Raw genomic sequence first — 112,927 nt, forward strand, 5'->3', positions numbered from 1 at the left:
TGCCGTCGAAGCGCCCGAAGCGGGACCGCGCCTCAGCGATCAGCCGCTCGGCGGCCTCCGGGTCGGCGTTGTCGGCGGCGACGCCGACCGCGTCCGCCCCGAGTTCGGCGACCGCCTCGGCCACCGACTTCTCCTCGCGCCCGGTGACCACCACCTTCGCGCCCTCCGCGAGCAGCGCCTCGGCCGATGCCCGGCCGAGCCCCCGCGTCGCGCCGGTCACCACGTACACACGGTCCTTCAGTCCAAGATCCATGGCCCTATCCTGCCGTCTCCTCCCACGGCAGGGCGAGGGCGGTGTTCACCAGGCCGATGTGGCTGAAGGCCTGCGGGAAGTTGCCCAGCTGCCGAGCCGTCACCGGGTCGTACTCCTCCGCCAGCAGTCCCACATCGTTGCGCAGCGCCACCAGCCGCTCGAACAGCTCCCGCGCCTCCTCCGTCCGCCCGATCAGGCGCAGCGCGTCCGCCAGCCAGAAGGAGCAGACCAGGAAGGTCCCCTCCTGCCCCGGCAGTCCGTCGACCGAGTCGCCGTCGGTGCTGTAGCGGAGCACGTAGCCCTCGTGCAGCAGCTCCGCCTGGACCGCCTCGATCGTGCCCACCACGCGGGGGTCGTCCGGCGGGAGGAATCCGACCTGGGGGATCAGCAGCGTCGCCGCGTCCAGCTCCCGCGAGCCGTACGACTGGGTGAAGGTGTTGCGCTCGGGGTCGAAGCCCTTGTCGCAGACCTCGGCGTGGATCTCCTCCCGCATCGCCCGCCAGCGCGCCGGATCCCCGTGCAGCGAGGGGTCAACCTCCAGCATCCGCACGGCGCGGTCGGCGGCCACCCACGCCATCACCTTCGAGTGGACGAAGTGGCGGCGGCGGCCGCGTACCTCCCAGAGGCCCTCGTCCGGCTGCCGCCAGGTCGACTCCAGGAAGCCGAGCAGGCTCAGCTGGAGGTTCCAGGCGTGCCGTTCCGCCGGGATGCCCGCCTCCCGGGCCCGGAACAGCGAGTCCATGACCTCCCCGTACACGTCCAGCTGGAACTGGTCCACGGCCGCGTTCCCGATCCGCACCGGCGAGGAGTCCGCGTGGCCGCGCAGCCAGGGCAGGGTCATCTCGGGGAGCCTGCGTTCGCCGCCCGGGCCGTACATGATCTGCAGGTCGGCCGGATCGCCCGCCACCGCACGCAGCAGCCAGTCCCGCCAGGCCGCCGCCTCCTCGACGTAGCCGGCGGTGAGGAGCGCACCGAGGGTCAGGGTCGAGTCGCGCAGCCAGCAGGAGCGGTAGTCCCAGTTCCGCACGCCGCCGAGCTCCTCCGGCAGGGAGGTGGTGGGCGCGGCGACGATGCCGCCCGTCGGGGCGTAGGTCAGGGCCTTGAGGGTGATGAGCGAGCGCAGCACGGCCCGGCGGTACGGCCCCTGGTAGGTGCACCGCGAGGACCAGTCCCGCCAGTCGATCAGGCACTGTTCGAGAGCTGTGTACGGGTCGATCAGGTCCGGGCGCGGCTGGTGCGAGGGGTGCCAGGTCAGGACGAAGGCCACCTTCTGGCCGGCGTCGACCGTGAACGAGGAGCAGGTGGAGAACTGCTGGCCCCAGGTCTTCACCTCGGGCTCGCTGCGCAGCCAGACCGAGTCGGGCCCCGCGACGGCCACCCGGTGGCCGTCGGCCCGGCGCACCCACGGCACGACCGAGCCGTAGTCGAAGCGCAGCCGCAGCACCGAGCTCATCTCGACCGAGCCGCTGACGCCCTCCACGATCCGCATGACATCGGGCATGGTGTCCCGCTGCGGCATGAAGTCCACGACCTTGACGGTGCCGGTCCGCGTCTCCCAGTAGGTCTCCAGGACCAGGGTGTCCCCGGCGTAGCCCCGCCGGGAGCAGTTCTTGGCGCCCTTGGGCGCGATCCGCCAGTGCCCGTTGTCCTCGTCTCCGAGTATCGCGGCGAAGCAGGCGGCCGAGTCGAAGCGCGGCAGGCACAGCCAGTCGATCGATCCGTCGCGTCCGACGAGCGCGGCGGTCTGCAGATCGCCGATGAGGGCGTAGTCGTCGATACGTTGCGTCACGCTCTGGCGTGTTCCCGAAAGCGGCGACGGTCAATCAGCGGGGCGGGGGAGTCCGCATGTGACCTGGGGAACGCCCGTCGGCCGATCCGGCCTCCGGGGCGCCTTCCGACGTGCTCGCTCAGACGGCGGCGGCGGGGGCGGGCTCGGGAGTCCCGGAACCGTCGTCGGTACGGGCCGCGGCCTCCCGGTCGCGCTTCTCGCGGCGCACCAGGATCACCCAGCCGACCGGCACACCGGCGGTGAAGAGCCACCACTGGACGGCGTACGCCATGTGGGCGCCGATCGAGTCGTGGTCCGGCTCGGCGATCTGCTCGGGGCCGGCCCCGGCGGGTGCGGGGGCCGTCTGCTCGACATAGCCGCCGAGCACCTCGCGGCCGATCAGCTCCGCCTGCTGGCCGCTGTTGATCAGCATCACCTGACGGTCCGGCAGTCCGCGCAGGTCCTTGATGCCGCTCGCGCCGGTCGTCTCGTCGGCCTTGAGCCGTCCGGTGACCGTGACCTCGCCCTTGGGGGCGGGCGGGACGTCGGGGAAGGCCTTCTGGTCGGCGGCGGCCGGGACCCAGCCGCGGTTGACCACGACGGTCCGGCCGTCCCGGAGCACCAGCGGGGTCAGCACGTGCATGCCGACCCGGTCGTCCGCGGAGGTCCGGCGGCGGACGACGACCTCGTGCGCGGTGTCGAAGGTGCCGGTGGCGGTCACCCGGCGCCAGTAGTCGGCGCGCGGAACGGTGTGCCCGACGGAGGTCAGTTCCTCCACCGGGACCGGCTCCGCCCGGAGGTTGTCCGCGATCAGGGAGTTCTGGGCGACCCGGCGTTCGTGCCGGTGGAACTGCCAGAAGCCCAGCTCGATCATCGTCGGCATGAGGACGAGGGCGACGAGGGTGAGGATCACCCACTGCCGGGACAACAGGAAGCGGTACACCCCATGACGGTACAACCGTGGTCATGGGGTGCACGCACGGGGGCTCCGGTCGCCCGGGGCGACCGGGCTCTCAGACTTTGTCGACGATGCCCACCTTCCCCTCCGAGCGGGCGCAGTGGGCGCCGCAGTACCAGCTGCCCTCCACCTCGACGCCCTGGCCGATGATCTGGACCCGACAGTGGTCACAGATGGGCGCCATGCGGTGAATGGCGCAGGAGAAGCAGTCGAAGACGTGCACCGCGCCCTGCGCGTGCACCTCGAAGGACATGCCGTAGTCGTTTCCGCAGACCTCACAACGTGCCATGCGCCACAGGGTGGGGCTCCCGGCCGCGGAAGCGTGGGACGCACGCCCGGCACGTCACCCGTCTGCCGCGTCGACGTCCCGCAGCAGTTGGGTGAAGGCGGCCTCGTCGACGATCGGGGTGCCGAAGGACTTCGCCTTCACCGTCTTGGACGTGGCCGCGTCCGGATCGTTCGTCACCAGCAGGCTCGTCAGGCGGGACACGCTGCTCGCCACGTGCAGCCCGGCGTCGGTCGCGCGGTCCTCCAGGAGCTCGCGGTCGATCGAGGTGTCGCCGGAGAACGCCACCCGCATGCCCTGCTTGAGCGGTTTGTCCGCTTCGTAACGTCCGGGGTTCGGGTACGGGCACGCCGGGCGCTTCCGCGAGGGGCGCCAGCTGTTCGCGTGGTACGAGGCCTGGTGGCCGATCCGCGGCGCGACCGGGGAGGCGGCCCACTCCGTCAGCGGCCGGCACTCCAGCAGCGGCAGCCGTACGCCCCGCTCCGCCGCCGTGTGCAGACTCGGCCGGAACGCCTCGGCGAGGACGCGCGCGTCGTCCAGCGCGTTGTGCGCGCGCTGCTGCACGACGCCGTAGTGCGCGGCCAGCGACTCCAGCTTGTGGTTGGGCAGCGGGAGCGAGAGCTCCTTGGAGAGCGCGATGGTGCAGAGCCGCTGACGCACCGGCGCGGTCCGCTCGGCGCGCGCGTACTCCCGGGCGATCATCGACCAGTCGAACATGGCGTTGTGCGCCACCAGGACCCGGCCGTCGAGCCGCGCGGAGAACTCGGCGGCGATCTCCGGGAAGAGCGGCGCGCCCTCCAGGACGTCAGTGGTCAGTCCGTGGATCCAGACCGGCCCCGGATCCCGCTCCGGATTGACGAGCGAGTACCAGTGGTCCTCGACGTTGCCCTGGGCGTCCAGCCGGTAGACGGCAGCCGACACTATCCGGTCGTCGCGGGCGAGGCCGGTGGTCTCCACGTCGACGACCGCGTACCCCTGTGGGTAGGCGGTCGGCCACATCGCTGCTGTCGTACGGTCGTCGAGCATGGTCACTGAGAATACGGGCCGCCGCCGACACCGTGGTGCCCGGTGCCGGATCCGGGTGCCCGGATCCGGCCATCCCGCGGACGCGTGAGGGCCACGGCGTACCGGCCGCGCGGCGGGACGCCGGGTCAGCCGGCCGGGTCCCCAGGTCGGCCGGGAACCGCCAACAGTCCCTCCACCAGGGCCCGCACGGACACGGCGAAGAGGCGCTCGGTGTCCACCGGACGGGTCAGCGCACGAGCCAGGGCCGGGTCGGGAGCCGCCTCGCCCTCGGCGTCCCAGAGGTCCTCCTCGCCCGGCGACTGGACCGGCGCCCGTTCCCGGTTGCGCTCCACCAGGACGTGGCCGACGACCTGGAACTGCACGGCCCGGACCACCTGCGCGGCCCGCGCGCCCCGCAGCCCCGCCGCGTGCACCTCGGCGGCCAGGGCGCGCTGGGCGGGCAGGAACATCCGTTCCGTCAGACCCCGCTCGTGGACCATCGCCACCAGGTGCGGGCGCTCGCGCAGGTCGCGGCGGAGCGTGCCGGCCACGGACACGATCCGGTCGACGGGGGTGCGGCCGTGCGGGGTGATCGCGGCGAGATCGGCCACGGTCCGCTCGACGAGCGCGTCCAGCAGGGACTCGCGGTTGCCCACGTGCCAGTAGATCGAGGTGACCGCGGTGCCCAGCTCGGCCGCGAGCCTGCGCATCGTGAGCGCGTCCGGACCGTGCTGCCTCACCAGCGCCGCGGCGGCGCGCAGGACCTCCTCACGGGTCAGTGCGGAGCGAGCCATGGCCTCCCCAAATCGGTTGTCTGCACGGGTATTTACCCTTCATCGCGCCGGGTGTAACTGTGTTACACGCTGACGGTTCCCCGAAGGGCGGTACCTCATGGCACGAGTACGGTACGGCGCGCGCACCGACGCCGAGATCGCGGCGGCCCGCGCGAAGAGCTCCTCGCTCCCCGACATCTGGTCCACCGGCGTGGTCGCCGTCTGGGAGACCGACCCCGACGTGGTCGCGGCCGTCCTGCCGCCTCCGCTGAAACCCGTCGGACGCCCCCTCGTCCGGGCCAACATCTCCCGGGTCGACCTGCCCGGCTACCCCCTCGGCGCCGGCTCGGTCGCCGTCGCCGCCGCCCACGGCGACCGGGAGGGCTGGTATCCCCTGGTCATGCCGATGACCCACGAGCGCGCCCTGGTCGGCGGCCGCGAGGTCTTCGGCGAGCCCAAGAAGCTCGGCGAGGTGACGGTCGAGCGGGAGGGGATGGTCGTACGGGCCGCACTCGCCCGGCACGGCATCGCCTTCGTCGAGGTGCGCGGCGCGGTGTCCGGCCCGCTGCCCCTGCCCGAGCCCGTGGAGAAGACCGACTTCTACTTCAAGTTCCTCCCCGCGGTGGACGGTTCCGGCTTCGAGGACGATCCCGTCCTCGTCCACTGCGTCCGCCACGAGAAGGTCCGCAGGCTGGAACGCGTCACGGGTGACATCGTCCTGCGCGAGTCCATGTACGACCCGGTCGCGGACCTCCCCGTCCGCCGGATCGTCGAGATCACCGTCGGCGAGAAGACCACCGACCAGAAGGGCCGGGTGGCCGAGCGGGTGAGCGCAGGGAGCCTCGCGCCGTACATCCACCAGCGCTACGACGATCCGCAGCAGGTCCTCGACGGCCCGCCCGAGGGGAGCGTGTGATGGAACTGCGCGCAGGACAGGTCGCCGTCGTCACCGGGGCGGCGAGCGGCATCGGGCTCGCGATGGCGCGCCGCTTCGCCGCCGAGGGACTGGCCGTGGTCCTCGGGGACGTGGAGGAGCCCGCGCTCGGCCGGGCGGCCGCGGAGCTGTCCGAGGACGGCGCCCGGGTCCTCGCCCACCCGGTCGACGTCACGGACCCCGCGTCCGTGGCGGCCCTCGCGGACGCCGCGTACGACACCTTCGGCGCGGTGCACGTGCTGTGCAACAACGCGGGCGTCGGCTCGGGCGCCGAGGGCCCGATGTGGGAGCACGAACCCAACGACTGGAAATGGGCCTTCGCCGTCAACGTGTGGGGGGTCTTCCACGGCATCCAGGCCTTCGTCCCGCGCATGATCGCGGGCGGCGGACCCGGGCACGTCGTCAACACCTCCTCCGGGGACGGCGGGATCGCCCCGCTGCCCACCGCCTCCGTCTACGCCGTCACGAAGTCGGCCGTGGTCACCCTGACCGAGTCGCTGTACGCGCAGTTGAGGGCCCGGCGCGCGCCCGTGGGCGCCTCCGTGCTCTTCCCCGGCCCGCACATGCTGCGCACCGGCCTGTGGGAGTCGCACCGCAACCGGCCCGAGCGGTACGCCAAGCAGCGCCCGCGCCGGACCCCGTACCGCAGCCTCGACCAGTGGGAGACGGCGATGAAGGAGGCCGGGCACGAGGTCGCCTTCACCCCCGTCGAGGAGGTGGCCGGACACGTCGTCGACGGTATCCGCGCCGACCGTTTCTGGATGCTGCCGGCCGGCGAGCACAGCGACCGCCAGATCAGGGCGCGCTCGCAGTCCATGCTCGACCGCGCCAACCCGACCTATCTGGAGAGCTTCATCCTCGACTGAGGGGCTTCGCCATGAGCTATGAGGATCCTTATCTGATCATCTCCTCCGACTGTCACGCCGGGCTGCCGACCGAGCGGTACCGGCCCTACCTCGACTCCCGGTTCCACCGCGCCTTCGACGGCTTCCTCGCCGGCCGGGACGCCCGACGCGAGGCCATGACCCGGCTCGGCGTGCGCAACGAGACCTTCGCGAACAAGTGGTTCAGCGACAACGAGGAAGGGCTGCGCGGCGGCTGGGACGCCGCCCAGCGGCTCAAGGAACTCGACGGCGACGGCGTCGCGGCCGAGGTCGTCTTCCCCGACGCGGACGCCGTGGACAGCGGGACGGCCGCCCCCTTCGGCGTCGGCCTCGGCCTCTCCGGCGACCAGGACCCGGAGCTCGGCATGGCGGGCGCGCAGGCGCACAACCGCTGGCTGGCCGAGTTCGTCGGGCAGAATCCCGAACGCCACTGCGGGGTGGCGCTGCTGCCGGTGACCGCCGACACCGGCAAGGTCGTCGCCGAGATATACCGCGCCAAGGAGTCGGGGCTCGGCGCGCTCATGATCCCCTCGATGTGGGTGGACAAGGAGCCCTACCACGACCGGCGTTACGACCCGGTGTGGGCGGCGGCGGCCGAGACCGGGATGCCGCTGGTCACCCACTCCGGCGCGGCGCCCCGCGAGGAGTACGGCGACCACCTCGGCATCTACGTCAGCGAGGTCACCTGGTGGCCCGCCAGGCCGCTCTGGTTCCTGCTCTGGTCCGGGGTCTTCGAGCGGCACCCCGGGCTCCGGTTCGGCGTCGCCGAGTCCGGCTGCTGGTGGCTGCCGAACCTGCTGTGGTTCATGGACCGGCTCTACCTGGGCGCCCACGGCGGCAAGAAGCTGTCCCCGTTCGCCGAGCTGCGGCGCCCCCCGAGCGAGTACCTGGACCGCCAGGTCTTCGTCTGCGCCACCAACACCAAGCGGCGCGAACTGGCCCAGCGGTACGAGATCGGCGTCGACAACATCCTGTGGGGCTCCGACTTCCCGCACCCGGAGGGGACCTGGCCGGCCACCCGCGCGTGGCTCCGGCAGACCTTCCACGACATCCCGGTGACCGAGACCCGGCGGATGCTGGGCCTGGCCGCGGCCGAGGTCTTCGGCTTCGACGTCGCGCGACTGGAACCGATCGCCCGCCGGATCGGGCCCACCCCGGCCGAACTCGGGCAGCCGGCCGACCAGACGGCGGTGGAGGACTCCTGGGCCCGTTCCCGCGAGGTCGGCCGTCACTGGCTGACGGACCACGACTTCCCCGCGCTGGGGGTGACGCCGTGAGCGAGGACCGGTACACCGTCATCTCGGCCGACTGCCACGCCGGCGCCGACCTGCTCGACTACCGGCCCTACCTGGAGAAGCGGTACCACGACGACTTCGACGCCTGGGCGGCCGGCTACGTCAACCCGTACGAGGACCTGCTGGCCGACACCGCCGACCGCAACTGGAACTCCGCGCGCCGGCTGCGCGAGCTGGAGGCCGACGGCATCGTCGCGGAGGTCGTCTTCCCCAACACCATCCCGCCGTTCTTCCCCTCCGCCTCGCTGATGGCCCCGGCGCCGACCCGGCAGGAGTACGAGCAGCGCTGGGCGGGCCTGCGGGCCCACAACCGCTGGCTCGCCGACTTCTGCGCGGACGCGCCGGGCCGCCGGGCGGGGGTGGCGCAGATCCTCCTCAACGACGTCGACGAGGCCGTGCGGGAGATCCGCCGCGCCAAGGAGGCGGGCCTCACCGGCGGCATCCTGCTGCCCGGCACCCCGCCCGGCAGCGGGATCCCGGAGCTCTACTCGTCGGCGTACGACCCGATCTGGGCCGTCTGCGCGGAACTCGACGTGCCCGTCAACCACCACGGCGGCTCGGCCTCGCCGCCGCTCGGCGACGAGCCGGCGGCGCGCGCGGTGTTCATGGTCGAGACGACCTGGTTCTCGCACCGGGCCCTGTGGCACCTGGTGTTCGGCGGCGCGTTCCGCCGGCACCCGGAGCTCCGGCTCGTCCTGACCGAGCAGGGCTCGGGCTGGATCCCCGGGGTCGTCGAGATGCTGGACTACTACCACGCCCGTCTGGTGGCCGCGGCCTCCCGGGCCGTGACCGCCGAGTCCAGGTTCGGCGCGGGGCTGGCCGCGTCCATGGGCAAGGGCCCCAGCGAGGTCTGGCGCGACAACTGCTTCGTGGGCGCCAGCTTCATGCGCCCCCACGAGGTCCCGCTGCGCGACAGGATCGGCCTCGACAAGATCATGTGGGGGAGCGACTACCCGCACGACGAGGGCACCACGCCGTACTCCCGCGAAGGGCTCCGGATCGCCTACGCCGGGCTGCCGCGCGAGGAGGTCGCGGCGATGGTGGGCGGCAACGCGGCCCGGGTCTACGGCTTCGACCCGGCCGTGCTGGAACCGCTGGCCGCGCTCCACGGACCGACGGTGGCCGAGATCGCCGAGCCCCTCGCGGAGATCCCGGCGGGCGCCACCAGTCCCGCCTTCGCCCCGGGCGGGTCGGTCCGCGTATGGTGAGAAACCGCGGGAATACTCCCCGGTGTGACCGACGAGACCCGTGAGACCGACCACGACGAAGCCCACGGCGGCGGCCTCGGCACCCGACTCAACTGGCTCCGGGCCGCCGTGCTCGGAGCCAACGACGGAGTCGTCTCCACCGCGGGCCTCGTCGTGGGCGTCGCCGGCGCGACGGCCTCCCGGTCCGCGCTCCTGACCGCCGGACTCGCCGGCCTGCTGGCCGGATCGATGTCGATGGCGGCGGGGGAGTACGTCTCGGTCTCCACCCAGCGCGATTCGGAACGGGCGGCCCTGGCCCAGGAGAAGCGCGAACTGCGGGAGCAGCCCGAGGCGGAACTCGACGAGCTGACCGGGATGCTGTCCGACCGCGGCCTCTCCCCGGAGGTCGCCCGCGAGGCCGCCGAGCAGCTCACCGCCCGCGACGCCCTGCGCGCCCACGCACGCGTGGAGCTGGGCATCGACCCCGACCAGCTCACCAACCCCTGGCACGCGGCCGGCGCCAGCTTCCTCGCCTTCACCGTCGGCGCCCTGCTCCCGCTGCTGGCGATCGTCCTTCCCCCGGCCGCGCTCCGGCTCTGGGTCACCGTCCTCTCGGTCCTGGCCGCACTCGCCCTCGCCGGCTGGTGGAGCGCCCGCCTCGGCGCGGCCCCGGCGGGCCGCGCGGTGCTGCGGAACATGGGAGGAGGAGCGCTCGCGATGGCGGTGACGTACGCGGCGGGCTCCCTGCTGGGGGCGGCGGGGGTGTAGTGGGGGACGTCCGATCATGCGGTCCGGCCCCCGCCCGCCGTGCCCCCGGGCCCGCCGGCGGCGGGCCCGGCGCGAGCGGAGTACGGTGAACGTCGTACGACCGTCTGACAGCGAGGACCGCCCCCCATGCGCGCCACCACCATTCACGCTCCGTTCGACATGCGAGTGGAGGAGGTGCCCGACCCGGTGATCAGGGACTCCACGGACGTCGTCCTGCGGGTGCTGCGCGCCTGCATCTGCGGCAGCGACCTGTGGGCCTACCGGGGCGAGTCCGCCCGGCAGCCCGGCCAGCGGATCGGCCACGAGTTCCTCGGCATCGTGGAGGAGGCCGGCGCGGACGTCACCGGCTTCGCGCCCGGCGACCTGGTCGTGGCCCCCTTCGTCTGGTCCGACGGCAGCTGCGCGTACTGCGCCGAGGGCCTGCAGACCTCCTGCCCGCAGGGCGGGTTCTGGGGCTCCGTGGGCTCCGACGGCGGTCAGGGCGAGGCGGTCCGCGTCCCCTTCGCCGACGGCACGCTCGTCCGCCTCCCCGCCGAGGCCGCCTCCGACGACCGGCTGCTGACCGCCCTCCTCGCGCTCTCCGACGTCCTCGGCACCGGCCACCACGCCGCCCTCGGCGCCGGTGTGAAGCCCGGCTCGACCGTCGCGGTCGTCGGTGACGGCGCGGTCGGCCTGTGCGGCGTGCTCGCCGCCAAGCGCCTCGGCGCCGAGCGCATCATCGCGCTCGGCCGCCACACCGCCCGCACCGACATCGCCCGCACCTTCGGCGCCACGGACGTCGTCGCCGAGCGCGGCGAGGCCGCCGAGGCCGCCGTCCGCGAGCTCACCGGCGGACAGGGCGCCCACGCCGTCATCGAGGCGGTCGGCACCGAGCAGTCGATGCGCACCGCCGTGGCGATCGCCCGCGACGGCGGTTCCGTCGGCTACGTCGGCGTCCCGCACGGGAGCGGCACCGGCCTGGACCTGTCCGTCATGTTCGACCGGAACATCGCGCTGCGCGGCGGAGTCGCCCCGGTCCGCGCGTACATCCCGGAGCTGCTCCCCGACGTCCTCGACGGCACGATCGACCCGTCCCCGGTCTTCGACCTGACCGTCGGCCTCGACGGCGTCCCCGGCGGCTACAAGGCGATGGACGAGCGCACGGCCCTCAAGGTCCTCGTCAAGCCGTAGCCGTGGCCGCGGCCACCGGCGCCGTCGCGGCACGGGCCGCGAAGCCGCCCCGGCGGCACCGGATCAGGCCCCGAGCCACTCCGGTGCGTCGGCCCCCGCGATGCCCGGCGGACGCGACCAGTCCGCCGGGCCCCCGTCGTACGTCACCGGGGACAGCGCGTACCGCAGCCGCCCCAGCGGGCTGTCCCGTTCGGTGAGGTGGCGCTCCGGCTCGTAGCGGGGGAGCGCGGTCGACAGCCAGTGGCCCGTCTGCGCCAGCGCCAGCCGCACGAGGCGGGTGCCGCCCTCCCGGTCCTGCTCGGTCAGCGAGCGGAGCACCGCCGCCGCCAGCAGATAGCCCGATCCGTGGTCCAGGGCCTGCGCCGGCAGGGCGCCCGGCCGCTCCGGCGACCCCTCCGTGACCGCGATCCCGCTCGCCACCTGGACGAGGCTGTCGAAGCCGCGCCGCTCGCCCCAGGGGCCGTAGTCGCCCCACGCCGAGAGCCGGGCGACGACGAGACCCGGGCGGTGCAGACCGAAGCGCTCCAGCGCGCCCGGCCGGTAGCCGGTGACCAGGACGTCCGCGGAGTCGAGGAGTTCGTCCAGGGTGCGGCGGTCCGACGGGCGCGCCAGGTCGAGCGCCGCCGTCCGCTTCCCGATGTCGGTGTCCGTGTGCTGGTCCGGCAGCTCGGGGCGGTGCGGCGGGTCGATCCGCAGCACGTCCGCGCCGAGCAGGGCGAGCGTCCGGGTGGCCACCGGTCCCGCGATGACCCGGGTCAGGTCCAGCACCCGCGGCGGTCGCCCGTCCCGCCGGTCCCGGCCGGGCGCCGCGTCGTCCAGACGCTCGGCCGTCAGCAGCGGCCGCGCGGCCACCTCCCGCCCCTGGGGGTGCGCCGCCCACTCCCGCGGGGTGCGCAGGGCCACGGCCAGGCCCCCGGCGGCGTACACCGCCGTCTCGACCTCGACCGCCGACCGCTCGGCGATCGCCGCCGCCACGGCCTCCTCCGACTCCGCGTCCACCCCGAGGGCGGTGAGGAGCGCCGCCCGGTGGTGCGGATAGTTGGCGTGCGTGCGGACCCAGCCGTCCGCGGCGCGCCAGAAGCGGGACAGCGGCGCGAAGGAGACCGGTGCCCGTCCGTCGACCCGGAGATGACGCTCGCTCACGAAGGCGGTGGCGACGGCCCCGTCGTCCACGCGCACCCGTGCCGCCCCGCCCTCCCGCTCCACGGCGGCGAGACCCGCGACCGCGACCGTCGCGCGCGCCAGGTCCATCACCGGCAGTCTGGCGGCCAGAAGTCCGGAGGGGCCGCCGTACGACACCCGGTCGAGCAGGGCGGGGTCACCGCCCAGGGCCGACCACAACGACTCCGTAGCACCGCGCACCGTGCTGTCCACGTATCCGTCCATGAACGCATGATGGCACCCGGTGCCATGCGAAGGGCCCCGGTGTGGATCACCACACCGGGGCCCTCGGTGAACTACTTGCGCACCGCGTCCAGGGCGTCGACCAGTCCGGCGCCGTAGAAGCCGTTCTTGCTCTTGCCGCCCTCGCACACCGCGTCGACGGTGCCGTCGCCCTCGATGTCGTAGGGGTTCGTGCAGGCGCGGTCGTCGGCCTGCGCGTACAGCAGGGCCTTGAGCGCCGCCGGGCTCGCGTGCGGGTGGGTCGACTTCAGGAGCGCGAGCACGCCCGCCGTGTGCGGCGAGGCCATCGAGGTGCCGGCCTTGTAGTTGTAGCCGCCGTTGACCGTGGTCGACAGGATGCGGCCGTTGACCGCCGGGGCGTCCGGGGTCTGGTACTCGGTGCGGTCGCCGCCCGGGGCGGAGACGTCGATGACGCCGAGACCGTAGTTGGAGTACGAGGCCTTCAGGCCCTTGGCGCCGGTCGCGGAGACCGTGACCACGCCCGGCAGCATCGCCGGGTAGTCGAGGCAGACCTTCGGGTCGATGACGCGGTCGCCCGGAGTGGTGTCGTTCGGGCTGCTGTTGTCCAGGATCGAGTCCGCCGCCAGGTCGAACTTCGAGTTGCCGGCCGCCGCGACGTTGACCGTGCCGCGGTGCTCCGCGTAACGGGTCGCGCGGGAGACCGCCTCGATGAGGGCCTTCTGGTCCTCGTCGTTCTTGCAGGCGAACATCCACGGGTCGGTGTAGTAGCTGTTGTTCGTGATGTCGACGCCGTGCTCGGCCGCCCACACGAAGCCGCAGACCACGGCCTCCGTGTAGAAGAAGCCGTCCGGGGTGGAGACCTTGATGCCCGAGACCTTCACGCCCGGGGCGACACCGGTGACGCCGATGCCGTTCTTGGCGGCGGCGATGGTGCCGGCGACGTGCGTGCCGTGGTCGCTCTCGCCCGGGTTGGGGCGCCACGAGCCGGGGGTGGTGTCCGGGACGCCGGACACGCAGTTCGCCGACGCCTTGGTGTCGAAGTTCGGCGCCAGGTCCGGGTGGGTGTCGTCGACGCCGGTGTCGATGACGCCGACGGTCACTCGGCTGCTGCCGAGGGTCTTGCGGTGGGCCTTGTCCGCCTTGATGGCCGGCAGGTCCCACTGCAGGGGCTCCAGCGCGTCCTGCTCGTCGGTGGCCCGCGCCGCCGCCGCGGCGGCCTCGGCGGGGCTCAGCGCCTGGGCGCCCTCGCCGACGGCGTCGTCCGACTGGACGGAGAGGGGGGCGGTGCGCGTCGAACCGGCCGACACCACACCGCGGGCCTTGCGGATCGTCTTCGCGAACTCGGGGTTCTGCGAGTGGACGACTATCACGCCTATCTGGTCATAGGAGATGACCACCGTGCCGCCGGCCGCCGCGATCGCCTTCTTCACCGAAGCGGCCGTCCAGCGGCCACCCTCGACGTTGACGACGTACGACAGCTTCGGGCCGTCGGTCGAGACGACGGACGCGGACGGCGCGTCGCTCAGCTCCGCCGCGTTGGCGGCGCCTGCGGGCAGGAAGCCGAGCGATGCCGTGAGCGCGAGTCCGGCGGGCAGAGCGAGTACTCGGCCGCGTCTCGATCCCAGATGAGCCATGGGTTCTCCACATCATCCGTATGTACTGACCGCACGCCGGTTGCGCGCAGTCAGGTGCATGACGAGTGAAGCTATCGCTGATCTTGCCGACCCTTCAATGAGTTGAGACGACTTGATGGAGATCCCACAGAAGAAAAACGTCCGCGGTGAACCGCGTCGCCTCGTCCGCCGTGCCGTTGTGCAGGGGTGGGACTCCGCCCGGAGTCCCCTTCCCCACCCCTCAGTGAGGCCCTCTTGTCCATGCCCACCGCCCCCGCGTCCCGAGGAGATTCCGTGGCCACCGAAGCACCGCCGCCGCCCCAGAGCGGCACGGAAGCCGCCCCCGGCCCCGTCCAGCCCACGACGGAGGCCTTCGTCGAGGTGCAGGAGAGCGCGGAATTCGGCGAACTGCGCCGCACCTACCGCTCCTTCGCCTTCCCGCTGACCGTCGGCTTCATCGCCTGGTACCTGCTCTACGTGCTGCTGTCCAACTACGCGGGCGGCTTCATGGGAACCAAGCTCTTCGGCAACATCAACGTCGCCCTCGTCCTCGGCCTGGGCCAGTTCCTCACCACCTTCCTCATCGCCTGGCTCTACTCGCGGCACGCGGCCGAGCGCCTCGACCCGAAGGCCGAGGCCATCAAGTCCCGTATGGAGGCCGACGCGTGAGCAGCACCTTCCAGGCCGTCCAGCTGGCGGCCGAGAACGCCACCAGCGAGCACCGGACGCTGATCATCAGCCTCTTCGGCGTCTTCGTCGTCGCCACGCTCGTCATCACCGTGTGGGCGGGACGCCAGACCAAGAGCGCCGCCGACTTCTACGCCGGCGGCCGCCAGTTCACCGGCTTCCAGAACGGCCTCGCGATCTCCGGCGACTACATGTCGGCCGCGTCCTTCCTCGGCATCGCCGGCGCCATCGCCCTCTTCGGCTACGACGGCTTCCTCTACTCCATCGGCTTCCTGGTCGCCTGGCTGGTCGCCCTGCTCCTGGTCGCCGAGCCGCTGCGCAACTCCGGCCGCTTCACCATGGGCGACGTCCTCGCCTACCGGATGCGCCAGCGCCCCGTCCGTACCGCCGCCGGCACCTCCACCATCGTCGTCTCGATCTTCTACCTGCTGGCGCAGATGGCCGGCGCGGGCGTACTCGTCTCGCTGCTGCTCGGCATCACCAGCGACGGCGGCAAGATCGCGATCGTCGCCCTGGTCGGCGTGCTCATGATCGTGTACGTCACCATCGGCGGCATGAAGGGCACCACCTGGGTGCAGATGGTCAAGGCGGTCCTGCTCATCGCCGGCACGCTCCTGATCACCTTCCTCATCCTGCTGAAGTTCGACTTCAACCTCTCGGACCTGCTCGGCGCCGCCGCCACCAACAGCGGCAAGGGCTCGGCGTTCCTGGAGCCCGGCCTCAAGTACGGCGCCACCGGTGTCTCGAAGCTCGACTTCATCTCGCTCGGCATCGCCCTCGTCCTGGGCACCGCCGGCCTGCCGCACATCCTGATCCGCTTCTACACGGTGCCGACCGCCAAGGCCGCCCGTAAGTCCGTGAACTGGGCCATCGGCATCATCGGCGCCTTCTACCTGATGACGATCGTGCTCGGCTTCGGCGCGGCGGCCCTGCTCAAGAACAGCGACATCATCGCCTCCAACAAGGCCGGCAACACGGCCGCACCGCTCGCGGCGCTGGAGATCGGCGGCGGCGCCGGCTCGACCGGCGGCGCGATCCTGCTCGCGGTGATCTCGGCCGTCGCCTTCGCCACCATCCTCGCCGTGGTCGCCGGACTGACCCTGGCCTCGTCGTCCTCGTTCGCGCACGACATCTACGCCAACGTCATCCGGCGCGGCAAGGCCACGGAGAAGGAGGAGGTCCGCGCGGCCCGCTGGGCGACCGTCCTCATCGGCATCGTCTCGATCGCCCTCGGCGCGCTCGCCCGCGACCTCAACGTCGCCGGCCTGGTGGCCCTCGCCTTCGCCGTCGCCGCCTCGGCCAACCTGCCGACGATCCTCTACAGCCTGTTCTGGAAGAGGTTCACGACCCAGGGCGCGCTCTGGTCGATCTACGGCGGCCTGGTCTCCTCGGTCGTCCTGGTGCTCTTCTCGCCGGTCGTCTCCGGCAAGCCCACCTCGATGTTCAAGACCGTCGACTTCTACTGGTTCCCGCTGGAGAACCCGGGCCTCGTCTCGATCCCGCTCGGCTTCCTGCTCGGCTGGCTCGGCTCGCTGCTCTCCAAGGAGGAGCCGGACAAGGGCAAGTACGCGGAACTGGAGGTCAAGTCGCTCACCGGTGTCGGAGCGCACTGAATCGTATACGGCGCGCAGTCGCCACGCGGTCCCGTCGTAGAGTTCTACGACGGGACCGCCCGCGTCCTCGTGACAATCGGGCCGTGCCCGGACCCGGCCCGCTCGCGTAGGCTCGCAGCAGAGGGATCCGGACGACGGGGAGGAGGCCCGCAGTGCTGATCGACACGTACGGCCGAGTGGCCACTGACCTGCGAGTTTCACTCACGGACCGGTGCAACCTCCGGTGCACGTACTGCATGCCGGAAGAAGGTCTGCAGTGGCTCGCCAAGCCCGATCTGCTGACCGACGACGAGATCGTCCGGTTGGTCCGGATCGCGGTCACCGAGCTCGGCGTCACCGAGGTCCGCTTCACCGGCGGCGAGCCGCTGCTCCGCCCCGGCCTGGTGGGCATCGTCGAGCGGTGCGCGGCCCTGGAGCCCCGCCCCCGGATGTCCCTGACCACCAACGGCATCGGACTCAAGCGGACGGCCGCCGCCCTGAAGGCCGCCGGCCTGGACCGGGTCAACGTCTCCCTCGACACCCTGCGGCCCGAGGTCTTCAAGACCCTGACCCGCCGCGACCGTCACCACGACGTCCTGGACGGCATGGCCGCCGCCCGCGACGCCGGCCTCACCCCCGTCAAGGTCAACGCGGTCCTGATGCCCGGACTCAACGACGACGAGGCCCCCGACCTGCTGGCCTGGGCCGTGGAGAACGCGTACGAGCTCCGCTTCATCGAGCAGATGCCCCTCGACGCCCAGCACGGCTGGAAGCGCGACGGCATGATCACCGCCGGGGACATCCTCGAATCGCTGCGCACCCGCTTCACCCTCACCCCCGAGGGCGACGAGGAGCGCGGCTCGGCACCCGCCGAGCGCTGGGTCGTCGACGGCGGGCCGCACACGGTCGGTGTCATCGCCTCCGTCACCCGCCCGTTCTGCCGGGCCTGCGACCGGACCCGGCTGACCGCCGACGGCCAGGTGCGCACCTGCCTGTTCGCCACCGAGGAGACCGACCTGCGCGCCGCGCTGCGCTCCGAGGCGCCGGACGAGGAGATCGCCCGGATCTGGAAGGTCGCGATGTGGGGCAAGAAGGCCGGTTCGGGGCTGGACGACCCGGCCTTCCTGCAGCCGGAGCGCCCGATGTCAGCGATCGGCGGCTGACTCCTCCCAGTCCGCCAGCGGCACGACGTCCTTGAGGAAGCCGCGGACCCCGAGGAACTGCGACAGGTGCTCGCGGTGCTCCTCGCAGGCGAGCCACGTCTTGCGGCGCTCGGGCGTGTGCAGCTTGGGGTTGTTCCAGGCGAGGACCCAGACCGCGTCGGCGCGGCAGCCCTTGGCGGAACAGATGGGGGACTCTTCGCTCACCGGATTGATCACCGGATCATTGTCCAACAATGGCGATGCCGAGCAGCCACGGGGGGAGCTGCCCGGCATCGGTCCGTCGCTCCGACGGGGGATGCGGAGCGCGTAGGAAGTATGTCACGGGGAATGGGGTGTGGTGCACCGGAACTTCATGATTGATCTGAGCTTTTCTTGAGCTTTTGAAAACCGTTGGTGATCGCCCCGGGCCTTGCGTACGCCGTGGTCGACACCTCTACGAATCCCCCGTGTGTGCTTCCGGAGGTGCTTCCGTGCGCGCCTCCGTGCGCTCCCCTGCCGGGTCGTCGCCGGCGCCCAGCGTCGGGCGTACGGGCGGCGGTACGAACGTGGAGGGGAGGGACGGGGCGTTCTCGCGTCCCGCGTTCGCGATGACCACGGCGACATAGGGGAGCAGCAGGCCGAGGGCGAGCGCCACGACGGCCACATGCCGCTCGACGTTCCACAGCACCGCCGCCGCGATGACGGACAGCGTCCGCACCGTCATCGAGATCACGTACCGCCGCTGCCGGCCGCGGACGTCGTCACTGAGACCCTGCCGGGCTCCGGTGATCCGGAAGACCTCGGTCGTGCCCTGCTTCCGCATCACGTTCCACCACCCGGTGTCGCCGCCGGACCCTCCCTGGTCCGGACCTCCCTCCACGGTACGCCCGACGTCCGAGCCGGACGAGACCGGGGCACGTATGGAGTCGTCCGACATGCGTCGTATGGCGGATGAGCCGAGACTGGGCCCACATGCGCAGATCGCGCCGCATGAGGAGGCGACCATGAGTTGGTTGTGGGCAATCATCGTGGGATTCGTGCTCGGTCTGATCGCCAAAGCGATCCTGCCGGGGAAGCAGCAAATCCCGCTGTGGCTGACAACCGTATTCGGAATTCTCGGCAGTGTTCTCGGCAATGCCGTCGCGACCTGGATCGGGGTCAACGACACCAAGGGCATCGACTGGACCCGCCACCTGCTCCAACTCATCGGCGCGATCGCTGTGGTCGGCGTGGGCGACATGCTGTGGGCCTCGATCAGGGGCGACAGGCAGCGGGCGTGACCAGCGCCGGACATGCCGGAGGCCCGGGGCGCGCGTCGTGCGCACCCCGGGCCTCCGGCATGTCCGGCCCCGGGTGACCCGGGGCCGGGAGGGTCAGCCCTCCGCGTCGAACTCGATCGCCGCGAGGTTCTTCTTGCCCCGGCGCAGCACCAGCCAGCGGCCGTGCAGCAGCTCGTCCGCCGACACCGCGGCGTCCTCGGCGGTGACCTTCACGTTGTTCACGTAGGCCCCGCCCTCCTTCACCGTGCGGCGCGCGGCCGACTTGCTCGGCGCGAGACCGACCTCGGTGAACAGGTCCACGACCTGGCCGAGCTCCCGCACCCGGGCGTGCGGCAGCTCGGTGAGCGCCGCCGCCAGCGTGGCCGCGTCCAGCTCCGTCAGGTCGCCCTGGCCGAACAGCGCCTTCGAGGCGTCGACGACCGCCGCGCACTGGTCGGCGCCGTGCACCAGCGTCGTCAGCTCCTCCGCCAGCGCCCGCTGGGCTGCGCGGGCCTGCGGCCGCTCGGCGGTCTGCCGCTCCAGCTCCTCCAGCTCCTCGCGGGACCTGAAGGAGAGGATCCGCATGTACGTCGAGATGTCCCGGTCGTCGACGTTCAGCCAGAACTGGTAGAACGCGTACGGCGTGGTCATCTCCGGGTCGAGCCAGACGGCCCCGCCCTCGGTCTTGCCGAACTTCGTGCCGTCCGCCTTGACCATCAGCGGTGTCGCCAGCGCGTGCACCTCCGCGCCCGGCTCCAGGCGGTGGATCAGGTCGAGACCGGCCACCAGGTTGCCCCACTGGTCGGAACCGCCCTGCTGGAGCGTGCAGCCGTGCCGGCGGTACAGCTCCAGGAAGTCCATGCCCTGCAGGAGCTGGTAGCTGAACTCCGTGTAGCTGATGCCCTGTTCGGACTCCAGCCGCCGGGCCACCGAGTCCTTGGTCAGCATCTTGTTGACCCGGAAGTGCTTGCCGATGTCACGCAGGAACTCGATCGCCGACAGGCCCGCGGTCCAGTCCAGGTTGTTCACCATGACCGCCGCGTTCTCCCCCTCGAAGGAGAGGAACGGCTCGATCTGCGTCCGCAGCCGGTTCACCCAGTTCGCGACCGTCTCCGGGTCGTTCAGGGTGCGCTCGGCGGTCGGGCGCGGGTCGCCGATCTGACCGGTGGCCCCGCCGACCAGCGCCAGCGGCCGGTGCCCGGCCTGCTGGAGCCGGCGGACGGTGAGCACCTGGACCAGGTGACCGACGTGGAGACTGGCCGCGGTCGGGTCGAAGCCGCAATAGAACGTGACGGGACCGTCCGCGAGAGCCTTGCGCAAGGCGTCCTCGTCGGTGGACTGGGAGAAGAGTCCCCGCCACTTCAGCTCGTCGACGATGTCCGTCACGGTGTCCGGTCTCCTTGATCGATGGTCGTCACGCCGTTGTTCAGTCTAGGCGGGTCACACGCCCTTGCTGACCGAGCTCATGTTGAAGTCCGGCACCCGCAGCGCGGGCATCGCGGCCCTGGTGAACCAGTCGCTCCATTCGCGCGGCAGCGTCTTCTCGGTCCGCCCCGCCTCGGACGCCCGCGACAGCAGGTCGACCGGCGACTCGTTGAACCGGAAGTTGTTCACCTCGCCGACCACCTCGCCGTCCTCGACGAGGTAGACGCCGTCCCGGGTCAGCCCGGTCAGCAGCAGCGTCGCCGGGTCGACCTCGCGGATGTACCAGAGGCACGTCAGCAGCAGGCCGCGCCGCGTGGACGCCACCATCTCCTCCAGCGAGCGCTCGCCGCCGGCGTCCAGGATCAGGTTCCCCGCCGCGGGCGCCACCGGCAGGCGCGTGAGCGCCGCGGTGTGCCGGGTGGTGACCAGGTGCTCCAGCCTGCCCTCCCGCATCCAGTCGACCGGGGGCAGCGGCAGGCCGTTGTCGAAGACCGACGAGTCGTCGCCCGAGGAGTGGGAGACGACGAACGGGGCGGACTCCAGGCCCGGCTCGTTCGGGTCGCTGCGCAGGTTCAGCGGCAGGGGGGAGAGCGTCTCGCCCAGCCGCGTCCCGCCGCCCGGCTTGGAGAAGACCGTCCGGCCCTCCACCGCGTCCCGGGCGGCCGACGACCACAGCTGGTAGATCAGCAGGTCGGCCACGGCGGTCGGCGGCAGCAGCGTCTCGTAGCGCCCGGCGGGCAGGTCGATCCGCCGCTCCGCCCAGCCCAGCCGCCGGGCCAGGTCGGCGTCCAGCGCCGCCGGGTCGACGTCCTTGAAGTCGCGGGTGGAACGTCCGGCCCACGCGGAGCGCGAGCGGTCGGGCGACTTGGCGTTCAGCTCCAGGGTGCCGGTGGGCTGGTCGTGCCGCAGCCGGAGGCCCGTGGACGTGCCGAGGTACGTCGAGGTCAGCTGGTGGTGGGCGAACCCGTACAGCTCCCGCCCGCCGGCCCGGGCGCGGGCGAAGGCCTCGCCGAGCGCCGGCGCGAAGTCCGTGAAGACGGCGGACGAGGTCTCGGCGGGGGCGTCCGTGAAGTCGGGGGAGGGGTCGATGCCCTCGACCAGCGGCTGCGCGTCCTCGGCCGGTCCGGCGGCCCGCGCCGCCTCCTCGGCGGCCCGGACCAGCGGCTCCAGGTCGTCGGCGGTCACCGCGGACCGCGAAACGACACCGGAGGCGGTGCCCTGCGCGCCGTCGACGGTCGCGATGACGGTGAGGGTACGGCCGCGGGTGACGCCGTTCGTGGTCAGCGCGTTGCCGGCCCAGCGCAGGTTGGCCGAGGACTCCTCGTCGGCGATGACGACGCACCCGTCCGCACGGGACAGCTCCAGGGCCCGCTCGACGATCTCGTACGGCTTGCTGACGCGGCTCATCGACCGGCCTCCTGCGTCGTGTTGAGGATGTTGACGCCCCGGAAGAGGGCGGAGGGGCAGCCGTGGGACACCGCCGCGACCTGGCCCGGCTGGGCCTTGCCGCAGTTGAACGCGCCCCCCAGGACGTAGGTCTGCGGGCCGCCTACCTGCTCCATCGAGCCCCAGAAGTCGGTGGTCGTCGCCTGGTACGCGACGTCGCGCAGCTGCCCGGCGAGCCGGCCGTTCTCGATGCGGAAGAAGCGCTGACCGGTGAACTGGAAGTTGTAGCGCTGCATGTCGATCGACCAGGACCGGTCGCCGACCACGTAGATGCCGCGCTCCACGCCGCCGATCAGATCCTCGGTCGAGAGGCCGCCCGGGTCGGGCTGCAGGGAGACGTTCGCCATCCGCTGCACCGGCACGTGGCCGGGCGAGTCCGCGAACGCGCAGCCGTTGGACCGGCCGAGCCCGGTGAGCTTCGCGATCCGGCGGTCCAGCTGGTAGCCGACCAGCGTGCCGTCCTTCACCAGGTCCCAGCTCTGGCCCTCGACGCCCTCGTCGTCGTACCCGACGGTGGCGAGCCCGTGCTCGGCGGTGCGGTCGCCGGTCACGTTCATGATCGACGAACCGTAGGTCAGCTTCCCCAGCTGGTCGAAGGTGGCGAACGAGGTCCCCGCGTACGCGGCCTCGTAGCCCAGGGCCCGGTCCAGCTCGGTGGCGTGGCCGATCGACTCGTGGATCGTCAGCCACAGGTTCGACGGGTCGACGACCAGGTCGTACGTCCCCGCCTCCACGCTCGGCGCCCGCATCTTCTCGGCCAGCAGCCCGGGGATCCGCTCCAGCTCCGCGTCCCAGTCCCAGCCGGTGCCGGTCAGGTACTCCCAGCCCCGTCCGACCGGCGGCGCGATCGTCCGCATCGAGTCGAACTCACCGGTCGTCTCGTCGACGGCGACGGCGGTCAGCTGCGGGTGCAGCCGGACCCGCTGCTGGGTGGTGACGGTGCCCGCCGTGTCCGCGTAGAACTTGTTCTCCTGGACGGTCATCAGCGAGGCGTCCACGTGCGCCACGCCCTCCGCCCGCAGCAGCCGCGCACTCCAGTCCGCGAGCAGCGCGCTCTTCTCGGCGCCGGGGATGTCGAAGGGGTTGATCTCGTACGAGGAGATCCACGTCCTGTCGGCGTGCACCGGCTCGTCGGCGAGCTCCACCCGCTCGTCGGACCCGGCCGCCGCGATGACCTTCGCGGACAGCTTGGCCATGGCGACCGCCTGCGCGGCGACCCGGGCGGCGCCGTCCATGGTCAGGTCGACACCGGAGGCGAAGCCCCAGGCCCCGCCGTGCACCACCCGCACCGCGTATCCGAGGTCCGTGGTGTCCGAGGAGCCGGAGGGCTTGGCGTCCCGGAGCCGCCAGGAAGCGCTGCGGACCCGCTCCAGGCGGAAGTCGGCGTGCTCGGAGCCGAGCGCCCGCGCGCGTGCGAGCGCCGCGTCGGCGAGCGCCCGCAGCGGCAGAGCCGTGAAGGCTGCGTCGAGGGTATGGATGCCAGATGGCACAGCTGTCTCCTGTCGTGTGAGACCGGTCGCCCCCGATCATGTCGCGCTTTCGGCCCCGATGCCCACGTCTTTCTGTAGGGACCCGACAGTGACATCCGTACGCCACTGTCAGGGGTCGATTCCCCGGCCGAGGGACCGGACCGATAGGTTTTCGGTAACCAAGACCGCTATCGAAAGGGTGATCCGTTGAGCCGCTCGGTTCTCGTCACCGGAGGAAACCGGGGCATCGGCCTCGCCATCGCCCAGGCGTTCGTCGACGCCGGCGACAAGGTCGCCGTCACCTACCGGTCCGGTGAGCCGCCGGCCGGCTTCCTCGCCGTCAAGTGCGACATCACCGACGCCGAGCAGGTGGAGCAGGCGTACAAGGAGATCGAGGAGAAGCACGGTCCCGTCGAGGTGCTGGTCGCCAACGCCGGTGTCACCAAGGACCAGCTGCTCATGCGGATGTCCGAGGAGGACTTCACCGCCGTCCTCGACACCAACCTCACGGGCACCTTCCGGGTCGTCAAGCGCGCCAACCGCGGCATGCTGCGCGCCAAGAAGGGCCGCGTCGTCCTGATCTCCTCCGTCGTCGGCCTCCTCGGCTCGGCCGGTCAGGCCAACTACGCCGCCTCCAAGGCGGGCCTCGTCGGCTTCGCCCGGTCCCTCGCCCGCGAGCTCGGTTCGCGCAACATCACGTTCAACGTCGTCGCGCCCGGTTTTGTCGACACCGACATGACCAAGGTGCTCACCGAGGAGCAGCGCAAGGGCATCGTGTCCCAGGTGCCGCTGGGCCGGTACGCGCAGCCGGAGGAGATCGCCGCCACGGTGCGGTTCCTGGCTTCGGACGACGCCTCGTACATCACTGGAGCCGTCATCCCGGTTGACGGCGGATTGGGCATGGGTCACTGAGCACGATGACTACCACTGGCGGAATTCTCGAGGGCAAGCGCATCCTCATCACGGGTGTGCTGATGGAGTCCTCCATCGCCTTCCACACCGCGAAGCTGGCCCAGGAGCAGGGCGCGGAGATCATCCTCACCGCTTGGCCGCGGCCGTCGCTGACCGAGCGCATCGCCAAGAAGCTGCCCCGGCCCGAGAAGGTCAAGGTCCTGGAGCTCGACGTCTCCGACGACACGCACCTCGCCCGCCTGGAGGGCCAGGTCCGCGAGCACCTGGGCGACCGCCTCGACGGCGTCGTGCACTCGATCGGTTTCGCCCCGCAGGACGCCCTCGGCGGCAACTTCCTCAACACGCCCTTCGAGTCCGTCGCCACGGCGATGCACGTCTCGGCCTTCTCGCTGAAGTCCCTGACGATGGCGCTGCTCCCGCTGATGACGGAGGGCGGTTCGGTCGTCGGCCTGACCTTCGACGCGCAGTTCGCGTGGCCGCAGTACGACTGGATGGGCCCGGCGAAGGCGGCCCTGGAGGCCACCAACCGCTACATGGCCCGTGACCTGGGCAAGCACGACATCCGCTGCAACCTGATCTCGGCGGGCCCGATCGGTTCGATGGCCGCGAAGTCCATCCCCGGCTTCTCCGAGCTGGCGGCGGTCTGGGACAGCCGTTCCCCGCTGGAGTGGAACCTCGCCGACCCGGAGCCGGCCGGCCGCGGCGTCGTGGCCCTCCTGAGCGACTGGTTCCCGAAGACGACGGGCGAGATCGTCCACGTCGACGGCGGTCTGCACGCGATCGGCGCGTAGGTACGCGCCCACCGGTCGCGCCCCGGCGCGCACGGTACGGCGAAGGCCGGGTGGCCGTCCCCGAGAGGGGCGGGGCCCGGCCTCCGCCGTACCGGCACCCTCCCGAGTCGAAAAGTCTGGCGAATCACCCCAGACTGGTCGGAGCGTGACATTCCGGCTACTGATGGGGAGGAGGTACGGGCATGCGTGCGCTCCACCGCAGGTTCGCCGCTCTGGCCTCGACCGCCGCTCTCTTCGCCGGGATCGCCGTCGCCGCCGAGGTGCGCGCCGCTCCCGCTCCCGCCGAGGACGTCCCGTCCCCGGCCACCGCCGCCGAACAGCCCGAGAACTTCGGTGCCTCCTGCCGCACCGTCGTCGAGGGCTCCCGCGTCACCGCCTACTGCCACAACCCCTACCCCGACACGGACCGGGTCAGCCTGCACGTCGAATGCGACCGTTGGTGGGACGTGGACACCGACAGCGCCCCCGTCGACGTCGACCCGACCGCCTACGCCCAGGTGACCGGCCGCTGCTGGAAAGAGGTCCGCACCGCCTGGATCACCCACCAGCCGGCGGGCTCCGCCCCGTCCGCCCCGGGCTCCTGAGGCCCGGGGTCTCAGGGCTTCGTCGCCCCCTGTGCCTCGGGGCCCCTGAGGCACAGGAACGGGTAGCCGGCCGCCTCGGCCGCCGCCGTCTCCGCGTCCCCGGCCCGGATCGCGTCCACCAGCCGCGCGTGGTCCATGTGGTGCTCGGGCCGCAGCTCCTGGCCCACGTCGTCGCGCAGCCAGTCCCGCAGCAGATCGCCCAGGTCCGCGTACACCTCGGTCAGCACCTCGTTCCCGGACGCCGCCACCACCGCGTGGTGGAAGGCCGCGTCCGCGGTCACGAAGCGCTCCGCGTCGCCGGTCTCCCACGCCTCCTCGCGCCGCTCGAGCAGGGTCTCCAGCTGCCTCAGGTCCCGCTCGCTCCGCCGCAGCGCCGCGAGCCGCGCGGCCGAGGACTCCAGGGTGGAGCGCAGCTCCGCCACGTGCCGGGGGTCGGAGTGCGCGAACCGCCGGTGCATCACGCCCGCCAGCTCGCTCGTCGCCAGGACGTACGTGCCCGAGCCCTGCCGGATGTCCAGCAGGCCGTTGTGCGCGAGCGCGCGCACCGCCTCGCGCACGGTGTTGCGGGCCACGCCCAGCTGCTCGACCAGCTCCGGCTCCGTCGGGATCCGTGAGCCGACCGGCCACTCGCCGGAGGTGATCTGGTTCCGCAGCTCGCTGATCACCTGATCGGAGAGCCCGGAACGCCGGGGAGTGCCGAGCGCCATGGTCCACCTTTCTCGTTGGTTCCGGATTGGACAACCAATCATCCCATGATTCTATGATGGCGCCATGCCTGACGAGCCGCAGACCCTCGACCCCGCCGCCCCGCCGGCCGCCCGTGCCCGTACCGCCGCACCGGCCGGCGCCCTCGCGGCCGATTCTTCCGCACCGGGCCGCCACGGCGTCTGGGTCGTCCGGCTCGTCGTCGTCGGGATCGTGCTCGCCGCGCTCAACCTCCGCCCCGCCATCACGAGCCTGGGCGCCCTCCTCGAGGAGGTCCGCGACGGCCTCCACATGAGCGGCAGCGTGGCCGGCGTGCTCACCTCGGTGCCGCCCCTGTGCTTCGCGGTCTTCGGCATCACCGCCCCGCGCCTCGCCCGCCGCTTCGGACCCGCCGCCGTCGTCTGCGCCGGCATGGCCGCGATCTTCGCGGGCCTCGCCGTACGGCCCTTCGCCTCCGGCACCGTCGGCTTCCTCGCCGCCAGCGCCCTCGCCCTGATGGGCATCGCCGTCAGCAACGTCCTCATGCCCGTCATCGTCAAGCGGTACTTCCCCGACCGCATCGGCACCATGACCGGCCTCTACTCCATGGCGCTGGCCCTCGGCACCTCGCTCGCCGCGGCCGCGACCGTGCCCATGACCGAGGCCATGGGCGGAAGTTGGCGCACCGGGCTCGGCGTCTGGGCGGTCCTCGCCGCCCTCGCCGTGCTGCCCTGGATCCCGCTGGTCCGCGACCGCGGGGCCCGGGGGACGGCCGGACCCGTCCGGGACGCGGCCGCGTCCCCGCAGGCCGCCCCGCTGCGGATCACCCGCAGCCGCACCGCCTGGGCCCTCGGCTGCTTCTTCGGCCTCCAGGCCACCGGCGCGTACATCACCATGGGCTGGATGCCGCAGATCTTCCGGGACGCCGGCGTCCCGGCCGGCACCGCCGGCGTGCTCCTCGCCGTCACCATGGTGATGGGCGTGCCGCTCGCCTTCGTCATCCCGCGCCTCGCCACCCGCCTGCGGAACCAGGGACCCATCGCCGTCGTCCTCGGCCTCTGCGGACTCGCCGGCTACACCGGCCTCTGCTTCGCCCCCGCCGCCGGCGCCTGGGCCTGGGCCCTGCTCCTGGGCGTCTCGAACTGCGCCTTCCCGCTCGCCCTCACCATGATCGGCATGCGGTCGCGCACCGGTGCCGGCGTGGTCCGGCTCTCGGCCTTCGCGCAGAGCGTGGGCTACCTCATCTCCATCCCCGGACCGCTCCTGGTCGGCGTCCTCTACCAGCACAGCGGCGGCTGGGGCCTGCCCATCGCGCTGATGGCGGGGCTGATGGTGCCCCAGATGATCGTCGGAACCCTCGCCGGCAGGGACCGGACGGTCGAGGACGAATGCTGAGATGCGAGACTGGTGCCATGCCAGTGCTCGATCCGAATCCTCAGAACGGCCAGAAGAAGCTCCTGCTCGTGCTCGGCGCGATGCTCGGGATCTCGGTCGTCATCGCCGTCCTCGCCACGATCGCCTCTCCGTGAGCCGGTGACCCCGGCACACCGGCGGCCCGCCCCCCCGGTGACCCGCGCCGCCCCGGGGTGGGGGTAGCCCCCGCAACCCCTAGGGGGCGAGTGTCAGGGTGAAGTGGGTGGACCTCCGGATGGGCCCGCCGGCCCGTGCTCCGTACGTTGGAGACACGCACCGGATCACCCATCCCACGGAGGCGGCCATGGCGGCCCACACCCACACCCCTGCCCCGTCCGCCGGTGCCCCGTCCGCCAGGGGCGTGGACGCCCGGCTGCCCTGGTGGGCGCTCGCCCTTCCGGTGGCCGCCTTCGTCGCCCTCTTCGTGCTCGTCACGGCGCCGGGCGGGGCACAGGCGGCCGCAGGTGACCCGGGGGTCGGCCGGCTCCTGGAGCAGATCCGGCAGACGCTGCCCCACTGACTCAACACCCTGCGCCCGACGGTCGGTTTCATGCGAAGCTGGAACCCATGAGCGTCGATACACCCCGCAGGATCGTGCTGCTCCGGCATGCCAAGGCCGACTGGCCCCAGGTGTCCGACCACGAGCGTCCGCTCGCCGAGCGAGGCCGCACGGACGCGCCCGTGGCCGGCCGCAGGCTCGCCGAGACCGGGATCACCTTCGATCTGGCCCTCTGCTCGACCGCCGCCAGGACGCGTGAGACCTGGAAACTGGCCGTGCAGGAGCTGCCGCACCGCCCTAGGACCGTGTACGAGGATCGACTGTACGAGGCCTCGCTCGGCGAGCTCATCGCCCTGCTCAACGAGACCTCCGACGAGGTGGCCGACCTGCTCGTGATCGGCCACAACCCCGGCATGCACGCGCTCTCCGACGCCCTCGCGGGCTCGGCCGAGGGCGACACGCAGACCCGGATGAACCGCGGCGGCTTCCCCACGGCGGCCTTCTCCGTCCTCGGCTTCAACGGCTCGTGGAAGTCGGTGGAGCACGGTGTGGGCACGCTGCTCGACTACTGGGCCCCGCACGACTGAGCCGCCCGCGCACCCACGACAGAAGGCCCGGCCACCGCTCTCGGTGGCCGGGCCTCTCGACGTCCGTCAGTGCAGCAGGTCCTCGCCGCCGTCCGCGGCCTCGACCTCCTCGCGGGTGATCCCGAGCAGATAGAGGACGGCGTCGAGGAAGGGGACGTTCACCGCGGTGTGCGCGGCCTCGCGCACGACCGGCTTGGCGTTGAAGGCCACGCCGAGCCCGGCGGTGTTCAGCATGTCGAGGTCGTTGGCGCCGTCGCCGATCGCCACCGTCTGGGCCAGCGGCACCCCCGCCTCGGTGGCGAAGCGGCGCAGCAGCCGCGCCTTGCCGGCCCGGTCCACGATCTCGCCGGTGACCCGGCCGGTGAGCCTGCCGTCGACGATCTCCAGCGTGTTGGCCGAGGCGAAGTCCAGGCCCAGCTTCTCCTGCAGGTCGTCCGTGACCTGGGTGAAGCCGCCGGAGACGACACCGACCTGGTAGCCGAGCCGCTTCAGGGTCCGGATCAGGGTGCGGGCGCCGGGAGTGAGGCGTACCTCGTCGCGGACCTTGTCCACCACGGAGGCGTCGAGCCCGGCCAGCAGCGCCACGCGGGCGTGCAGCGACTGCTCGAAGTCCAGCTCGCCGCGCATCGCCGCCGCGGTGACCTCGGCGACCTCGCGCTCGCAGCCGGCGTGGCCGGCGAACAGCTCGATGACCTCGTCCTGGATGAGCGTCGAGTCGACGTCCATGACCACGAGCCGCTGGGCGCGGCGGTGCAGTCCGGCGGAGACGACCGCCACGTCGACGCCGATCTCCGAGGCCGAGGGGGCCAGCGCGGTCCGCAGCGGCTCGGTCTCGCAGCCCGAGACGGCGAACTCGACGGCGGTCACCGGGTACTTCGCGAGGCGGAAGATGCGGTCGATGTTGCCGCCGGTTCCGGTGATCTTCGCCGCTATGGCCGCCGTCGACTCGGCGGTCAGCGGGTGCCCGAGGACGGTGACGTGCGAACGGCCGCTGCCACGCGGACGGTTGTCTCCGGTGCCGGAGATGATCTCGGCCTGGAGCTTCAGCGACTCCGCCCAGCTGTGCACGGTGGCGCGCAGCTCGCCCTGCGAGGCGACGGTCGGCTCGGTGACGAGCGCGCACAGGACGAGGCGGCCGCGGGACACGACCTGCTCGATGTCCACGACGTCGACGGAGTAGGCGGCGAGGGTGTCGAAGAGTCCGGCGGTGATCCCGGGACGGTCCTTCCCGAAGATCTTGACGAGAAGAGTGGGAACGTCTGAGGTCTGCGATGCGCTCATGGTGCTTCCACCGTATCGGGCACCGGGTGCCACCAGCTCCCCCGTCCCGAGTGCCGGACACCGGTGCCCCCCGCCGCCGTGCCGGCACCGCTTCGGCGCCGCCCCTGCCCGCCGGCGGGTCAGCCGCGCCGGCGCGGGTGTCCGGGCGGGGGCGGCGCGTCCGGCGGGCCCGGCGGGTCCGGCGGGTCCGGCGGGGGAGCGGGCGGGGGAGGGACGACGGGGCCGAGGTCGCGGCCACGCCGGGGCGGCCGGCCCCGGCCGCCGGGACCGGGGCCGCGGAGCGGGCCCGCGACGGTCGGGGCCGCGTGCAGCCCGCTCCCCGCGCCGCCGGCACCGCTCCCGCCGTCCCCCGCGCCGCTCCCGTCCTCGGGCCCGTCCCGGCCGCCGTCCACGGACCCGCCGGGCCCGTCCCGGCCGGTCCCGCCCCCGTCCGCGTAGGGGTTCGTGTCCCCGCCCGGTGGCCGGTACGGCTTCGAGGGGATGTACGGCCCCGGCAAGTAGGCCAGGTCGACATACGTACGCCCGCCGGGCGCCGTCACCCCGTCCGCACCAGCCGCTCCGGCGCCCGCGCGCCGCCGGGCCCCCACCAGGAGGCCGCCCACCGCTCCCGTACCCGCGCCCCACAGCGCCCCCAGCAACAGCGCGACCACCGCGTCGCCGTGCAGCTCCACCCCCGCGTCGAAGGCGTCGACGCCCAGAACGGACAGCGAGGCGTCCGCCGACACCCCGGAGAGCACCACCACCAGGGCCAGCGCCGGCGCCGTCACGGCTCCGAGCCGCAGCCCGCACCGCGCCGCGAACGCCGCCCGCCCGAGCCCGTCACGCGGGGTCCGGGACGCCGCCAGCACCCCGGCGCCCAGCATCATCGCGGCCGCGGCCACCGCGAGCAGCCACACCGCGCCGTCCAGCTCGGCGAGCCGGGCCACCGTCACGGGCCGGTCCATCGCGCCGCCGCCCAGCAGCGCGTCCAGCGGATCGGGCAGCACCTCCGTCAGCGAGCCCCGCGCGCCACCGCGCCACGGCACGAACAGCCCGAGCGGCACCCCGACGCCCACCCCGTTCGGGGTCCCGAGCAGCGCGGCGCCCAGCACCCGGCGGGGACGGTCGTCGCCGACGGCCGCGTACCCCGCCGCCGCGTATCCGGCGGCCACCGCCACCAGCCCCACCGTCACCAGCGCCGAGGCCGCCGGCCGCACCACCCGCCGCAGACCGTCGCCGAACCGCCCCGGCGGCAGCGGAGCCCGCCGCGAGGCGAGCAGGGCGAGCAGCACGACCCCGAGCGCCCAGAGTGCCGCGCCCGCCAGCGAGTCCGCGGTGTCCACCGAGAAGCCCACCGACGCCTTCGCCTCCACCAGGTCCCCGAGCCGGTCCGGCAGCAGCCCGCCGAGATCCCCGAGATCCCCGAGGCCCGGCACACGCAGCCCCCCGTCCCCGCCCGTACCCGGGACTCCTCCGATCCCCAGGGTGCCGCCGTCGATCGTCACCACGTCGTGTCCGGCCCAGGCCAGCCCGCCCACCGCGGCCACGAAGACCGTCACCAGGGCCGTCACCCGGCAGGCGAGCTCCCGTCCCGGGAGGTGCGGCCCGGCACCCCGCAGCGAGCGCAGGAAGAAGTACCCCAGGAGCAGCGCCCCCACCAGGGCGACGCCGAGTGGCGCGAGGTCGACGGCGGTCCGCGCCGCGGCCCCCTCCAGCCCGTACGCCGACACGTCACCCGTCGGTGTCACCGACCCGCCCACGGCCAGCACCACCACGGCCGCCGTCATCGGGCCGAGGCCGCCCGCCGCGTCCGCGCCGAGGAGATGGAGCCCGAGCGCGGCGGCCCCCGCCATCCCCACCAGCGCCCAGCCCACGGCCGCGATCGAGGCCAGGATCACATCGGTCGGGGACATGCGCCCGCGGTCGCCCCTCGCCTCCATCAGACCCCCCTGATTCGTGCCGAGTTGCCCCATTCATGCATGATCCGTACGCACTCATGGGCGCTTACCACTCTCCGGGGTGTTTTCTCCTTCCGTCAACGGCCCGTGCACGCAGCATCGGAGGGCGCCCGGAGCACGCCTGCGCCGGGTCTTCACACCGCCCGACTTTCGGATCGGGGACCGGGCCTGAAATAGTTCCCCCCGATGTTCGCCATCCCTAGACTCCCTGCGACGGGGGTACATCGGGGGACAAGTAGTGGGGCATGGAGTGCCAGAACTCGTACTGGAATTGAACGGAAGGACCTGGACTCTCGATCCGTCCAGGTCGTACACCCTCGGACGTGATCCGCAGGGCGACCTGGTGATCGACGACGCCAGGGTCTCGTGGCGCCACGCCACCATCAGCTGGGGCGGCCGGAGTTGGGTCATCGAGGACCACGGCTCCACCAACGGCACGTTCGTGCAGGGGCAGCGGATCCATCAGATGGAGATCGGCCCCGGCTCCGCCGTCAACCTCGGCAACGCCACCGACGGCCCGCGGCTGAACCTCGCCGCCGCCGGCGCCCCGGCCCACCAGGCCGCGGCGCAGGCGCAGCAGCCCGCGCCGCAGCAGGCCGGCGCCCCGGCCGACTGGGCGAGCCACCAGGCCCCGCCGCAGCAGCAGGGCTGGCAGCAGCCCGCCGGGCAGCCGCAGTTCCCGCAGCAACAGGGCGGCCAGGCCGCGCAGTCGGCACCGAACGTGCCGGGCCAGGGCGGCGGCGCCGCGGGGGCGCCGCCGGTCTACGGGGACCGCAGCCCCACGACGTTCTACCAGCTGGCCCTCGGCCACGTGATGCGGATCGGCCGTGCGCTCGAGAACGAACTGGTCGTCTCCGACCTCCAGGTCTCGCGCCACCACGCCGAGTTCCACGCGACGCCCGACGGGCGTTTCCAGATCAAGGACCTCGGCTCCCACAACGGCACGTACGTCAACGGCCAGCCGATCGCCAAGAGCGGCTCGGTCCTCATCGGCCCCAACGACATCGTCGGCGTCGGCCACTCGACCTTCCGGATCGTCGGCGGCCAGCTGGAGGAGTTCGTCGACACCGGCGAGGTCTCCTTCTCGGCCCGCCACCTCACCGTGACCGTCGACGGCGGCAAGCAGATCCTCAAGGACGTCTCGTTCGGCGTCCCGGAGAAGTCGCTGATCGGCGTCATCGGCCCGTCCGGTTCCGGAAAGTCCACGCTGCTCAAGGCGCTCACCGGCTACCGCCCGGCCAACGAGGGCGAGGTCCTCTACGACAACCGGAGCCTCTACAAGCAGTTCGCCGAGCTGCGCCAGCGCATCGGTCTGGTCCCGCAGGACGACATCCTGCACAAGGAGCTGACCGTCCAGAAGGCGCTGCGCTACGCGGCCAAGCTCCGCTTCCCCGGCGACACCGCCCCGGCCGAGCGCGAGGCCCGGATCGACGAGGTGCTGCGCGAGCTCAAGCTCGACATCCACAAGGAGAAGAAGGTCACCTCCCTCTCCGGTGGCCAGCGCAAGCGCGTCTCCGTCGCCCTGGAGCTCCTCACCAAGCCGTCGCTGATCTTCCTGGACGAGCCGACCTCCGGTCTCGACCCGGGCATGGACCGCGACGTCATGCAGCTGCTCCGCGGCCTCGCCGACGACGGCCGCACCGTCCTGGTCGTCACCCACTCCGTCGCCGAGCTGGGCCTGTGCCACAAGCTCCTGGTGATGGCGCCCGGCGGTTCGGTGGCGTACTTCGGTCCGCCGGAGGAGGCGCTGAACTTCTTCGGCTACAGCAACTGGGCCGACGTCTTCTCCGCCTTCGAGAACTACCGCGACTACGACTGGGCGGGACGATGGAAGGGCTCGCAGCACTACCAGATGTACGCCGCGGACATCGACGCCGTGGCCGCCCAGCCGGTGCAGATGCCGCAGCAGGCGATCGCCCGGCCGCCGAAGCCGCAGGGCTGGGGCTCCCAGCTGTGGACCCTGATCCGCCGGTACTCGTCGGTGATCGCGTCCGACAAGGGCTTCATGGGCCTGATGGTGATCCTGCCGGCCGTCCTCGGCGTGGTCTCGGTCGTCATCCCCGCCGACTTCGGCCTCGCGCCACCGAAGCCGCCGTCCCGGTTCAACGGCGACGCCGGCACGATCATGCTGATCCTCGCGGTCGGCATGTGCTTCTCCGGCGCCGCCAACTCCGTCCGTGAGCTGATCAAGGAGCGGGTCATCTACGAACGGGAGCGGGCCACCGGCCTGTCCCGCTCGGCGTACCTGATGTCCAAGGTCATCGTCCTCGGCGTGATCACCGCCATCCAGGGCGTCATCATCTGCGGCATCGGCTTCGCCACCCGCGAGCTGCCCGCGGAGGGCCTGGTCCTGCCGCCGGCCGTCGAGCTGTGCGTCACGATCATCGCGCTCGGCTTCACCTCGATGATGTTCGGCCTGGTCATCTCCTCGCTGGTGAAGACCGCCGAGAAGACGATGCCGCTGCTCGTCATGTTCGCGATCGTCCAGGTCGTCTTCACCGGCATCCTCTTCCAGGTGTACGGCTCGCCGGGCCTGGAGCAGTTCGCCTGGCTGATGCCCTCGCGCTGGGCCATCGCCGCCGCGGGTTCGACCCTCGACCTCGCGCACCTGATGCCGCCGTGGGACCACAAGGACCCGACCAACCTGGACCCGCTGTGGGACCACACGGTCGGCCAGTGGGGCTTCAACCTCTCGGTCCTGCTGATCATCGGCATCGTCTGCGGCTTCGCCGTGGCGCGCCTGCTGCGGCGCCATGAGCCCGAGGTCATGCGGAAGTAGCGGAAGCGACCGGCGTCACGCGCGCCGGACGACGCCGAGGGCGGCACCCCATGGGGTGCCGCCCTCCGGCGTTGCTGCCTCAGCGCGATCAGTAGGCGCTGTTGACGTTGTCGATCGAGCCGTAGCGGTCGGCCGCGTAGTTGGCGGCGGCGACGATGTTGGCGACCGGGTCGTACTGGTCGAACGCGGTGCCGGGCACGTGGTAGGCCTTGAAGGTCGGGTAGATGACCTGCAGCAGACCCTTGGACGGGACGCCGTTGATGGCGTTGATGTCCCAGTTGTTGATGGCCCGCGGGTTACCGCTGGACTCACGCATGATGTTCTTGTGCAGGCCGTTGTAGCTGCCCGGAATGTTGTGCTTGTCCATGATGAACAGCGCCTCGCGGATCCAGCCGTCGAGGTTGTTCGCGAAGACGGGCTTGCGGGCGGCGGCGCGGCTCGCGGCGGCCTTCACGGCGGCGCGCTTCTTGGCCTCGGCCTTGGCCTTCGCGGCGGCGGCAGCGGCCTTCGCCTTGGCCTTGGCGGCGGCGTCGGCCTTGGCCTTCGCGGCGGCGACGGCGTTCGCCTTGGCCTTGGCGGCGGCCTCGGCCTGCTGCTTGGCCTTGAGGCCGAGCGTCGTGTGCTGGTCGGTGAGGCTCGAGTGCAGCGCCTTGGCCTGGGCGCTGTTGGCGTTGTACGCCCAGGCGGCCTGCTGGGTGTTGGCCAGTGCCTGAGGCTCGACCTCGGCGGCGGCGTTGCCCGGGACGAGAGAGAAGGCGAGAGCTGCGGCGCCAAGCGTGGCGACACCGGCGATCGAGGCCTTGTGGGTCTTGGTCAGACGGCGGCGAGAAGTGTTCGCAGACATGCAGGACTACCTCTTCGAATAGCAGGGGGTCGCTCAGGCCGGGGGCGGCGCTGCGCCTTCCTCGGCGGCGACGGCTGCAATTCTTAGCGCCAGCAAAATCCCCTGGCAAAGGTGTGACCTACGATCCCGGGTAGTGGATCAGGGGCGCCGGACCGGCGCCCCGAAACCCCTGCAATGCCCGTTTTTCCCGTCCCGTTCTGTCCCTTATGTAGCCACTACGACCCTTAGTAAGTGACCTGGGTCCTATGTGCGGGCTCACATCGGCCTGGTAACAACCTGACCAGGCGTTGCTGGCGCAATGCGCATGGTGAGCGGGTCCGCCGGGAGGAGGAGGTGCAGGTCCCCGAACTCGTGCCAGAGGTAGCGCCCTTGCAGCGCCTGGGCGTAGGCCCGCCGCAGCGCCGGCCGCCCCGCGACCGCCTCCAGCATCAGCAGATGCGAGGCCGCCGGCTCGTGCAGCCCGGTCAGCAGTCCGTCCACCGCCCGCACCCCGCGCGCCGGGGTCACCACCAGGTCCGTCCACCCCGCCGCGGCCCGCACCACCCCCGCCCCGTCCGCCGCGGACTCCAGCGCCCGTACGGCCGTCGTACCGACCGCCACGACACGGCCCCCGCCCGCCCGCGCCGCGTTCACCAGCCGGGCCGACGCCGCCGGCACCTCGAAACGCTCCGGGTACGGCGGCTCGTGGGCCTCCGCCGACGCCACCCCCGTGTGCAGGGTGATCGGCGCGAACTGCACCCCCCGGCGCACCAGCTCCGCCACCAGCCGCGCCGTGAAGGGCCGGCCCGCGCTCGGCATCTCCGCCGACCCCGTGCCGTCGGGGGAGGGCAGGGCGAAGACCGTCTGGTACGCGGCCAGCGGCTGGTCCCGCTCCGTGTACCCGTACCGGATCGGCCGCCCGTACCGCGCGAGCAGCTCCGGCACGGGCGAGTCCGCCCGCCCCCACCACAGCCGGGCCGCGCCGGGCACCAGCGGCTCCTCCAGCACCAGCCGCGCCCCGCCCGGCAGCCGCACCGCCGCCCCCGCCGGACCGCCCGGCCGCGCCGTGCTGCTGCCCCGCCCGTCCGGGTCCCGCAGCTCCACCACCCACCGGCCGTCGTCGCCCCGGGTGGAGAAATGGACGACGACCGGCGGCCCCGCCGTGTCCCCGCCCAGCCGCCCCGTCACGGCGGCCGCGAGCGTGGCCGAGGTGTTGACCACCAGCACGTCCCCGGCCCGCAGCAGCCCCGGCAGCGCGGGGAAGGCGTGATGCGACACCTCCGTGCCGCGCGACACCAGCAGCCGCACGTCCTCCCGCCCGCGCCCCGGCCCCCGCTGCTCCGCGGGCACCCGCGCCGACAGCTCCGGCGGCACCCTCAGCGCCTCCAGCACGTCCCCCTTCATTCCGCGACCCCCACCGGCTCGCCCGCGACGTACCGCCCGCTCGGCGGCCTGCGCTCCAGAAGAGAGAGGAGGGCGGGCACCACCGACTCCGGATCCGGCCGCGCGTCCGTGTCGTCCGGCACCGCCGCCGCGTACAGGTCCGTGGCCATGTCCCCCGGGTCCACCACCCACACCCGCAGTGCCGGCTCCTCCACCGCCAGCACCGCCGCCAGCCGCTCCAGCGCCGCCTTCGAGGCCCCGTACCCGCCCCACGTCCCGTACGCCTCCACCGCCGCGTCCGAACCGACCGCGATCACCGCTCCGGCCCCGCTCGCCCGCAGCAGCGGCAGCCCCTCCTGCACGAGACCCAGCGCCGCCACCACGTTCGTCTCCAGCGCCACCCGCAGCCCGTCCAGCGGCTGCTCCGCCAGCCGCACCAGCGGCTCCGCGCCCAGCGCGCTCGCGTTGCTCACCAGCAGGTCGAGACCGCCCAGCTCCCGGGCCGCCGCCACCAGGTCCCGGCGGTGCGCCGGGTCCGTGACATCCCCGGCCAGCGCCACCACCCGGCCTCCCCGCGCCCGGGCGGCCCGGGCGCTCTCCTCCAGTACCCGTGCCGTCCGGGCGTCCAGCACCAGGTCCCAGCCCCGCTCGGCCAGCGCGCCGGCCAGCGCCCGGCCCAGCCCCTTCGACGCTCCCGTAACGATCGCGACAGTCATGACGTCCATCCCCTCGGGTACCGGCTTCCGCCTCGATGCCCCCAGCCTCCGACCGCGCCCCCGCCCGCCGCCTCGTCCGCGGGCCCGGACCGGGCACGGCACTTCGACCTAGGCCGGTGGTCGGGGGCCGGAGCCGTCCCCGGGCGGATACGCACCGTCACACCTCACCGGTACGGTGAGTTCATGAGTCACCGACCGAGCTCCGGCCTCGCCGCCGTGAGCACCGCGCTGCTGGCGATGAGCCGCCACCTGGAGGTGCGCGACGTCCTCAAGACGATCGTCGCCTCCGCGCGCGAGCTGCTCGACGCCGAGTACGCGGCCCTGGGCGTGCCGGACGACCACGGCGGCTTCGCCCAGTTCGTGGTCGACGGCGTCAGCGACGAGCAGTGGCGGGCCATCGGCCCCCTGCCCCGCCAGCACGGCATCCTCGCCGCCATGCTCCACAAGGCCGAGCCCGAGCGGCTCGCCGACGTCCGCGAGGACCCGCGCTTCGAGGGCTGGCCGGCCGCGCACCCCGAGATGTCCGACTTCCTCGGCCTGCCCGTCCAGGACGGCGAGGAGACGATCGGCGCCCTCTTCCTGGCGAACAAGCGCTGCCGCGAGGGTGCCCCCGCGGGCGACGGCGGGTGCGGCTTCACCGCGGAGGACGAGGAACTGCTCTCGATCCTCGCCCAGCACGCCGCGATCGCCCTGACCAACGCCCGCCTGTACGAACGCAGCCGCGAGCTCACCATCGCCGAGGAGCGCTCGCGCCTGGCCCACGAGCTGCACGACGCCGTCAGCCAGAAGCTCTTCTCGCTCCGGCTCACCGCCCAGGCCGCCGCCGCCCTCGTCGACCGCGACCCGGCCCGCGCCAAGGGCGAGCTCCAGCAGGTCGCCGAGCTCGCCGCGGAGGCCGCCGACGAGCTGCGCGCCGCCGTCGTGGAGCTGCGCCCCGCCGCACTGGACGAGGACGGTCTCGTGCACACCCTGCGGACGCAGATCCAGGTCCTGGACCGGGCCCACAGCGCGCGGGTCACCTTCGACAGCCCCGGCATGCGGGCTCTGCCCGCCGCCCAGGAGGAGGCCGTCCTCCGGGTCGCGCAGGAGGCCCTGCACAACGCGCTGCGGCACGCCGAGCCCGCCGTCGTCACGGTCTCCCTCGCCCGGCGGGGCCCGGGCGCCCTGCTCACCGTCCGGGACGACGGCAAGGGCTTCGACCCCCGCACGGTCCGCAGCGCCGGGCGGCACCTCGGACTGGTCTCCATGCGGGACCGGGCCGGCGGTGTCGGCGGCCGGCTCACCGTGACATCGGCACCGGGCCGAGGCACCACGATCGAGATGGAGGTCCCCGGTGGCTGACAAGACCATTCGCGTCCTGCTGGTCGACGACCACCAGGTCGTCCGCCGCGGCCTGCGGACCTTCCTGGAGGTCCAGGACGACATAGAGGTCGTCGGCGAGGCCGCCGACGGCGCCGAGGGCGTCGCCCGGGCGGAGGAACTGCGGCCCGACGTCGTCCTGATGGACGTCAAGATGCCCGGCATGGACGGCATCGAGGCGCTGCGGAAGCTGCGCGAGCTGGCCAACCCGGCCCGTGTGCTGATCGTCACCAGCTTCACCGAGCAGCGCACGGTGATCCCCGCGCTGCGCGCGGGCGCCTCCGGATACGTCTACAAGGACGTGGACCCCGACGCGCTGGCCGGCGCCATCCGCTCCGTGCACGCCGGGCACGTGCTGCTGCAGCCCGAGGTGGCGGGGGCGCTGCTCTCGCAGGACGAGGCGCCGAGCGGTACGGGCCGCGGGTCGACCCTCACGGAACGGGAGCGGGAGGTGCTCGGCCTGATCGCGGACGGCAGGTCCAACCGCGAGATCGCGCGCGCCCTCGTCCTCTCCGAGAAGACGGTCAAGACACACGTCTCGAACATCCTCATGAAGCTCGATCTGGCGGACCGCACCCAGGCCGCACTGTGGGCGGTCCGGCACGGCCTCATCACCTGACCCACGGGGAGGGAACGGAGATCGCGAGAGGTACTTCCGTTCCCTTCTTCATACCGTCGGGTGTATGTCCCCCGTTCGGCGCAACCCGGCGGCAGCGGCGGCGTTCTCCATGGCGTGCTGCGACGGCCCGGTCGCAGCGAATACCAGGAGGATCCTGAAAGTGAACAAGCTCAAGAAGGCCGCAGCCCTGACCATGGTCGCCGGCGGCATCGTCGCCGCCGGTGCGGGTGTGGCCTCCGCCGACGCGGACGCCCACGGCCAGGCCCTCAACTCGCCGGGCGTCGCCTCCGGCAACCTGGTGCAGGTCCCGGTCCACGTTCCCGTGAACGTCTCCGGCAACACGATCAACGTGATCGGCCTGCTCAACCCGGCCTTCGGCAACAGCGCCGTCAACGGCTGACGCCACCCGAAACGGCCCGGCCCCCGGACGATCCCCCCGGAGGCCGGGCTTCGCCGTACCCGCGCACGACCGCGCCCGGCCACCCGGGCGGCTCGCCGCGTCGCGGTCCCGGCCGCCGGGGACCGAGCCTCGGCGCTCCCCGTCGGGACAGAGCCGCCCGGACCCCGCCTCAGAGCTCCCGTTCCCGTTCCCGCTCCTCCACGTACGCGTTGTACGCCGCGACCTGCGCCCGGCGCGCGACCCGCTCCACCGGCCGCAGCGCGGCACCCCGCGCGGCCATCTCCGAAGCGCTCACCGCGCCCCCGTGCCCCCCGCCGTACGCCAGACCGACCAGCAGACCGATCCGCTGCGCCAGCTCCAGGACCCGCACCGCACGCGGCGGATAACCAGGGGCCAGGACCTCCCGGCCCGCCTCCGCCCGCGCCCGGTACGCCTCCCGCGCCGCGTCCGCCACCGGACCGGAGGCCGCCACGTCCAGCTTCGTCAGCACCGCCGTCGCGTCGCGCAGCGCCTCCGCCAGCTCGCGCTCCGCCTCACTCAGGGACGGCACGTCCGCGGGCGGCGCCTCCCGCACCGCCAGGCAGTGCCACACGACCTCCACGTGCACGTCCCCCGCCGGGCCCGCCTCCGTGACCGCCGGCACCAGACCGTACGGCGCCCCGAAACCGACCGCCGCCTCCTCCGCCTCCAGCGCCCGCGCGTTGAACTCCGGCGGTCCGCTCAGACCCAGCGGATGCCCCGGCGCGGGCAGCGCCACCCGCCACCCGGTCACCCCGAGCACCCGCAGCCGCCCCAGCGCCAGCGTCAGCCCGACCGGCCCCGCCTCGCCCGGCAGCCCCTCGACGCGGTGCACCGCGTCCTCCCCGACAATGGCCAGCGCCGCCTCGTCCGGCGACACCGCCCCGGCCGACAGGGCATTGCCCCAGGCGGCCAGACGTCCTGAGCGTGGTTCCGAAAGCATGCCCCCAGATTAGAGGCCGCCCCGCGGTCCGTCGCCGGGCTCGCGGCGCCCCGCACCGCTCCCCGATCCGGCCCGTCCGACGGGGCACCCTCCGAGGCCGCCCCGCCGTCCGTCGCCGTCCGTCGCCGGGCTCGTGCCGTCCGTCGCCGGGCTCGCGGCGCCCGGCACCGGAAGAGGGGAGCGCCGGACCCAAGAGACGACCTGAGGACCGCCCCGCTCCGTCAGTGGCGTAGGTTTTCCCTGGACGCCGCGCCCGCAGGCGCAAGGCGACGACACGACTCGACCGCAAGGGGAGACAACGCGCTCATGAGCGATGTACTGGAGCTGGTGGACGTATCCGTGGTCCGCGACGGACGGGCTCTGGTGGACGAGGTCTCCTGGTCGGTCAAGGAGGGTGAGCGCTGGGTCATCCTCGGCCCCAACGGCGCCGGCAAGACCACCCTGCTCAACATCGCCTCCAGCTACCTCTTCCCGTCCTCCGGCACCGCCCGGATCCTCGGCGAGCGGCTCGGCGGCGTCGGCACCGACGTCTTCGACCTCCGCCCCCGGATCGGCATGGCCGGCATCGCCATGGCGGAGAAGCTCCCCAAGCGCCAGACCGTGCTGGAGACCGTCCTCACCGCCGCCTACGGCATGACCGCCACCTGGCACGAGGACTACGACGCCGTCGACGAGGAGCGCGCCCGCGCCTTCCTCGACCGCCTCGGCATGACCGAGTACCTCGACCGCAGGTTCGGCACCCTGTCCGAGGGCGAGCGCAAGCGCACCCTCATCGCCCGCGCCATGATGACCGACCCCGAGCTCCTCCTCCTGGACGAGCCCGCCGCCGGCCTCGACCTCGGCGGCCGCGAGGACCTGGTCCGCCGCCTCGGCCGCCTGGCCCGGGACCCGTACGCGCCCTCCATGATCATGGTCACCCACCACGTCGAGGAGATCGCGCCCGGCTTCACCCACGTCCTGATGATCCGTCAGGGCAAGGTGCTCGCCGCCGGCCCGATGGAGACCGAGCTGACCTCGCGCAACCTCTCGCTCTGCTTCGGCCTGCCGCTCGTCGTCGAGCACGTCGGCGACCGCTACACCGCCCAGGGTCTCCCGCTCAAGTAGCCCCTCCCGACAGCCGGTTGCACCGGGCGTCGCGTCCCCGCACAGCGCCGCGCCCTGTCCCCCGGCCCTCCCGCCGCCCTACCATGACCACGTGGACATCGACGCGTGGGTCTGGTGGCTGATCGGCGCGGTGGGACTGGGCATTCCGCTCGTCCTGACCGCGATGCCCGAATTCGGCATGTTCTCCGTCGGCGCGATCGCCGGAGCCGTGACCGCCGGTCTCGGCTTCGGCATCGTCGCGCAGGTGATCGTCTTCGTCGTGGTGTCGGTGGCGCTCCTCGCGGTCGTCCGCCCCATCGCGGCCCGCCACCGCAACGGGCCGCCCGGGCACGCCAGCGGCATCGACGCCCTGAAAGGCCGTCAGGCCGTCGTCCTGGAAAGGGTCGACGGCAGCGGCGGCCGCATCAAGCTCGCCGGCGAGGTCTGGTCCGCCCGGACGCTCGACGCCGGACAGGCCTTCGAGGCCGGTGAACAGGTCGACGTCGTCGACATCGACGGGGCGACCGCCGTGGTCATGTGACCGAACCCCCCACGCGACGGCGCCTGGTCTGGGAAACTCGATCATCGGAAACAACCCGGCAGTCAACCGGTAGCGAAGGGCACGGGGAACACGATGTCAGCAGTCATCATCGTCCTGATCATTCTGGTGGTGCTTGTCTTCATCGCCCTGATCAAGACGATCCAGGTCATCCCGCAGGCGAGCGCCGCCATCGTGGAGCGCTTCGGACGCTACACCCGCACGCTCAACGCCGGACTGAACATCGTCGTCCCGTTCATCGACTCGATCCGCAACCGGATCGACCTGCGTGAACAGGTCGTCCCCTTCCCGCCGCAGCCGGTGATCACCCAGGACAACCTGGTCGTCAACATCGACACCGTCATCTACTACCAGGTGACCGACGCCCGGGCCGCGACCTACGAGGTCGCCAGCTACATCCAGGCCATCGAGCAGCTCACCGTCACCACCCTCCGCAACATCATCGGCGGCATGGACCTGGAGCGGACCCTCACCTCCCGCGAGGAGATCAACGCCGCCCTGCGCGGCGTCCTCGACGAGGCCACCGGCAAGTGGGGCATCCGCGTCAACCGCGTCGAACTCAAGGCGATCGAGCCCCCGACCTCCATCCAGGACTCGATGGAGAAGCAGATGCGCGCCGACCGCGACAAGCGCGCCGCGATCCTCACCGCCGAGGGCATCCGCCAGTCCCAGATCCTCACCGCCGAGGGCGAGAAGCAGTCCGCGATCCTCCGCGCCGAGGGTGAGGCCAAGGCCGCCGCCCTGCGCGCCGAGGGCGAGGCCCAGGCCGTCCGCACGGTCTTCGAAGCCATCCACGCCGGCGACCCCGACCAGAAGCTGCTCTCCTACCAGTACCTCCAGATGCTCCCGAAGATCGCCGAGGGCGACGCCAACAAGCTCTGGATCGTCCCCAGCGAGATCGGCGACGCCCTCAAGGGCCTCTCCGGTGCCTTCGGCAACTTCGGCGGAGGCGCCCCCGGCTTCAACACCGGTGCCGTGCCCGGCAGCCGCACCGGCACCGAGACCGAACGCCGCGAACAGCCCCCGGTTGACTGACACATACACGCAGTCGTGCATGATCGGTGCGAGCCCCTCGACCCTCACGGGCGGGGAGGCGACTCACTGACCATGTAAGGAGATGGCGTTGTCCATCTGGGAGATCCTGGCAGTCTTCGCGGCCGGCGTCGGAGCCGGCACCATCAACACGATCGTCGGATCGGGAACGCTGATCACGTTCCCCGTCCTGCTCCTCACCGGACTCCCCCCGGTGACGGCCACCGTCTCCAACGCCCTCGGCCTGATCCCCGGCTCCATCAGCGGCGCCATCGGCTACCGCGAGGAACTCAAGGGCCAGCGCCGCCGGATCCTGCGCCTCGGCAGCGTCGCCGCGATCGGCGGACTCGCCGGCGCCTGCCTCCTGCTCATGCTGCCGCCCCGGGCCTTCGAGACGATCGTCCCCGTCCTCGTCGCCCTCGCCCTGGTCCTCGTCATCCTCCAACCACGGCTCTCCAAGGCCGTCCAGGCCCGCCGCGAACGCACCGGCAGCCCCGGCGACCCCGACGGCGGCCCCCTGCTGCTGACCGGACTCCTCCTCGCCAGCGTCTACGGCGGCTACTTCACCGCGGCCCAGGGGATCATCTACCTCTCCCTGATGGGCATGCTCCTCGCGGACACCCTCCAGCGCCTGAACGCCGTCAAGAACGTCCTCGCCGCGATCGTCAACAGCATCGCCGCGCTCTTCTTCCTCTTCGTCGCCGAATTCGACTGGACCGCCGTCGTCCTCATCGCCATCGGCTCCGCCATCGGCGGCCAGATAGGAGCCAAGGTCGGACGCCGCCTGCCGCCCGCCGCCCTGCGCGGGTTCATCGTCGCCGTCGGCACCGTCGCCATCGTGCAACTCCTGCTCCGCTGAGGCGTCCCGCACCCGGCCCGCGCACGACGAGGGCCCGTCTCCCCGAAGGGAAGCGGGCCCACACACCTCCACCGCACCGAGCGCCGGCTACGCCGCCGAAGCCGCGGCCGACAGCCACTGCGGCAGCTCGGACCGCTCACCGGCCCGCAACGCCAGCAGCATTGCGTCCGCCGGCGTCGGCACGAACGGCTCGTGCAGCAGCGGCATCCCCGCCTGCTCCGGCGTCCGGTCCGCCTTGCGGTGGTTGTCCTCGGCGCAGGACGCGACGGTGTTCAGCCAGCTGTCCCCGCCCCCCTGCGCCCGCGGCACCACGTGGTCCACGGTCGTCGCGCGCTTCCCGCAGTACGCGCACCGGTGCTGGTCCCGTACCAGGACACCCCGCCTCGACCACGGAGCCTGTCTTCGGAAGGGCACCCGTACGTACCGGCACAGCCTGATCACCCGGGGCACCGGCAGATCGACGGCGGCACCCCGCATGCGCAGTCCGGGATGCTCCTGCTCGACGACGGCCTTGTCCTGCAGGACAAGCACCACCGCACGGTTGAGTGTGACCGTAGAAAGCGGCTCGAAGCTCGCGTTCAGAACCAGCGTGTCCCGCATTGTGCCCACCTCCCGTGTGCGGCCCAGCCCCCGTGGCAGGGCTTCCGGGCTTGGATCAACTCTGGCCGGGCGCGCCGGGTTGGACAACGCAATATCCGTGCGGAACGAAAAGATGCCCGCTTCTGATCTCTCCAAGACCAGAAGCGGGCAAACAACAAACGAACGCTCAGCTCCCCGCGGGAGCGGTGTACTCGGCGAGCAACTGGGCCCGCCCCAACGAGTGGAACCGCAGGTTGAAGCCCACCGCCGCGGCCGACGCGTCCGCGTCCGGGCCGAGCTTCTCCTGATCCACCGCGTACACCGTGAACACGTACCGGTGGTTCTCGCCGGCTGGCGGAGCGGCCCCGCCGAAGTCCTTCGACCCGTAGTCGTTACGGACCTGCACCGCGCCCGCGGGCAGCCCCTCGAACGACCCCGAGCCCGCACCCGCCGGCAGCTCGGTGACCGACGCCGGGATGTCGAACAACACCCAGTGCCAGAAACCGCTGCCCGTCGGCGCGTCCGGGTCGAAGCAGGTGACGGCGAAGCTCTTCGTCCCCGCCGGGAAGCCCTCCCAGCTCAGCTGCGGCGAGAGGTTCCCCTTCGCGTACACCTGAGCGTCCTTCAGCACCCCGCCCGGCACGATGTCGTCGCTCACCACGGTGAACGCCGGCACCGGCGGATGGAAGTCATGAGGGAGCGGCGCCCTCTTCCCCTCGGCCACGTCTGAACCTCCGTATCGACTGGGTACGTTCCGTACGGGCCGAGCCTAGGGCCGTCGTACCGGTCCTGCCGCGCGCGACGGTCCGAAGGCGCCGGCCGGGCGATCCCTACAGCCAGTTGCGCTTGCCGCCGACGTCGGCCAGCCACTGGTTCAGGTAGGCGGCCCAGTCGGTGTTGTGGAAGTCCTGCAGACCCACCTTGAACGAGCGGAACGAGTCGCTGCCCTCGCTGAAGAGACCCGGCTTCTTGTCCATCTCCAGCACGACGTCCATCTCGCGGTTGTCCGCGACGAAGCTGACCTCGACCTGGTTCAGCCCCCGGTACTGCTGCGGCGGGAAGAACTCGATCTCCTGGTAGAACGGCAGCCGCTGCCGGGTACCGCGGATGTGCCCGCGCTCCATGTCCGCGCTCTTGAAGCGGAAGCCCAGCTGGATGAAGGCGTCCAGGATCGCCTGCTGCGCCGGCAGCGGGTGCACGTTGATCGGGTCCAGATCGCCGGAGTCCACCGCACGGGCGATCTCCAGCTCGGTGGTGACACCGATGCTCATGCCGCGCAGCTGCTGCCCCGCGATCGCCGTGATCGGGGTCTCCCAGGGGATCTCCAGCCCGAACGGCACGACGTGCACCGCACCGGCCTTCACCTCGAAGGCGCCGCCGAGCCGGACCTTGACGAACTCGATGTCCTGCTTGAGCTCCTGGTCATTGCCCTCGACCTCGACCCGCGCCTGCAGCCCGACGGACAGCCCCTCGATCTGCTGGTCGACCGAGCCACCCTGGATCCGCACCTCGCCCTGGACGACTCCGCCGGGGACGACGTTCTCCTCGGTGAGCACCGTCTCCACGGACGCGCCGCCGGCGCCCAGGCTCGCGAGCAGCTTCTTGAATCCCATGTGCACTCCTTATTGGTCCTGACCCCTACATACGCGCGACGACCGTAGCCGGTTCCCGCGGGCCCGCCGGGCACCCCAGTACGCTCGGACGCCATGAGCGAGAGCCCCGACCGTACGCCGCTCCCGAGGGCCTTCTTCGACCGACCCGTCCTGGAGGTCGCCCCCGACCTGCTCGGGCGCACCCTGGTACGGACGGCGGGCGCGAGCCGCATCGAGCTGCGGCTCACGGAGGTGGAGGCGTACGCCGGAGCGATCGACCCCGGCTCCCATGCCTTCCGGGGCCGCACCGCCCGCAACGCGGTCATGTTCGGTCCACCCGGACACGCGTACGTCTACTTCACCTACGGCATGTGGCACTGCCTCAACCTGGTGTGCGGACCGGAGGGCCACGCCGCCGGCGTGTTGCTCCGGGCGGGGGAGATCCTCGTCGGCGCCGACGAGGCACGCCGCCGTCGACTCTCGGCCCGCTACGACAAGGAACTGGCCAAAGGCCCGGCCCGACTCGCCACCGCCCTCGACGTGGCCCTGTCCCTGAACGGCACCGACGTCTGCGCCGGACCCGAGGCACCCCTCTCCCTGCGCGCCGGCACCCCGCCCGCTCCCGACCAGGTACGCAGCGGCCCCCGGACGGGCGTGGGCGGCGACGGGGCCCCGCACCCCTGGCGGTTCTGGATCGACGACGACCCGACGGTGAGTCCGTACCGCGCCCACACGCCCCGCCAGCGGAGGTCTTGACTCAACTTGACTTGGATGCTGCGGACGCCTAACGTAGCCCGAGCCGCTTGAGACGGATCGTGCTTGTTCAGAGCACTCCGAAGCGGCCATCCACTACCTACGACGAACCCCGACGGGGCCTATTTCGGCATGCCGAAATAGGATTCGAACGACTCGATTATGAGTCGCCGGGGAATTCGGCTAAAGTAGTGAACACGCCGGAAGGGCCCGGAGCGAAAGCGAATGGGACCGGAAAGCACCGAGGAAATCGGATCGAAAAGATCTGATAGAGTCGGAAACGCAAGACCGAAGGGAAAAGCCCGGAGGAAAGCCCGAGAGGGTGAGTACGAAGGAAGCGTCCGTTCCTTGAGAACTCAACAGCGTGCCAAAAATCAACGCCAGATTAGTTGATACCCCGTCCATCTTCGGATGGTCGAGGTTCCTTTGAAGTCCTACTGGCCCTTGTGGCAGGTAGGCAAAAAACACAGCGAGGACGCTGTGAACGACCGGTCCTATTCCGACTGGTCGTTCCGCTCTCGTGATGTGTGCACCCGATTACGGGTAAACATTCACGGAGAGTTTGATCCTGGCTCAGGACGAACGCTGGCGGCGTGCTTAACACATGCAAGTCGAACGATGAAGCCCTTCGGGGTGGATTAGTGGCGAACGGGTGAGTAACACGTGGGCAATCTGCCCTTCACTCTGGGACAAGCCCTGGAAACGGGGTCTAATACCGGATAACACCGGCTTCCGCATGGAAGCTGGTTGAAAGCTCCGGCGGTGAAGGATGAGCCCGCGGCCTATCAGCTTGTTGGTGGGGTAATGGCCCACCAAGGCGACGACGGGTAGCCGGCCTGAGAGGGCGACCGGCCACACTGGGACTGAGACACGGCCCAGACTCCTACGGGAGGCAGCAGTGGGGAATATTGCACAATGGGCGAAAGCCTGATGCAGCGACGCCGCGTGAGGGATGACGGCCTTCGGGTTGTAAACCTCTTTCAGCAGGGAAGAAGCGAAAGTGACGGTACCTGCAGAAGAAGCGCCGGCTAACTACGTGCCAGCAGCCGCGGTAATACGTAGGGCGCAAGCGTTGTCCGGAATTATTGGGCGTAAAGAGCTCGTAGGCGGCTTGTCACGTCGGGTGTGAAAGCCCGGGGCTTAACCCCGGGTCTGCATCCGATACGGGCAGGCTAGAGTGTGGTAGGGGAGATCGGAATTCCTGGTGTAGCGGTGAAATGCGCAGATATCAGGAGGAACACCGGTGGCGAAGGCGGATCTCTGGGCCATTACTGACGCTGAGGAGCGAAAGCGTGGGGAGCGAACAGGATTAGATACCCTGGTAGTCCACGCCGTAAACGTTGGGAACTAGGTGTTGGCGACATTCCACGTCGTCGGTGCCGCAGCTAACGCATTAAGTTCCCCGCCTGGGGAGTACGGCCGCAAGGCTAAAACTCAAAGGAATTGACGGGGGCCCGCACAAGCAGCGGAGCATGTGGCTTAATTCGACGCAACGCGAAGAACCTTACCAAGGCTTGACATATACCGGAAAGCATTAGAGATAGTGCCCCCCTTGTGGTCGGTATACAGGTGGTGCATGGCTGTCGTCAGCTCGTGTCGTGAGATGTTGGGTTAAGTCCCGCAACGAGCGCAACCCTTGTCCTGTGTTGCCAGCATGCCCTTCGGGGTGATGGGGACTCACAGGAGACCGCCGGGGTCAACTCGGAGGAAGGTGGGGACGACGTCAAGTCATCATGCCCCTTATGTCTTGGGCTGCACACGTGCTACAATGGCCGGTACAAAGAGCTGCGATGCCGTGAGGCGGAGCGAATCTCAAAAAGCCGGTCTCAGTTCGGATTGGGGTCTGCAACTCGACCCCATGAAGTCGGAGTTGCTAGTAATCGCAGATCAGCATTGCTGCGGTGAATACGTTCCCGGGCCTTGTACACACCGCCCGTCACGTCACGAAAGTCGGTAACACCCGAAGCCGGTGGCCCAACCCCTTGTGGGAGGGAGCTGTCGAAGGTGGGACTGGCGATTGGGACGAAGTCGTAACAAGGTAGCCGTACCGGAAGGTGCGGCTGGATCACCTCCTTTCTAAGGAGCACAGTACCGATTGCAGACAAACGTTCTGCACGGTCAGCTCATGGGTGGAACGTTGATTAGTTGGCACAGTGAGTGAGACGAGTTCGCCAGTACTGCTTCGGCGTGGAACGCGAGAATCGTTGATCTGACTGTGCTTGGCACGTTGTTGGGTGTCTGAGGGTACGGCCGTAAGGTTTGTATCTTCGCGATGCCGGCCCCAGTGAACTTGATTCGTTTGAATCAGGGTGATGGGTGGCTGGTCGTTGCTTGAGAACTACACAGTGGACGCGAGCATCTGTGGCCAAGTTTTTAAGGGCGCACGGTGGATGCCTTGGCACCAGGAACCGATGAAGGACGTGGGAGGCCACGATAGTCCCCGGGGAGCCGTCAACCAGGCTTTGATCCGGGGGTTTCCGAATGGGGAAACCCGGCAGTCGTCATGGGCTGTCACCCATGCCTGAACACATAGGGCATGTGGAGGGAACGAGGGGAAGTGAAACATCTCAGTACCCTCAGGAAGAGAAAACAACCGTGATTCCGGGAGTAGTGGCGAGCGAAACCGGATGAGGCCAAACCGTATGCGTGTGATACCCGGCAGGGGTTGCGCATACGGGGTTGTGGGATCTCTCTTTCACAGTCTGCCGGCTGTGAGGCGAGTCAGAAACCGTTGATGTAGGCGAAGGACATGCGAAAGGTCCGGCGTAGAGGGTAAGACCCCCGTAGCTGAAACATTGACGGCTTGCTTGAGAGACACCCAAGTAGCACGGGGCCCGAGAAATCCCGTGTGAATCTGGCGGGACCACCCGCTAAGCCTAAATATTCCCTGGTGACCGATAGCGGATAGTACCGTGAGGGAATGGTGAAAAGTACCGCGGGAGCGGAGTGAAATAGTACCTGAAACCGTGTGCCTACAAGCCGTGGGAGCGTCGCTCATTGGGTTTACCCAATGGGTCGTGACTGCGTGCCTTTTGAAGAATGAGCCTGCGAGTTAGCGGTGTGTAGCGAGGTTAACCCGTGTGGGGAAGCCGTAGCGAAAGCGAGTCCGAATAGGGCGATTGAGTTGCACGCTCTAGACCCGAAGCGGAGTGATCTAGCCATGGGCAGGTTGAAGCGGAGGTAAGACTTCGTGGAGGACCGAACCCACCAGGGTTGAAAACCTGGGGGATGACCTGTGGTTAGGGGTGAAAGGCCAATCAAACTCCGTGATAGCTGGTTCTCCCCGAAATGCATTTAGGTGCAGCGTCGTGTGTTTCTTGCCGGAGGTAGAGCACTGGATAGGCGATGGGCCCTACCGGGTTACTGACCTTAGCCAAACTCCGAATGCCGGTAAGTGAGAGCACGGCAGTGAGACTGTGGGGGATAAGCTCCATGGTCGAGAGGGAAACAGCCCAGAGCATCGACTAAGGCCCCTAAGCGTACGCTAAGTGGGAAAGGATGTGGAGTCGCAGAGACAACCAGGAGGTTGGCTTAGAAGCAGCCACCCTTGAAAGAGTGCGTAATAGCTCACTGGTCAAGTGATTCCGCGCCGACAATGTAGCGGGGCTCAAGCGTACCGCCGAAGTCGTGTCATTGCAGCAATTAAGCCCCAACGGGTGCTGTGATGGGTAGGGGAGCGTCGTGTGCCGGGTGAAGCAGCCGCGGAAGCGAGTTGTGGACGGTTCACGAGTGAGAATGCAGGCATGAGTAGCGATACACACGTGAGAAACGTGTGCGCCGATTGACTAAGGGTTCCTGGGTCAAGCTGATCTGCCCAGGGTAAGTCGGGACCTAAGGCGAGGCCGACAGGCGTAGTCGATGGACAACCGGTTGATATTCCGGTACCCGCTTTGAAACGCCCAATATCGAGCCCATTAATGCTAAGGCCGTGAAGCCGCCCTGGAGCCTTCGGGCAAAGGGGAGTGGTGGAGCCGCTGACCCAAGGTGGTAGTAGGTAAGCGATGGGGTGACGCAGGAAGGTAGTCCAGCCCGGGCGGTGGTTGTCCCGGGGTAAGGGTGTAGGCCGTGTGATAGGCAAATCCGTCACACATTAAGGCTGAGACCTGATGCCGAGCCGATTGTGGTGAAGTGGATGATCCTATGCTGTCGAGAAAAGCCTCTAGCGAGTTTCATGGCGGCCCGTACCCTAAACCGACTCAGGTGGTCAGGTAGAGAATACCGAGGCGTTCGGGTGAACTATGGTTAAGGAACTCGGCAAAATGCCCCCGTAACTTCGGGAGAAGGGGGGCCATCACTGGTGATCGGATTTACTCCGTGAGCTGGGGGTGGCCGCAGAGACCAGCGAGAAGCGACTGTTTACTAAAAACACAGGTCCGTGCGAAGCCGTAAGGCGATGTATACGGACTGACGCCTGCCCGGTGCTGGAACGTTAAGGGGACCGGTTAGTGACCTTTCGGGGTTGCGAAGCTGAGAACTTAAGCGCCAGTAAACGGCGGTGGTAACTATAACCATCCTAAGGTAGCGAAATTCCTTGTCGGGTAAGTTCCGACCTGCACGAATGGCGTAACGACTTCTCGACTGTCTCAACCATAGGCCCGGTGAAATTGCACTACGAGTAAAGATGCTCGTTTCGCGCAGCAGGACGGAAAGACCCCGGGACCTTTACTACAGTTTGATATTGGTGTTCGGTTCGGCTTGTGTAGGATAGGTGGGAGACTTTGAAGCCGTGACGCCAGTCATGGTGGAGTCGCCGTTGAAATACCACTCTGGTCGTGCTGGATGTCTAACCTCGGTCCGTGATCCGGATCAGGGACAGTGTCTGATGGGTAGTTTAACTGGGGCGGTTGCCTCCCAAAGGGTAACGGAGGCGCCCAAAGGTTCCCTCAGCCTGGTTGGCAATCAGGTGTTGAGTGTAAGTGCACAAGGGAGCTTGACTGTGAGACCGACGGGTCGAGCAGGGACGAAAGTCGGGACTAGTGATCCGGCGGTGGCTTGTGGAAGCGCCGTCGCTCAACGGATAAAAGGTACCCCGGGGATAACAGGCTGATCTTCCCCAAGAGTCCATATCGACGGGATGGTTTGGCACCTCGATGTCGGCTCGTCGCATCCTGGGGCTGGAGTCGGTCCCAAGGGTTGGGCTGTTCGCCCATTAAAGCGGTACGCGAGCTGGGTTTAGAACGTCGTGAGACAGTTCGGTCCCTATCCGCTGTGCGCGTAGGAATATTGAGAAGGGCTGTCCCTAGTACGAGAGGACCGGGACGGACGAACCTCTGGTGTGCCAGTTGTCCTGCCAAGGGCATGGCTGGTTGGCTACGTTCGGGAGGGATAACCGCTGAAAGCATCTAAGCGGGAAGCCTGCTTCGAGATGAGTATTCCCACCTCCTTGAGAGGGTAAGGCTCCCAGTAGACGACTGGGTTGATAGGCCGGATGTGGAAGCCCAGTAATGGGTGGAGCTGACCGGTACTAATAGGCCGAGGGCTTGTCCTCATTTGCTCGCGTCCACTGTGTGGTTCCCGGGTTGCGAACAGTCGCACCGGTTGAACCAGCTTCACTACTTAATTGAAGAGTGTGCTTGTTCGCTAGAACCCGATAGGGTTTCGGTGGTCATAGCGTTAGGGAAACGCCCGGTTACATTCCGAACCCGGAAGCTAAGCCTTTCAGCGCCGATGGTACTGCAGGGGGGACCCTGTGGGAGAGTAGGACGCCGCCGAACAATCTTTCAGGACCCTTGGTCCCAGCGTTCACGCTGGGACCAAGGGTCCTTTTTGTTTTTGCCTTGAATTTCTCGAAGCGCGTCGGGGTGCCGGCTGCGCGAGAATGACTGCAGTACCCGAAGACAGGAGTCACGTCGATGTCCACCAACTCTCCCGACGATCGTCCGGAGCGCGAGCCGCGTCGTAGGGACGGTGGCGAGCGGGGCGGCTTCCGCGGGCCGCGTCGCGACGACAACCGTGGTGGTGGCGGTTTCCGCCGTGACGACCGTCGTGATGACAACCGCGGTGGCGGTGGCGGTTTCCGCCGCGACGACCGTCCTCGCGACGACCGCCGCGATGACCGTCCTCGCGACGACCGCCGTGACGAGCGTCCGTCGTTCCGTCGTGATGAGCGCCGTGACGACCGGCCGGCCTTCCGCCGTGATGACCGTCGTGATGACAACCGTGGTGGTGGCGGCGGTGGCTTCCGTCGTGATGACAACCGTGGTGGTGGGGGCGGTGGCTTCCGTCGTGATGACAACCGTGGTGGTGGGGGCGGTTTCCGTCGTGATGACAACCGCGGTGGCGGCGGCGGGGGCGGTTTCCGTCGTGATGACAACCGCGGTGGCGGCGGCGGTTTCCGCCGCGATGACAACCGCGGTGGCGGCAGCGGGGGCGGTTTCCGCCGCGATGACCGTCCGTCGTTCCCCCGTGACGACCGTCGTGACGAGCGTCCGTCGTTCCGTCGTGACGAGCGCCGTGACGACAACCGCGGCGGTTTCCGCCGCGATGACCGTCCGTCGTTCCCCCGCGATGACCGCCGTGACGACAGCCGTGGTGGCGGCTTCCGCCGTGACGACCGTCGTGACGACAGCCGTGGCGGTGGCTTCCGCCGTGACGACCGTCCCCGTGACGACCGTCGTGACGAGCGTCCGTCGTTCCGCCGTGACGAGCGCCGTGACGACAACCGCGGCGGCTTCCGCCGCGATGACCGTCCGTCGTTCCCCCGCGATGACCGCCGTGACGACAGCCGTGGTGGCGGCTTCCGCCGTGACGACCGTCGTGACGACAGCCGTGGTGGCGGCTTCCGCCGTGACGACCGTCGTGACGACCGCCCGTCGTTCCGTCGGGACGACCGTCCCCGTGACGACCGCCGTGACGACCGCCCGTCCTTCCGCCGTGACGACCGTCCCCGTGACGACCGCCGTGACGACCGCCCGTCCTTCCGCCGTGACGACCGTCCCCGCGATGACCGCCGCGACGACAACCGCGGCGGTGGCTTCCGCCGCGACGACCGTCCCCGTGACGACCGCCGTGACGACCGCCCGCGCGGTCCCCGTCGTGATGACAGCCGTGGTGGTGGCTTCCGCGGGCGCGACGACCGTCGCGACGACAGCCGTGGCGGCGGCTACCGCGGGCGCGACGATCGGGGTGGCTACGGGCGTCGGGACGACCGCGACCGGGACCGTCCGGAGCGCGCGCCCATCAAGCGGCTGCCGATCCCCGCGGAGGTCACCGGTGAGGAGATCGACCAGGACGTGCGGCAGGAGCTGCTGAGCCTGCCCAAGGGCCTTGCCGAGGACGTCGCCCGCAACCTCGTCATGGTCGCCAACCTGATCGACGAGGACCCTGAGCAGGCGTACGAGTACTCCCGCATCGCCCTGCGGCTCGCGTCTCGTGTCGCCGCCGTCCGCGAGGCCGCCGGCTTCGCCGCCTACGCGACGCAGAAGTACTCCGAGGCGCTGGCCGAGTTCCGGGCCGCGCGGCGGATGTCCGGCAGTGTCGAGCTGTGGCCCGTCATGGCCGACTGCGAGCGCGGCATGGGCCGCCCCGAGCGGGCGCTGGCGATGGCCGGCGAGCCCGAGGTGCAGAAGCTGGACAAGGCCGGGCAGGTCGAGATGCGGCTGGTGGCCGCCGGTGCCCGCCGGGACATGGGGCAGCTCGACGCCGCCATCGTGACCCTGCAGAGCTCCGAGCTCGCCTCCAGCGCCGTGCACCCGTGGACCGCGCGGTTGCGGTACGCCTACGCCGACGCGCTGCTCGCGGCCGGGCGTGAGAACGAGGCGCGCGAGTGGTTCGCCAAGGCGCTGGAGTCCGACAAGGACGGTGCCACGGACGCCTCCGACCGCCTCGCCGAGATGGACGGCGTCGAGTTCGTCGACGCCATCGACGAGCTGGACGCGTCCGACGACATCATCGGGACCGACGACCTCGACGAGGAGGTCATCGAGGTCCTGGCCGACGAGCGCGACGCCGACGACCAGGACGACGAGCGCGACGCCGACGACGACCGTGAGGACGACGCGGACCGCAGGAGCTGATGTCGTGTGACGAAGGGCGGCACCCCCGAGGGGGTGCCGCCCTTCGTCGTGTCCGGGACCGTGTCCGGCGTGCAGGGGGCCACCCGCTGACGTGGTTCGGCCCCGGGCCCCACCCGCCCGGGAACGACCCCCCTCCGGCGGTCACATTCCTCCGTCGCTGCCGAGCGTGCGGCGCCGGCACTGGTGGAAGCCGTGATCCAGCCGTCCAGGGACGGCGAGAGGGCCTCCGACGAGCTGTAGTTGGCGGACGCGTCGGCCAACGCGCAGGAGGCGAGATCGCCCCCGGCCCGGCGGCACGCCGCCGCGCTCGACGTGTTCCGGGCGGCCCCCCGGCACCTCCCGGGACGACCTCAGTCCAGGGCCAGGCTTCTGAGGACCAGTCCCGTCGCCGGCTTGGGGCCGAAGGAGGTCGACTTGCGGGGCATGGTGACGCCCTGCCGTGCCAGGTCCCGTACGACCTCCTCGCGGACCGGGTGCATGAGCACCGCCGTGCCCCCGCGCCGCTCGGCCTGGGCGACGGCCGCCTCGGTGTCGTGGATGTAGCTGATGTCCTCGGGGGCGTCCGGGATGCGCCAGACCTGGTCCAGGAGCGTGGCGTGCAGCACCGTGGCGTCCAGGGTCCGCCAGGCTTCGGGACGGTCGGTGCGGACCGTCCGGGCGAGCAGTTCGGGCGCCGGCCGGTCGACGAGATGGAAGGCGCCGTCGCCCGCGAGCAGGAATGCGTTGCCGTCGGCCGCGGCGGCGGCCAGGGACTCAACGGCGGTGGACAGCGGCCCCTCGACCCGCCGGACCCGGAAGTCGTCGCCGAGGGCGGCCAGCGCGTCGGCGACCGGAAGGCGGTTGAGGAGGCGGTGGATGGCGCGGACCCGCAGCGGGTACCGCGCCGTGTCGATGAGGAGGACGAGGCCGTAGTTCCACGGGCTGGGGGAGACGTGCTCCTCGCGCAGCCGCAGGTACGTGGCCCAGCGGTGGTGGCCGTCGGCGATCAGGGCCTGGTGACCGGCGAGGCCCGCTGAGACCGCCGCCAGCTCGGCAGGGTCGGTGATGGACCAGAGGCGGTGGCTGAAGCCGTCCTCGGTGGTCGTGGCGAGCAGGGGCTCGCCGCGGACGGTCCGCTCGATGACGTCGGCGGCCGCGTCGCCGTTGCCGCGGTACGTGAGGAGGAGCGGCTCCAGGTTGGCGGCCGTGGTCCGCATCAGCGCGGCCCGGTCCTCGACGACGTGCGGCATGACGTCCTCGTGCGGGAGCACGAGGCCCTTGTCCGGGGTGGACAGCTCCAGGACGCCGATGACACCGCGCTGGAGGATGCCGTCGCCGCTCTGCTCGTACACGTAGAGCGCGGGTTCGGGGTCCGGGGCCAGGACGCCGTCGGCGAGCCAGCGGTCCAGGGTGACGGCGGCCTTGCGGTGACGGGTGCCCGCGGTGATGGCCTGCGGAAGGATCAGCCGGACGATGTTGTGCGGATCGGCCGACTCCAGGTGGTGCAGTCCGTCGGGCCGCACCACGACGTCGTACGGCGGGGAGGTCACGGCGGCCAGGCTGCCGACCCGTTCGGGCACGTAGCGGAGCCCCCGGAACGGGAGGAGACGCAGACCGTCGGCGCGGACGTCATCGGCCGCGGGACCTGAGGTGTTCATTACGCAATCGTAAGTGCGAGGTGGCAATGAGCGATGATCGGGGGCGGCGGGGTACCAGCGCGGTGATGTGAGGAGTACGAGGTCATGGGTGACGTCGGCGGGGTTCGGCAGGGCAGGCAGCGGACGGGCGGCAGCGCGCGGGCGCTGAGCGAGGCGTACGACACGGCTCTGCTGGATCTGGACGGGGTGGTGTACGCGGGCGGGGAGGCCATCCCGTACGCGGTCGAGGCGCTGGGCGCGGCGCGGACCGGCGGGATGCATCTGGCGTATGTCACCAACAACGCGCTGCGGACGCCGGACGCCGTGGCGGCGCACCTGACCGACCTGGGCGTGCCCGCCGTGGGCGCGGACGTCATCACGTCGGCGCAGGCGGTGGCCCGGCTGATCGCCGACGAGGTGCCGGCGGGCTCGCGGGTGCTGGTGATCGGCGGGGAGGGGCTGCGGGTGGCGCTGCGCGAGCGCGGCCTGGAGCCGGTGGAGTCGGCGGACGACGATCCGGCGGCGGTGGTGCAGGGCTACGGCGGTCCGGAGCTGCCGTGGGGGCGGTTCGCGGAGGCGAGCTACGCCGTGGCGCGTGGCGTGCCGTGGTACGCCTCGAACACGGACCTGACGATTCCCGGGGCGCGCGGGATCGGGCCGGGCAACGGGGCGGCGGTGGAGGTCGTGCGGATCGCCACCGGGGCCGAGCCGAAGGTGGCGGGCAAGCCCCTGCCGCCCATGCACCGCGAGACGGTGCTGCGGACCGGAGCGGAGCGCCCGCTCGTGGTGGGGGACCGGCTGGACACCGACATCGAGGGCGCGTTCAACGGCGGCGTGGACTCCCTGCTGGTGCTGACCGGGGTGACGGACGTGGCCCAGCTGCTCGCGGCGGTGCCCGAGCACCGACCGACGTACGTCGACGCCGACCTGCGCGGGCTGCTGACCGGGCAGCCCGAGGTCGACGCGGGCGGGGACGGGTTCGTGTGCGGGGGCTGGACGGCCTCGGTGAGCGGCGGAGCGCTCGTCCTGGAGGGCGGCGGTGACGCGCTGGACGGCGTACGGGCGCTGTGCGCGGCGGCCTGGACGGAGGCGGGTGCGGGAGCGTGCGGCCTGGACGCGGAGAAGGCGCTGGAGCGGCTGGAACTCTGAGCGGGATGCCCGAGCGCCCTTCCCTTCCGGTACATGCGGAGGGGGAGGGGCGCACACGCATCCGGCCGAAAATCGGAGGGTAGGCTAACCTAACCACGCTGGTGGTGGGCGCGACCGGGAACGCGGCGGCTGGAACGCCGGAACGCCGAGAGCACCACCGGGAACACCGCCGAGAAGAAGCCGAGAAGAACGTCGGGAGTACGGGCATGAACGGTCAGCCTCAGCGGCTCAGCGCGGACGCGGTCACCCTCGCGTACGACCGGCGGACCATCGCCCGCGACCTGTCCGTGGCGATCCCCGACAACTCCTTCACGGTCATCGTCGGCCCCAACGCCTGCGGCAAGTCGACGCTGCTGCGCGCCCTGTCCCGGATGCTCAAGCCGTCCGAAGGACGGGTCCTGCTCGACGGCCAGTCCATCCACTCCCTGCCGGCCAAGAAGGTCGCCAAGACCCTCGGCCTGCTTCCCCAGTCGTCCGTCGCGCCCGACGGCATCACGGTCGCCGACCTGGTCGGCCGCGGGCGCTACCCGCACCAGGGCCTGCTCCGGCAGTGGTCCGCGGAGGACCAGCGGGTCGTCGGGGAGGCGATGGCGGCGACCGGCGTCGCCGAGCTGGCCGACCGGTACGTCGACGAGCTCTCCGGCGGTCAGCGCCAGCGCGTGTGGATCGCGATGGCGCTCGCCCAGCAGACCCCGCTGCTCCTGCTCGACGAGCCGACGACCTTCCTCGACATCCAGCACCAGATCGACATCCTCGACCTGTGCGCCGAGCTGCACGAGTCCCAGGGCCGGACCCTCGTCGCCGTGCTGCACGACCTGAACCAGGCCGCCCGGTACGCCACCCACCTCATCGCCGTCCGCGACGGCGAGGTGGTGGCCGAGGGACCGCCGTCGGAGGTCGTGACGGCCGACCTCGTCGAACGGGTCTTCGGGCTGCGCTGCCAGGTCATCGAGGACCCGGAGACGGGCACGCCGCTGGTCGTTCCGGCGGGCCGCAAGGCCCGTGCCCGGCAGCCCGAGCCGGCCGTCGCGCGGGTGCCGGAACCGGCGCTGCGGAAGTGACGGCCACCGAGGTCGGTCGGCGAGCAGCGGCCGGTCCCTCGGGTTCGTGACAGCCGGCGCCGTCGGCTCCTCGTGGACGTGCGGGTGGGCCGGCCCCGGCCCCCGTGCGCTGTCCCGGTGCCGCGGAAGCGGCGGCGGCCACCGGAGCGACTGCGGCTACAGGAGCGACCGCAGCCGCAGGAGATCGCGGAAGCCCGCCTCCAGCTTGACCCGGCCCGAGGCCCACGCCTTCGCGAAGTTCAGCTCACCGGCGACCATCGCCACGAGGTCGTCCCCCGTCATGGCCAGCCGGATCTGCGCCTTGGAACGCGGCGGGCCCGCCACCGTGTCCTGGACCTCGATGCGGCCGTCCGCGAGACGGCCGGTGAAAGTCGTGTCCAGGTCCGTGATGTGGCAGCTCAGGGTGCGGTCGAACGCGGCCGCGCCGCGCACCTCGCCGTCCGCCCGCGCCAGGTTGTCCGAAAGTCTGTCGAGCGCGCTGCGGCACTCCGTGATCGTCGCCATCGCGCTCGACGGTACCGCAGGGCTTCGCGATAGCGTCGGGGCATGAGCGACGTGACGCCGGACCCGGAGGGCAGCGGAACCGGCCTGGAGGACACCGGGCAGGTCTCCGGGAACGCCGGGCAGGCCCCCGGCGACACCGGGCAGGGTCCCGGCGACACCGGGCAGGTCCTTGAGAACGCCGGACAGGCCCCCGGCGACACCGGTACCGGTCGGGATCGTCCCGTGCCCGCCGGCGCGGAGGCGGGCCCCGGCGAGGAGCCGGCCGGTCCCGGAGGGGACGCGGCCTTCGAGCCAGCCGCCCCCGCGCCCCTCGGGGTGGTGCGCGTGCCCACCGGACACCCGCGGGTCGACCCCCTCCTCGACCGGCTCGGGGACGCCGACCACCTCGCGGCGGACGGACACCTGGAGGTGTACGAGGATGTACACCGTGGGCTGCGCGACGAGCTGACCTCGCTCGACGCCGTCCGCCCGGGGCCCGGCCCCGCACCCGACCCGTACAACCACAGGAGCTGAACCGAACGTGGCAGGAGTGGCACGCCGCCGTCTCGACGCCGAGCTGGTACGCCGCAAGCTCGCGCGCTCGCGCGAGCACGCCGGCCAGCTGATCGCCGCCGGGCGGGTGACCGTCGGCAAGACCGTCGCGACCAAGCCCGCCACCCAGGTCGAGACCGCGGCGGCCATCGTCGTCGCCAAGGACGACAACGATCCCGACTACGTCTCTCGCGGGGGCCACAAGCTGGCCGGCGCTTTCGCCGCCTTCGTGCCCCTGGGACTGGCGATCGAGGGCCGGCGGGCCCTCGACGCCGGCGCCTCGACCGGCGGGTTCACCGACGTCCTGCTGCGTGCGGGCGCGGCCGAGGTCGTCGCCGTGGACGTCGGCTACGGCCAGCTCGCCTGGTCGCTGCAGAGCGATGAACGCGTCATCGTGAAGGACCGTACTAACGTTCGCGAGTTGACGCTCGACCTGATCGACGGAAAGCCCGTCGACCTGGTCGTGGGTGACCTCTCCTTCATCCCGCTCGGCCTCGTCCTGCCCGCGCTGGCCGGCTGCACCGCTCCGGACGCCGACCTCGTCCTGATGGTGAAGCCCCAGTTCGAGGTGGGCAAGGAGCGGCTCGGCACCGGCGGTGTCGTGCGCAGCTCCGAGCTTCGGGCCGACGCCGTACGGAACGTGGCGCGGCAGGCGGCCGGGCTGGGACTCGGGGTCCTGGGGGTCACGGCCAGCCCGCTGCCCGGCCCTTCGGGCAACGTCGAGTACTTTCTGTGGCTGCGGGCAGGGGCGCCCGCTCTGGATCCGGCGGATGTCGACCGCGCCGTGGCGGAAGGACCTCGTTGAGCTCAGCGACCGCACCATCTGACACTCGTACCGTCTTCCTGCTCGCACACACAGGCCGCCCGGCCGCTGTGCGCAGCGCCGAACTCGTCGTCCTCGGACTGCTGCGCAGCGGGATCGGCGTCCGCGTCCTGGAGGCGGAGGCCGCCGACCTGCCGCTGCCGCCGTCCGTGGAGTCGGTCCCGGAGGCGTGCTCCGACGCCCTGGAGGGCTGCGAACTGCTCGTCGTGCTCGGAGGGGACGGCACGCTGCTGCGCGGCGCCGAGTTCTCCCGGGCTTCCGGCGTACCGATGCTCGGCGTCAACCTGGGCCGGGTCGGCTTCCTGGCCGAGGCCGAACGCGACGACCTCGACAAGGTCGTGGACCGCGTCGTCACCAAGGCGTACGAGGTCGAGGAGCGGATGACCCTCGACGTCGTCGTGTACGAGAACGGCGACGTGCTGCACCGTGACTGGGCGCTCAACGAGGCGGCCGTGCAGAAGGTCTCGCCGGAGCGGATGCTGGAGGTCGTGTTCGCGATCGACGGACGGCCGGTGACCGGGTTCGGCTGCGACGGCGTGATCTGCGCGACGCCGACCGGCTCGACGGCGTACGCGTTCTCGGCGGGCGGCCCGGTGATCTGGCCCGAGGTCGAGGCGCTCCTGATGGTCCCGATCGGGGCGCACGCGCTCTTCGCGAAGCCCCTGGTGACGACGCCGGAGTCGGTGCTCGCCGTTGAGGTCGAGCCGCACACCCCGCACGGCGTGCTGTGGTGCGACGGGCGGCGGACCGTGGAACTCCCGGCCGGGGCCCGGGTGGAGGTCCGGCGGGGAGCCGTGCCGGTACGGCTCGCGCGCCTGCACCACGCGTCGTTCACGGACCGGCTGGTGGCGAAGTTCGCCCTGCCGGTCTCGGGCTGGCGGGGCGCACCGCACTAGGTCCTGTCCGGGGGGTCCGGGGCGGGTTTTCGGCGCCGGTCGGCGGGCCGGCCGGGGCGGCTCCCTGCCGGGCCCGGCGCCCGTCCCCACTCCCACGGGTGACAGTCACGCCTTTGACCTGCGGATTCGCCGTGTTCCGGCAGGGTCCGTCGCACAGCGGGGCCCGGACCTCGTAAGGTCTTCCCCGTGTTGGAGGAGATGCGGATACGGTCGCTCGGGGTCATCGACGACGCGGTCGTCGAGCTGTCGCCCGGTTTCACCGCGGTGACGGGCGAGACCGGTGCGGGCAAGACCATGGTCGTGACCAGCCTGGGGCTGCTGCTCGGCGGGCGTGCCGACCCTGCCCTGGTGCGGATCGGCGCGGCGTCCGCCGTCGTCGAGGGGCGGATCAGCGTGCCCGCGGGCGCGGCCGCCGCCGTACGGGCCGCGGAGGCGGGCGCCGAGCTGGACGACGGTGTGCTGCTCGTCAGCCGGACCGTCTCGGCCGAGGGGCGCTCACGGGCCCACCTCGGCGGGCGCTCCGTGCCCGTCGGCCTGCTCGCCGAGCTCGCCGACGAACTCGTCGCCGTGCACGGCCAGACCGACCAGCAGGGCCTGCTCAAGCCGGCCCGGCAGCGTGGCGCCCTCGACCGGTACGCGGGCGACGCCGTCGCCGTACCGCTGGCCGCGTACGGAGAGGCGTACCGGCGGCTGCGCGCCGTAGCCACCGAACTCGACGAGATCACCACCCGCGCGCGCGAACGCGCCCAGGAGGCCGATCTGCTGCGTTTCGGCCTCGCCGAGATCGAGGCCGTCGAGCCGCGCGCCGGCGAGGACGTCGAACTGGCCGCCGAGGCCGAGCGGCTCGGGCACGCCGAGGCCCTCGCCTCCGCCGCCGCCCTCGCGCACGGCGCGCTGGCCGGCAATCCGGAGGACCCCGAGGGCGTGGACGCGACGACCCTGGTCGCGGGTGCGGGGCGCGCGCTGGAGGCCGTACGGTCGCACGACCCGGCGCTCGCCGGGCTCGCGGACCGCATGGGCGAGATCTCCATCCTGCTGTCCGACGTGGCGGGGGAGCTCGCCGGATACGCCGACGACCTGGACGCCGACCCCCGGCGGCTCGCCGCCGTTGAGGAGCGCCGTGCGGCGCTGACCCAGCTCACCCGCAAGTACGGCGCCGACGTCGCCGGTGTACTGGCCTGGGCGGAGGAGAGCGCCGGCCGGCTCACCGAGCTGGACGGCGACGACGAGCGCATCGGCGAGCTGACGGCCGAACGCGACGAGCTGCGCACCGGCCTGTCGGCGCTCGCGCAGGCCCTCACCGACGCCCGTACGGAGGCGGCGGCGCGGTTCGCCGAGGCCGTCACCGCCGAACTCGCCTCGCTCGCCATGCCGCACGCGCGGGTGTCCTTCGACATCCGTCAGACGGAGACCACCGACGAGGCCGCGGGCGTGGAGGTCGGCGGACGGTCCGTGCTGTACGGGCCCTCCGGCGCCGACGAGGTCGAGCTGCTGCTCGCCCCGCACCCGGGTGCCCCGCCGCGGCCGATCGCCAAGGGCGCCTCCGGGGGCGAGCTGTCGCGCGTCATGCTCGCGGTCGAGGTCGTCTTCGCGGGCACCGACCCGGTACCGACGTACCTCTTCGACGAGGTCGACGCGGGTGTCGGCGGCAAGGCGGCCGTCGAGATCGGCCGCCGTCTCGCCAAGCTCGCCAAGTCGGCGCAGGTCGTCGTCGTCACCCACCTCCCGCAGGTCGCGGCCTTCGCCGACCGGCAGCTGCTGGTGGAGAAGACGAACGACGGGTCCGTGACCCGCTCCGGCGTGACCGTGCTGGAGGGCGAGGACCGGGTGCGCGAGCTGTCCCGGATGCTCGCCGGCCAGGAGGACTCCGAGACGGCGCGGGCGCACGCGGAGGAACTGCTCGCGACGGCCCGGGCCGACGGCTGACGGCTCCGACCGGCCGGCGGTCCCCGGGGCGCCGGCCGAGACGGCCTCTCAGGGCTGTCCCGGGCTTTCTCGTGCGCCCGCCGGGGATGACGGGCCGGCCCTTGGGCGTGTCGCGAAAGTCCCGCCTGCCTCGCGACGCCTGGCACGCACGCTCGCTGCGTTGTCGGGATCGTCCGAGTACGCCCAGTACGAGGGCGACCCTCCGCCTTGCGATCGCACGCACCAGACGCCGCGAGGCCCGCCCTTCGGGCGGACGCCGGTACTTTCGCAACACGCCCTAGGCTGGCCCGCATGATCGGGAGACTGGCCGGGACGGCCGTGTCGTTCGGTGTGGCGGCCGGGGTGACCCGCGCCGTGTACGCCGGACTGCGCCGGCGGCGTCCGGACGAGCGGCTGCGGCGGACCAATCACGCGGGGCGGAGCGTCGACCTGTACGCCGGGCCCGCGGCCGCCCTCGGCGTGGCGGCGGGGGCGCTCGGGGCGGGGAACGGGCCGGTCGCCTTCGCCGTGCTGGCAGCCGGCGCCTGCGGGGCCTACGACGACGTGGTGGGCGCCGGTGACGGGCGGCGCGGATTCCGGGCGCACCTCGGGGCGCTGCGGGATCGCGAGGTGACCAGCGGGGCCGTGAAGCTGGTCGGGATCGGTGCCGCCGGGCTGGCCGCCGGGGCGCTGCTGAAGGAGCGGCCGGTCGACCGGCTCCTGGCGGGCGTCGTGATCGCGGGGACGGCCCATCTCGTCAACCTCGTGGACGTGGCGCCCGGGCGGGCCTCGCTCGCCGTGCTCGGGATCGCGGCACCGGGGCTGCTGCGGGGCACGCTCGCCGCCGCCCCGGTGGGCGCAGCGCTCGCCGTGCTCGGGGACGACCTCGGCGAGCGCACCATGCTGGGCGACACCGGCGCGCACGCCCTGGGCGCGGCCGTCGGCGGTGCGATCGCGGCCGGGAACGGACGTTTCGGACTGGCCGTCCACGCGGCCGGGCTGGTCGCCGCCGCGGCGTGCGGGGACCGGATCAGCGAGCTGGTGCGCTCACCCGTGTGAGTGATACCGGCGGGGGAGTTGGGACGCGACGGACGGGAACGAGGCGACTTCGGTGCCGGAACGTGCGTGCGGGCTGGCATCCTTGGGCGTGTGACACAGCTCCGTACGGTCCAAGTGCTGGGCGGCGGCAGCGCGGGCAGCAGCGCTCACGTCCGATCACTTGCCGCGGGGCTCGTGGCGAGGGGCGTACGCGTGACCGTGTGCGCCCCGGTCGAACTCGACCGCGCCTACGACTTCATCGGCGCCGGCGCGCACTTCGTGCCGGTGCCGCGCCGCAACGACCCCGCGACGGTCGCCGTGCTGCGCAACGCGTGCGTCGGCGCGGACGTCGTGCACGCGCACGGGCTGCACGCCTCGGTCCGGGCGACGCTGGCGCTGTCCGGGGCGCGGACGCCGTCGCTCGTGACGACCTGGCACACCCGCAACCACGTGGACGGCGCGCGCGGCGGGCTGCTGCGGCTGCTCGAACGCAGGACGGCGCGGACGGCCGCCGTCGTGCTCGGCACCTCTTCGGAGCTGGTGGACCGGGCACGCCGGCGCGGGGCGCGCGACGCCCGGCTCGCACCGGTGACCGTGCCCGCCTCCCACGCGCCGGTCTGCCTGCACGACGGCAAGGCGCGGGCGGAACTGGGCTCGGTGGACCGCCCGTTGCTGATGGCGGTCGGCGCGCTGGTGCCCGAGCGGGGGTACGGGATGCTGCTGGACGCGGCGCGGGAGTGGCGGGACCTCGACCCGCAGCCGCTGCTGGTCATCGCGGGCGAGGGACGTGAACGGGCCCTGCTGCAGCGGCGGATCGAGGTCGAAGGGCTCGCGGTCCGGCTGATCGGCCGCCGCGACGACGTGGCGGAGCTGCTGGCGGCGGCGGACGTCGCGGTGCTTCCGTCGCGCTGGGAGGCCCGGTCCCTGCTGGCGCAGGAGGCGCTCCGGCTGGGCGTCCCCCTGGTCGCGACGGCGGTGGGCGGTGTGCCCGAACTGGTCGGTGACGCGGCGGAGCTGGTCCCGTGGGGCGACGCGCGGGCGCTCGCGGAGGCGGTGCGCCGCCTGCTGCAGGACGTGGACCGCCGGATGGACCTGGCGGCGGCGGGGCGGGTCCAGGCGGGCACGTGGCCCACGGAGGACGAGACGATCGCCCACGTCCTGAGCGTGTACGACGAGCTCACGGGCCGGTAGGCGGCGGCGGGCCGTGCCCGCCACCCGTCCGCGTCACGCCACCCGTCCGCGTCCCGCCCCCCGTCCGAGCCACCCCAGGCGCCCGCCCCGCGCCCGCCCCGCCCCCGGCGCCCCCCGGCGCCCGTCCCGTCACGTCGTGTGCCGCCGCGCCCGCAGGGCCAGGGAGAGGGCCAGGACCGTCTGCGGGTCGTCCAGGTCCGTGCCCAGCAGCTCGGAGATGCGGGCCAGGCGGTTGTAGAGCGTCTGGCGGTTGAGGTGGAGCTCCCGGGCGGTCTCCGCCTTCCGTCCCGCGTGCGCCAGATAGGTCTCCAGGGTGGGCAGCAGCGGCGGGCGCGAGGTGCGGTCGTGGTCCCGCAGCGGACCGATCGCGCGGTCCACGAAGGCCGCCAGGTCCGGGTGGTCCCGCAGCCGCCACAGCAGCAGGTCGATGTCCAGCCGCCGCGCGTCGTACCAGGGCCGGTCCGTCAGCCCCTGCGCCGCGGTCGCGGTCTCCCCGGCGTGCCGCAGCGAGGCCGACGCGGCCGCCCAGCCGCCCGCGACGCCGACCACGACGACCGGGGGCTGCGCCCCGGCCCGTCCCGGACCCCCTCCCGCGGGGGCGCCCAGGCCCGCCCGCTCGACACCCGCCCTGAGCGCCGCCGCCACCCGGTCGGCCACCGCCGCGCGCTCGGACTCCGACCGCAGGCCGAGCAGCAGCGGCACCCGGCCCTCCACCGGGCGCACGCCCAGCAGGACCGGCACGCCGACCGAGGACAGCTCCTCCAGGACCGCGCGGGCGAGGAGAGCCCAGTTCCCCGACGGGGACAGCTCCGACGCCAGCCGCATCACCACCGGGAGCAGCGGACCGTCCCCCGGCTTGAAGCCGAGGACCCGGGCCTGGGCGGGCGCGTCCTCCGGGGTGATCCGGCCCTCCGCGAGATCCGTCAGGAAGTCGCCCCGGCCCCGGGCCGCCAGCTCCTCCTCCTGCCGCGCCTGCATGAGCACGACCGCCAGGATGCCCGCCGCCCGCTCGGCCGCCATGCGGTGGACGGGGGACAGGGGAGCGGAGACCGCCAGCAGCACCAGGCGGGCACGGACCGAACCCGTACCCGGACCGCCGCCCGGCACGTCGACGAGCACCGCGCCGGCCGGCGGCCCGGACTCGCGTGCCGCCCGCTGACCGCGCAGCCCGTCCCACACCTGCAGGGGGTCCGCCGGGGCGGACTCGGCGCCCGCCGCGTAGAGCAGCTGACCGTCCGGGGTCTCCAGGAAGACCGGATTGGCCGTGAAGTCGGCCAGGATCCGCAGCACCTGCGGCACGCCGCCACCGCCGAGCAGCGCCTCCGTGCACTGCCGGTGCACCTCCTCCGCCTGCCGCAGCAGCGCGTAGTGCCCGTTGACGATCTCGGTGTGGATCTCCTCGGTGACGGTGACGAAGGGCACCTCGCGGTGCAGCTGCACGAGCGGCAGGTTCGCGGACCGTGCCGCCTCCACGATCGCCGAGGGCAGCCGCGAGAAGCGCGGTCCCAGCTCCACCACCAGCGCGGCGATTCCCCGGTCCGCGAGCCGGCGGACGAACGCGCGCTGCTCCGCCGGGCGGGTGCCCAGACCCAGTCCGGTCGTCAGCAGCAGTTCACCGCCCTTGAGCAGCGACGCGATGTTCGGCACCTCGCCCGCGTGCACCCAGCGCACCCGCCGGTGCAGCCGGTCGGCACCCACGACGACCTCCGGGAGCCCGCTGCGGAGTCCGGGCAGCTCCAGCGCCCGCTGCACGGTGATCCCGCCCTGATTGTCCATGGGCCCGGACGCTACCTCCGCCGGTGTCGCGGCAACATCACCCGGCGGTCACAGGGCCGGACGGTTGGGCCATCGGGGCGACAACTCGTCGCCCCTGAACGGCATTTGCGCGACCGCTTGTCGATTGTGGCGTACATCACCCGGGAGGATGCTCTCCCGCCATGGCAGAGAACCCCACCCCAGCGGTGCAGCGGCTCAAGGCGAACTCGGTCGGCCTCGTCGGCGTCGTGTTCATGGCCGTCGCGACCGCCGCCCCGATCACGGCGATGACCGGCAACCTCCCCATCGCCGTCGGCTTCGGCAACGGCACCGGCGCGCCCGCCGGCTACCTCTTCGCGACGGTCGTCCTGACCGTCTTCTCGGTCGGCTACGTCGCCATGGCGAAGCGGATCACCGCCGCCGGAGCCTTCTACGGCTACATCTCGCACGGCCTCGGCCGGATCGCGGGCATGGCCTCCGGCATGCTCGCGGTCCTCGCGTACGTGGTCTTCGAGGCCTCGATCGTCGGTGTGTTCGCCTACTTCACCCGGACCACGGTCGCCGACCAGCTCGGCGTGGACCTGCCGTGGATCGTCTACGCGGCGGCGATGCTCGCGGTCACGGGCGTCCTGGCGCACTTCGACATCAACCTCACGGCCAAGGCGCTCGGCGTGATGCTCGTCGCCGAGATCGCGGTGCTCTTCGCCGTCGCCACCGCCGTCCTGATCGCCGGCGGCGGACCGGACGGCATCCCCTTCGAGCCCGTCGACCCGAGGAACGCGTTCACCGGCGCCTCCGCCGGCCTCGGCCTCTTCTTCGCCTTCTGGTCGTGGGTGGGCTTCGAGTCGACCGCGATGTACGGCGAGGAGTCCCGCGACCCCAAGCGGGTCATCCCGCGCGCCACCCTCGTCTCCGTCGTCGGCGTCGGCCTCTTCTACATCTACGTATCCTGGATGACGATCGCCGGAAACGGCCTCACCGGCTCGGTGGAACTCTCCTCCTCCAGCTCGCCCCTCGACCTCTTCCTCGCCCCCACGCGGTCCTTCATCGGCGCCTGGGCCGTCGACGCCTTCCAGTGGCTGCTGCTCACCGGCTCGTTCGCCTGCGGCATGGCCTTCCACCAGTGCGCCTCGCGCTACCTCTACGCCATCGGCCGCGAGGGCTTCCTGCACCCGGCCCTCGGCCGCACCCACGCACGGCACGGCTCCCCGTACGTCGCCTCCTACGTCCAGAGCGCCATCGCCGTCGTCCTGGTCGGCGCCTTCTGGCTCACCGGCCAGGACCCCTACATCCACCTCTACACCCTGCTCGCGATCCTCGGCACGATGGCCATCCTCATCGTCCAGACGCTGTGCTCCTTCGCGGTCATCGGGTACTTCCGCAGGAACCACCCCGAGGACCGGCACTGGTTCAGGACCCTCACCGCCCCGCTGCTCGGCGGCATCGGGATGATCGCCGTCGTCGTCCTGCTGATCATGAACATGGAGACCGCGGCGGGTCTGGCCGCCGACTCGCTCTTCTTCGAGGCGATCCCGTGGATCGTCGGGGCGGTCTTCTTCGGGGGCCTCGCCCTCGGCCTCCACCTCAAGCACCGGCGCCCCGAGCGCTACGAGATCATCGGCCGGATCGTCCTGGAGGACGCGGCCGAGCGCACCGACGACGACAGTCCCGCGCCCGCGCCCGTACCCCAGAGCTGACCCCACCTCCCCAGGAGCGCCCCATGGCACGCACGAATCCGATGCACCTCCTGAACCGCCTCGCCGCCGAACACGCCGACGCCCGACGGCTCGGTCTCCCCGTCGCCGAACTCCGCGACATGCGGTCCGACCCGCTCGGCCGCCGCTCCCTGCTGAAGTACGCCGCCGCGGCGGGCATCGCCGCCGGCACGGCCGCGGCAGCGTCCCGGCCCGCGCCCGCACGGGCCGCCACCCCCGCGCCCGGAGCCGGGGACACGGCCCGGATCGCGGTCGTCGGCGCCGGGATCTCCGGCCTCACCGCCGCCCTCACCCTCCAGGACGCCGGTCTGCGCCCGGTGCTCTACGAGGCCAACCCCGCGCGCGTCGGCGGCCGGATGTGGACCCAGCGCACCCACTGGGCGTACGGGCAGACCTCGGAGATCGGGGGCGAACTGATCGACACCGGCCACAAGAAGATCCTGGAGCTCTGCCGCCGCTTCGACCTGCCCGTGGAGGACTTCCTCGGCGGCGGCCCCAACGGAGCCGAGGAGGTCCTCTGGTTCGACGGCGCGTACTACCCCCGGGCCCGGGCCGACGAGGACTTCAAGGCCGTCCACCAGGCCCTGCGACGCGACCTGTCCGAAGCGGGGGAGGTCCGGTGGAACCGGACGACGCCCGCCGGCACCGCCCTCGACGACATGTCGATACACACGTGGATCGAGTCCCGGGTCCCCGGCGGTCACGACTCGCCACTGGGTCGATTCATCGACGTGGCCTACAACGTCGAGTACGGCGCCGACACCACCGAGCAGTCCTCGCTCGCCCTGGTCCTGCTGATGGGCTATCAGACCAATCCCGGCCACTTCAACGTCTGGGGCCTGTCCGACGAGCGGTACCACGTCGTCGGCGGCAACGACCGGCTCCCGAACGCCGTCGCCGGGGCGCTCGCCCCCGGCACCCTGCGCCAGGGATGGTCCCTGACCGCCGTACGGGCCGAGACGGACGGCACCCAGACGCTGACCTTCACCGAAGCCGGCGCCACCCGGACCGTCACGGCCGACCACACGATCCTGTGCCTGCCCCTGCCGGTCCTCCAGCGCCTCGACCTCACCCGGGCCGGGTTCGACCCGCTCATGCGGAACCTCCTGCGGGACGCGCGGATGGGCTACTGCACCAAGCTCAACATGCAGTTCGCCACCCGCCCCTGGCGTGGCGCCGGCCCCTGGCCCGGCGTCTCGGCGGGCGACTGCTTCACCGACACCGAGGTCCAGCAGACCTGGGACACCACCAAGATCCAGGGCGGTACCGGCGGCATCCTGCTCCAGTACGGCGGCGGCGCCCTCGCCCGGTCGCTCACCCCCGCCGCGCCGTTCTCCACCGAGTCCGACCCGTACGTGCGCAGCCTCGTGACCCGCCGTCTCCAGGGCGTCGACGCCTTCTTCCCCGGCACGTCGAAGGCGTACACGGGCCGCGCGCAGCTCTCCGCCTGGCACCACGATCCGTACGCGCTCGGCGCGTACTCCTGCTGGCCGGTCGGCTACCTGCACCGGTACGCGGGGTACGAGGGAACCGCCCAGGGCCGGATCCACATCGGCGGCGAACACTGCAGCTACGACTTCCAGGGCTTCATGGAAGGCGGCGCCACGGAGGGCGAGCGGGCGGCCCGGGAGGTGATCGACGCGCTGCGGTGAAGCTCAGCCGGCCGGCGCGATGTTGTGGTTGAAGCGGAACACGTTCTCCGGGTCGTACTCGGCCTTCACCGCCGCGAGCCGCCGGTAGTTCTCGGCGCCGAAGCCGGAGACGACCCGCTGCTCGCCCTCGGATCCGATGAAGTTCAGGTACACGGCCCCGGTCGACCAGGGCCTCGCGTCGGCCCGCACGTCGCGGACCCAGCGGACCGCGCGCTCGTCGTCCGCCGGGTCCTCCCACACCCCGAAGGGATGAACGGCCCAGGGCGCGTCGCGCCACGGCACGGGGTAGTCCGCCGGGCCCCGGGCGACCTGCCCGCCCATCGGGAACAGCACGTGCTGGGTTCCCGAGGGCACGATCATGTCGTCGGAACGGGCGCAGAAGGCCGCCACGGCCTCGTCGGGCAGGCCGGCCAGGTACTCGGCGGACCAGTAGTTCCGCATGCCCGGCGGGTCGTCGAGCATGCACTGGAAGTCGGCGTACGGGACGTCCATGACGACCTCCGCCAGCGGCCCCAGTGCGAACAGCGGCGCGGCGAAGGCACGGGCCTCGGACACCGGCCCCGCCCAGGTCACCAGCGCCCCGGCGACCAGACCGCCCACCAGCTCCTCCGGCATGAAGGGCTCGGGTGGCGCGGTGAGGTAGATGGCGCCGCCGCCGGCCTCGTCCGGCGCGTCGGCGAGCAGGTCACGGTAGGCGCGGACCACCTCGGGCCCGGCGTCGCGGTCGAAGAACAGCAGGACGATGCTGAACTCCGGCAGCGGGTGCACCCGGAGGGTCAGCGAGGTCACCACCCCGAAGTTGCCGCCACCGCCGTGCAGCGCCCAGTACAGCTCGGAGTTTCGCTCCGCGTCGGCGTGCACGTGCTTGCCCTCGGCCGTGATCAGCTCCGCGCCCAGCAGGTTGTCGCAGGCGAGCCCGAACTTCCGCTCCAGCCAGCCCGATCCGCCGCCCAGCGTGAACCCGCCGACGCCGGTCGTGGACGCCCGCCCGCCGGTCACCGCGACGTGGAACGGCTGGCACGCCCGGTCCAGGTGGCTCATCGTGGAGCCGCCGCCGAGCCGTACGGTCATGTTCTCCGGATCGGCGACGACCGTGTGCATCCGGCGCAGGTCGACCACGAGACCGCCGTCGTTGAGCGCCAGGCCGGCGACGCTGTGCCCGCCGCCGCGCACGGCGATGGGGAGCCCGGCCTCGCGGCCGAAGAGGACCGCGTTGGAGACGTCGTCCTGGGTCTCGCACTGGGCGATCACGGCGGGCCGCCGGTCGATCATCCCGTTGAAGACGATCCGGGCCTCGTCGTATCCGGGATCGCCCGGTACGAACACGTCTCCTGCCAGATCCTCGCGGAGTCCGGCGAGGGCGCTGTCGGGGACGGTGGTGTGGGGAGCCATGGGATGCCCCCCTTTCGCTGGGGGGACAGGACACCTTCATCGTAGGTCGGTGGCCGGTCCCCCGCCCCTCAGCCTCCGTACGCCCCGCTCGCCGTCAGCCGCAGCGCCGTGTCGATCAGCGGCACGTGGCTGAAGGCCTGCGGGAAGTTGCCCACCTGCCGCTGGAGCCGCGGGTCCCACTCCTCCGCGAGCAGGCCGAGGTCGTTGCGGAGCGACAGGAGCCGCTCGAACAGCCGGCGCGCCTCGTCCACCCGCCCGATCATCGCCAGGTCGTCGGCGAGCCAGAAGGAGCACGCGAGGAAGGCGCCCTCGTCGCCCTCCAGCCCGTCGACCCCGGCCTCCTCGCCGGCCGTCGGGTAGCGCAGCACGAAGCCGTCCTCGGTGGACAGCTCCCGCTGGATCGCCTCGATCGTGCCGATGACCCGCTTGTCGTCCGGCGGCAGGAAGCCCATCTGCGGGATCAGCAGCAGCGAGGCGTCCAGTTCCTTCGAGCCGTAGGACTGGGTGAAGGTGTTCCGCTCCTTGTCGTAGCCCTTCTCGCAGACGTCGCGGTGGATGTCGTCGCGCAGCTCCCGCCAGCGCTCCAGCGGGCCGTCCGCGTCCCCGGACTCGATCAGCTTGATGGTGCGGTCCACCGCCACCCAGGCCATCACCTTGGAGTGCACGAAGTGGCGGCGCGGGCCGCGCACCTCCCAGATGCCCTCGTCGGGCTGGTCCCAGTGCGTCTCCAGGTACTTGATCAGCTTGAGCTGGAGCAGCGAGGCGTAGTCGTTGCGCGACAGGCCCGTCATGTGGGCCAGGTGCAGGGCCTCGGTGACCTCGCCGTACACGTCGAGCTGGAGCTGGTTGGCCGCGCCGTTGCCGACCCGGACCGGGCCGGAGTTCTCGTACCCGGGCAGCCAGTCCAGCTCCGCCTCGCCGAGCTCGCGCTCGCCCGCGATGCCGTACATGATCTGCAGGTTCTCCGGGTCGCCGGCGACCGCGCGCAGCAGCCAGTCCCGCCAGGCACGGGCCTCCTCGCGGTAGCCGGTGCGCAGCATCGAGGAGAGGGTGATCGCCGCGTCACGGAGCCAGGTGTAGCGGTAGTCCCAGTTCCGTACGCCGCCGATCTCCTCCGGCAGGGAGGTGGTCGGCGCGGCGACGATGCCGCCGGTGGGCGCGTACGTCAGGGCCTTCAGCGTGATCAGCGAGCGGACGACGGCCTCGCGGTAGGGGCCGTGGTACGTGCAGTGCTCGACCCACTCCCGCCAGAAGTCCTCGGTCGCCTCCAGCGAGCCCTCCGGGTCCGGCAGGGCGGGCGGCTCCCGGTGCGAAGGCTGCCAGCTGATCGTGAAGGTGATCCGGTCGCCCGGCGAGACGGTGAAGTCCGAGTACGTCGTCAGGTCCTCGCCGTGGGTCTCGGCGTCGGTGTCCAGCCATACCGAGTCCGGTCCCGCGACGGCGACGGTGCGGTCCCCGACCTTGTGGACCCAGGGCACGACCCGGCCGTAGCTGAAGCGCATCCGCAGCGCGGAGCGCATATGGACCCGGCCCGACACGCCTTCCACGATCCGGATCAGCTGCGGCGCGCCGTCACGCGGCGGCATGAAGTCGGTGACCCGGACCGTGCCCTGCGGGGTGTCCCATTCGGACTCCAGTACGAGCGAGTCGCCGCGGTAGCGCCGCCGGTCGGCCGGCGGCGGGGTGGAGCCGTCGGGGCCCGCCGGGCCGACCCGCCAGAACCCGTGTTCCTCGGTACCGAGGAGTCCCGCGAAGACGGCATGCGAGTCGAAGCGTGGCAGGCAGAGCCAGTCGACACTGCCGTCCCGGCAGACCAGCGCTGCGGTCTGCATGTCTCCGATGAGTGCGTAATCCTCGATGCGCCCGGCCACGTGCAATCTCCAGTCGAACGGCCACGTCCGCCCCGCGGGGCGCTTACTACAAGTCAGCGGTCAACTGATCGTTGACGATCGGCAGCGAGTGTCCGAGCAGGATACGACGCACCCCCTGGGGCTGCAGTGTCGCCTGTGTAACGCGGGTACTCCTTTCGGGCGAGGAGGGCTTGACGCCGCGATTCCCGCGGCGTGGCGCGTGCGCCGGAGGGCGTGTCGCCGTCCGTGTGCACCCGACTGCCCCGTGTGGCCGGAAGCGGTCTCCCGATGTCGCTGATACCCTGGTACCCCGTGGACCGGTGGGAAACGGCGAGAGCCGAGACCCCCGAAACCGCAGCGACGGCACCCCCCGATTCTCCCGGAGGGCACGCCGGAACGCACCTCCAGAACGCGACCACGGGAGCCCCCTCTTGGCGATGCCGCCCAAAACCACGACGACCAAGCACATCTTCGTCACCGGGGGTGTCGCCTCCTCCCTCGGCAAGGGCCTGACCGCCTCCAGCCTGGGTGCGCTCCTCAAGGCGCGGGGCCTGCGGGTCACGATGCAGAAGCTCGACCCGTACCTGAACGTCGACCCCGGCACGATGAACCCGTTCCAGCACGGTGAGGTCTTCGTCACGAACGACGGCGCCGAGACGGACCTGGACATCGGCCACTACGAGCGCTTCCTCGACGTCGACCTCGACGGCTCGGCCAACGTCACCACCGGCCAGGTCTACTCGCAGGTGATCGCCAAGGAGCGGCGCGGCGAGTACCTCGGCGACACCGTGCAGGTCATCCCGCACATCACCAACGAGATCAAGTCCCGGATCCGCCGCATGGCGACCGAGGACGTCGACGTGGTCATCACCGAGGTCGGCGGCACGGTCGGCGACATCGAGTCGCTGCCGTTCCTGGAGACCGTCCGGCAGGTCCGCCACGAGGTCGGCCGCGACAACGTCTTCGTCGTCCACATCTCGCTGCTGCCGTACATCGGCCCCTCCGGCGAGCTGAAGACCAAGCCGACCCAGCACTCGGTCGCGGCCCTGCGCAACATCGGCATCCAGCCCGACGCGATCGTGCTGCGCGCCGACCGCGAGGTCCCCACCGCCATCAAGCGCAAGATCTCGCTGATGTGCGACGTGGACGAGGCCGCCGTCGTCGCCGCGATCGACGCCAAGTCGATCTACGACATCCCGAAGGTGCTGCACACCGAGGGCCTGGACGCCTACGTCGTGCGCAAGCTCGACCTGCCGTTCCGCGACGTGGACTGGTCCACCTGGGACGACCTGCTGGACCGCGTCCACAACCCGGAGCACGAGGTCACCGTCGCGCTCGTCGGCAAGTACATCGACCTGCCCGACGCCTACCTGTCGATCACCGAGGCCATGCGCGCCGGCGGCTTCGCCAACAAGGCGCGGGTCAAGGTGAAGTGGGTCACCTCCGACGAGTGCAAGACCGCCGCGGGCGCGAAGAAGCAGCTCGGCGACGTCGACGCGATCCTGATCCCCGGCGGCTTCGGCGACCGCGGTGTCAACGGCAAGATCGGCGCGATCCAGTACGCCCGTGAGAACAAGGTGCCGCTGCTCGGCATCTGCCTGGGCCTCCAGTGCATCGTGATCGAGGCCGCCCGGAACCTGGCCGACATCCCCGACGCCAACTCCACCGAGTTCGACGCCGCGACCGCCCACCCGGTCATCTCGACCATGGAGGAGCAGCTCGCGTACGTCGAGGGCGCCGGCGACCTGGGCGGAACGATGCGCCTGGGCCTGTACCCGGCGAAGCTCGCCGAGGGCTCGATCGTCCGCGAGGTCTACGACGACCAGCCGTACGTCGAGGAGCGCCACCGTCACCGCTACGAGGTGAACAACGCCTACCGCGCGGAGCTGGAGAAGAAGGCGGGCCTCGTCTTCTCGGGCACGTCCCCGGACAACAAGCTCGTCGAGTACGTCGAGTACCCGCGCGAGGTGCACCCCTACCTGGTCGCCACCCAGGCCCACCCGGAGCTGCGCTCGCGTCCGACGCGTCCGCACCCGCTGTTCGCGGGCCTGGTCAAGGCCGCCGTCGAGCGCAAGACGGGCAAGTAGTCACAGGAGTTAACGTTGCCGGGGTACGGGTCCTGCCGGGACCGGTACCCCGGTTTTCGTGTGTGCGGACGTGTGTCGTGGGAGGACGCAGATGGAGCTGAGGGACACCCCCGAGGAGTGGCAGGTCGTCGCGACGACGACCCCTTTCCAGGGGAACAAGACGAGCGTGCGCACGGACGACGTCGTCATGCCGGACGGCACGGTCGCGCGCCGCGACTACCAGGTCCACCCGGGCTCGGTGGCGATCGTCGCCCTGGACGACGAGGACCGGGTGCTGCTGCTCAAGCAGTACCGGCACCCGGTGCGGCAGAAGCTCTGGGAGATCCCGGCCGGGCTCCTCGACGTCCCGGGCGAGAACCCGCTGCACGCCGCGGAGCGCGAGCTGTACGAGGAGGCGCACGTCAAGGCCGCGGACTGGAAGGTCCTCACGGACGTCTACACGACGCCCGGCGGCTGCGACGAGGCGGTACGGATCTTCCTGGCGCGCGATCTCTCCGAGGCGGAGGGCGAGCGCTTCGAGGTCTCCGAGGAGGAGGCCGACATGGAACTGGCGCGCGTTCCGCTCACCGAACTGGTGCGCCGGGTGCTCGCCGGGGACGTGCACAACAACTGCCTGGTGGTGGGTGTGCTTTCGCTGATGGCCGCGCGGACCGGAGACGGCGTCGACGCGCTGCGTCCCGCCGACTCGCCCTGGCCGGCGCGCCCGTTCGTGTCGTAGGACACCCGTGCGGGTTGCAGTATGACGATCTGTTGATCCGATCGAGGGAACCGTCCGCCGTGCTCCGCCGGGTCGTGCCCGCGCCCTGAACTACGCTCGGGATCACCCGTGCGGAGCCCCCCGCGGGATCGGCTCGTGCGCAGGTGGACGGGAGCGTGGCCCGTGACGGATCAGGCGGTGGCAGCGGGCGGAGTACGGCAGTTCTTCGGCCGGCAGAGGGAACTGAAGGCCCTGCGCGCCGACATCGAACGGACCGGTCTCGACACCCTCGCCGGCCGCAAGGCACCCCGCGCCCGCGTCCTGCTCATCGCCGGGCGCCCCGGATCGGGCCGGACGGCGCTCGCCGAGGAGCTCGTGGCCGGACTCGCCGGGCAGTACCCCGACGGGGTGTACCGCGGCCGGCTCACCGAGCCCGGCGGTACCCCCGTCCCCACCGCCCGGGTCGCCCAGGCGCTCCTCCGGGACCTCGGCGTCGAGGAACCCCCGGGCGCCGGCGAGGACGAACTGACCGAACTGGTCCGCGCCGCCCTGGCCGACCGCCGCACCGTCCTCCTCCTCGACGACGCCGTCGACGCCGCGCAGGTCGATCCGCTGATCCCGGACAACCCCGACGCCCTGGTCCTCGCCGTCGCCCGCGGCCCCCTCACCGGGATCCCCGACGTCCGTCCATGCACCCTCGGCGGCATCGACCCGAAGTCCGCCATCGAACTGCTCACCACCTTCACCGGCTCGGTCCGCGTCACGGTCGACCCGCAGGCCGCCGAGACCCTCGCCGAGGAGTGCGGTGGCCAGCCCGCGGCCGTCGTCCTCGCCGGCGCCTGGCTCGCCGCCCGCCCCAAGGCCTCGGTCGCCGACCTCGCCAAGCGGCTGCGCGCCCTCTCCGGCGACCCGCTGACCAGGGCGTTCCGGCTGGTCCACGACTCCCTCGCCGCGCCGGCCGCCCGGACCCTGCGCCATCTCGCGCTCGCCCCGCTCGGCCGCGTCGACGCCCACACGACCTCCGCGCTGGCCGGCTGCTCGGTCTCCGCGGCGGCCACCACGCTCGAGGGCTTCGTCGCCCTGAACCTCCTGACGGAGGCGGACGGCGGCCAGTACGAGGTGCCCGGACACCTCGTCCCCCTGCTGCGGACCGAACTGGAGGAGCGCGACCGCCCCGCCGAGGTCCAGCTCGCCCGGGCCCGGATGCTGGAGCGGACCGTGCGGCTCCTCCAGTCCTGCCGTGCGGTGACCGAGCCCGACGGGGCGCCCGCGCAGCGCAAGCTCGCCGGGCTGCCCCGCGCGCTGCGCTTCCCGACCGCTCCGGCCGCCGCCGAATGGCTCGACAGCCGCCTGCCCGTGCTGCTCGCCTCCGCCCGGCTCGCCGTCGCCGACGGCGAGCTCGACACCCTGGCCCGCCGGCTGATCGCCGCCCTGGTCAGGGCGCTCACCGCGCACCGCGGCGCGCAGGCCGCGGCGCCCGAGCTGTACGGCCTGCACCGGCTCGTCCTGGACGTGGCCGAGCGGCGCGGGCTGCACCGGGAGCGGGCCGCCGCCCTGCTGAACCTCGCCGACCTGGACGCCGGCAGCGGCCGGACCCGGGAGGCCCTGGCCCGCTACCGGACCGCGCTCGACGCCGGACGCGCGGCGAACGACCCGTACGCGGTCGGCCGGGCGATGGAATCCGTAGGCGGTTCCTACCAGGAGCTGGGGGACTGGCAGCGGGCCGGCGACTGGTACGGCCGCGCCCTCGCCCAGCGCCTCGCCCGCGACGAGCGGGCCGACCAGGCCCGGCTCTACGCACGGCTCGGCGCGGTGCACACCTACGCCGGCCGGTACGGGGAGGCGCTGCGGAACTGGCGGGCCGCCGCCGCCGGCTACCGCCGCCAGGCCGATCTGCCCGGCTACGCACGGGCGTTGAGCGAGGCCGCGCGGGTGCAGGAGTACGCCGGACGGCCCCAGGAGTCCCTGCGGACGTGCGAGGAGGCGGTCGAGTGGGCGCGGCGCGCGAAGGACACGCGCCTCCAGGCGGCGCTGCAGCTCAGGCTGGCCGACACCCTCGACCGGCTCGGCGACCCCGCGGCGGCCCGGCTGCACCGCTCGGCTGCGGAAAGACTCCTGGGAACCGACGCCTCCGCCTGCGAAATCCGCAGTGCTTCTGTCGAAGATTAATGCTTTGCAAGGCTAGACAGTGGGAACTCCTTCATTAGACTGGTTGAGCCGCAATCGAACGCGGTCTGCCCCGGTGCGCCGTCGTGCATCCGGGTATGTATCGCTTTGCCCCCAGTTTCCCCCTGATTCAAGGACCGTGATCGACGATGAAGGTCGGCATCCCCCGCGAGGTCAAGAACAACGAGTTCCGCGTGGCCATCACCCCCGCCGGTGTCCACGAGCTCGTCCGCCACGGCCACCAGGTCTTCGTCGAGCAGAACGCCGGTCTCGGCTCCTCGATCACGGACGAGGAGTACGTCTCCGCCGGTGCGCAGATCCTGCCCACCGCCGACGAGGTCTGGGCCATCGCCGACCTTCTGCTCAAGGTCAAGGAGCCCATCGCCGAGGAGTACCACCGCCTCCGCAAGGACCAGACCCTCTTCACGTACCTGCACCTCGCCGCCTCCCGCGAGTGCACGGACGCCCTCCTCGAGTCCGGCACCACCGCCATCGCGTACGAGACGGTCGAGACCGCGAACCGCGCGCTCCCGCTGCTCGCCCCGATGTCCGAGGTCGCGGGCCGCCTGGCCCCGCAGGTCGGCGCCTACCACCTGATGCGCTCGGTCGGCGGCCGCGGCGTGCTGCCCGGCGGCGTCCCCGGCACCCACGCCGGCGAGGCCGTCGTCATCGGCGGCGGCGTCTCCGGCTGGAACGCCACCCAGATCGCCGTCGGCATGGGCTTCCACGTGACGCTGCTCGACCGCGACATCAACAAGCTCCGCGAGGCCGACAAGATCTTCGGCACGAAGGTGAAGACGGTCGTCTCCAACGCCTTCGAGCTGGAGAAGGCCGTCGTCGAGGCCGACCTCGTCATCGGCGCCGTCCTCATCCCGGGCGCGAAGGCCCCGAAGCTGGTCACCAACGAGCTCGTCGCCAAGATGAAGCCCGGAAGTGTCCTTGTCGACATTGCCATCGACCAGGGCGGCTGCTTCGAGGACTCCCACCCGACCACCCACGCCGAGCCGACCTTCCAGGTCCACAACTCGGTCTTCTACTGCGTCGCCAACATGCCGGGCGCGGTGCCGAACACCTCCACCTACGCGCTCACCAACGCCACGCTGCCCTACATCGTGTCGCTGGCGAACAACGGCTGGGCCGAGGCGCTGCGCCGCGACGCCTCCCTGGCCCTGGGTCTCAACACCCATGACGGCAAGGTGGTTTACAAGGAGGTCGCCGAGGCGCACGGTCTCGAGCACGTCGAGCTGAGCACCCTCCTGGGCTGACCCCCGCGGGCGCGCCGTCAATGCGCGCCGTCAACCTCACGCATCCGGCCGGACCTTGTCGAGCAAGGTCCGGCCGGATGTGTATCCGGCCACTTCGCGTGCCTTGTTCAACTCGCCTCGAACGTAACCCTTTAACCGTTTCGCACACCCCTGAAACGTGCGGATGCGTGGCTGCGCACCCTTGACAGAGGGGTGTTCGGTTGCCGACACATCGTGCCGGGTCCGGCGGATTGTGTTGCTGCGGACCGGTGACACGCCATAGAGTCGCCAACCGTCGGCATGGTGCCACGCTGACCTATCGATAAATGTTCCTGGTCACATCCAAGGAGGTAAGACGACTTGTGAATGAGTCGACATTTACTCCCGGGGGTGGACAGCCAGGAATCCCTGTCGGCTCCGTCGCTGTCCGAACCTTCGCGACCAACGCGGCCAATCAGCCCATGACGACAGCCCACACGATGAAGATGATGGACGGCCTACACGTGAACGCCACGGCCGGCAACGAGAGTGGCCGAGAGTCCACCCACTTCGCCGCCTACGACGAGATGCCCGAGGGGCACTTCTACGACCCCGACGCCGAGTACGAGCCCGACCCGGAGTACGCGGCCACCCTCGCACCCGACGCTGCCCGGCAGCGCCGCGAGCGGATCGGCCCCACCGGACGGCCCCTGCCGTACTTCCCGATCCCGGGCCCGCTGACCGATCACGGACCCGCGAAGATCATCGCGATGTGCAACCAGAAGGGCGGCGTCGGCAAGACCACGTCGACCATCAACCTGGGTGCCGCGCTCGCGGAGTACGGGCGGCGGGTGCTGCTCGTCGACTTCGACCCGCAGGGAGCCCTGTCGGTCGGTCTCGGTGTGAACCCGATGGAGCTCGACCTCACCGTCTACAACCTGCTCATGGAGCGGGGCATGTCGGCGGACGAGGTGCTGCTCAAGACCGCCGTGCCCAACATGGACCTGCTGCCGAGCAACATCGACCTCTCGGCCGCCGAGGTGCAGTTGGTCAGCGAGGTCGCGCGCGAGTCGACGCTCCAGCGCGCCCTGAAGCCGCTGATGAACGACTACGACTACATCGTGATCGACTGTCAGCCCTCGCTCGGACTGCTGACCGTGAACGCCCTGACGGCGGCTCACAAGGTCATCGTCCCGCTGGAGTGCGAGTTCTTCGCGCTGCGCGGTGTGGCCCTGCTGACCGAGACGATCGAGAAGGTCCAGGAGCGGCTCAACCCCGACCTGGAGCTCGACGGCATCCTCGCCACGATGTACGACTCCCGGACCGTGCACAGCCGTGAGGTGCTGGCGCGCGTCGTCGAGGCATTCGACGACCACGTCTACCACACGGTGATCGGCCGGACCGTGCGCTTCCCGGAGACCACGGTCGCCGGTGAGCCCATCACGACGTACGCCTCCAACTCCGTGGGCGCCGCCGCCTACCGCCAGCTCGCCAGGGAGGTGCTCGCCCGGTGTCACGCCGAGTGAGTCTGCCCGGCGCCGACGAACTCTTCCGTACGACCGGGGGGATGGCGCTGCAGGCGTCGTCGCCGCGGCGGGGCGAGGCCCGGGTGCCGGCCCCCGCGGGCGAGAGCGACACGGAGGCGGCGGAGGGCTCGGCGTCCGCGGAGCACGCGGCGGCGGAGTCGGAGCCGCCGGCGGAACCGCGGGCCCGGACGGCGGAGCCCGCCGCACCGGCCGCCGCCACGCCGGCACAGGCGCGGCGGCGGGGCAGGTCGCCGAACCGGCGGCCGAGCGGCCGTGAGCGGCACGACGAGAAGATCACGGTCTACGTCTCCGCCGAGGAACTGATGGACCTGGAGCACGCGCGTCTGGTGCTCCGGGGGGAACACGGCCTCGCCGTGGACCGCGGCCGCATCGTCCGCGAGGCGGTGGCGGTGGTCCTGGCGGACCTGGAGTCCCGGGGCGACGCGAGCATCCTCGTACGACGGCTGCGGGGCCGCTGAGGGTAGCCTGCGGGCCTGCCGCTCTCCCGCTCCTCCCTGGACCCCGATGCCCCCGCCGCCCGCCGAAACGTCCCGCCCCTCCCGCCGTCGCGTCCTCGGGCGCGGACCCGGCGCGTCCCCGGTGGGCCCCGGGACCACGGCGGCGGAAGGCGAGGACCGGCCCGACGGCGCCTCGGCGGCGCCGGACGTCCGTGAGGACGCCCCGGAGGCCGCACCCGCGACCGTGCCGCCGCGGACCCCGGCCGAAGAGCCCGACGGGCCGCCGGACGCCCCCGAGGAAGCGCCCACCGCGGCCCTGGAGGCCGTCCCTGCCGGTCTGCCGGCCGTGGCGCCCGCCGAGGGCCCCGACGGCCTCTCCGCCCCCGTCACGGCCCCGGACGGCCCCGTGGCGGCCGAGAACGCCGAGGCGCGGCCGGAGGGCGTCCACGGGGCCCGGTACGGCGCCACCCCGCCGGACGCGCCGTCCGGCCGGCCCGCCACGGTCCCCGCCCCCGACGGCACCCCCGTCGACGACGGGCGCTTCACCGTGCGGCTGGCGAACTTCGAAGGGCCCTTCGACCTGCTGCTGCAGCTGATCTCGAAGCACCGGCTCGACGTCACCGAGGTCGCCCTCTCGCAGGTCACCGACGAGTTCATGGCGCACATCCGTGCCATGGGACCCGACTGGGACCTCGACCAGACCACCGAGTTCCTCGTCGTCGCCGCCACCCTGCTCGACCTCAAGGCGGCCCGGCTGCTGCCCGCTGCCGAAGTGGAGGACGAGGCCGACCTGGCCCTCCTGGAGGCGCGGGACCTGCTCTTCGCGCGACTGCTTCAGTATCGCGCGTACAAGCGGATCGCCGAGATCTTCCACGAGCGCTGGGAGGCCGAAGGGCGGCGCTTCCCCCGCACCGTCGGCCTCGAACCGCACCACGCCGAGCTGCTGCCCGAGGTCGTGATCAGCATCGGGGCGGAGGGCTTCGCGAAGCTGGCCGTCAAGGCCATGCAGCCGCGCGCCAAGCCGCAGGTGTACGTCGACCACATCCATGCCCCGCTCGTCAGCGTCCGCGAGCAGGCCGGGATCGTCGTCGCCCTCCTCCGGGAGCGCGGCACCGTGAGCTTCCGGGAGCTCGCCGCGAGCGCCGAGGACACCCTGACCGTCGTCGCCCGGTTCCTCGCCCTGCTGGAGCTGTACCGGGAGAAGGCCGTCGCCCTCGACCAGGAGGACGCCCTCGGGGACCTGACCGTCACCTGGACCGGCGGGGACGGCGAGACCCGCGTCACCGACGAGTTCGACCAGCCCGCACCCGTCACGAAGGACCCGGCATGAGCGACCTCAAGCCCGCCCTCGAAGCCGTCCTCATGGTCGTCGACGAGCCCGCGACCGAGGAGCACCTCGCCAAGGTCCTGGAGCGCACCCGGCGCGAGGTCGGCGACGCGCTGCGCGAGCTCGCCGACGAGTACACCGTGCAGGGCCGCGGCTTCGAGCTGCGGCTCGTCGCGGGCGGCTGGCGGTTCTACACCCGCCCGGAGCACGCCGCGGCCGTCGAGCGCTTCGTCCTCGACGGCCAGCAGGCCCGGCTCACCCAGGCGGCGCTGGAGACCCTGGCGGTCGTCGCGTACCGCCAGCCGGTCAGCCGTTCCCGGGTCTCGGCCGTGCGCGGAGTGAACTGTGACGGGGTCATGCGGACCCTGCTGCAGCGCGGTCTCGTGGAGGAGGCGGGCGCGGAACCCGAAACAGGTGCGATCCTGTACAGGACGACGAACTACTTCCTGGAGCGGATGGGCCTGCGCGGCCTGGACGAACTCCCCGAGCTCGCGCCCTTCCTCCCCGAGGCGGACGCGATCGAGGCGGAGACGCTGGAAGGAGTGCCGTCGTTCGACCCGGACGCGCCAGAGGCACCGGGTTCCGAGGACGCAGACGACAAGACGGACATTTGATGCGAAGCAGCAGCGGCAGGAACAGCAGCGGAAACAACGGCGGGAGCCGTGGTGGCAACAGCGGCGGCCGCGGCGGCAGCAGCGGTGGTGGCGGCGGCGGGGGTCGCGGCAACTACCGCGGCGCCGGCAACGGCCGCGACGACCGGCAGGGCGGCGGCAAGCCGCGCAAGCCGCGCCCCGAGGAGCGCAGCTACGAGGTCGGCGGCCCCTCCGACGGCCCCAAGCGCGGTCGCGGCTCCGCCGCCCGCGGTGGCGCCAAGGGCGGCCCCCGGCAGTCCCCGCAGCGCGGCGGCGGCCGTACGGCGCCGGCCCGCTCGCGCGAGTACGACGCCCGCGCCGAGGAGCGCAACCGGGAGCGGTACGCCGACAAGCCCCAGGTGAAGACCCCCAAGACCTTCCCCGGCGCCGAGCAGGAGGGCGAGCGGCTGCAGAAGGTGCTCGCGCGGGCCGGCATGGGATCGCGCCGCGCCTGTGAAGAGCTGATCGACATGGGCCGGGTCGAGGTCAACGGCCAGGTCGTGATCGAGCAGGGCATGCGGGTCGACCCGGAGAAGGACGAGATCAAGGTGGACGGCCTCACCGTCGCCACCCAGTCGCACCTCTTCTTCGCGCTGAACAAGCCGGCCGGCGTCGTCTCCACCATGGAGGACCCGGACGGCCGCCAGTGCCTCGGCGACTACGTCACCAACCGCGAGACCCGTCTCTTCCACGTCGGCCGGCTCGACACCGAGACCGAGGGCATCATCCTGCTCACCAACCACGGTGAGCTGGCCCACCGCCTCACGCACCCGAAGTACGGCGTGAAGAAGACCTACCTGGCCGCCATCACGGGCCCGCTGCCGCGCGAGGTCGGCCGGCGCCTGAAGGACGGCATCCAGCTGGAGGACGGCTACGCCCGCGCCGACCACTTCCGGGTCGTCGAGCAGACCGGCAAGAACTACCTGGTCGAGGTCACCCTGCACGAGGGCCGCAAGCACATCGTGCGCCGGATGCTCGCCGAGGCGGGCTTCCCGGTCGAGAAGCTGGTCCGCACCGCCTTCGGTCCGATCTCCCTCGGTGACCAGAAGTCGGGCTGGCTGCGCCGCCTGACCAACACGGAGGTCGGCATGCTGATGAAGGAAGTCGGCATGTAGCGCCCACCGCACCCCCGAAGGCCCGTGACCGCCACCCGGCGGTCACGGGCCTTCGTGTTCCCCGGCCCCGTGCCGCCCACCGATTCGGCCTTGTGGCCGTGGCCCGCGACCCTTTATAGTCAACATGACTCTTAAGGAGGCGGGCGTGAGCCTCGCGAACGTTCTCGAACCCCTGCAGCAGCCGCTCTTCACCGTCCTGGACACCCCGGTCAGCTGGACCGAGGTCCTCGGCTTCGGCAGCGGCGCGCTCTGTGTCTGGCTGGTCGCCCGCCAGCACCTGGCCAACTGGCCGATCGGCATCGCCAACAACCTCTTCTTCGTCCTGCTGTTCACCCAGGCCGGCCTCTACGCCGACGCCGGCCTCCAACTCGTCTTCATCGCCCTCGCCGCGTACGGCTGGTGGACCTGGACCCACGGGGGTGGACCAGGCTCCGACGCCCTCCCGGTGCGCCGCACCTCGCGCACCGAGTGGACATGGCTGCTCGCGGCGGGGGCGGTGGGGACCCTCGCGCTCACGCTGCTGCTCGACCGTGCCACCGACTCCACGGTCCCCTTCTGGGACGCGCTGACGACCGCGCTCTCCCTCATGGCCACCTACGGCCAGTGCCGCAAGCGGCTGGAGTCCTGGTGGCTGTGGATCGCCGCCGACGTGGTCTACGTGCCGCTCTACGCCTACAAGGACCTCTACCTGACCTCGCTGCTGTACGTCGGCTTCATGACGCTCTGCGTCCTCGGCCTGCGCGGCTGGACCAGGGACCTGGCCGCCGTGCGCGCGGTCCCGGTGGAGGCGACGGCATGAAGCGCTACGGACACGGCCTGGTCCTCGGCAAGTTCTACCCGCCGCACGCCGGCCACCACCACCTCGTCCGCACCGCCCGCGACCGCTGCGAGCGCCTCACGGTGCTCGTCTGCGCCTCCTCCGTGGAGAGCCTGACCCTCGAGGACCGGGTCGCCTGGATGCGCGAGATCCACCCCGACGTCCTCGTCGTCGGCGCGGTCGACGACATCCCCGTGGACCTCCACGACCCGGACGTGTGGGCCGCGCACATGGCCGTCTTCCGGGCCGCGGTGCCCGAGTCCGTCGACGCCGTCTTCACCTCGGAGCCGTACGGGGAGGAACTCGGCCGCCGCTTCGGTGCCGACGCCGTGTGCGTCGACCCGGACCGTACGCGCCACCCGGTCTCCGGCACCGCCGTCCGCAAGGACCTCACCGGCTGCTGGGAGTTCCTGGAGGCGCCCGTACGGGCCGCCCTGACCCGCCGGGTCGTCGTCCTCGGCGCCGAGTCCACCGGCACCACCACCATGGCCCTCGCGCTGGCCGACCACTACCGGCGGCGCGGCGGCGTCTGGGCCGCCACCCGGTACGTCCCGGAGTACGGGCGCGAGTACAGCGAACTCAAGCTCGCCGAACTGCGCGCCCGGCGCCCCGGCGCCACCTGGCAGGACGTCACCTTCCGGTCCGGCGACTTCCCCGTCATCGCCCAGCGCCAGGCCGAGCTGGAGGAGGAGGCCGCGCGGACCGGCTCGCCCGTCCTCTTCTGCGACACCGACGCCTTCGCCACCACCATCTGGCACGAGCGCTACATGGGCACCACGAGCACCGCCACCGGCCAGGTCGCCGCACGCGGTCGGCAGCACCTCTGGCTGCTCACCGACCACCGGGGCGTCGACTTCGAGGACGACGGGCTCCGCGACGGCGAACACCTGCGCCCGTGGATGACCGCCCGCTTCCTCACCCAGCTCGCCCACACCGGCCGCAGGACAGCCGTCCTCACCGGTCCGCACGAGGAGCGGCTCGCGGCGGCAGTCGCCGCCGTCGACGCCCTGCTCGCCGAGGGCAGCCACCTCGCCGACCCCCTTCCGGAGCGCCGATGACCGGTCCCCGGGCCCCCGAGGGCTACGACCCGCACGCCTTCGAGCCCTTCGCCGTCACCGTCGACCTCGCCGTCCTCACGCTGCGCGAGGAGCGCCTGCACGTGCTCCTCGTCGAGCGGGCCCAGGAGCCGTACGCCGGATCCTGGGCCCTGCCCGGCGGCTTCGTGCTGCCCCGCGAGTCCGCCGGACAGGCCGCCCGCCGCGAACTCGCCGAGGAGACCGGCCTGTCCGCGGGCACCGTCGCCGGACTCCACCTCGAACAGCTGCGCACCTACACCGAGCCGGACCGCGACCCGAGGATGCGGGTGGTGTCGGTCGCCTACACCGCGCTCGTCCCCGACCCGCCCGAGCCGCGCGGCGGCGGCGACGCAGCCCAGGCGCGCTGGGTCCCCTACGGGACCCACGGCCCGCTCGCCTTCGACCACGACCGGATCCTCGCCGACGCGCACGAACGGGTCGGCGCCAAGCTCGAGTACACCTGTCTCGCCACCGCCTTCTGCCCGCCCGAATTCACCCTCGGCGAGCTGCGGCAGGTGTACGAGACCGTCTGGGGCGTCGAACTGGACCGCCCCAACTTCCGACGCAAGGTCCTCGCCACGCCCGGATTCGTCCGGCCCGTGGAGGGGCCGCCGCGTCTCACCGGCGGACGGGGGAAACCGGCCGCTCTCTACCGGGCGGGCGAGGCCACGGCCCTCCACCCGCCGTTGCTGCGACCGGAAGGAAGATCCACGTGACCCTCACCCGCACGGTGACGAAGCAGGCCGCCACCGGTTCCCTGATCGGACTCGCCCTCGGGGACGCCCTCGGCTTCCCCACCGAGTTCAACGACGTGCCCGCCATCCTCGCGAAGTTCGGCCCCTGGCGGCAGCTGGAACTCCAGGGCCGCAGGACGGCGCACGTCAGCGACGACACCCAGATGACGCTCGCGCTCGGCCGCGGCATCAGGACCGCCATGGACCGCGGCGTGCTCGCCCCGCTGCGGATGGCCCGGCCCGTCCGGGACGAGTTCGTCGACTGGTACCACTCCCCGGACAACAACCGCGCCCCCGCGAACACCTGCATGCGGGCCTGCATGCTCCTCGACGGCGACCGGCCCTGGCAGCAGGCCAGCCAGATCGGCTCCAAGGGCTGCGGCGCCAACATGCGGGTCGCGCCGGTCGGCCTCGTCCCCGGACTCAGCGAGGAGCAGCGCGCGGGCGCCGCCCAGCTCCAGTCCGCGCTCACCCACGGCCACCCCACGGCGCTGGCGGCCTCGGACCTGACGGCCCGCGCGGTGTACCTGCTCGCCCAGGGCGCCGAACCGCTCGGCCTCGTCGGGCAGCTCCGCTCGTACGCCTACGAGAACCGCTCCCGCTACCACGCCGGCTGGCTCGGCGACCTGTGGACGTACTCCCAGGACCCGACCCCCACGCACTTCATCGAGCGCGGCTGGGACGAGTGCCTGGCCGTCCTGGAGCGGCTGGCGGGCGTCCTGCGCACCGCCGACCCGGAGATCGACCCGTGCGAGTACACCGGCGACGGCTGGATCGCCGAGGAGGCGCTCGGGACCGGGCTGCTCAGCTTCCTGCTCTTCCCCGACGAGCCGGTCACGGCCCTGCGCCGGGCCGCCTGCACCAAGGGCGACTCGGACTCGATCGCCTGCCTGACCGGGGCGTTCGCGGGGGCGCACCTGGGGGCCGGGGCCTGGCCGAAGGACTGGGAGGAGCGGATCGAATACCGCAGCGAACTGCTCACCCTGGGCGCCCTCTGGGACGTCTGACACCCTCTGGGACGCTGGTGCCATGACCCGGACCTCCATCCCCGAGACCGACCTCTCCGCCGTCGTGGCGGAGCAGGCCGACCCCCTCGTCTTCGCCACCGTCTCCGGCGCGCACCTCTACGGCTTCCCGTCCCGGGACTCGGACGTGGATCTGCGCGGCGCCCATCTGCTGCCGGTGGCCGGCCTGATCGGTCTGCACGAGCCGGAGGAGACCCGCTCCCGGATGTGGGACCGGGACGGCGTCGAGATGGACCTCGTCACCCACGACCTGCGGAAGTTCGTCCTGCTGATGCTGCGCCGCACCGGCTACGTGCTGGAGCAGCTGCTGTCGCCGCTCGTCGTCCACACCACCGAGGCGCACGCCGAACTGGTCTCGCTCGCACCCCGGGTGCTCACCCGCCACCACGCCCACCACTACCGCGGCTTCGCCACGACGCAGTGGCGGCTCTTCGAGAAGACGGGGGAGCTGAAGCCGCTGCTCTACACCTTCCGCGCGCTCCTCACCGGCATCCACCTGATGCGCGCGGGCGAGGTGCAGGCGCATCTGCCCACGCTCGTCGGAGAGGTGCCGGAGGCCCCCGGCCACCTGCCCGGTCTCGTCGAGGCCAAGGCGGCGGCCGAGCACGGCCCCGCGGAGGTGGACAGGGAACGCGTCCGCGGCGACGTCGGGGCGCTGCACACCGTCCTCGACGCGGCGCAGGAGGCGTCAGCGCTGGCCGACGCCCCCGCCGCCGGGACGCACGACGCCCTGCACGACTTCCTCGTCCGGACCCGGCGGACCTAGGGGGCGTCTTGCCGATCTTGCCGGGCTCGCGGTGTCCTGCGACTCCGTCTCCGGCGTTGTCGTCGGTCGGCATGGCTCCGCCATGCCTCTCTCCTCCGCCTTGGATCCGAAGCCCCAGGACACCGCTCACTGATCCGGCCTGATCGGCAAGACACCCCCTAGGGGGTGATCGACGCGCGGCGGGCGCGCATCAGGAAGTCCTCGACCCTGGCGTGGTCGGGAGCCTCCGGCAGGGGACTGCGCACGGAGGCCCGGTCGGCCTCCTCGGTGAGGCGGTTCATCCAGGACTCGACCTCGTCCCACGGCGCCTCGCCGCGCTTGATCGCGAGCAGGCGGTCCCGCTCGTCGCCCACGTCCAGGGTGAGCTCACCGGTGCGCAGCAGATCACGGCAGCTCATCAGCAGCCGCAGCAGGTGCATGGCGTGCTTCCAGCGCGGCGCCCCGTACTGGCGGACGTCGGCGTCGAGCTTGCGGCGCTGGCCGCCGGCGTACCGGACGAAGGTCGCGTGTGCCTGTCGGGAGAGGAACGCCTCGCGCAGCGAGAGCAGTTCGCGGCCGGTGTCGTCGATCCGCTCGACGACGGGGGAGTGCAGGCACTCCAGTACGTTCGGATTGGCGCGCAGGGCCAGCTCGCAGAAGCGCTCCAGCTCCCAGCTGAACTGCTCCTCGCCCGGCCCCTCGACGTGTGCCGGCGGCTTGTCGAAACGCCAGAAGAGCGGTGTCGGGGCGAGGTAGACGCCCCGGCGGTCGGTGTCGCTCGTCTCGGTGGCCAGGCCGAAGGCGCGCGAGCCCATGACGCAGGAGTAGATCGTGTGGTCGCGCACCAGCTCTGCCGGGTTCATGCGCGTCAGGCTACGCGAGAGTGATCGTGTCCCCGGACACGGTGATCTGCTCCGCGGGAAGCGGCCGGGGTGCTGGCCCCGCGGCCACCGAACCGTCGGAGACACGGAACTTGGACCCGTGGCAGGGGCAGTCGATCGTGCCGTCCGCGACCTTGTTCACCAGGCAGCCCTGGTGGGTGCAGACCGCGGAGAACGCCTTGAAGTCGCCTGCCGCCGGCTGGGTCACCACGACCTTCGCGTCCTTGAAGACGGTGCCGCCGCCGACGGGGATGTCCGTGGTCCTGGCGAGCGCCTCGCCGGCGGGCGCGGAGGAGGCCGGCGCTTCGGTCGGCGGGGTCGTCTGCTCGGAGGGGACGGGAGGGACGGGGGCACTCGTGGCCGGGGCGGTCGTGGCGCCGGCGTCCGTACCGCCGTCCGAGCCGCAGCCGGTGGCGAGGACGGCTGCGGCTCCCGCACCGGCCGTCAGCACGGCGCGACGGGTCGTGGCGTCTGGAGTCATGCCGGACAGCTTGCTGGCGTCCCGCGCCCGGAGGGCGGCAACACGCCCGAAGGGCTCAGACCCAGGGGGTCAGCTCCCTCGCCCGGCCGTCCGGGTCCCGGCGTACCTCCAGGACGGCGGTGACGGCCTCCCGCTCGATCGGCCCGTAGACGTGCGGGAAGAGCGTGTCCTCCGACCCCTCCCAGCGGACCTCGCCGGACAGCCGGGACTCGTCGACCATGAGCACCAGCAGCGGCCCGGCGACATCCCGGTAGTGCGCGTCGGCGATGGTCAGCGCCGTCGGCTCGTCCGGCGAGCAGTGCACGAAGCCCTCGGACGCGAGCGAGGGCGGGGCGTAGGGGAGCGAGGGATCGGCGGACCATTCGTCCAGCGGTACGACGTGCAGCAGCATGCCGACAGTTGTACCCCGGGTGCCCGCCGGCACCGGTGACACCCGGTGGCGTCCCTGGTCGGTCCGGGTGACCTTGGACGGGTCGGCACCCGGCGGCGCGTGCCCCCGGACCTCCGGGCTCGGGGCCTGCCGGCCCTCCTCCCGCGTCTCGGAGGGCGGTCGCAGCGGGTTCGCGCCCGGGCGGCTGACTAGGCTGTTCGGAGCACTGTCGCTTTTGGTGAAGGAGTGAGGACGTGGCGGTACGAGCGGTCCCGGACCGTGTCCGGAGAGTCCCGCCTGGCCCGCGCCCGAGCGAGGGCGTCGCCCGGTGAGGACCGCACTCGTCATCGGAACCGGCCTCATCGGCACCTCCGCGGCGCTCGCGCTCGCCGGCCGGGGGGTCACCGTCCATCTGCGCGACCACGATCCGGCGCGCGCCCGGACCGCCGCCGCGCTCGGCGCCGGTACGGACGAGGCCCCCGAGGGGCCCGTGGACCTCGCGATCGTCGCCGTACCGCCGGCCCACGTGGCCGCCACCCTCGCCGCGGCCATGCGGGACGGGCTGGCGCGCGGATACCTGGACGTGGCGAGCGTCAAGGGAGGGCCGAAGCGGGAACTCGCCGAGCTGGGCCTCGACCTTCGCGCCTACATCGGGACGCACCCGATGTCGGGGAAGGAGCGCTCGGGCCCGCTGGCGGGCACCGCGGACCTCTTCGAGGGCCGGCCGTGGGTGCTCACCCCCACCCGGGACACCGACACCGAGGTCCTGAACCTGGCCCTGGAGCTGGTCGCGCTGTGCCGGGCCGTCCCCGTGGTGATGGACGCGGACGCCCACGACCGGGCCGTCGCGCTCGTCTCGCACACCCCCCAGCTGGTCTCCTCGATGGTCGCGGCGCGGCTGGAGGAGGCGGACGAGACGGCGGTGCGGCTGTGCGGCCAGGGCATCCGCGACGTCACCCGGATCGCGGCCTCCGACCCCCGTATGTGGGTGGAGATCCTGACCGCCAACCCCGGACCGGTGGCCGACGTCCTCGCGGGCGTCGCGGCCGACCTGGACGAGACGGTGCGGGCGCTGCGCTCGCTGCAGTCCTCCGACGAGGCGAAGCGCCGTGACGGTGCCACCGGCGTCGAGGACGTCCTGCGCCGAGGCAACGCGGGCCGGGCCCGGGTGCCGGGCAAGCACGGCGCGGCTCCGGCGCAGTACGAGACGGTCGCCGTGCTCATCAGCGACCAGCCGGGCGAGCTGGCTCGCATCTTCGCGGACGCGGGCCGGGCGGGCGTCAACATCGAGGACGTCCGCATCGAGCACGCGACCGGCCAGCAGGCCGGTCTGGTCCAGCTCATGGTGGAGCCCTCGGCGGCCCCGGTGCTGGGCGCCGCGCTGCAGGAACGCGGCTGGTCGCTGCGTGCGGGCTGACCGCGGGAGGCGTGCGACGGGACCGGGCCGGTCCTCAGAGCCGTCCCGTCGTCCCGCCCACCCGCCGACGAGGACGGGCCGGACCCCGGCCGGGCCCGCCCGGGGGCCCGTCCCCGGCCGGGCCGCGCACCCCGGGACGCGTCCGTCCCCCCGGTCACTCCGGGCCCGATCCGGCCCGGAAGGGGGCTCCCGCACCGGTGGGGCCGAACGGGTGGCCGCCAGTCGGTAACCTTGTGGGGGTCCCTTGCATGTCCGCCGGGGCTCACCGCGTACCCAGGAAGGTGTCCCCCACCGTGGAATCCGTGATCGTCGCCATCGACGGCCCCTCTGGCACGGGCAAGTCGAGCACCTCGAAGGCGGTTGCCGCCAAGCTGGGACTGAGCTACCTGGACACCGGTGCGCAGTACCGGGCGATCACCTGGTGGATGATCTCCAACGGGGTCGACGTCGACGACGCGGACGCCGTGGCCAACGCCTCCTCCAAGCCCGTCATCGTCTCCGGCACCGACCCGGGCCGTCCCACGATCACCGTGGACGGCGTCGACGCCGCCGGGCCCATCCGGACCGAGGAGGTCACCTCCAAGGTCAGCGCGGTCAGCGCCGTACCCGAGGTGCGGGCCCTCATCACCGAGCTGCAGCGCACCATCGCCAGGGGTGCCGGGCAGGGCATCGTCGTCGAGGGCCGGGACATCGGCACCACGGTCCTGCCGGACGCCGACCTCAAGATCTTCCTCACGGCCTCGCCCGAGGCCCGTGCCGCCCGCCGCTCCGGCGAGCTCAAGGGCGCCGACGTGGCCGCCACCCGGCAGGCCCTGATCAAGCGCGACGCGGCCGACTCCAGCCGCAAGACGTCCCCGCTGGCCAAGGCCGACGACGCCGTCGAGGTCGACACCAGCGAGCTCACCCTGGACCAGGTCATCGAATGCGTCGTCACCCTGGTCGAGGAGACGAGGACGGCCGTCAAGTGACCCTGCCCTCCGCGAAGGGCGCCGCCGTCGGGCGCGGCATCGGCATCGGGCTGATGTACGGCCTGTGGAAGCCGCGCGTCCTCGGCGCCTGGCGGGTGCCGGCCGCCGGTCCCGTCATCCTCGCCGTCAACCACGCGCACAACATCGACGGACCCATGCTCATGGGCACCGCACCCCGGCCCGTGCACTTCCTGATCAAGCAGGAGGCCTTCGTCGGCCCCCTCGGACGCTTCCTGGAAGGCATCGGCCAGCTGAAGGTGGACCGGTCGAGTGCCGACCGGACCGCCATATCCAACGCCCTGGGCGTGCTGGAGCACGGCGGCGTCCTCGGGATCTTCCCGGAGGGCACCCGGGGCGAGGGCGACTTCGCCTCCCTGCGGGCCGGCCTGGCCTACTTCGCCCTCCGCAGCGGCGCGCCGATCGTCCCGGTCGCCGTGCTGGGAAGCACCGACCGCCCCGGGCGGTTGGTCAAGGCGCTGCCGCCGTTGCGCAGCAGCGTGGACGTCGTCTTCGGCGACGCCTTCGAGGCGGGCGACGGCACGGGCCGGCGCACCCGCAAGGCGCTGGACGAGGCCACCGTACGCATTCAGGAGCGGCTCACCGGCCACCTGAAGAACGCCAGGCGCCTCACCGGGCGCTGAGTGAGACTCTGAGTAGTGGGTCAGCACCCACCGACCACGAATGATCAAGGAACGGACTTCATGAACGACCAGCACGACCACGGGGCACTTGGCGACGCCGAGTACGCGGAGTTCATGGAGCTCGCCGCGGAAGAGGGCTTCGACATCGAGGACGTCGAGTCGGCGATCGAGGAGGCGGGCCACGGCCCGCTCCCCGTACTCGCCGTCGTCGGCCGCCCCAATGTCGGCAAGTCGACCCTGGTGAACCGGATCATCGGCCGCCGTGAGGCCGTCGTCCAGGACAAGCCGGGCGTCACCCGCGACCGCGTCACCTACGAGGCCGAGTGGGCCGGCCGCCGCTTCAAGGTCGTCGACACCGGTGGCTGGGAGCAGGACGTCCTCGGCCTCGACGCCTCCGTCGCCGCGCAGGCCGAGTACGCGATCGAGACCGCGGACGCGGTCGTCTTCGTGGTCGACTCCACGGTGGGCGCGACCGACACCGACGAGGCCGTCGTCCGCCTGCTGCGCAAGGCCGGCAAGCCCGTGGTGCTGTGCGCCAACAAGGTCGACGGCCAGAGCGGCGAGGCGGACGCCACCGCCCTGTGGTCCCTCGGTCTCGGCATGCCGCACCCGGTCTCCTCGCTGCACGGCCGCGGCACCGGCGACATGCTCGACGCCGTCCTGGAGGCACTGCCCGAGGCGCCGGCCCAGACCTTCGGCACCGCGGTCGGCGGCCCCCGCCGCATCGCCCTCATCGGCCGTCCGAACGTCGGCAAGTCCTCGCTCCTGAACAAGGTCGCCGGTGAGGACCGCGTCGTCGTCAACGAGCTCGCGGGCACCACGCGCGACCCGGTCGACGAGCTGATCAAGCTCGGCGGCACGACCTGGAAGTTCGTGGACACCGCCGGCATCCGCCGCCGCGTCCACCTCCAGGAGGGCGCCGACTACTACGCCTCCCTGCGGACGGCCGCCGCCGTCGAGAAGGCCGAGGTCGCCGTCGTCCTGATCGACACCGGCGAGTCCATCTCGGTGCAGGACCAGCGCATCATCACCATGGCCGTCGAGGCCGGCCGCGCGCTCGTCATCGCCTACAACAAGTGGGACACCCTCGACGAGGAGCGTCGCTACTACCTCGAGCGCGAGATCGAGACCGAGATGCAGCAGGTCGCCTGGGCGCCCCGCGTCAACGTCTCCGCGCGCACCGGCCGCCACATGGAGAAGCTCGTCCCGGCGATCGAGACCGCGCTCGCCGGCTGGGAGACCCGCGTTCCCACGGGCCGCCTGAACGCCTTCCTGGGCGAGCTGGTCGCCGCCCACCCGCACCCGATCCGCGGCGGCAAGCAGCCCCGCATCCTGTTCGGCACGCAGGCCGGCACCAAGCCGCCGCGCTTCGTCCTCTTCGCCTCCGGCTTCCTCGAGGCCGGCTACCGCCGCTTCGTCGAGCGCCGGCTGCGCGAGGAGTTCGGTTTCGAGGGCACCCCGATCCACATCTCGGTCCGGGTGCGCGAGAAGCGGGGCCGCAAGAAGTAGGCGGCGGCAGGGGACCACGAACGACGGCCGAGGGGCCGGGGCGATCAGCCCCGGCCCCTCGGCCGTGTTCGTGCTCCCGGACCTACAGCCCTCTGCGGGGGCCGGGCGGCAGCGCCGCCGGGACGTGGTGGTGCTGCGCCGACCAGGCCACCGGATGGGCCGCGTGCCGGGGGGAGTGCCCCTGTCCGTGCAGCCCCGTGCCCACCGGGGTCCCGAAGGCCCGGAACACCAGATCCTCCTCGCCGCTGCGATCACCCGGCAGGGTGCGGAACGACCGGCGGTACTCCGAGTACAGGGCGTCGTAGATCGGCGTGGCCGACTGGCCGTCGGGCATCACGTCCTGCGCCGGGCGCATGGAAGGGATCTGACTCGACGGCGGGCGGAAGGGTTCGTAGGAGTGCACGTAGGTGCCAACGACCCCGTCGCCCGTCGGATGCGGGCGGCCCACGGAAAGCGCCGCGTGCCGGGGGTGCGGAACCGTCGGGACCCCGGGGACGTACGCCCGCCCCGACCTGCGCCGCCCGCCCTCGGTCACGTGCCGGCCAGCGGCATCGCGGCAGCCACCAGACGGCCGTTGGCCGCCGCCTTCTCCAGCGCGTCACGCAGCAGGTCCTCGCGCGGCTGCTGGCCGATCGAGCCCACCGGGGCCGCGAAGACCAGGACCGTGTGCGACTTGTTCGCCGCGGCGCGCCAGCCCTCGGTGACCTGGAGCGGCTGGTGAGCCTGCCACCACGCGGCCTGGCCGCTGCCGCCCGTGCCCGGCTGGAGCACGGAGTGGAGCTGGCCCATGGCGACCAGCACGGACCAGCCCGGCAGCGTGCCCGGCCGCTGGTTCAGGTCGGAGACCGGCAGGAAGCCCTGTTCGATCAGGAGCGGCAGGAACTCGTCGCTGTCGCCGTCCGAACCCGGGCGGGCGACCGGGGCCGTCGGCTCGACGACCAGCGCCGGGTGCAGTTCGCCCTCGATCAGGACGAGACCGCTGGTGACACCGAGGACGGCCTGCTCCGGGTGGGCCGCGCCCAGCGCGTCCGCCGCGTCCGTGGCCGTGATGGAACGGACGGCGCCCTGAAGCTGCTCCTCGGCGACCTGGACGACCTGGGACGGAATGCAGCTGGCGTGGGCGAACGCCAGGACGGCGGTCTCCTCGCCGACGAACAGCACCGTGCTCGTGCGCTCCTGCTCGGAGTCGCCCGGCGTGCGGCAGGAGGTGCAGTCGTAGCTGCCCGGGGCGTTGTCGCCGGCGACCAGCCGGTCGGCTTCTTCGTCGCCGATCTCGGCGCGTACGTCCTCGCTGACGTCGAGCATGCGCGGCACGGGGGGCTCCCTGGAGTCGTTGCGTGCGACACCGGGCGGATTCCCGGCTCGTCTCATGCCGAGTTCAACGGGAGAGGCTCGGCCGGGGTCACGCGTCGGCGTACGACAACTTGCGCGAGTCCCGCTCGTGACACCGTTTCGACCGCCGTCCGCACCGCGTCCGCCGGGGCCGTGGGGGAGGCGGCCGGCGCCCGGGCGGTCATGGCCGGGGCGGCGCCCCCAGCCGTGGCCCGCCCGGCCGTGACTCCGACCGGGTGGGGTGCGCCGCCCGCCCCGCGCGGCACGGCCCGGGCGCCCGGCGCCCTTGCCTAGCCTGCCCCGATGTCGACGATCCGATGGTGGACGGCCGGTGCCTGTTCCGCCGTACTGATGGCCCTGGACCTGCTCCCCGGCCTGGCCGCGGCGCCCGCCGTGGCCGCCGGGACGGCCCCGGCGTACGCCTGCGCCAAGGACCAGTGGCCGTGGGGCTGCGTCGCCGAGTGCGAGAGCGGTGGCCGCTGGAACACCAACACCGGCAACGGCTACTACGGCGGCCTCCAGTTCTGGCAGCCCACCTGGGAGGAGCACGGCGGACTGCGCTACGCCCGGCGCGCCGACCTGGCGACCCGCCGGCAGCAGATCAGGGTCGCCGAGGAGGTGCTGCGCACCCAGGGGTGGGGTGCCTGGCCGGTCTGCTCGAAGCGGTACGGCCTGAGCGGGCGGGTCCACACCGTCCAGCAGGGCGACACGCTCAGCTCGGTCGCCCGCCGCTTCGGGGTCAAGGGCGGCTGGAAGGCCCTGTACACGGCGAACCGCGCGGTGGTCGGGGCGGATCCGAACCGGCTCGTGGTCGGGACGATGCTGCGCTTCGCGCCGCTCACCGCCCGGTGAGCTCCGCGGCCTCCCGGCTGGACACCAGCGAGCCGCGCCGCAGTTCGTGCACCAGGGTGCCGTCCGGCAGCCCGGCCGGGAGCCGCTGCTCGGCGAGCACGACCGCGGCGCCGCCCTCCTGTGCCAGGGCGGCGAGCAGCCGGTAGGTACGGGCGGACACCTCGGGCGACATGCCCAGACCGGGTTCGTCGACCAGGACCACCGTGGCGGGGGTCAGCAGGGCCCGGGAGACCTCCAGCATCCGCCGCTCCCCGCCGGAGAGGGTGCCGGCGGTGCGGGCCAGCAGCGGCCCGAGTTCGGGGTAGGCGGCCAGGGCCGCGGCGGGATCGCCGGGCGCCAGTCCGAGGTTCTCGGCGACGGTCAGCGACGGGTACACGCCCCTCAGGTCCGGCACGAAGCACAGGCCGCGGCGGGCCCGGGCGTGGGCGTGCAGTCCGGTGACGTCGGCGCTGCGCCACAGGACCCGGCCGGAGGCGAGGGGGACGGTCCCGGCGAGCGCGCACAGGGCGGTCGTGCGTCCGGCGCCGTTGCGGCCGGTAAGCACGGTGACGGTGGCGCGGGGGACGAGCAGGTCGAGCCCGTGCAGGGCCTCCAGGGGGCCGTGACGGACCCGGGCGCGGCGCAGGGCGATCTCGACGCTCATGACACGATCCGGCCCCCTTCCATGGTGTGCGTGACGTGGGCGATGCCCGCGACGAGGTCCGGGTCGTGCTCGACGACGAGGACGGTGAGGCCCTCGGCAGCGAGGGCCGCGAGGATCCGCGCCAGGGCGTCGGCCTCGGCGGCGTCCAGCCCGGCGGCGGGCTCGTCCAGGAGGAGCGTGTGCGGGCCGCCGGCCAGGGCGCGAGCGAGTTCGACCCGCCGCAGGATGCCGGTGGGCAGGTCGGCGGCCCGATGGTGGCGGACGGCGCCCGCGAGTCCGAGCAGCCGCAGGCTCTGCTCGACGTCGCCGCGGCGGGCCTGCTCGGCGCCGAGCAGGACGTTCTCCTCGACCGTGAGGGTGGGGAAGACCGCGAGCTGCTGGAAGGTCCGGGCGATGCCCAGTCTCGTACGGGCGTGGGCGGCGCGCGCGGTGATGTCGGTGCCGTCGAGCGTGACGCGCCCGCGGGCGGGGCGGAGCGTGCCGGCGAGGCAGTCGAAGAGGGTGCTCTTCCCCGCGCCGTTGGGGCCGACGAGAGCGGTGATCCGGGCGGGCGCGAGGGCCAGGGACACCCCGGACAGGGCGAGGACGCCGTCCGGATGGCTGAAGCTGACGTCGTGCGCGCGCAGCCGGGGCGCCGCGGCGCTGGCCGGCGGACGGGGCGGAGCGGTGGGCCGGGCCCGCGGACCGGGCGGGGCCACCGGGCGGGGGGTGCGAGGCGCGGCCGTGGGGCGGACGGCGCGTGGCGGCCTCGCGCCGTCCGCGGGGACGGCTTCGGCGCGGGCCCGTCCGGCCTCCGGCGTGCGGACGGACCCGGCGGGCGGACGGCTCCGGGACACCGCCCGGCCCGGGCTCCCGCGCGCGCCGCCCGGCACCGCCCGGCGGTCCGGCAGCCACGAGGTCAGCGGCGGCACGCGGCCCGCCATCGCGGCGAGGACACCCACCACGGCCGCCGCCACGCCCCCGCGGGTACCCGCGTCGAGGGCGACCAGCAGGGCGGCGCCCGCCAGGGGCGACACGAGACCGTCCGCTCCCAGGACCACGATCGCGGCGAACCACAGCAGGCCCCGGACCGGGTCGTACGCCTCCGGGTCGAAGGCGCGCAGCCCCATGCCCAGCAGCCCGCCGCCCAGGGCCGCCAGGGCCGCGCCCAGGACGAAGGCCAGCAGCTTGAGACCGGCCACCGGCACCCCCGACGCCTCCGCGCCCGCCTCGTGGTCCCGCAGCGCCGCCAGCGCCCGGCCCGTACGGCCCCGGCGCAGCGCCGCCACGGCCGCGAGGCAGCCGGCGAGGACGACGAGCTCCAGGACGTAGTACCGGCGGTCGTCCTCGAAGCCCGCCGGACGTCCCAGCTCCAGACCGGACGTCGCGTACGGCTGCGCGAAGACGAAGCGGCTCACCGCCACCCCGACCGCCAGCGTCGCCAGCGCCAGGGCCAGCCCGTGCCGCCGGATCGCCGGCCACCCCGTGACCAGCCCGAGGGGGGCGACGAGCAGCACCGCCAGTGCCAGGGCCGGCAGCTCCGGCAGGCCCCCGGCCGCGAGCAGCGCCGTGAAGAGGGCGCCCAGGCCGGCGTACGCGGTCTGCCCGAGCGCGATCTGCCCGCCGCGCCCGGTCACCACCACCAGCGACAGCAGGATCACGGCCAGCGCCGGTACCTGGATCGCCGTGTGCAGATCCGTGCCCGCGAACCCCAGGGGCAGCAGGAACAGCACCCCCGCCACCAGCCACACCCCGCGCGGCACGCTTCCGGACGGCCGGGAGGCGACCGGCAGGACGTCCTGGCCGCGGCCGCCCACCCCCGGCAGGACCAGCGCCGCCACCAGCAGCGCGACCACGAACAGGTTCGCCCCGACCGCCTGCACGAGCGGCCCCGCCCAGCCCTCCGGATGGAGCCGGGTCAGCTGCGCCTGCGCCACCCCCAGCGCGAGCGCCGTCACGATCGCCACCGGCAGGCTCCGCATCCGGGCCACCACCGCGACCGCGATCACCTCGACGACCAGCAGCGGCAGCCCGTAGGGATCGAGGCGCACGTACGGGGCCAGCAGCACCCCCGTCAGACCGGCGGTGAACGCGCCGAACGCCCAGCCCACCGCCGCCACCCGGTCCGCGTCGATCCCGCCGAGCACCGCCAGCGGCCGGTTGTCGACCACCGCCCGCAGCTCCCGCCCGAAGCGGGTCCACCGGGTCACCGCGCCCACCGCCGCGGCCAGCGCCACCACCACCGCGAGCTGCGCCCACGGATCGTCCCCGAGCAGCACCGGGGCGTCGGACCGGGCCCCCGTCCCCCAGACCAGCGCGGCCGCGCCCACGAGGAGCACGAAGACACCGATGGAGGCCACCAGCGTCTGCGCCGGCGGCGAGCCCGCCCGCGCGAGCGGGCGGAACACCGCCCGGTCCAGCACCAGACCGATGCCCGGCCCCACCACGAGCAGCGTGAACAGCGCCGCCGGCGGCAGCGGCCAGCCCCACTCCACCACCAGTTGGCGCAGTACGTAGGCGCAGACCATGGCGATCGCGCCGTGCGCCAGGTTGAGCACCCCGGTCGCGCGGTACGTGACGATCAGCCCGATGCCCGTGAGCGCGGCCGCGGCACCGATCGCGAGACCGGCGAGCGTGAGGTCGTAGGTCAGCGAGGCCACGGCTCACACACCGGGCAGGGATCGAGCTCCGCGTCCCCCACCGGCTCCGCCTCGGCCCTGCCGGCCACCAGCGGGCAGTCCGGGCGGTGCGCGAGCGTCCCGCCCGGGACGCGTACCGGCGGTGCGTCGGAGGAGGGCGCGGGCGTGTCCTCGGGGGTGTACGGAGTCGGGCGCGGGCGCGCCGGCACGCGGCCGGCCGCGGTGACCAGGACCGCGCCCGCCACGATCAGCGCCGCCCCCGGCACCGTGCACGAGGCCAGATAGGGCAGCTGGCGCTCGGCGAACCGCTCCCCGGAGACGCCGTACCAGCCCAGGACGCACAGCACCGCACCCGCGGCGGCCGCCACGAGGCCGCCCCACAGCAGTACCCGGGATGTCGGCACGGGGGCCTCCCTCGACTCGTCCCCGGACGCCCTCTTCCTTGCACTATGCCCCGAACCGGCACACCCTGGAATCATCAGGCCGCCCGGCCTGGACGGACACCCGGTGGTGAGCCAGATGGTTCTCAGGGTTCTCGGCGGACGCTCGCGCCTCGCGGCGCTCGCGGCGGTCGCCACGCTGGTGCTCGGGCCGGTGCTCGCGGGATGCGGCGACGACGAGGGCTCACCCTCGACCGCGCCCACGCCCTCCGCGTCCGTACCGCCCCCGGCGAGCGACGGGCCGGCCGACCCGGCGGCGGCCGAGGCGGAGATCACCCGGAACTGGAAGGCGTTCTTCGACCCGAAGACGCCGGTGAACGAGAAGGCGAAACTGCTGGAGAACGGCGCCGAGATGATGCCGGTCCTCGCCGCCTTCGCGGGCGACCGGAACGCGGCGATGACCTCGGCCGCGGTGAAGACCGTCGAGTTCACCTCGCCCACCGGCGCGAACGTCACCTACGACCTGCTCGTCGGCGGCGCCCCCGCCCTCCCCGACAGCAAGGGCACCGCCGTCCAGCAGAACGACGTCTGGAAGGTCTCCGTGAAGACCCTCTGCGGTCTGGTCGAGCTCAGCGGTGCGAACGTTCCGGGCTGCTGAGACGGCGGCGGCGCTCCTCCTGGCCGCGCTGCTCGCCCTGGCCACCGCCTGCGGCAGCCGGCTGCCGGAGAGCGCGTTCGAGACGCGGCCCACCGCCACCTCCCCCTCCGACGGTGAGCCGCTCCGCATCGGGATCATCAGCAGCGCCACCAGCCCCGTCGGCGGTGACGCCTTCACCGGACCGCGCGACGGCGCCCGCGCCTGGTTCGACGCCCTCAACGCCCGCGGTGGCCTGGACGGCCGCCGGGTCGAGGTCGTCACCTGCGACGACGGCGGCAGCGGCGTCGGCAACAACGAGTGCGTGCACCGGCTGATCGACGAGCGGAAGGTGTTCGCCCTGGTCGCCACGACCGCGTTCGACTACGCCGGCGCCCCGCTCGTCTCCCGGGCCGGGGTCCCCGACATCGGCGGCCAGCCGCTCACCCCCGCGTACGACACCTACCCGCACCTGTACGGGATCTACGGCAGCTCCGCGCCCCGCACCGGGGCGGCGCCCGGCTGGCACGGCGTGCTGTACGGCGGCACCGAGGTCTACCGCTGGTTCGAGCGGGAGACGGGCGCGCGCACCGCCGCCGTCGTCTCCTACAACCAGGCCGCGTCGGCCGCGTACGCGCGCCTGGTCACCCAGGGCCTGCGGGCCGAGGGCTACCGGGTCGTCGACGAGCAGGTCGACTTCGCGCTGCCCAACTTCCGCGCGGTGGCCGCCGATCTCAAGGCGCAGGGCGCGGACCTCGTCTTCGACGCCCTGGACACGCACGGCAACACCCGGCTCTGCGAAGCCATGGACGAGGTCGGCGTCCACGTCACGGCGAAGGTGACCAACGTGCAGAACTGGTCGTCCACGGTGTCCCGCGACTACGCGAAGTCACCCGTGTGCCGGAACACCCTGTGGGTGACCGGCTCCAGCCGCAACTACGCGGACGAACACCATCCCGCGGTACGGGAGTTCCGCGAGGCAATGGGGGAAGGGTCGGTCTCCCAGTGGCAGTTGGAGGGCTGGGCGGCCGCGATGTGGTTCACCGACGCGGCGCGCTCGTGCCTCGCCGAGGGCTCCCTCACCCGTGCCTGCGTCGAGCGCTTCGTCAACCGGGCGGAGCCGTACACCGCTCGTGGACTGCTGCTTCCGGTGCGCTTCGAGAGGCTGCCGGAGCCGCCGAAGACCCGTCACACCTGTCTTTCCGTGGCACGCTGGCAGGACGACCGGGGCTGGGTCACCCAGGGGGACATGGACACCGACTGCGCCACCGTCCCCCAGCTCGGCTACCGACCGTGAAGGCCGCACGGGGAGTTCAGTACAGTCACCTGCGACCACACACTTCACCGGGGGGAACCGGTAGCACGATGCGCATCTCCTTTCTGCTCCACAACGGCTACCACATCGGCGGCACCATCCGGACGACGTTCACCCTCGCCCAGGAGCTGGCGGAACGTCACGAGGTCGAGATCGTCTCGGTCTTCCGGCACCGCGACGAGCCGATCCTGGACGTGCCCGAGGGGGTGACCCTGCGTCACCTCGTCGACCTGCGGAAGAAGAGCCCGGGATACGACGGCGGGCACCCCGACTTCGCCCGGCCGGCCAAGGTCTTCCCGCGCGGCGACGGCCGCTGGAAGCAGTACAGCGCCCTCACCGACGCCCGGATCGGGGAGCATCTGCGCGCGGTCGAGGCGGACGTGGTCGTCGGCACCCGCCCCGGGCTCAACGTCCACCTCGCCAAGGAGGCCCGGCCCGGGGGCCCGGTCCTGGTCGGCCAGGAGCACCTGATCCTGGACGGACACACCTACCGCCTGCGGCGCGAGATCGGCCACCAGTACGCCCTCCTGGACGCCCTCACCACGGTCACCGAGGCCGACGCCCGCGCCTACCGGAACCGGCTGCGGCTCCCGGGCGTACGGATCGACGCCGTGCCCAACAGCGTGCCCGCGCCGAGCGTGCCGCCCGCCGACCCGGCCGCCAAGGTCGTCGTGGCGGCGGGGCGCCTGATCCCGGTCAAGCGCTACGACGTGCTCATCGACGCCTTCGCCGAGGTCGCCGCGGCCCGCCCGGACTGGAAGCTGCGGATCTACGGCACCGGCGACGCCTCCGACAACCTGAGGAAGACACTCGCCCGGCAGATCGAGCGCCGGGGGCTGGGCGGGAACGTCTTCCTGATGGGCACCGCCAACCCGATGGAACCGGAGTGGGCCAAGGGCTCGATCGCGGCCGTCACCTCGCAGCGCGAGTCCTTCGGCATGACCATCGTCGAGGCGATGCGCTGCGGCCTTCCGGTCGTCTCCACCGACTGCCCGCACGGACCCCGCGAGATCATCGAGGACGGCGTCGACGGCCGGCTGGTGCCGGTCGACGACGTGTCCGCGATCGCCGGGGCCCTGCTCGACCTCATCGACGACGACGGACTGCGGGAGAAGGCCGCGCGGGCGGCGCGCACGTCGTCGGAACGCTTCGACCCCGCCCGGATCGCCGTCCGGCACGAGGAGATCTGGACGGAGCTTGTCACCCGGGGCCACGCGGGGCGGGCCCACGGCCGCCTCGGCGACGCGCTGCACCGCGCGGCCGGCCGCGTGATCGACGCCGGCTACTCCCTGAAGGCGCGGATCGGCCGACTGGTCCGCCGCTTCCGCTGAGCACCGGCCCCTCTCGGCGGGATCATCCGGCTCCGCCGGGCGGGCCGGCCGGCAAGAGCCGGGCATGCCCGCCCGGTGCGGGTGCGGGGCCGCCCGGTGCGGCCGGCCCGTCCGGGGCGGACCGGCCCCTGTCGCGCCCCCGGATCGCGGACCGTAGCTGTCCGCGACTGCTGGCAGACTCGGCCCCATGTTGGAGACCTCCGCACGACTGCTCCGTCTGCTCTCGCTGCTGCAGGCCCACCGCGAGTGGTCGGGCGCCGACCTGGCCGACCGGCTCGGGGTCACCCCGCGGACCGTACGACGCGACGTCGACCGGCTGCGCGAGCTCGGCTACCCGGTCAACGCCAGCCCCGGCACCGGCGGCGGGTACCAGCTCGGCGCCGGTGCCGAGCTCCCGCCGCTGCTCCTCGACGACGAGGAGGCCGTCGCCGTCGCCGTCGGACTGCGCACCGCCGCCGGACAGGGCATCGAGGGCATCGGCGAGACCTCCGTACGCGCCCTGGCCAAACTGGAGCAGGTGCTGCCGGCCCGGCTGCGCCGCAGGGTCGGCGCGCTGAACGCCTTCACCGTGCCGATGCTGCGCACCCCGCGGATCCAGGTCGACCCGGCCGTCCTCACCGATCTCGCCCATGCCTGCCGGGACGGCGAACGGCTGCGCTTCGAGTACCGCGACCACACCGGTGCCACCAGCCGCCGCACCGTCGAACCGCACCGCCTGGTGTGCACCGAACGCCGCTGGTACCTCGTCGCCTGGGACGTGGACCGCGACGACTGGCGCACGTTCCGGGCCGACCGGATCGACCCGAGGCCACCGCACGGCCCGCGCTTCCCGCCGCGCGAACCGCCGGCTGAGGACCTCGCCGCCTACGTCTCGAAGGGCGTCTCGTCCTCGGCGTACGCCGCCGAGGCGACGATCCGGCTCCATGTGCCGCTGGCCGAGGCCACCCGGACGGTCGGGCCGATGGACGGCGTCCTGGAGGCCGACGGCGACGACGTCTGCCTCCTGCGCACCGGCGCGGGCAGTCTCGACTACCTGGTCTTCCACGTGACCCTGATGGGCTTGGAGTTCGAGGTGGTCGAGCCGCGGGAGCTCGACGGGCGGATGCGGGTGATCAGGGACCGGATGTCCCGGGCCCTGGACCGGGCGGGGGAGCGGCCGGCGGACTGACCCCGCTGCGTTCGAGGGCCGCGAACTCCGGGTGGTGCAGGTCGAACGCCGGCGCCTCGGAGCGGATCCGCGGGACGGAGACGAAGTTGTGGCGGGGCGGCGGGCAGGACGTCGCCCACTCCAGCGAGCGCCCGAAGCCCCAGGGGTCGTCGACGTCGACCTTCGCGCCGTACCTGGCGGTCCGCCAGACGTTGTACAGGAACGGCAGCGTGGAGATGCCGAGCAGGAAGGCGCCGATGGTCGAGATCGTGTTCAGCGTGGTGAAGCCGTCGGCGTCGAGGTAGTCGGCGTACCGCCGGGGCATGCCCTCGGCGCCCAGCCAGTGCTGCACCAGGAAGGTGGTGTGGAAGCCGACGAAGAGCGTCCAGAAGTGGATCCGCCCCAGCTGCTCGTCCAGCATCTTGCCAGTGAACTTGGGCCACCAGAAGTGGAAGCCCGCGAAGGTCGCGAACACGACCGTGCCGAAGACCGTGTAGTGGAAGTGCGCGACGACGAAGTACGAGTCGGTGACCGCGAAGTCCATCGGCGGCGAGGCCAGGATGATCCCGGTGAGCCCGCCGAAGAGGAAGGACACCAGGAATCCCACCGCCCACAGCATCGGCGTCTCGAACGAGAGCGAGCCCCGCAGCATCGTGCCGGTCCAGTTGAAGAACTTCACGCCCGTCGGTACGGCGATGAGGAAGGACAGCAGCGAGAAGAAGGGCAGCAGCACCGCCCCCGTGGCGAACATGTGGTGCGCCCACACCACCACCGAGAGGCCGGTGATCGTCATGGTGGCGGCGATCAGCGTCGCGTAACCGAAGATCGGCTTCCGGGAGAAGACCGGGATGATCTCGCTGATGATGCCGAAGAACGGCAGGGCGATGATGTAGACCTCGGGATGGCCGAAGAACCAGAAGAGGTGCTGCCACAGCAGCGCGCCGCCGTTCGCCGCGTCGAAGACCACCGAGCCGAAGCGCCGGTCGGCCTCCAGCACCAGCAGCGCCGCCGCGAGGACCGGGAACGCCATGAGCACCAGGATCGCGGTGAACAGGACGTTCCAGGTGAAGATCGGCATCCGGAACATCGTCATGCCCGGGGCCCGCATCCCGATGATCGTCGCCAGGAAGTTCACCGAGGTGAGGATGGTGCCGAAACCGGAGAGCGCCAGCCCCATGATCCACAGGTCGGCGCCGATGCCGGGGGACCGCTCCAGACCGTTCAGCGGGGCGTAGGCCGTCCACCCGAAGGCGGGGGGCCCGGTCGGCGCGAGCAGGGAGCCGACGACCATGAGGCCGCCCAGCAGGAACAGCCAGTACGAGAACATGTTCAGCCGCGGGAAGGCGACGTCCGGGGAGCCGATCTGCAACGGCACCAGTTCGTTGGCGAAGCCGGCGAAGGTCGGCGTCGCGAAGAGCAGCAGCATGATCGTGCCGTGCAGGGTGAACGCCTGGTTGAACTGCTGGTTGTCCACCAGCTGGAGCCCGGGCCGGGCCAGCTCGGCGCGCATCACCATCGCCATCAGCCCGGCGGCCAGGAAGAACAGGAACGAGGTGATCAGATAGAGGTGGCCGATCTTCTTGTGATCGGTGGTGGTGAGCCAGTCGATCAGGACCCGCCCATGACGTTGGGGCGCCGATTCGACGGCCGCGCTCGCGGTCTCGGTGCCCACCATCGCTGCCTCCGCTGGTCCGGTCGTCCGGACATGATGCGCGCGCCGGGGGAGAGATCGGCGGAGGCGAAGTCCGCGGGATGGTCCGGACGGCGGACGCTGTGCGGACCGTGTAAGGAAATCGTGAATGCCGGATCCCCGAGGTGGGCCCGTCAATTTCGCTGGCCGGGCGGGGAGACGGAATTCCGCGCACCCCTCCGGGAAGTGACGGAGGAGGCCGGGAATTGCCGGAGAATCGGCCGGAAACTGCCCGAACGAGTGACGAAGCCCGTGTCAAACATATGTCGAGAACCTGTGACACAAGCGTGACCGCCGTGGTGCACGGGCTTGCTGGGACATCTCTCGCCGGCCACGCTTCCGTCACGGTCCGGCGCCGCCTAACGTGAGGCGCATGACACCGAAGCCGACCTCTCACGAACCGACCGACGACGCCTCCCCGGACTCCTACGTGGGGCTGGACGCGGAGCGCGCCGAACAGCTCGCGAGGCGCCGCGGCTGGAACGTCGTGCGTGCGCTGCCGCCCGGATCGATCATCACCATGGAGTACCTGGAGGGGCGCATCAACTTCGAGGTGGACGGCGGGACGGTCACCCGCTGCTGGCTCGGCTGACCCCGACGGGCACGGGCCGGAGCCCTCTCCGAGGGCGACGAGGCGCCCCCGGAGACGCGGGAAGGGCCCCGGCCGGAGCCGGGGCCCTTCCCCTTTGCGGTCGTGGCGGCGCTCAGCCGCCCGTGAGGGGCCGCGAGTGGCCCGGGCGGCGACTGCCGGCCGGAGTGACCGGAGTCCGCTCGGAGCGCACCGCGTGGGCCCGGGGCGGGCTGAGCGGCGGAGCCAGTCGCCCCTCGCCGCGTCCGGCACGGCCACCGTGCACGCCGATGATCTCCCGTACCGGCTCCTCGGCCCCCGACGCGCGCGGCGGGAAGAGGGCGGGACGCGGTCCACCGGTCGCGACGGGCAGCGACGGCACCAGCCGGCGACGGGCGTGCAGCCGCTCGCGCAGCCGGTCGCGCAGCGCCAGGATCAGCTCCTCCGCCCGGGCGATCACCGGCTCGCACCAGGGCAGCGCGAGCAGGATCAGCAGGCCGGCGGCCCAGCCGAGCACCACGTCGCTCAGCCAGTGCGTGCCGAGGTAGACGGTGGTGAGGCCGACACCCAGCGCGACCACGGCGGACAGCGCCGACAGATAGCGCCGGGCCCGCGGGGTGGTCGCCAGATAGGCCAGGATTCCCCAGGTCACGACCGCGTTGGCGGTGTGTCCGGACGGAAATATATCGCCGCCGGCGAAGAGCTCGGCTGAGCCGATCTGCGTCGCGTAGTGGGGGCCGAGACGGCCGAGTCCGATCTTGACCGCGCCGACCGTGACGTTGAGCAGCAGCAGGGCGGCGCCGAGTGCCAGCAGGGGGCGCAGGGTGTGCTGGCGCCAGGAGCGCCAGCCCAGCCAGGCCGCCACCATCACGGCCGTCGGGCCGCGTTGGCCGAGGACGACGTAGTAGTCGAGGAAACCGTGGATCTCCGGCCACTGCTGGTACGGCCGGAAGAGCATGATCTTCCAGTCGAGGGTCACCAGCCCGGTGGAGAGCAGTACGGCGACGACGATCGCGAGATAGAACGCCGACGTCCCGCCGAAGAGGGCGAGACGCGTGCGGGTCATCCGCGGGACCTCTATCTTCGGCGGTTCCGGCTCCCGGTCCAGCCGGGCAAAGATGTCGGTACGCACCCAATCGACGTTACAGGGAGTGAGTACCGAGACAGGGCGATCCCGTGCCTTCGTGATGACGATGTGATGTGGAGTAGGTCTCAACGCGGCGAATATCACCATCCGAGGTCGGCTAATCCGATGACCTTCTGCCCTATTGTCGCCGGGGGTGTTTCCGGAAGTCTGTTTGTATGCCGTGGAATTGCTTCACACGGTTGTCCGAACGGAATTCCGTGCGACGCGCGGAGCGGGCGGAGTGGCGTACACCACACTCGGCGGCCCGCCGGGGTGAGAGCTGCACCACGCGCTCGGGCCCTGAACTCGCGTACGCTGACGGCTCACTCGCCCGTCGATGCCGGGCCGCCCCGAGGACACGCGCCCCGGCCGGTGCCCGCCGAGCGCGAGGGAATCACTGGGAGGTACGTACATGCAGCGGACGATCACGGCCCGAACACGGCTCCGTGCCGCGGCGGGTGGTGCCAACCGCTGGGTCGTCCTCGTCGTCCTCTGCGTCAGCCTTCTGCTGGTCGCCCTGGACGCGACCATCCTCCACGTCGCGGTCCCCTCGGTCACCGAGGACCTGCGCCCCAGCTCCACCGCCCTGCTGTGGATCGTCGACGCCTATCCACTGATCTGCGCGTCGCTCCTCATCCTCTTCGGCACGCTCGGTGACCGGGTCGGCCGGCGCCGTGTGCTGCTCATCGGTTACGCGTTGTTCGGCGTCGCCTCGGCGGTCGCCGCGCTCGCCACCGCTCCCGAGGTGCTGATCGCGGCCCGCGCCCTGCTGGGCGTCGGCGGCGCGATGATCATGCCGGCCACCCTCTCGATCCTCCGGGCGGTCTTCCCCGACCGGCGCGAGCGGGCCACCGCGATCGGGATCTGGACGGCGGTCGCCGCGGTCGGCGCCGCCACCGGCCCGGTGCTCGGCGGCTTCCTGGTCGAGCACTTCTGGTGGGGCTCGGTCTTCCTGATCAACATCCCGCTGATGGCCTTCATCCTGCCGCTGGGCCGCTGGCTGCTCCCCGAGTCGCGGGGCGCCGCCGACGGCCCCTGGGACGTGCTCGGCGCGTTGATGGCCGCGGCCGGCGTGCTGGGCGTGGTCCTCGGGGTCAAGCGCCTCGGCGCGGGCGAGAGCCTTCTTGCCTTCCCGACCGCCGCACCGCTCCTCGTCGGGGCGGCGCTGCTGGTCGTCTTCGTGCGGCGGCAGAAGCAGCGCAAGCACCCGCTGATCGACATGCGGCTCTTCTCCCGGGCCGCCTTCACCACCTCCGTCGGCTGCATCGTGCTCGCCATGCTCGCGCTGGTCGGCCTGGAGCTCATCGCGGTCCAGTACCTCCAGCTGGTCCTCGGGCTCAGCCCCCTGGAGACCGGGCTGCGGCTGCTGCCGCTCACCTTCGCGGCCATGGCGGCCGGCGCCACCGGCACGTACACCCTGCACCGGATCGGACCGCGCCGGATGGTCGGCTGGGGCTTCGTCCTCACCGCCGCCGCCGTGCTGCTGCTGGTCCTCATGGGCCAGCACGACCGGCCCCTGCTGCTCACCGTCGGTTTCGTGCTGCTCGGTTTCGGCCTGCAGACCACCCTCTTCTCCGCGTACGAGTCGATGCTCAGCGAGGCCCCGCCGGAGGGCGCGGGAGGGGCGGCCGCCATCGGCGAGACCTCCTACCAGCTCGGCGCGGGCATGGGCATCGCGCTGCTCGGCAGCGTGATGAACGCCGCCTACGGTCCCGGGCTCTCCGGCGTCCCAGGGGTGCCGGACGGCGCGAGCCGGGCCGCCGCGAACTCGCTGGGCGAGGCCTACCAGGTGGCCGACGGCCTCGGTGGGGCGGCGGGCGAGGCGCTGCACCGCGCGGCCCGGCACGCCTTCGTGCACGGCCTGCACGTGACGCTGTTCGTCAGCGCCGGGCTGCTGCTGCTCGGCGCGCTCATGGCGCTGCGGCTGCCCCGGGTCATGGAGTGCACGGTCGATCCGGAGGACCTGGCGGAGCGCCCCAGGGCGGCCGGGCCGGACGTCGCACCCGGTGCCGGCGACCGGGCCGCAGCGGCCGGTCCGGACGGCCCGGTCGAGAGGTCCGGGCAAGCCCGTACCGCAGGCCGCGGCGGGTCCGGCGAGCCCCTGCGGGTTCCCGCCACCCGTGAGCCCGTCGAGTCGGCCGGCTCTGGACGCACGGCACACTGACCCGTAACGTCGGCGCCGGTTCCTGACCGGACACCCCCTGGTCAGCGCGCGATCCGCCGGAGGCCCCCCGCATGTCCGCACCCTCGAAGCTGCCGCCCTTCGACCCGGCCGACCCGCTCGGCATCGACGACCTCCTCGACCCCGAGGACCTCGCCGTGCGGGAGACGGTCCGCGGCTGGGCCGCCGACCGGGTCCTGCCGCACATCGCCGAGTGGTACGAGCAGGGCGAGCTGCCCGCGATCCGCGAGCTGGCCCGCGAGCTCGGCTCGATCGGCGCCCTGGGCATGTCCCTGACCGGCTACGGCTGCGCGGGCGCCACCCACGTCCAGTACGGCCTGGCCTGCCTGGAGCTGGAGGCCGCCGACTCGGGCATCCGCTCCCTCGTGTCCGTGCAGGGTTCGCTCGCCATGTACGCGATCTGGAAGTTCGGCTCCGAGGAGCAGAAGCGCCAGTGGCTGCCCGGCATGGCGGCGGGCGAGATCATCGGCTGCTTCGGCCTCACCGAGCCGGACCACGGCTCGGACCCGGCCGGCATGCGCACCCACGCGAAGCGGGACGGCGACGACTGGGTGCTCAACGGCCGCAAGATGTGGATCACCAACGGCTCGGTGGCGGGCGTCGCCGTCGTCTGGGCGCAGACCGACGAGGGCATCCGCGGCTTCGTGGTCCCGACCG

101 protein-coding genes and 3 rRNA genes (2 of these 104 cut by a window edge) are annotated in these 112,927 nt (G+C 72.1%); 66 read left to right on the top strand and 38 right to left on the bottom strand.

Annotation, left to right across the window (positions count from 1 at the left end; all coding sequences use genetic code 11):
* The 6 genes from ACE1OA_RS26945 to ACE1OA_RS26970 all read right to left on the bottom strand — a co-directional run.
* Positions 1 to 253: the start of an SDR family oxidoreductase gene (locus tag ACE1OA_RS26945; protein WP_356605563.1), read on the bottom strand. 503 nt of this gene lie to the left of the window's left edge; only the first 253 of its 756 coding nucleotides appear in the window; the start codon lies at positions 251 to 253; its stop codon lies off the left edge, out of view.
* A gap of 4 nt (positions 254 to 257) precedes the next feature.
* Positions 258 to 2,042 (bottom strand): glycoside hydrolase family 15 protein, encoded by a 1,785-nt coding sequence (locus ACE1OA_RS26950; RefSeq protein ID WP_432753511.1) that lies wholly within the window; start codon positions 2,040 to 2,042, stop codon positions 258 to 260.
* A 118-nt stretch (positions 2,043 to 2,160) separates the two neighbouring features.
* Positions 2,161 to 2,964: an SURF1 family cytochrome oxidase biogenesis protein gene (locus tag ACE1OA_RS26955; protein ID WP_432753512.1), complete on the bottom strand. Its 804-nt coding sequence runs from the start codon at positions 2,962 to 2,964 to the stop codon at positions 2,161 to 2,163.
* Positions 2,965 to 3,034: 70 nt separating this feature from the next.
* Positions 3,035 to 3,268, bottom strand: a complete 234-nt coding sequence (locus ACE1OA_RS26960) for a hypothetical protein (RefSeq protein ID WP_356778947.1) — start codon at positions 3,266 to 3,268, stop codon at positions 3,035 to 3,037.
* A gap of 54 nt (positions 3,269 to 3,322) precedes the next feature.
* On the bottom strand, positions 3,323 to 4,297 hold the full coding sequence (locus ACE1OA_RS26965) for a DEDDh family exonuclease (RefSeq protein WP_384871696.1): 975 nt from the start codon (positions 4,295 to 4,297) through the stop codon (positions 3,323 to 3,325).
* A 119-nt stretch (positions 4,298 to 4,416) separates the two neighbouring features.
* Positions 4,417 to 5,064 (bottom strand): TetR/AcrR family transcriptional regulator, encoded by a 648-nt coding sequence (locus tag ACE1OA_RS26970; protein WP_356605553.1) that lies wholly within the window; start codon positions 5,062 to 5,064, stop codon positions 4,417 to 4,419.
* Positions 5,065 to 5,161: 97 nt separating this feature from the next.
* Between ACE1OA_RS26970 and ACE1OA_RS26975 the strand changes: the two genes are divergently transcribed.
* The 6 genes from ACE1OA_RS26975 (at position 5,162) to ACE1OA_RS27000 (ending at position 11,281) form a co-directional block, all read left to right on the top strand.
* Positions 5,162 to 5,959, top strand: a complete 798-nt coding sequence (locus ACE1OA_RS26975) for an acetoacetate decarboxylase family protein (RefSeq protein ID WP_356605551.1) — start codon at positions 5,162 to 5,164, stop codon at positions 5,957 to 5,959.
* A complete protein-coding gene (locus ACE1OA_RS26980) occupies positions 5,959 to 6,843 on the top strand; it encodes an SDR family NAD(P)-dependent oxidoreductase (RefSeq protein WP_384871700.1) in 885 nt (294 codons plus the stop codon). Before ACE1OA_RS26975 ends, ACE1OA_RS26980 begins: the two co-directional genes overlap by 1 nt.
* A gap of 11 nt (positions 6,844 to 6,854) precedes the next feature.
* Positions 6,855 to 8,138, top strand: a complete 1,284-nt coding sequence (locus ACE1OA_RS26985; RefSeq protein ID WP_356605547.1) for an amidohydrolase family protein — start codon at positions 6,855 to 6,857, stop codon at positions 8,136 to 8,138.
* Positions 8,135 to 9,364 (top strand): amidohydrolase family protein, encoded by a 1,230-nt coding sequence (locus ACE1OA_RS26990; protein WP_356778940.1) that lies wholly within the window; start codon positions 8,135 to 8,137, stop codon positions 9,362 to 9,364. The genes ACE1OA_RS26985 and ACE1OA_RS26990 overlap by 4 nt, the downstream gene beginning before the upstream one ends.
* 24 nt (positions 9,365 to 9,388) lie before the next feature.
* The gene (locus ACE1OA_RS26995; RefSeq protein ID WP_356605543.1) at positions 9,389 to 10,111 is read left to right on the top strand and encodes a VIT1/CCC1 transporter family protein; all 723 of its coding nucleotides are present in this window, start codon (positions 9,389 to 9,391) and stop codon (positions 10,109 to 10,111) included.
* A 126-nt stretch (positions 10,112 to 10,237) separates the two neighbouring features.
* Positions 10,238 to 11,281 carry a zinc-dependent alcohol dehydrogenase family protein gene (locus ACE1OA_RS27000; protein ID WP_356605541.1) on the top strand — a complete coding sequence of 348 codons (1,044 nt, stop codon included), beginning with the start codon at positions 10,238 to 10,240 and terminating at the stop codon, positions 11,279 to 11,281.
* A 63-nt stretch (positions 11,282 to 11,344) separates the two neighbouring features.
* Here the strand turns inward: ACE1OA_RS27000 and ACE1OA_RS27005 are convergent, their stop codons facing one another.
* Entirely contained in the window at positions 11,345 to 12,667 is a 1,323-nt protein-coding gene (locus tag ACE1OA_RS27005) for a CoA transferase (protein WP_432753513.1), read from the bottom strand.
* A gap of 71 nt (positions 12,668 to 12,738) precedes the next feature.
* Positions 12,739 to 14,280 carry a S8 family peptidase gene (locus ACE1OA_RS27010; RefSeq protein ID WP_356605537.1) on the bottom strand — a complete coding sequence of 514 codons (1,542 nt, stop codon included), beginning with the start codon at positions 14,278 to 14,280 and terminating at the stop codon, positions 12,739 to 12,741.
* A 273-nt stretch (positions 14,281 to 14,553) separates the two neighbouring features.
* Between ACE1OA_RS27010 and ACE1OA_RS27015 the strand changes: the two genes are divergently transcribed.
* The 3 genes from ACE1OA_RS27015 (at position 14,554) to moaA (ending at position 17,701) form a co-directional block, all read left to right on the top strand.
* Positions 14,554 to 14,928 carry a DUF485 domain-containing protein gene (locus tag ACE1OA_RS27015; protein ID WP_356605535.1) on the top strand — a complete coding sequence of 125 codons (375 nt, stop codon included), beginning with the start codon at positions 14,554 to 14,556 and terminating at the stop codon, positions 14,926 to 14,928.
* Positions 14,925 to 16,559, top strand: a complete 1,635-nt coding sequence (locus ACE1OA_RS27020; protein ID WP_356605533.1) for a solute symporter family protein — start codon at positions 14,925 to 14,927, stop codon at positions 16,557 to 16,559. The genes ACE1OA_RS27015 and ACE1OA_RS27020 overlap by 4 nt, the downstream gene beginning before the upstream one ends.
* 152 nt (positions 16,560 to 16,711) lie before the next feature.
* Entirely contained in the window at positions 16,712 to 17,701 is a 990-nt protein-coding gene (gene moaA, locus ACE1OA_RS27025) for a GTP 3',8-cyclase MoaA (RefSeq protein ID WP_356605531.1), read from the top strand.
* Here the strand turns inward: moaA and ACE1OA_RS27030 are convergent.
* Positions 17,684 to 17,917, bottom strand: a complete 234-nt coding sequence (locus ACE1OA_RS27030; RefSeq protein WP_261992079.1) for a hypothetical protein — start codon at positions 17,915 to 17,917, stop codon at positions 17,684 to 17,686. The genes moaA and ACE1OA_RS27030 overlap by 18 nt on opposite strands.
* A 217-nt stretch (positions 17,918 to 18,134) precedes the next feature.
* Entirely contained in the window at positions 18,135 to 18,503 is a 369-nt protein-coding gene (locus ACE1OA_RS27035; protein ID WP_356605528.1) for a DUF3099 domain-containing protein, read from the bottom strand.
* Between the two features lie 181 nt (positions 18,504 to 18,684).
* Between ACE1OA_RS27035 and ACE1OA_RS27040 the strand changes: the two genes are divergently transcribed.
* Entirely contained in the window at positions 18,685 to 18,960 is a 276-nt protein-coding gene (locus ACE1OA_RS27040) for a GlsB/YeaQ/YmgE family stress response membrane protein (RefSeq protein ID WP_356605526.1), read from the top strand.
* Between the two features lie 93 nt (positions 18,961 to 19,053).
* Here the strand turns inward: ACE1OA_RS27040 and tyrS are convergent, their stop codons facing one another.
* Genes tyrS through ACE1OA_RS27055 form a run of 3 tightly spaced genes read right to left on the bottom strand, consistent with a single transcriptional unit; the run spans position 19,054 to position 23,288 of the window.
* Positions 19,054 to 20,325, bottom strand: coding sequence for a tyrosine--tRNA ligase (gene tyrS, locus ACE1OA_RS27045; RefSeq protein WP_356605524.1), 1,272 nt, complete (start codon positions 20,323 to 20,325; stop codon positions 19,054 to 19,056).
* A gap of 54 nt (positions 20,326 to 20,379) precedes the next feature.
* On the bottom strand, positions 20,380 to 21,771 hold the full coding sequence (locus ACE1OA_RS27050; protein ID WP_356605522.1) for a metallopeptidase TldD-related protein: 1,392 nt from the start codon (positions 21,769 to 21,771) through the stop codon (positions 20,380 to 20,382).
* Positions 21,768 to 23,288, bottom strand: a complete 1,521-nt coding sequence (locus tag ACE1OA_RS27055) for a TldD/PmbA family protein (protein WP_356605700.1) — start codon at positions 23,286 to 23,288, stop codon at positions 21,768 to 21,770. Before ACE1OA_RS27055 ends, ACE1OA_RS27050 begins: the two co-directional genes overlap by 4 nt.
* Before the next feature lie 198 nt (positions 23,289 to 23,486).
* On the opposite strand from ACE1OA_RS27055, the gene fabG reads away from it, so the two are divergent.
* The 3 genes from fabG (at position 23,487) to ACE1OA_RS27070 (ending at position 25,566) form a co-directional block, all read left to right on the top strand.
* A complete protein-coding gene (gene fabG, locus ACE1OA_RS27060; RefSeq protein WP_147977387.1) occupies positions 23,487 to 24,191 on the top strand; it encodes a 3-oxoacyl-[acyl-carrier-protein] reductase in 705 nt (234 codons plus the stop codon).
* 5 nt (positions 24,192 to 24,196) lie between these two features.
* Positions 24,197 to 24,982 carry an enoyl-ACP reductase FabI gene (fabI, locus tag ACE1OA_RS27065; protein WP_356605521.1) on the top strand — a complete coding sequence of 262 codons (786 nt, stop codon included), beginning with the start codon at positions 24,197 to 24,199 and terminating at the stop codon, positions 24,980 to 24,982.
* Positions 24,983 to 25,164: 182 nt separating this feature from the next.
* Positions 25,165 to 25,566, top strand: a complete 402-nt coding sequence (locus ACE1OA_RS27070) for a hypothetical protein (RefSeq protein WP_384871712.1) — start codon at positions 25,165 to 25,167, stop codon at positions 25,564 to 25,566.
* Positions 25,567 to 25,577: 11 nt separating this feature from the next.
* Here the strand turns inward: ACE1OA_RS27070 and ACE1OA_RS27075 are convergent, their stop codons facing one another.
* Positions 25,578 to 26,273 (bottom strand): FadR/GntR family transcriptional regulator, encoded by a 696-nt coding sequence (locus ACE1OA_RS27075; RefSeq protein ID WP_356605518.1) that lies wholly within the window; start codon positions 26,271 to 26,273, stop codon positions 25,578 to 25,580.
* A gap of 64 nt (positions 26,274 to 26,337) precedes the next feature.
* Between ACE1OA_RS27075 and ACE1OA_RS27080 the strand changes: the two genes are divergently transcribed.
* From ACE1OA_RS27080 to ACE1OA_RS27095, 4 genes are all read left to right on the top strand, one after another.
* Complete coding sequence (locus tag ACE1OA_RS27080; RefSeq protein WP_432753514.1) at positions 26,338 to 27,645, top strand: CynX/NimT family MFS transporter; 1,308 nt, start codon at positions 26,338 to 26,340, stop codon at positions 27,643 to 27,645.
* Positions 27,646 to 27,662: 17 nt separating this feature from the next.
* The gene (locus ACE1OA_RS27085) at positions 27,663 to 27,779 is read left to right on the top strand and encodes an SGM_5486 family transporter-associated protein (RefSeq protein ID WP_356605514.1); all 117 of its coding nucleotides are present in this window, start codon (positions 27,663 to 27,665) and stop codon (positions 27,777 to 27,779) included.
* 188 nt (positions 27,780 to 27,967) lie between these two features.
* Positions 27,968 to 28,183 (top strand): hypothetical protein, encoded by a 216-nt coding sequence (locus ACE1OA_RS27090; protein WP_384871716.1) that lies wholly within the window; start codon positions 27,968 to 27,970, stop codon positions 28,181 to 28,183.
* A gap of 47 nt (positions 28,184 to 28,230) precedes the next feature.
* Positions 28,231 to 28,749 (top strand): SixA phosphatase family protein, encoded by a 519-nt coding sequence (locus ACE1OA_RS27095; protein ID WP_384871719.1) that lies wholly within the window; start codon positions 28,231 to 28,233, stop codon positions 28,747 to 28,749.
* 66 nt (positions 28,750 to 28,815) lie between these two features.
* Here ACE1OA_RS27095 and serB read toward each other — a convergent pair whose 3' ends face one another.
* Both serB and ACE1OA_RS27105 read right to left on the bottom strand, forming a co-directional pair.
* On the bottom strand, positions 28,816 to 30,030 hold the full coding sequence (gene serB, locus ACE1OA_RS27100) for a phosphoserine phosphatase SerB (RefSeq protein WP_356605508.1): 1,215 nt from the start codon (positions 30,028 to 30,030) through the stop codon (positions 28,816 to 28,818).
* Between the two features lie 119 nt (positions 30,031 to 30,149).
* Positions 30,150 to 31,922, bottom strand: a complete 1,773-nt coding sequence (locus tag ACE1OA_RS27105; protein ID WP_432753515.1) for a streptophobe family protein — start codon at positions 31,920 to 31,922, stop codon at positions 30,150 to 30,152.
* A gap of 283 nt (positions 31,923 to 32,205) precedes the next feature.
* Between ACE1OA_RS27105 and ACE1OA_RS27110 the strand changes: the two genes are divergently transcribed.
* Positions 32,206 to 34,746: an FHA domain-containing protein gene (locus ACE1OA_RS27110; protein WP_432753516.1), complete on the top strand. Its 2,541-nt coding sequence runs from the start codon at positions 32,206 to 32,208 to the stop codon at positions 34,744 to 34,746.
* Between the two features lie 88 nt (positions 34,747 to 34,834).
* Here ACE1OA_RS27110 and ACE1OA_RS27115 read toward each other — a convergent pair whose 3' ends face one another.
* The 3 genes from ACE1OA_RS27115 to ACE1OA_RS27125 all read right to left on the bottom strand — a co-directional run bounded on the left by ACE1OA_RS27115 (position 34,835) and on the right by ACE1OA_RS27125 (position 37,668).
* Positions 34,835 to 35,590 (bottom strand): transglycosylase SLT domain-containing protein, encoded by a 756-nt coding sequence (locus tag ACE1OA_RS27115; RefSeq protein WP_356605502.1) that lies wholly within the window; start codon positions 35,588 to 35,590, stop codon positions 34,835 to 34,837.
* A gap of 255 nt (positions 35,591 to 35,845) precedes the next feature.
* Positions 35,846 to 36,973, bottom strand: coding sequence for an S-adenosylmethionine:tRNA ribosyltransferase-isomerase (locus tag ACE1OA_RS27120; RefSeq protein WP_432753517.1), 1,128 nt, complete (start codon positions 36,971 to 36,973; stop codon positions 35,846 to 35,848).
* Positions 36,970 to 37,668, bottom strand: coding sequence for an SDR family NAD(P)-dependent oxidoreductase (locus ACE1OA_RS27125; RefSeq protein ID WP_356605498.1), 699 nt, complete (start codon positions 37,666 to 37,668; stop codon positions 36,970 to 36,972). The genes ACE1OA_RS27120 and ACE1OA_RS27125 overlap by 4 nt, the downstream gene beginning before the upstream one ends.
* 183 nt (positions 37,669 to 37,851) lie before the next feature.
* On the opposite strand from ACE1OA_RS27125, the gene ACE1OA_RS27130 reads away from it, so the two are divergent.
* The 3 genes from ACE1OA_RS27130 (at position 37,852) to ACE1OA_RS27140 (ending at position 40,046) form a co-directional block, all read left to right on the top strand.
* Entirely contained in the window at positions 37,852 to 39,009 is a 1,158-nt protein-coding gene (locus tag ACE1OA_RS27130; RefSeq protein ID WP_384875550.1) for a GAF domain-containing sensor histidine kinase, read from the top strand.
* On the top strand, positions 39,002 to 39,646 hold the full coding sequence (locus tag ACE1OA_RS27135; protein ID WP_432753518.1) for a response regulator: 645 nt from the start codon (positions 39,002 to 39,004) through the stop codon (positions 39,644 to 39,646). The genes ACE1OA_RS27130 and ACE1OA_RS27135 overlap by 8 nt, the downstream gene beginning before the upstream one ends.
* A 160-nt stretch (positions 39,647 to 39,806) precedes the next feature.
* The gene (locus ACE1OA_RS27140) at positions 39,807 to 40,046 is read left to right on the top strand and encodes a chaplin (RefSeq protein ID WP_356605494.1); all 240 of its coding nucleotides are present in this window, start codon (positions 39,807 to 39,809) and stop codon (positions 40,044 to 40,046) included.
* Positions 40,047 to 40,215: 169 nt separating this feature from the next.
* On the opposite strand, the gene ACE1OA_RS27145 is transcribed toward ACE1OA_RS27140, so the two are convergent.
* Positions 40,216 to 41,007, bottom strand: a complete 792-nt coding sequence (locus tag ACE1OA_RS27145) for a hypothetical protein (RefSeq protein ID WP_356778932.1) — start codon at positions 41,005 to 41,007, stop codon at positions 40,216 to 40,218.
* 306 nt (positions 41,008 to 41,313) lie between these two features.
* Between ACE1OA_RS27145 and ACE1OA_RS27150 the strand changes: the two genes are divergently transcribed.
* The 4 genes from ACE1OA_RS27150 to ACE1OA_RS27165 all read left to right on the top strand — a co-directional run bounded on the left by ACE1OA_RS27150 (position 41,314) and on the right by ACE1OA_RS27165 (position 44,540).
* The gene (locus ACE1OA_RS27150) at positions 41,314 to 42,111 is read left to right on the top strand and encodes an ABC transporter ATP-binding protein (protein ID WP_356605490.1); all 798 of its coding nucleotides are present in this window, start codon (positions 41,314 to 41,316) and stop codon (positions 42,109 to 42,111) included.
* Between the two features lie 91 nt (positions 42,112 to 42,202).
* Positions 42,203 to 42,631, top strand: a complete 429-nt coding sequence (locus ACE1OA_RS27155) for an NfeD family protein (protein ID WP_356605488.1) — start codon at positions 42,203 to 42,205, stop codon at positions 42,629 to 42,631.
* Between the two features lie 93 nt (positions 42,632 to 42,724).
* Positions 42,725 to 43,684, top strand: coding sequence for an SPFH domain-containing protein (locus ACE1OA_RS27160; RefSeq protein ID WP_356605486.1), 960 nt, complete (start codon positions 42,725 to 42,727; stop codon positions 43,682 to 43,684).
* Between the two features lie 82 nt (positions 43,685 to 43,766).
* Entirely contained in the window at positions 43,767 to 44,540 is a 774-nt protein-coding gene (locus ACE1OA_RS27165; RefSeq protein ID WP_386544131.1) for a sulfite exporter TauE/SafE family protein, read from the top strand.
* An 87-nt stretch (positions 44,541 to 44,627) separates the two neighbouring features.
* Here ACE1OA_RS27165 and ACE1OA_RS27170 read toward each other — a convergent pair whose 3' ends face one another.
* The 3 genes from ACE1OA_RS27170 to ACE1OA_RS27180 form a co-directional block, all read right to left on the bottom strand.
* Positions 44,628 to 45,140 (bottom strand): HNH endonuclease, encoded by a 513-nt coding sequence (locus tag ACE1OA_RS27170; protein WP_147977371.1) that lies wholly within the window; start codon positions 45,138 to 45,140, stop codon positions 44,628 to 44,630.
* A 166-nt stretch (positions 45,141 to 45,306) separates the two neighbouring features.
* Positions 45,307 to 45,843 carry a YbhB/YbcL family Raf kinase inhibitor-like protein gene (locus tag ACE1OA_RS27175; RefSeq protein ID WP_386544129.1) on the bottom strand — a complete coding sequence of 179 codons (537 nt, stop codon included), beginning with the start codon at positions 45,841 to 45,843 and terminating at the stop codon, positions 45,307 to 45,309.
* Positions 45,844 to 45,949: 106 nt separating this feature from the next.
* On the bottom strand, positions 45,950 to 46,732 hold the full coding sequence (locus tag ACE1OA_RS27180; protein WP_432753519.1) for a sporulation protein: 783 nt from the start codon (positions 46,730 to 46,732) through the stop codon (positions 45,950 to 45,952).
* Between the two features lie 93 nt (positions 46,733 to 46,825).
* Here ACE1OA_RS27180 and ACE1OA_RS27185 point away from each other — a divergent pair, with 93 nt between their 5' ends.
* The 5 genes from ACE1OA_RS27185 (at position 46,826) to ACE1OA_RS27205 (ending at position 55,479) form a co-directional block, all read left to right on the top strand.
* Entirely contained in the window at positions 46,826 to 47,467 is a 642-nt protein-coding gene (locus tag ACE1OA_RS27185) for a DNA-3-methyladenine glycosylase (protein ID WP_384875561.1), read from the top strand.
* A gap of 547 nt (positions 47,468 to 48,014) precedes the next feature.
* Positions 48,015 to 49,540, top strand: a 16S ribosomal RNA gene (locus tag ACE1OA_RS27190).
* Positions 49,541 to 49,827: 287 nt separating this feature from the next.
* Positions 49,828 to 52,952 (top strand): 23S ribosomal RNA (locus ACE1OA_RS27195).
* Positions 52,953 to 53,061: 109 nt separating this feature from the next.
* A 5S ribosomal RNA gene (rrf, locus tag ACE1OA_RS27200) occupies positions 53,062 to 53,178 on the top strand.
* Together the 16S, 23S and 5S rRNA genes form the textbook arrangement of a ribosomal RNA operon.
* Before the next feature lie 1,473 nt (positions 53,179 to 54,651).
* The gene (locus ACE1OA_RS27205; RefSeq protein ID WP_432754100.1) at positions 54,652 to 55,479 is read left to right on the top strand and encodes a tetratricopeptide repeat protein; all 828 of its coding nucleotides are present in this window, start codon (positions 54,652 to 54,654) and stop codon (positions 55,477 to 55,479) included.
* A 350-nt stretch (positions 55,480 to 55,829) separates the two neighbouring features.
* Here ACE1OA_RS27205 and ACE1OA_RS27210 read toward each other — a convergent pair whose 3' ends face one another.
* Entirely contained in the window at positions 55,830 to 57,116 is a 1,287-nt protein-coding gene (locus tag ACE1OA_RS27210; protein WP_356780249.1) for a DUF1015 domain-containing protein, read from the bottom strand.
* Positions 57,117 to 57,200: 84 nt separating this feature from the next.
* Between ACE1OA_RS27210 and ACE1OA_RS27215 the strand changes: the two genes are divergently transcribed.
* The gene (locus ACE1OA_RS27215; protein WP_432753520.1) at positions 57,201 to 58,244 is read left to right on the top strand and encodes an HAD-IIA family hydrolase; all 1,044 of its coding nucleotides are present in this window, start codon (positions 57,201 to 57,203) and stop codon (positions 58,242 to 58,244) included.
* 206 nt (positions 58,245 to 58,450) lie between these two features.
* The gene (locus ACE1OA_RS27220; protein WP_356609889.1) at positions 58,451 to 59,305 is read left to right on the top strand and encodes an ABC transporter ATP-binding protein; all 855 of its coding nucleotides are present in this window, start codon (positions 58,451 to 58,453) and stop codon (positions 59,303 to 59,305) included.
* A gap of 156 nt (positions 59,306 to 59,461) precedes the next feature.
* On the opposite strand, the gene ACE1OA_RS27225 is transcribed toward ACE1OA_RS27220, so the two are convergent.
* On the bottom strand, positions 59,462 to 59,809 hold the full coding sequence (locus tag ACE1OA_RS27225; RefSeq protein WP_356609887.1) for an SCP2 sterol-binding domain-containing protein: 348 nt from the start codon (positions 59,807 to 59,809) through the stop codon (positions 59,462 to 59,464).
* Between the two features lie 222 nt (positions 59,810 to 60,031).
* Here ACE1OA_RS27225 and ACE1OA_RS27230 point away from each other — a divergent pair, with 222 nt between their 5' ends.
* The 6 genes from ACE1OA_RS27230 to ACE1OA_RS27255 all read left to right on the top strand — a co-directional run bounded on the left by ACE1OA_RS27230 (position 60,032) and on the right by ACE1OA_RS27255 (position 66,193).
* Positions 60,032 to 60,322 (top strand): hypothetical protein, encoded by a 291-nt coding sequence (locus ACE1OA_RS27230; protein WP_356780251.1) that lies wholly within the window; start codon positions 60,032 to 60,034, stop codon positions 60,320 to 60,322.
* A gap of 7 nt (positions 60,323 to 60,329) precedes the next feature.
* Positions 60,330 to 61,145: a TlyA family RNA methyltransferase gene (locus tag ACE1OA_RS27235; protein ID WP_356609885.1), complete on the top strand. Its 816-nt coding sequence runs from the start codon at positions 60,330 to 60,332 to the stop codon at positions 61,143 to 61,145.
* Positions 61,142 to 62,059: an NAD kinase gene (locus tag ACE1OA_RS27240; protein ID WP_147977362.1), complete on the top strand. Its 918-nt coding sequence runs from the start codon at positions 61,142 to 61,144 to the stop codon at positions 62,057 to 62,059. Before ACE1OA_RS27235 ends, ACE1OA_RS27240 begins: the two co-directional genes overlap by 4 nt.
* A gap of 198 nt (positions 62,060 to 62,257) precedes the next feature.
* Complete coding sequence (recN, locus tag ACE1OA_RS27245) at positions 62,258 to 63,985, top strand: DNA repair protein RecN (protein WP_356609900.1); 1,728 nt, start codon at positions 62,258 to 62,260, stop codon at positions 63,983 to 63,985.
* A 291-nt stretch (positions 63,986 to 64,276) separates the two neighbouring features.
* Positions 64,277 to 65,023, top strand: a complete 747-nt coding sequence (locus ACE1OA_RS27250) for a hypothetical protein (protein WP_384870350.1) — start codon at positions 64,277 to 64,279, stop codon at positions 65,021 to 65,023.
* Between the two features lie 90 nt (positions 65,024 to 65,113).
* The gene (locus ACE1OA_RS27255) at positions 65,114 to 66,193 is read left to right on the top strand and encodes a glycosyltransferase family 4 protein (RefSeq protein ID WP_356609751.1); all 1,080 of its coding nucleotides are present in this window, start codon (positions 65,114 to 65,116) and stop codon (positions 66,191 to 66,193) included.
* Between the two features lie 129 nt (positions 66,194 to 66,322).
* Here the strand turns inward: ACE1OA_RS27255 and ACE1OA_RS27260 are convergent, their stop codons facing one another.
* Positions 66,323 to 67,969: a PucR family transcriptional regulator gene (locus ACE1OA_RS27260; protein ID WP_356780243.1), complete on the bottom strand. Its 1,647-nt coding sequence runs from the start codon at positions 67,967 to 67,969 to the stop codon at positions 66,323 to 66,325.
* A gap of 161 nt (positions 67,970 to 68,130) precedes the next feature.
* Between ACE1OA_RS27260 and ACE1OA_RS27265 the strand changes: the two genes are divergently transcribed.
* Positions 68,131 to 69,645: an APC family permease gene (locus ACE1OA_RS27265; protein WP_432753521.1), complete on the top strand. Its 1,515-nt coding sequence runs from the start codon at positions 68,131 to 68,133 to the stop codon at positions 69,643 to 69,645.
* Positions 69,646 to 69,668: 23 nt separating this feature from the next.
* Complete coding sequence (locus ACE1OA_RS27270) at positions 69,669 to 71,315, top strand: flavin monoamine oxidase family protein (RefSeq protein WP_384870344.1); 1,647 nt, start codon at positions 69,669 to 69,671, stop codon at positions 71,313 to 71,315.
* A gap of 3 nt (positions 71,316 to 71,318) precedes the next feature.
* Here the strand turns inward: ACE1OA_RS27270 and ACE1OA_RS27275 are convergent, their stop codons facing one another.
* Positions 71,319 to 72,707 carry an FAD-binding protein gene (locus ACE1OA_RS27275; protein ID WP_432753522.1) on the bottom strand — a complete coding sequence of 463 codons (1,389 nt, stop codon included), beginning with the start codon at positions 72,705 to 72,707 and terminating at the stop codon, positions 71,319 to 71,321.
* A gap of 68 nt (positions 72,708 to 72,775) precedes the next feature.
* The gene (locus tag ACE1OA_RS27280; protein WP_384870342.1) at positions 72,776 to 74,578 is read right to left on the bottom strand and encodes a glycoside hydrolase family 15 protein; all 1,803 of its coding nucleotides are present in this window, start codon (positions 74,576 to 74,578) and stop codon (positions 72,776 to 72,778) included.
* Between the two features lie 416 nt (positions 74,579 to 74,994).
* On the opposite strand from ACE1OA_RS27280, the gene ACE1OA_RS27285 reads away from it, so the two are divergent.
* The 14 genes from ACE1OA_RS27285 to ACE1OA_RS27350 all read left to right on the top strand — a co-directional run bounded on the left by ACE1OA_RS27285 (position 74,995) and on the right by ACE1OA_RS27350 (position 90,206).
* On the top strand, positions 74,995 to 76,644 hold the full coding sequence (locus tag ACE1OA_RS27285; protein WP_356609763.1) for a CTP synthase: 1,650 nt from the start codon (positions 74,995 to 74,997) through the stop codon (positions 76,642 to 76,644).
* A gap of 91 nt (positions 76,645 to 76,735) precedes the next feature.
* Positions 76,736 to 77,362, top strand: a complete 627-nt coding sequence (locus ACE1OA_RS27290; RefSeq protein WP_356609765.1) for an NUDIX hydrolase — start codon at positions 76,736 to 76,738, stop codon at positions 77,360 to 77,362.
* A 162-nt stretch (positions 77,363 to 77,524) separates the two neighbouring features.
* Positions 77,525 to 79,510 carry a tetratricopeptide repeat protein gene (locus tag ACE1OA_RS27295; RefSeq protein WP_432753523.1) on the top strand — a complete coding sequence of 662 codons (1,986 nt, stop codon included), beginning with the start codon at positions 77,525 to 77,527 and terminating at the stop codon, positions 79,508 to 79,510.
* 146 nt (positions 79,511 to 79,656) lie between these two features.
* Entirely contained in the window at positions 79,657 to 80,772 is a 1,116-nt protein-coding gene (gene ald, locus ACE1OA_RS27300; protein WP_356609769.1) for an alanine dehydrogenase, read from the top strand.
* A 440-nt stretch (positions 80,773 to 81,212) separates the two neighbouring features.
* Positions 81,213 to 82,256 carry a ParA family protein gene (locus ACE1OA_RS27305; protein ID WP_261992073.1) on the top strand — a complete coding sequence of 348 codons (1,044 nt, stop codon included), beginning with the start codon at positions 81,213 to 81,215 and terminating at the stop codon, positions 82,254 to 82,256.
* On the top strand, positions 82,241 to 82,735 hold the full coding sequence (locus tag ACE1OA_RS27310; protein ID WP_356609771.1) for a hypothetical protein: 495 nt from the start codon (positions 82,241 to 82,243) through the stop codon (positions 82,733 to 82,735). Before ACE1OA_RS27305 ends, ACE1OA_RS27310 begins: the two co-directional genes overlap by 16 nt.
* A gap of 46 nt (positions 82,736 to 82,781) precedes the next feature.
* Positions 82,782 to 84,044, top strand: coding sequence for a segregation/condensation protein A (locus ACE1OA_RS27315; RefSeq protein ID WP_432753524.1), 1,263 nt, complete (start codon positions 82,782 to 82,784; stop codon positions 84,042 to 84,044).
* Positions 84,041 to 84,655 carry an SMC-Scp complex subunit ScpB gene (scpB, locus tag ACE1OA_RS27320; protein WP_147977349.1) on the top strand — a complete coding sequence of 205 codons (615 nt, stop codon included), beginning with the start codon at positions 84,041 to 84,043 and terminating at the stop codon, positions 84,653 to 84,655. The genes ACE1OA_RS27315 and scpB overlap by 4 nt, the downstream gene beginning before the upstream one ends.
* A complete protein-coding gene (locus ACE1OA_RS27325) occupies positions 84,655 to 85,788 on the top strand; it encodes a pseudouridine synthase (protein WP_356609776.1) in 1,134 nt (377 codons plus the stop codon). Before scpB ends, ACE1OA_RS27325 begins: the two co-directional genes overlap by 1 nt.
* Before the next feature lie 145 nt (positions 85,789 to 85,933).
* Positions 85,934 to 86,587 carry a nicotinamide riboside transporter PnuC gene (gene pnuC / locus ACE1OA_RS27330; RefSeq protein WP_356609778.1) on the top strand — a complete coding sequence of 218 codons (654 nt, stop codon included), beginning with the start codon at positions 85,934 to 85,936 and terminating at the stop codon, positions 86,585 to 86,587.
* Positions 86,584 to 87,663: an AAA family ATPase gene (locus tag ACE1OA_RS27335; RefSeq protein ID WP_356609780.1), complete on the top strand. Its 1,080-nt coding sequence runs from the start codon at positions 86,584 to 86,586 to the stop codon at positions 87,661 to 87,663. Before pnuC ends, ACE1OA_RS27335 begins: the two co-directional genes overlap by 4 nt.
* Complete coding sequence (locus ACE1OA_RS27340) at positions 87,660 to 88,397, top strand: NUDIX hydrolase (protein WP_356609782.1); 738 nt, start codon at positions 87,660 to 87,662, stop codon at positions 88,395 to 88,397. The genes ACE1OA_RS27335 and ACE1OA_RS27340 overlap by 4 nt, the downstream gene beginning before the upstream one ends.
* Positions 88,394 to 89,422, top strand: a complete 1,029-nt coding sequence (locus ACE1OA_RS27345) for an ADP-ribosylglycohydrolase family protein (RefSeq protein WP_432753525.1) — start codon at positions 88,394 to 88,396, stop codon at positions 89,420 to 89,422. Before ACE1OA_RS27340 ends, ACE1OA_RS27345 begins: the two co-directional genes overlap by 4 nt.
* 22 nt (positions 89,423 to 89,444) lie before the next feature.
* Entirely contained in the window at positions 89,445 to 90,206 is a 762-nt protein-coding gene (locus tag ACE1OA_RS27350) for a nucleotidyltransferase domain-containing protein (RefSeq protein ID WP_432753526.1), read from the top strand.
* A 158-nt stretch (positions 90,207 to 90,364) separates the two neighbouring features.
* Here ACE1OA_RS27350 and ACE1OA_RS27355 read toward each other — a convergent pair whose 3' ends face one another.
* Genes ACE1OA_RS27355 through ACE1OA_RS27365 form a run of 3 tightly spaced genes read right to left on the bottom strand, consistent with a single transcriptional unit; the run spans position 90,365 to position 91,938 of the window.
* Entirely contained in the window at positions 90,365 to 91,048 is a 684-nt protein-coding gene (locus tag ACE1OA_RS27355; RefSeq protein ID WP_356780107.1) for a nucleotidyltransferase domain-containing protein, read from the bottom strand.
* 10 nt (positions 91,049 to 91,058) lie between these two features.
* The gene (locus ACE1OA_RS27360) at positions 91,059 to 91,547 is read right to left on the bottom strand and encodes a Rieske (2Fe-2S) protein (RefSeq protein WP_356602974.1); all 489 of its coding nucleotides are present in this window, start codon (positions 91,545 to 91,547) and stop codon (positions 91,059 to 91,061) included.
* A gap of 55 nt (positions 91,548 to 91,602) precedes the next feature.
* Positions 91,603 to 91,938 (bottom strand): DUF952 domain-containing protein, encoded by a 336-nt coding sequence (locus tag ACE1OA_RS27365; protein WP_356602975.1) that lies wholly within the window; start codon positions 91,936 to 91,938, stop codon positions 91,603 to 91,605.
* A gap of 307 nt (positions 91,939 to 92,245) precedes the next feature.
* On the opposite strand from ACE1OA_RS27365, the gene ACE1OA_RS27370 reads away from it, so the two are divergent.
* The 4 genes from ACE1OA_RS27370 to der all read left to right on the top strand — a co-directional run bounded on the left by ACE1OA_RS27370 (position 92,246) and on the right by der (position 96,452).
* Positions 92,246 to 93,334, top strand: coding sequence for a prephenate dehydrogenase (locus tag ACE1OA_RS27370; RefSeq protein ID WP_147977343.1), 1,089 nt, complete (start codon positions 92,246 to 92,248; stop codon positions 93,332 to 93,334).
* A 248-nt stretch (positions 93,335 to 93,582) separates the two neighbouring features.
* Positions 93,583 to 94,302 (top strand): (d)CMP kinase, encoded by a 720-nt coding sequence (gene cmk / locus ACE1OA_RS27375; RefSeq protein ID WP_356602978.1) that lies wholly within the window; start codon positions 93,583 to 93,585, stop codon positions 94,300 to 94,302.
* Positions 94,257 to 94,943 carry a lysophospholipid acyltransferase family protein gene (locus ACE1OA_RS27380; protein WP_356602980.1) on the top strand — a complete coding sequence of 229 codons (687 nt, stop codon included), beginning with the start codon at positions 94,257 to 94,259 and terminating at the stop codon, positions 94,941 to 94,943. The genes cmk and ACE1OA_RS27380 overlap by 46 nt, the downstream gene beginning before the upstream one ends.
* 60 nt (positions 94,944 to 95,003) lie before the next feature.
* Positions 95,004 to 96,452: a ribosome biogenesis GTPase Der gene (gene der / locus ACE1OA_RS27385; RefSeq protein WP_147977340.1), complete on the top strand. Its 1,449-nt coding sequence runs from the start codon at positions 95,004 to 95,006 to the stop codon at positions 96,450 to 96,452.
* Positions 96,453 to 96,534: 82 nt separating this feature from the next.
* Here the strand turns inward: der and ACE1OA_RS27390 are convergent, their stop codons facing one another.
* A complete protein-coding gene (locus tag ACE1OA_RS27390; protein ID WP_356602984.1) occupies positions 96,535 to 96,807 on the bottom strand; it encodes a hypothetical protein in 273 nt (90 codons plus the stop codon).
* A gap of 176 nt (positions 96,808 to 96,983) precedes the next feature.
* Positions 96,984 to 97,766, bottom strand: coding sequence for a hypothetical protein (locus ACE1OA_RS27395; protein ID WP_356602986.1), 783 nt, complete (start codon positions 97,764 to 97,766; stop codon positions 96,984 to 96,986).
* Positions 97,767 to 98,087: 321 nt separating this feature from the next.
* On the opposite strand from ACE1OA_RS27395, the gene ACE1OA_RS27400 reads away from it, so the two are divergent.
* Positions 98,088 to 98,636 carry a transglycosylase family protein gene (locus ACE1OA_RS27400; protein WP_356602988.1) on the top strand — a complete coding sequence of 183 codons (549 nt, stop codon included), beginning with the start codon at positions 98,088 to 98,090 and terminating at the stop codon, positions 98,634 to 98,636.
* Here the strand turns inward: ACE1OA_RS27400 and ACE1OA_RS27405 are convergent.
* From ACE1OA_RS27405 to ACE1OA_RS27415, 3 genes are read right to left on the bottom strand one after another with little or no spacing between them, the layout of a single operon-like run.
* Entirely contained in the window at positions 98,623 to 99,279 is a 657-nt protein-coding gene (locus tag ACE1OA_RS27405) for an ATP-binding cassette domain-containing protein (protein WP_432753527.1), read from the bottom strand. The genes ACE1OA_RS27400 and ACE1OA_RS27405 overlap by 14 nt on opposite strands.
* Positions 99,276 to 101,918 carry an ABC transporter permease subunit gene (locus ACE1OA_RS27410; RefSeq protein WP_432753528.1) on the bottom strand — a complete coding sequence of 881 codons (2,643 nt, stop codon included), beginning with the start codon at positions 101,916 to 101,918 and terminating at the stop codon, positions 99,276 to 99,278. Before ACE1OA_RS27410 ends, ACE1OA_RS27405 begins: the two co-directional genes overlap by 4 nt.
* Entirely contained in the window at positions 101,906 to 102,301 is a 396-nt protein-coding gene (locus ACE1OA_RS27415) for a hypothetical protein (protein WP_384874727.1), read from the bottom strand. Before ACE1OA_RS27415 ends, ACE1OA_RS27410 begins: the two co-directional genes overlap by 13 nt.
* A gap of 115 nt (positions 102,302 to 102,416) precedes the next feature.
* On the opposite strand from ACE1OA_RS27415, the gene ACE1OA_RS27420 reads away from it, so the two are divergent.
* The 4 genes from ACE1OA_RS27420 to ACE1OA_RS27435 all read left to right on the top strand — a co-directional run bounded on the left by ACE1OA_RS27420 (position 102,417) and on the right by ACE1OA_RS27435 (position 106,725).
* The gene (locus ACE1OA_RS27420; protein WP_356780119.1) at positions 102,417 to 102,935 is read left to right on the top strand and encodes a hypothetical protein; all 519 of its coding nucleotides are present in this window, start codon (positions 102,417 to 102,419) and stop codon (positions 102,933 to 102,935) included.
* Positions 102,913 to 104,208: an ABC transporter substrate-binding protein gene (locus ACE1OA_RS27425; protein ID WP_432753529.1), complete on the top strand. Its 1,296-nt coding sequence runs from the start codon at positions 102,913 to 102,915 to the stop codon at positions 104,206 to 104,208. Before ACE1OA_RS27420 ends, ACE1OA_RS27425 begins: the two co-directional genes overlap by 23 nt.
* 68 nt (positions 104,209 to 104,276) lie before the next feature.
* Entirely contained in the window at positions 104,277 to 105,557 is a 1,281-nt protein-coding gene (locus tag ACE1OA_RS27430) for a glycosyltransferase family 4 protein (protein ID WP_384874721.1), read from the top strand.
* 187 nt (positions 105,558 to 105,744) lie between these two features.
* The gene (locus ACE1OA_RS27435; protein ID WP_432753530.1) at positions 105,745 to 106,725 is read left to right on the top strand and encodes a helix-turn-helix transcriptional regulator; all 981 of its coding nucleotides are present in this window, start codon (positions 105,745 to 105,747) and stop codon (positions 106,723 to 106,725) included.
* On the opposite strand, the gene ctaD is transcribed toward ACE1OA_RS27435, so the two are convergent.
* The gene (ctaD, locus tag ACE1OA_RS27440) at positions 106,670 to 108,376 is read right to left on the bottom strand and encodes an aa3-type cytochrome oxidase subunit I (RefSeq protein WP_432754101.1); all 1,707 of its coding nucleotides are present in this window, start codon (positions 108,374 to 108,376) and stop codon (positions 106,670 to 106,672) included. The genes ACE1OA_RS27435 and ctaD overlap by 56 nt on opposite strands.
* Positions 108,377 to 108,767: 391 nt before the next feature.
* Between ctaD and ACE1OA_RS27445 the strand changes: the two genes are divergently transcribed.
* Positions 108,768 to 108,986, top strand: coding sequence for an I78 family peptidase inhibitor (locus ACE1OA_RS27445; protein ID WP_356603006.1), 219 nt, complete (start codon positions 108,768 to 108,770; stop codon positions 108,984 to 108,986).
* Between the two features lie 112 nt (positions 108,987 to 109,098).
* Here the strand turns inward: ACE1OA_RS27445 and ACE1OA_RS27450 are convergent, their stop codons facing one another.
* A complete protein-coding gene (locus ACE1OA_RS27450; protein WP_432753531.1) occupies positions 109,099 to 110,094 on the bottom strand; it encodes a phosphatase PAP2 family protein in 996 nt (331 codons plus the stop codon).
* A gap of 406 nt (positions 110,095 to 110,500) precedes the next feature.
* Here ACE1OA_RS27450 and ACE1OA_RS27455 point away from each other — a divergent pair, with 406 nt between their 5' ends.
* On the top strand, positions 110,501 to 112,252 hold the full coding sequence (locus tag ACE1OA_RS27455; protein WP_356603010.1) for an MFS transporter: 1,752 nt from the start codon (positions 110,501 to 110,503) through the stop codon (positions 112,250 to 112,252).
* A 71-nt stretch (positions 112,253 to 112,323) separates the two neighbouring features.
* Positions 112,324 to 112,927, top strand: partial view of an acyl-CoA dehydrogenase family protein gene (locus ACE1OA_RS27460; RefSeq protein WP_356603012.1) — the 5' portion only. 587 nt of this gene lie beyond the right edge of the window; 604 of the gene's 1,191 nt are visible here — the first part of the coding sequence; the start codon lies at positions 112,324 to 112,326; the stop codon falls past the right edge of the window.

It is taken from the genome of Streptomyces sp. JL2001 (assembly GCF_050917515.1).
In the GTDB taxonomy this organism is placed as follows: domain Bacteria; phylum Actinomycetota; class Actinomycetes; order Streptomycetales; family Streptomycetaceae; genus Streptomyces.

Excerpts from the sequence above, each read along its gene's own strand:
- recN (WP_356609900.1), top strand. The coding sequence starts at position 62,258 with ATGCGGATACGGTCGCTCGGGGTCATCGACGACGCGGTCGTCGAGCTG.
- ACE1OA_RS27270 (WP_384870344.1), top strand. The coding sequence starts at position 69,669 with ATGGCACGCACGAATCCGATGCACCTCCTGAACCGCCTCGCCGCCGAA.
- ACE1OA_RS27360 (WP_356602974.1), bottom strand. The coding sequence starts at position 91,547 with ATGACTCCAGACGCCACGACCCGTCGCGCCGTGCTGACGGCCGGTGCG.
- ACE1OA_RS27380 (WP_356602980.1), top strand. The coding sequence starts at position 94,257 with ATGCGTCGTCACCCTGGTCGAGGAGACGAGGACGGCCGTCAAGTGACC.
- ACE1OA_RS27435 (WP_432753530.1), top strand. The coding sequence starts at position 105,745 with ATGTTGGAGACCTCCGCACGACTGCTCCGTCTGCTCTCGCTGCTGCAG.
- ACE1OA_RS27185 (WP_384875561.1), top strand. The coding sequence starts at position 46,826 with ATGAGCGAGAGCCCCGACCGTACGCCGCTCCCGAGGGCCTTCTTCGAC.
- ACE1OA_RS27305 (WP_261992073.1), top strand. The coding sequence starts at position 81,213 with ATGACGACAGCCCACACGATGAAGATGATGGACGGCCTACACGTGAAC.
- ACE1OA_RS27075 (WP_356605518.1), bottom strand. The coding sequence starts at position 26,273 with ATGGCGCTCGGCACTCCCCGGCGTTCCGGGCTCTCCGATCAGGTGATC.
- ACE1OA_RS27080 (WP_432753514.1), top strand. The coding sequence starts at position 26,338 with ATGCCTGACGAGCCGCAGACCCTCGACCCCGCCGCCCCGCCGGCCGCC.
- ACE1OA_RS27150 (WP_356605490.1), top strand. The coding sequence starts at position 41,314 with ATGAGCGATGTACTGGAGCTGGTGGACGTATCCGTGGTCCGCGACGGA.
- ACE1OA_RS27210 (WP_356780249.1), bottom strand. The coding sequence starts at position 57,116 with ATGAACACCTCAGGTCCCGCGGCCGATGACGTCCGCGCCGACGGTCTG.
- scpB (WP_147977349.1), top strand. The coding sequence starts at position 84,041 with ATGAGCGACCTCAAGCCCGCCCTCGAAGCCGTCCTCATGGTCGTCGAC.
- ACE1OA_RS27215 (WP_432753520.1), top strand. The coding sequence starts at position 57,201 with ATGGGTGACGTCGGCGGGGTTCGGCAGGGCAGGCAGCGGACGGGCGGC.
- ACE1OA_RS27250 (WP_384870350.1), top strand. The coding sequence starts at position 64,277 with ATGATCGGGAGACTGGCCGGGACGGCCGTGTCGTTCGGTGTGGCGGCC.
- ACE1OA_RS27265 (WP_432753521.1), top strand. The coding sequence starts at position 68,131 with ATGGCAGAGAACCCCACCCCAGCGGTGCAGCGGCTCAAGGCGAACTCG.
- ACE1OA_RS27070 (WP_384871712.1), top strand. The coding sequence starts at position 25,165 with ATGCGTGCGCTCCACCGCAGGTTCGCCGCTCTGGCCTCGACCGCCGCT.
- ACE1OA_RS26975 (WP_356605551.1), top strand. The coding sequence starts at position 5,162 with ATGGCACGAGTACGGTACGGCGCGCGCACCGACGCCGAGATCGCGGCG.
- ACE1OA_RS27365 (WP_356602975.1), bottom strand. The coding sequence starts at position 91,938 with ATGCTGCTGCACGTCGTACCGCTGGACGAATGGTCCGCCGATCCCTCG.
- ACE1OA_RS27350 (WP_432753526.1), top strand. The coding sequence starts at position 89,445 with ATGACCCGGACCTCCATCCCCGAGACCGACCTCTCCGCCGTCGTGGCG.
- ACE1OA_RS27315 (WP_432753524.1), top strand. The coding sequence starts at position 82,782 with ATGCCCCCGCCGCCCGCCGAAACGTCCCGCCCCTCCCGCCGTCGCGTC.
- ACE1OA_RS27005 (WP_432753513.1), bottom strand. The coding sequence starts at position 12,667 with ATGGACGGATACGTGGACAGCACGGTGCGCGGTGCTACGGAGTCGTTG.
- ACE1OA_RS27445 (WP_356603006.1), top strand. The coding sequence starts at position 108,768 with ATGACACCGAAGCCGACCTCTCACGAACCGACCGACGACGCCTCCCCG.
- ACE1OA_RS27420 (WP_356780119.1), top strand. The coding sequence starts at position 102,417 with ATGGTTCTCAGGGTTCTCGGCGGACGCTCGCGCCTCGCGGCGCTCGCG.
- ACE1OA_RS27285 (WP_356609763.1), top strand. The coding sequence starts at position 74,995 with ATGCCGCCCAAAACCACGACGACCAAGCACATCTTCGTCACCGGGGGT.
- ACE1OA_RS27400 (WP_356602988.1), top strand. The coding sequence starts at position 98,088 with ATGTCGACGATCCGATGGTGGACGGCCGGTGCCTGTTCCGCCGTACTG.
- ACE1OA_RS27130 (WP_384875550.1), top strand. The coding sequence starts at position 37,852 with ATGAGTCACCGACCGAGCTCCGGCCTCGCCGCCGTGAGCACCGCGCTG.
- ACE1OA_RS27405 (WP_432753527.1), bottom strand. The coding sequence starts at position 99,279 with ATGAGCGTCGAGATCGCCCTGCGCCGCGCCCGGGTCCGTCACGGCCCC.
- ACE1OA_RS27160 (WP_356605486.1), top strand. The coding sequence starts at position 42,725 with ATGTCAGCAGTCATCATCGTCCTGATCATTCTGGTGGTGCTTGTCTTC.
- ACE1OA_RS27145 (WP_356778932.1), bottom strand. The coding sequence starts at position 41,007 with ATGCTTTCGGAACCACGCTCAGGACGTCTGGCCGCCTGGGGCAATGCC.
- ACE1OA_RS27090 (WP_384871716.1), top strand. The coding sequence starts at position 27,968 with ATGGCGGCCCACACCCACACCCCTGCCCCGTCCGCCGGTGCCCCGTCC.
- ACE1OA_RS27010 (WP_356605537.1), bottom strand. The coding sequence starts at position 14,280 with ATGGCTCATCTGGGATCGAGACGCGGCCGAGTACTCGCTCTGCCCGCC.
- ACE1OA_RS27340 (WP_356609782.1), top strand. The coding sequence starts at position 87,660 with ATGACCGGTCCCCGGGCCCCCGAGGGCTACGACCCGCACGCCTTCGAG.
- ACE1OA_RS26985 (WP_356605547.1), top strand. The coding sequence starts at position 6,855 with ATGAGCTATGAGGATCCTTATCTGATCATCTCCTCCGACTGTCACGCC.
- ACE1OA_RS27105 (WP_432753515.1), bottom strand. The coding sequence starts at position 31,922 with ATGTCCCCGACCGATGTGATCCTGGCCTCGATCGCGGCCGTGGGCTGG.
- ACE1OA_RS26980 (WP_384871700.1), top strand. The coding sequence starts at position 5,959 with ATGGAACTGCGCGCAGGACAGGTCGCCGTCGTCACCGGGGCGGCGAGC.
- ACE1OA_RS27120 (WP_432753517.1), bottom strand. The coding sequence starts at position 36,973 with ATGAAGGGGGACGTGCTGGAGGCGCTGAGGGTGCCGCCGGAGCTGTCG.
- ACE1OA_RS27050 (WP_356605522.1), bottom strand. The coding sequence starts at position 21,771 with ATGAGCCGCGTCAGCAAGCCGTACGAGATCGTCGAGCGGGCCCTGGAG.
- ACE1OA_RS27095 (WP_384871719.1), top strand. The coding sequence starts at position 28,231 with ATGAGCGTCGATACACCCCGCAGGATCGTGCTGCTCCGGCATGCCAAG.
- cmk (WP_356602978.1), top strand. The coding sequence starts at position 93,583 with ATGTCCGCCGGGGCTCACCGCGTACCCAGGAAGGTGTCCCCCACCGTG.
- ACE1OA_RS27355 (WP_356780107.1), bottom strand. The coding sequence starts at position 91,048 with ATGAACCCGGCAGAGCTGGTGCGCGACCACACGATCTACTCCTGCGTC.
- fabI (WP_356605521.1), top strand. The coding sequence starts at position 24,197 with ATGACTACCACTGGCGGAATTCTCGAGGGCAAGCGCATCCTCATCACG.
- ACE1OA_RS27430 (WP_384874721.1), top strand. The coding sequence starts at position 104,277 with ATGCGCATCTCCTTTCTGCTCCACAACGGCTACCACATCGGCGGCACC.
- ACE1OA_RS27455 (WP_356603010.1), top strand. The coding sequence starts at position 110,501 with ATGCAGCGGACGATCACGGCCCGAACACGGCTCCGTGCCGCGGCGGGT.
- ACE1OA_RS27040 (WP_356605526.1), top strand. The coding sequence starts at position 18,685 with ATGAGTTGGTTGTGGGCAATCATCGTGGGATTCGTGCTCGGTCTGATC.
- ACE1OA_RS27035 (WP_356605528.1), bottom strand. The coding sequence starts at position 18,503 with ATGCGGAAGCAGGGCACGACCGAGGTCTTCCGGATCACCGGAGCCCGG.
- ACE1OA_RS27180 (WP_432753519.1), bottom strand. The coding sequence starts at position 46,732 with ATGGGATTCAAGAAGCTGCTCGCGAGCCTGGGCGCCGGCGGCGCGTCC.
- ACE1OA_RS27275 (WP_432753522.1), bottom strand. The coding sequence starts at position 72,707 with ATGGCTCCCCACACCACCGTCCCCGACAGCGCCCTCGCCGGACTCCGC.
- ACE1OA_RS27390 (WP_356602984.1), bottom strand. The coding sequence starts at position 96,807 with ATGCGCCCGGCGCAGGACGTGATGCCCGACGGCCAGTCGGCCACGCCG.
- serB (WP_356605508.1), bottom strand. The coding sequence starts at position 30,030 with ATGAGCGCATCGCAGACCTCAGACGTTCCCACTCTTCTCGTCAAGATC.
- ACE1OA_RS26970 (WP_356605553.1), bottom strand. The coding sequence starts at position 5,064 with ATGGCTCGCTCCGCACTGACCCGTGAGGAGGTCCTGCGCGCCGCCGCG.
- ACE1OA_RS27325 (WP_356609776.1), top strand. The coding sequence starts at position 84,655 with ATGCGAAGCAGCAGCGGCAGGAACAGCAGCGGAAACAACGGCGGGAGC.
- ACE1OA_RS27085 (WP_356605514.1), top strand. The coding sequence starts at position 27,663 with ATGCCAGTGCTCGATCCGAATCCTCAGAACGGCCAGAAGAAGCTCCTG.
- ACE1OA_RS27165 (WP_386544131.1), top strand. The coding sequence starts at position 43,767 with ATGGCGTTGTCCATCTGGGAGATCCTGGCAGTCTTCGCGGCCGGCGTC.
- ACE1OA_RS27220 (WP_356609889.1), top strand. The coding sequence starts at position 58,451 with ATGAACGGTCAGCCTCAGCGGCTCAGCGCGGACGCGGTCACCCTCGCG.
- der (WP_147977340.1), top strand. The coding sequence starts at position 95,004 with ATGAACGACCAGCACGACCACGGGGCACTTGGCGACGCCGAGTACGCG.
- ACE1OA_RS27335 (WP_356609780.1), top strand. The coding sequence starts at position 86,584 with ATGAAGCGCTACGGACACGGCCTGGTCCTCGGCAAGTTCTACCCGCCG.
- ACE1OA_RS27125 (WP_356605498.1), bottom strand. The coding sequence starts at position 37,668 with ATGACTGTCGCGATCGTTACGGGAGCGTCGAAGGGGCTGGGCCGGGCG.
- ald (WP_356609769.1), top strand. The coding sequence starts at position 79,657 with ATGAAGGTCGGCATCCCCCGCGAGGTCAAGAACAACGAGTTCCGCGTG.
- ACE1OA_RS27260 (WP_356780243.1), bottom strand. The coding sequence starts at position 67,969 with ATGGACAATCAGGGCGGGATCACCGTGCAGCGGGCGCTGGAGCTGCCC.
- ACE1OA_RS27000 (WP_356605541.1), top strand. The coding sequence starts at position 10,238 with ATGCGCGCCACCACCATTCACGCTCCGTTCGACATGCGAGTGGAGGAG.
- ACE1OA_RS27170 (WP_147977371.1), bottom strand. The coding sequence starts at position 45,140 with ATGCGGGACACGCTGGTTCTGAACGCGAGCTTCGAGCCGCTTTCTACG.
- ACE1OA_RS26960 (WP_356778947.1), bottom strand. The coding sequence starts at position 3,268 with ATGGCACGTTGTGAGGTCTGCGGAAACGACTACGGCATGTCCTTCGAG.
- ACE1OA_RS27115 (WP_356605502.1), bottom strand. The coding sequence starts at position 35,590 with ATGTCTGCGAACACTTCTCGCCGCCGTCTGACCAAGACCCACAAGGCC.
- ACE1OA_RS27225 (WP_356609887.1), bottom strand. The coding sequence starts at position 59,809 with ATGGCGACGATCACGGAGTGCCGCAGCGCGCTCGACAGACTTTCGGAC.
- ACE1OA_RS27290 (WP_356609765.1), top strand. The coding sequence starts at position 76,736 with ATGGAGCTGAGGGACACCCCCGAGGAGTGGCAGGTCGTCGCGACGACG.